General features: G+C 57.8%; 96 protein-coding genes, 1 tRNA gene and 1 pseudogene (2 of these 98 cut by a window edge). 62 read left to right on the top strand and 36 right to left on the bottom strand.

Annotated features, from left to right (window positions below):
- The 8 genes from IDL90_RS04040 to IDL90_RS04005 all read left to right on the top strand — a co-directional run.
- Positions 1-520: the end of a DegT/DnrJ/EryC1/StrS aminotransferase family protein gene (locus tag IDL90_RS04040; protein ID WP_187994439.1), read on the top strand. It extends 596 nt beyond the left edge of the window; only the last 520 of its 1,116 coding nucleotides appear in the window; its start codon lies off the left edge, out of view; its stop codon occupies positions 518-520.
- 3 nt (positions 521-523) lie between these two features.
- Positions 524-1,531, top strand: coding sequence for a Gfo/Idh/MocA family protein (locus IDL90_RS04035; protein WP_187994438.1), 1,008 nt, complete (start codon positions 524-526; stop codon positions 1,529-1,531).
- Complete coding sequence (locus IDL90_RS04030) at positions 1,532-3,649, top strand: acyltransferase family protein (RefSeq protein WP_187994437.1); 2,118 nt, start codon at positions 1,532-1,534, stop codon at positions 3,647-3,649.
- Between the two features lie 266 nt (positions 3,650-3,915).
- Positions 3,916-6,954, top strand: coding sequence for a cell wall-binding repeat-containing protein (locus IDL90_RS04025; protein ID WP_187994436.1), 3,039 nt, complete (start codon positions 3,916-3,918; stop codon positions 6,952-6,954).
- Between the two features lie 535 nt (positions 6,955-7,489).
- A complete protein-coding gene (locus IDL90_RS04020; protein WP_187994435.1) occupies positions 7,490-8,314 on the top strand; it encodes a hypothetical protein in 825 nt (274 codons plus the stop codon).
- A 48-nt stretch (positions 8,315-8,362) separates the two neighbouring features.
- Positions 8,363-10,192, top strand: a complete 1,830-nt coding sequence (locus IDL90_RS04015) for an ABC transporter ATP-binding protein (protein ID WP_187994434.1) — start codon at positions 8,363-8,365, stop codon at positions 10,190-10,192.
- A 1-nt stretch (position 10,193) separates the two neighbouring features.
- Positions 10,194-12,467, top strand: coding sequence for a hypothetical protein (locus IDL90_RS04010; protein WP_187994433.1), 2,274 nt, complete (start codon positions 10,194-10,196; stop codon positions 12,465-12,467).
- Positions 12,468-12,473: 6 nt separating this feature from the next.
- Positions 12,474-13,658 carry a hypothetical protein gene (locus tag IDL90_RS04005; protein WP_187994432.1) on the top strand — a complete coding sequence of 395 codons (1,185 nt, stop codon included), beginning with the start codon at positions 12,474-12,476 and terminating at the stop codon, positions 13,656-13,658.
- A 38-nt stretch (positions 13,659-13,696) separates the two neighbouring features.
- On the opposite strand, the gene IDL90_RS04000 is transcribed toward IDL90_RS04005, so the two are convergent.
- On the bottom strand, positions 13,697-14,806 hold the full coding sequence (locus IDL90_RS04000; protein WP_187994431.1) for a hypothetical protein: 1,110 nt from the start codon (positions 14,804-14,806) through the stop codon (positions 13,697-13,699).
- A gap of 236 nt (positions 14,807-15,042) precedes the next feature.
- Here IDL90_RS04000 and IDL90_RS03995 point away from each other — a divergent pair, with 236 nt between their 5' ends.
- Together IDL90_RS03995 and IDL90_RS11680 are read left to right on the top strand one after the other, a co-directional pair.
- Positions 15,043-16,110: a glycosyl transferase gene (locus tag IDL90_RS03995; RefSeq protein ID WP_187994430.1), complete on the top strand. Its 1,068-nt coding sequence runs from the start codon at positions 15,043-15,045 to the stop codon at positions 16,108-16,110.
- 9 nt (positions 16,111-16,119) lie between these two features.
- Entirely contained in the window at positions 16,120-17,331 is a 1,212-nt protein-coding gene (locus tag IDL90_RS11680) for a glycosyltransferase (protein ID WP_187994429.1), read from the top strand.
- Here the strand turns inward: IDL90_RS11680 and IDL90_RS03985 are convergent.
- The gene (locus IDL90_RS03985; RefSeq protein ID WP_187994428.1) at positions 17,324-18,301 is read right to left on the bottom strand and encodes a glycosyltransferase; all 978 of its coding nucleotides are present in this window, start codon (positions 18,299-18,301) and stop codon (positions 17,324-17,326) included. The genes IDL90_RS11680 and IDL90_RS03985 overlap by 8 nt on opposite strands.
- A gap of 139 nt (positions 18,302-18,440) precedes the next feature.
- Here IDL90_RS03985 and IDL90_RS03980 point away from each other — a divergent pair, with 139 nt between their 5' ends.
- The 3 genes from IDL90_RS03980 to IDL90_RS03970 all read left to right on the top strand — a co-directional run bounded on the left by IDL90_RS03980 (position 18,441) and on the right by IDL90_RS03970 (position 20,483).
- Positions 18,441-18,878, top strand: coding sequence for a CrcB family protein (locus IDL90_RS03980; protein WP_182141805.1), 438 nt, complete (start codon positions 18,441-18,443; stop codon positions 18,876-18,878).
- Positions 18,875-19,237, top strand: coding sequence for a CrcB family protein (locus IDL90_RS03975; RefSeq protein ID WP_187994427.1), 363 nt, complete (start codon positions 18,875-18,877; stop codon positions 19,235-19,237). The genes IDL90_RS03980 and IDL90_RS03975 overlap by 4 nt, the downstream gene beginning before the upstream one ends.
- 169 nt (positions 19,238-19,406) lie before the next feature.
- On the top strand, positions 19,407-20,483 hold the full coding sequence (locus IDL90_RS03970; protein WP_187994426.1) for a D-glucuronyl C5-epimerase family protein: 1,077 nt from the start codon (positions 19,407-19,409) through the stop codon (positions 20,481-20,483).
- Positions 20,484-20,521: 38 nt separating this feature from the next.
- Here IDL90_RS03970 and wecB read toward each other — a convergent pair whose 3' ends face one another.
- Positions 20,522-21,595, bottom strand: a complete 1,074-nt coding sequence (gene wecB / locus IDL90_RS03965; protein ID WP_187994425.1) for a non-hydrolyzing UDP-N-acetylglucosamine 2-epimerase — start codon at positions 21,593-21,595, stop codon at positions 20,522-20,524.
- Positions 21,596-21,716: 121 nt separating this feature from the next.
- Between wecB and IDL90_RS03960 the strand changes: the two genes are divergently transcribed.
- Both IDL90_RS03960 and IDL90_RS03955 read left to right on the top strand, forming a co-directional pair.
- A complete protein-coding gene (locus IDL90_RS03960) occupies positions 21,717-23,006 on the top strand; it encodes a nucleotide sugar dehydrogenase (RefSeq protein WP_187994424.1) in 1,290 nt (429 codons plus the stop codon).
- Positions 23,007-24,992, top strand: a complete 1,986-nt coding sequence (locus tag IDL90_RS03955) for a DUF6541 family protein (RefSeq protein WP_187994423.1) — start codon at positions 23,007-23,009, stop codon at positions 24,990-24,992.
- On the opposite strand, the gene IDL90_RS03950 is transcribed toward IDL90_RS03955, so the two are convergent.
- Positions 24,989-26,836 carry a rhamnan synthesis F family protein gene (locus IDL90_RS03950; protein WP_187994422.1) on the bottom strand — a complete coding sequence of 616 codons (1,848 nt, stop codon included), beginning with the start codon at positions 26,834-26,836 and terminating at the stop codon, positions 24,989-24,991. The genes IDL90_RS03955 and IDL90_RS03950 overlap by 4 nt on opposite strands.
- Entirely contained in the window at positions 26,833-28,527 is a 1,695-nt protein-coding gene (locus IDL90_RS03945) for a rhamnan synthesis F family protein (protein WP_187994421.1), read from the bottom strand. The genes IDL90_RS03950 and IDL90_RS03945 overlap by 4 nt, the downstream gene beginning before the upstream one ends.
- 184 nt (positions 28,528-28,711) lie before the next feature.
- Between IDL90_RS03945 and IDL90_RS03940 the strand changes: the two genes are divergently transcribed.
- The 11 genes from IDL90_RS03940 (at position 28,712) to IDL90_RS03895 (ending at position 40,651) form a co-directional block, all read left to right on the top strand.
- Positions 28,712-29,635, top strand: a complete 924-nt coding sequence (locus tag IDL90_RS03940) for an ABC transporter permease (protein ID WP_223175173.1) — start codon at positions 28,712-28,714, stop codon at positions 29,633-29,635.
- On the top strand, positions 29,635-30,879 hold the full coding sequence (locus tag IDL90_RS03935) for an ABC transporter ATP-binding protein (protein ID WP_187994419.1): 1,245 nt from the start codon (positions 29,635-29,637) through the stop codon (positions 30,877-30,879). The genes IDL90_RS03940 and IDL90_RS03935 overlap by 1 nt, the downstream gene beginning before the upstream one ends.
- 49 nt (positions 30,880-30,928) lie before the next feature.
- The gene (locus tag IDL90_RS11445; protein WP_316930277.1) at positions 30,929-32,560 is read left to right on the top strand and encodes a DUF2142 domain-containing protein; all 1,632 of its coding nucleotides are present in this window, start codon (positions 30,929-30,931) and stop codon (positions 32,558-32,560) included.
- A complete protein-coding gene (rfbA, locus tag IDL90_RS03930) occupies positions 32,472-33,290 on the top strand; it encodes a glucose-1-phosphate thymidylyltransferase RfbA (RefSeq protein WP_259349594.1) in 819 nt (272 codons plus the stop codon). The genes IDL90_RS11445 and rfbA overlap by 89 nt, the downstream gene beginning before the upstream one ends.
- A gap of 37 nt (positions 33,291-33,327) precedes the next feature.
- On the top strand, positions 33,328-34,077 hold the full coding sequence (locus IDL90_RS03925) for a glycosyltransferase family 2 protein (protein WP_182141814.1): 750 nt from the start codon (positions 33,328-33,330) through the stop codon (positions 34,075-34,077).
- Positions 34,074-34,472 (top strand): DUF2304 domain-containing protein, encoded by a 399-nt coding sequence (locus IDL90_RS03920; protein WP_187994418.1) that lies wholly within the window; start codon positions 34,074-34,076, stop codon positions 34,470-34,472. The genes IDL90_RS03925 and IDL90_RS03920 overlap by 4 nt, the downstream gene beginning before the upstream one ends.
- 44 nt (positions 34,473-34,516) lie before the next feature.
- A complete protein-coding gene (locus IDL90_RS03915) occupies positions 34,517-35,386 on the top strand; it encodes a phosphorylcholine transferase LicD (RefSeq protein WP_182141816.1) in 870 nt (289 codons plus the stop codon).
- Between the two features lie 62 nt (positions 35,387-35,448).
- Complete coding sequence (locus IDL90_RS03910; protein WP_259349546.1) at positions 35,449-36,648, top strand: lipopolysaccharide biosynthesis protein; 1,200 nt, start codon at positions 35,449-35,451, stop codon at positions 36,646-36,648.
- Between the two features lie 39 nt (positions 36,649-36,687).
- Positions 36,688-37,797, top strand: coding sequence for a glycosyltransferase family 4 protein (locus tag IDL90_RS03905; protein ID WP_187994417.1), 1,110 nt, complete (start codon positions 36,688-36,690; stop codon positions 37,795-37,797).
- Positions 37,798-37,919: 122 nt separating this feature from the next.
- On the top strand, positions 37,920-39,716 hold the full coding sequence (locus IDL90_RS03900) for an NTP transferase domain-containing protein (protein ID WP_316930292.1): 1,797 nt from the start codon (positions 37,920-37,922) through the stop codon (positions 39,714-39,716).
- Positions 39,713-40,651: a DMT family transporter gene (locus IDL90_RS03895; RefSeq protein WP_187994416.1), complete on the top strand. Its 939-nt coding sequence runs from the start codon at positions 39,713-39,715 to the stop codon at positions 40,649-40,651. Before IDL90_RS03900 ends, IDL90_RS03895 begins: the two co-directional genes overlap by 4 nt.
- Here the strand turns inward: IDL90_RS03895 and IDL90_RS03890 are convergent.
- Positions 40,648-41,631, bottom strand: coding sequence for a glycosyltransferase family 2 protein (locus IDL90_RS03890; protein WP_187994415.1), 984 nt, complete (start codon positions 41,629-41,631; stop codon positions 40,648-40,650). The two genes, IDL90_RS03895 and IDL90_RS03890, sit on opposite strands and share 4 nt — an antisense overlap.
- A gap of 129 nt (positions 41,632-41,760) precedes the next feature.
- Here IDL90_RS03890 and rfbB point away from each other — a divergent pair, with 129 nt between their 5' ends.
- Both rfbB and IDL90_RS03880 read left to right on the top strand, forming a co-directional pair.
- Positions 41,761-42,768: a dTDP-glucose 4,6-dehydratase gene (gene rfbB, locus IDL90_RS03885; protein WP_182141821.1), complete on the top strand. Its 1,008-nt coding sequence runs from the start codon at positions 41,761-41,763 to the stop codon at positions 42,766-42,768.
- Between the two features lie 9 nt (positions 42,769-42,777).
- Positions 42,778-43,722, top strand: a complete 945-nt coding sequence (locus IDL90_RS03880; protein WP_187994414.1) for a glycosyltransferase — start codon at positions 42,778-42,780, stop codon at positions 43,720-43,722.
- Here IDL90_RS03880 and IDL90_RS03875 read toward each other — a convergent pair whose 3' ends face one another.
- Positions 43,723-44,544, bottom strand: coding sequence for a TIGR03089 family protein (locus IDL90_RS03875; RefSeq protein WP_187994413.1), 822 nt, complete (start codon positions 44,542-44,544; stop codon positions 43,723-43,725).
- A gap of 183 nt (positions 44,545-44,727) precedes the next feature.
- Between IDL90_RS03875 and IDL90_RS03870 the strand changes: the two genes are divergently transcribed.
- Genes IDL90_RS03870 through IDL90_RS03860 form a run of 3 tightly spaced genes read left to right on the top strand, consistent with a single transcriptional unit; the run spans position 44,728 to position 49,862 of the window.
- Positions 44,728-45,027, top strand: a complete 300-nt coding sequence (locus tag IDL90_RS03870) for a WhiB family transcriptional regulator (RefSeq protein ID WP_182141824.1) — start codon at positions 44,728-44,730, stop codon at positions 45,025-45,027.
- Between the two features lie 16 nt (positions 45,028-45,043).
- On the top strand, positions 45,044-48,448 hold the full coding sequence (locus IDL90_RS03865) for a glycosyltransferase (protein ID WP_187994412.1): 3,405 nt from the start codon (positions 45,044-45,046) through the stop codon (positions 48,446-48,448).
- Positions 48,441-49,862, top strand: a complete 1,422-nt coding sequence (locus IDL90_RS03860; protein WP_182141826.1) for a DUF5719 family protein — start codon at positions 48,441-48,443, stop codon at positions 49,860-49,862. The genes IDL90_RS03865 and IDL90_RS03860 overlap by 8 nt, the downstream gene beginning before the upstream one ends.
- Positions 49,863-49,883: 21 nt before the next feature.
- Here IDL90_RS03860 and IDL90_RS11440 read toward each other — a convergent pair whose 3' ends face one another.
- Positions 49,884-50,369, bottom strand: a complete 486-nt coding sequence (locus tag IDL90_RS11440) for a metallopeptidase family protein (protein WP_262509023.1) — start codon at positions 50,367-50,369, stop codon at positions 49,884-49,886.
- Between the two features lie 99 nt (positions 50,370-50,468).
- Between IDL90_RS11440 and IDL90_RS03850 the strand changes: the two genes are divergently transcribed.
- Positions 50,469-50,870 carry a DUF3499 domain-containing protein gene (locus IDL90_RS03850; RefSeq protein WP_182141827.1) on the top strand — a complete coding sequence of 134 codons (402 nt, stop codon included), beginning with the start codon at positions 50,469-50,471 and terminating at the stop codon, positions 50,868-50,870.
- Between the two features lie 28 nt (positions 50,871-50,898).
- On the opposite strand, the gene IDL90_RS03845 is transcribed toward IDL90_RS03850, so the two are convergent.
- Genes IDL90_RS03845 through IDL90_RS03835 form a run of 3 tightly spaced genes read right to left on the bottom strand, consistent with a single transcriptional unit; the run spans position 50,899 to position 53,169 of the window.
- A complete protein-coding gene (locus IDL90_RS03845; protein ID WP_187994411.1) occupies positions 50,899-51,399 on the bottom strand; it encodes a glycerophosphoryl diester phosphodiesterase membrane domain-containing protein in 501 nt (166 codons plus the stop codon).
- A 22-nt stretch (positions 51,400-51,421) separates the two neighbouring features.
- On the bottom strand, positions 51,422-52,603 hold the full coding sequence (locus IDL90_RS03840) for an IS30 family transposase (RefSeq protein ID WP_259349513.1): 1,182 nt from the start codon (positions 52,601-52,603) through the stop codon (positions 51,422-51,424).
- A complete protein-coding gene (locus IDL90_RS03835) occupies positions 52,600-53,169 on the bottom strand; it encodes a hypothetical protein (protein WP_187994410.1) in 570 nt (189 codons plus the stop codon). The genes IDL90_RS03840 and IDL90_RS03835 overlap by 4 nt, the downstream gene beginning before the upstream one ends.
- A gap of 60 nt (positions 53,170-53,229) precedes the next feature.
- Between IDL90_RS03835 and mtrA the strand changes: the two genes are divergently transcribed.
- The 6 genes from mtrA (at position 53,230) to secA (ending at position 61,887) form a co-directional block, all read left to right on the top strand.
- Positions 53,230-53,910, top strand: a complete 681-nt coding sequence (gene mtrA / locus IDL90_RS03830; RefSeq protein WP_187994409.1) for an MtrAB system response regulator MtrA — start codon at positions 53,230-53,232, stop codon at positions 53,908-53,910.
- Entirely contained in the window at positions 53,907-55,517 is a 1,611-nt protein-coding gene (mtrB, locus tag IDL90_RS03825; RefSeq protein WP_262509022.1) for an MtrAB system histidine kinase MtrB, read from the top strand. Before mtrA ends, mtrB begins: the two co-directional genes overlap by 4 nt.
- Positions 55,514-57,187, top strand: a complete 1,674-nt coding sequence (locus IDL90_RS03820) for a GerMN domain-containing protein (RefSeq protein WP_187994408.1) — start codon at positions 55,514-55,516, stop codon at positions 57,185-57,187. The genes mtrB and IDL90_RS03820 overlap by 4 nt, the downstream gene beginning before the upstream one ends.
- A 99-nt stretch (positions 57,188-57,286) precedes the next feature.
- Positions 57,287-57,973: a phosphoribosyltransferase family protein gene (locus tag IDL90_RS03815; RefSeq protein WP_182141833.1), complete on the top strand. Its 687-nt coding sequence runs from the start codon at positions 57,287-57,289 to the stop codon at positions 57,971-57,973.
- A gap of 209 nt (positions 57,974-58,182) precedes the next feature.
- Entirely contained in the window at positions 58,183-58,842 is a 660-nt protein-coding gene (hpf, locus tag IDL90_RS03810) for a ribosome hibernation-promoting factor, HPF/YfiA family (protein ID WP_182141834.1), read from the top strand.
- Positions 58,843-59,010: 168 nt separating this feature from the next.
- Positions 59,011-61,887, top strand: a complete 2,877-nt coding sequence (gene secA / locus IDL90_RS03805) for a preprotein translocase subunit SecA (protein ID WP_182141835.1) — start codon at positions 59,011-59,013, stop codon at positions 61,885-61,887.
- Positions 61,888-61,957: 70 nt separating this feature from the next.
- On the opposite strand, the gene IDL90_RS11835 is transcribed toward secA, so the two are convergent.
- Entirely contained in the window at positions 61,958-62,464 is a 507-nt protein-coding gene (locus IDL90_RS11835; RefSeq protein ID WP_223175172.1) for an Rv3235 family protein, read from the bottom strand.
- A 6-nt stretch (positions 62,465-62,470) separates the two neighbouring features.
- Positions 62,471-63,472, bottom strand: a complete 1,002-nt coding sequence (locus IDL90_RS11675) for a LysM peptidoglycan-binding domain-containing protein (RefSeq protein ID WP_182141836.1) — start codon at positions 63,470-63,472, stop codon at positions 62,471-62,473.
- Between the two features lie 245 nt (positions 63,473-63,717).
- Here IDL90_RS11675 and IDL90_RS03795 point away from each other — a divergent pair, with 245 nt between their 5' ends.
- The gene (locus tag IDL90_RS03795) at positions 63,718-64,167 is read left to right on the top strand and encodes a hypothetical protein (RefSeq protein ID WP_187994407.1); all 450 of its coding nucleotides are present in this window, start codon (positions 63,718-63,720) and stop codon (positions 64,165-64,167) included.
- Here the strand turns inward: IDL90_RS03795 and IDL90_RS03790 are convergent.
- Positions 64,114-64,863: a glutamine amidotransferase-related protein gene (locus IDL90_RS03790; protein WP_182141838.1), complete on the bottom strand. Its 750-nt coding sequence runs from the start codon at positions 64,861-64,863 to the stop codon at positions 64,114-64,116. The genes IDL90_RS03795 and IDL90_RS03790 overlap by 54 nt on opposite strands.
- Before the next feature lie 67 nt (positions 64,864-64,930).
- Between IDL90_RS03790 and hisN the strand changes: the two genes are divergently transcribed.
- Positions 64,931-65,725, top strand: a complete 795-nt coding sequence (hisN, locus tag IDL90_RS03785; protein ID WP_182141839.1) for a histidinol-phosphatase — start codon at positions 64,931-64,933, stop codon at positions 65,723-65,725.
- A 14-nt stretch (positions 65,726-65,739) separates the two neighbouring features.
- Here the strand turns inward: hisN and rsgA are convergent, their stop codons facing one another.
- Positions 65,740-66,792: a ribosome small subunit-dependent GTPase A gene (gene rsgA / locus IDL90_RS03780; RefSeq protein ID WP_182141840.1), complete on the bottom strand. Its 1,053-nt coding sequence runs from the start codon at positions 66,790-66,792 to the stop codon at positions 65,740-65,742.
- A gap of 66 nt (positions 66,793-66,858) precedes the next feature.
- A complete protein-coding gene (gene aroA / locus IDL90_RS03775; RefSeq protein WP_182141841.1) occupies positions 66,859-68,262 on the bottom strand; it encodes a 3-phosphoshikimate 1-carboxyvinyltransferase in 1,404 nt (467 codons plus the stop codon).
- A gap of 140 nt (positions 68,263-68,402) precedes the next feature.
- Here aroA and IDL90_RS03770 point away from each other — a divergent pair, with 140 nt between their 5' ends.
- Both IDL90_RS03770 and IDL90_RS11830 read left to right on the top strand, forming a co-directional pair.
- The gene (locus IDL90_RS03770) at positions 68,403-69,047 is read left to right on the top strand and encodes a sigma-70 family RNA polymerase sigma factor (RefSeq protein ID WP_187994406.1); all 645 of its coding nucleotides are present in this window, start codon (positions 68,403-68,405) and stop codon (positions 69,045-69,047) included.
- A gap of 288 nt (positions 69,048-69,335) precedes the next feature.
- The gene (locus IDL90_RS11830) at positions 69,336-69,410 is read left to right on the top strand and encodes a 50S ribosomal protein bL37 (RefSeq protein ID WP_398397221.1); all 75 of its coding nucleotides are present in this window, start codon (positions 69,336-69,338) and stop codon (positions 69,408-69,410) included.
- A 93-nt stretch (positions 69,411-69,503) separates the two neighbouring features.
- Here IDL90_RS11830 and IDL90_RS03765 read toward each other — a convergent pair whose 3' ends face one another.
- The gene (locus IDL90_RS03765) at positions 69,504-73,349 is read right to left on the bottom strand and encodes a multifunctional oxoglutarate decarboxylase/oxoglutarate dehydrogenase thiamine pyrophosphate-binding subunit/dihydrolipoyllysine-residue succinyltransferase subunit (RefSeq protein ID WP_316930276.1); all 3,846 of its coding nucleotides are present in this window, start codon (positions 73,347-73,349) and stop codon (positions 69,504-69,506) included.
- 142 nt (positions 73,350-73,491) lie between these two features.
- Here IDL90_RS03765 and IDL90_RS03760 point away from each other — a divergent pair, with 142 nt between their 5' ends.
- The 6 genes from IDL90_RS03760 (at position 73,492) to IDL90_RS03735 (ending at position 78,159) form a co-directional block, all read left to right on the top strand.
- Positions 73,492-74,841, top strand: a complete 1,350-nt coding sequence (locus IDL90_RS03760) for a hemolysin family protein (protein WP_187994404.1) — start codon at positions 73,492-73,494, stop codon at positions 74,839-74,841.
- Entirely contained in the window at positions 74,838-75,902 is a 1,065-nt protein-coding gene (locus tag IDL90_RS03755; RefSeq protein ID WP_182141845.1) for a hemolysin family protein, read from the top strand. The genes IDL90_RS03760 and IDL90_RS03755 overlap by 4 nt, the downstream gene beginning before the upstream one ends.
- Before the next feature lie 362 nt (positions 75,903-76,264).
- Positions 76,265-76,975 (top strand): M23 family metallopeptidase, encoded by a 711-nt coding sequence (locus tag IDL90_RS03750; protein WP_187994403.1) that lies wholly within the window; start codon positions 76,265-76,267, stop codon positions 76,973-76,975.
- The gene (locus tag IDL90_RS03745; protein ID WP_182141847.1) at positions 76,975-77,760 is read left to right on the top strand and encodes a glycerophosphodiester phosphodiesterase; all 786 of its coding nucleotides are present in this window, start codon (positions 76,975-76,977) and stop codon (positions 77,758-77,760) included. The genes IDL90_RS03750 and IDL90_RS03745 overlap by 1 nt, the downstream gene beginning before the upstream one ends.
- A gap of 101 nt (positions 77,761-77,861) precedes the next feature.
- Positions 77,862-77,934 (top strand) — tRNA-Arg (locus IDL90_RS03740).
- A 72-nt stretch (positions 77,935-78,006) separates the two neighbouring features.
- Positions 78,007-78,159: a hypothetical protein gene (locus tag IDL90_RS03735; protein WP_187994402.1), complete on the top strand. Its 153-nt coding sequence runs from the start codon at positions 78,007-78,009 to the stop codon at positions 78,157-78,159.
- A gap of 348 nt (positions 78,160-78,507) precedes the next feature.
- Here the strand turns inward: IDL90_RS03735 and IDL90_RS11825 are convergent.
- The 9 genes and pseudogenes from IDL90_RS11825 to IDL90_RS03685 all read right to left on the bottom strand — a co-directional run.
- A pseudogene (locus IDL90_RS11825) lies at positions 78,508-79,596 on the bottom strand (recombinase family protein); the annotation flags it as partial.
- Positions 79,597-80,028: 432 nt separating this feature from the next.
- Entirely contained in the window at positions 80,029-80,454 is a 426-nt protein-coding gene (locus IDL90_RS03720; protein ID WP_187994401.1) for a hypothetical protein, read from the bottom strand.
- 259 nt (positions 80,455-80,713) lie between these two features.
- The gene (locus IDL90_RS03715) at positions 80,714-81,208 is read right to left on the bottom strand and encodes a single-stranded DNA-binding protein (RefSeq protein ID WP_187994400.1); all 495 of its coding nucleotides are present in this window, start codon (positions 81,206-81,208) and stop codon (positions 80,714-80,716) included.
- Positions 81,209-81,293: 85 nt separating this feature from the next.
- Entirely contained in the window at positions 81,294-83,060 is a 1,767-nt protein-coding gene (locus tag IDL90_RS03710; RefSeq protein ID WP_187994399.1) for a TraM recognition domain-containing protein, read from the bottom strand.
- A gap of 72 nt (positions 83,061-83,132) precedes the next feature.
- Complete coding sequence (locus tag IDL90_RS03705; RefSeq protein ID WP_187994398.1) at positions 83,133-83,609, bottom strand: hypothetical protein; 477 nt, start codon at positions 83,607-83,609, stop codon at positions 83,133-83,135.
- A gap of 529 nt (positions 83,610-84,138) precedes the next feature.
- Entirely contained in the window at positions 84,139-85,035 is an 897-nt protein-coding gene (locus IDL90_RS03700; RefSeq protein WP_187994397.1) for a DUF1295 domain-containing protein, read from the bottom strand.
- 32 nt (positions 85,036-85,067) lie between these two features.
- Positions 85,068-86,918: a long-chain fatty acid--CoA ligase gene (locus IDL90_RS03695; protein WP_187994396.1), complete on the bottom strand. Its 1,851-nt coding sequence runs from the start codon at positions 86,916-86,918 to the stop codon at positions 85,068-85,070.
- A 132-nt stretch (positions 86,919-87,050) separates the two neighbouring features.
- Positions 87,051-88,445 (bottom strand): deoxyribodipyrimidine photo-lyase, encoded by a 1,395-nt coding sequence (locus tag IDL90_RS03690; protein ID WP_223175171.1) that lies wholly within the window; start codon positions 88,443-88,445, stop codon positions 87,051-87,053.
- Entirely contained in the window at positions 88,442-89,056 is a 615-nt protein-coding gene (locus IDL90_RS03685) for a MarR family winged helix-turn-helix transcriptional regulator (RefSeq protein ID WP_187994394.1), read from the bottom strand. The genes IDL90_RS03690 and IDL90_RS03685 overlap by 4 nt, the downstream gene beginning before the upstream one ends.
- Before the next feature lie 283 nt (positions 89,057-89,339).
- On the opposite strand from IDL90_RS03685, the gene IDL90_RS03680 reads away from it, so the two are divergent.
- Both IDL90_RS03680 and IDL90_RS03675 read left to right on the top strand, forming a co-directional pair.
- On the top strand, positions 89,340-91,292 hold the full coding sequence (locus tag IDL90_RS03680) for an efflux RND transporter permease subunit (RefSeq protein WP_316930275.1): 1,953 nt from the start codon (positions 89,340-89,342) through the stop codon (positions 91,290-91,292).
- A 35-nt stretch (positions 91,293-91,327) separates the two neighbouring features.
- Positions 91,328-92,620: an ISL3 family transposase gene (locus IDL90_RS03675; RefSeq protein ID WP_187994393.1), complete on the top strand. Its 1,293-nt coding sequence runs from the start codon at positions 91,328-91,330 to the stop codon at positions 92,618-92,620.
- A 270-nt stretch (positions 92,621-92,890) separates the two neighbouring features.
- Here the strand turns inward: IDL90_RS03675 and IDL90_RS03670 are convergent, their stop codons facing one another.
- The 4 genes from IDL90_RS03670 to IDL90_RS03655 form a co-directional block, all read right to left on the bottom strand.
- Entirely contained in the window at positions 92,891-93,574 is a 684-nt protein-coding gene (locus tag IDL90_RS03670; protein WP_187994392.1) for a hypothetical protein, read from the bottom strand.
- Between the two features lie 27 nt (positions 93,575-93,601).
- A complete protein-coding gene (dprA, locus tag IDL90_RS03665) occupies positions 93,602-94,609 on the bottom strand; it encodes a DNA-processing protein DprA (protein ID WP_187994391.1) in 1,008 nt (335 codons plus the stop codon).
- 53 nt (positions 94,610-94,662) lie between these two features.
- Positions 94,663-94,971, bottom strand: a complete 309-nt coding sequence (locus tag IDL90_RS03660; RefSeq protein ID WP_187994390.1) for a hypothetical protein — start codon at positions 94,969-94,971, stop codon at positions 94,663-94,665.
- A gap of 202 nt (positions 94,972-95,173) precedes the next feature.
- Entirely contained in the window at positions 95,174-95,929 is a 756-nt protein-coding gene (locus IDL90_RS03655) for a FadR/GntR family transcriptional regulator (protein ID WP_262509019.1), read from the bottom strand.
- 104 nt (positions 95,930-96,033) lie between these two features.
- Between IDL90_RS03655 and IDL90_RS03650 the strand changes: the two genes are divergently transcribed.
- The 7 genes from IDL90_RS03650 to IDL90_RS03620 all read left to right on the top strand — a co-directional run bounded on the left by IDL90_RS03650 (position 96,034) and on the right by IDL90_RS03620 (position 104,214).
- Positions 96,034-97,617 carry an ABC transporter substrate-binding protein gene (locus IDL90_RS03650; protein ID WP_187994389.1) on the top strand — a complete coding sequence of 528 codons (1,584 nt, stop codon included), beginning with the start codon at positions 96,034-96,036 and terminating at the stop codon, positions 97,615-97,617.
- A gap of 61 nt (positions 97,618-97,678) precedes the next feature.
- Positions 97,679-98,635: an ABC transporter permease gene (locus IDL90_RS03645; RefSeq protein WP_187994388.1), complete on the top strand. Its 957-nt coding sequence runs from the start codon at positions 97,679-97,681 to the stop codon at positions 98,633-98,635.
- Positions 98,636-98,663: 28 nt separating this feature from the next.
- Complete coding sequence (locus IDL90_RS03640; RefSeq protein WP_187994387.1) at positions 98,664-100,712, top strand: dipeptide/oligopeptide/nickel ABC transporter permease/ATP-binding protein; 2,049 nt, start codon at positions 98,664-98,666, stop codon at positions 100,710-100,712.
- A gap of 95 nt (positions 100,713-100,807) precedes the next feature.
- The gene (locus IDL90_RS03635) at positions 100,808-101,605 is read left to right on the top strand and encodes an ABC transporter ATP-binding protein (protein WP_316930291.1); all 798 of its coding nucleotides are present in this window, start codon (positions 100,808-100,810) and stop codon (positions 101,603-101,605) included.
- A 14-nt stretch (positions 101,606-101,619) separates the two neighbouring features.
- The gene (locus tag IDL90_RS03630; RefSeq protein ID WP_187994386.1) at positions 101,620-102,534 is read left to right on the top strand and encodes a dihydrodipicolinate synthase family protein; all 915 of its coding nucleotides are present in this window, start codon (positions 101,620-101,622) and stop codon (positions 102,532-102,534) included.
- Positions 102,535-102,577: 43 nt separating this feature from the next.
- Positions 102,578-103,528, top strand: a complete 951-nt coding sequence (locus IDL90_RS03625) for an ROK family protein (RefSeq protein WP_187994385.1) — start codon at positions 102,578-102,580, stop codon at positions 103,526-103,528.
- Positions 103,529-103,530: 2 nt separating this feature from the next.
- Complete coding sequence (locus IDL90_RS03620; RefSeq protein ID WP_187994384.1) at positions 103,531-104,214, top strand: N-acetylmannosamine-6-phosphate 2-epimerase; 684 nt, start codon at positions 103,531-103,533, stop codon at positions 104,212-104,214.
- Between the two features lie 10 nt (positions 104,215-104,224).
- Here the strand turns inward: IDL90_RS03620 and IDL90_RS03615 are convergent, their stop codons facing one another.
- Together IDL90_RS03615 and IDL90_RS03610 are read right to left on the bottom strand one after the other, a co-directional pair.
- The gene (locus IDL90_RS03615) at positions 104,225-105,148 is read right to left on the bottom strand and encodes a hypothetical protein (RefSeq protein ID WP_182141851.1); all 924 of its coding nucleotides are present in this window, start codon (positions 105,146-105,148) and stop codon (positions 104,225-104,227) included.
- Between the two features lie 119 nt (positions 105,149-105,267).
- Complete coding sequence (locus IDL90_RS03610; RefSeq protein WP_182141852.1) at positions 105,268-105,516, bottom strand: hypothetical protein; 249 nt, start codon at positions 105,514-105,516, stop codon at positions 105,268-105,270.
- 155 nt (positions 105,517-105,671) lie between these two features.
- On the opposite strand from IDL90_RS03610, the gene IDL90_RS03605 reads away from it, so the two are divergent.
- The 3 genes from IDL90_RS03605 (at position 105,672) to IDL90_RS03595 (ending at position 109,464) form a co-directional block, all read left to right on the top strand.
- The gene (locus tag IDL90_RS03605; protein ID WP_182141853.1) at positions 105,672-106,982 is read left to right on the top strand and encodes an aspartate kinase; all 1,311 of its coding nucleotides are present in this window, start codon (positions 105,672-105,674) and stop codon (positions 106,980-106,982) included.
- A 78-nt stretch (positions 106,983-107,060) separates the two neighbouring features.
- The gene (locus tag IDL90_RS03600) at positions 107,061-108,767 is read left to right on the top strand and encodes a glycoside hydrolase family 13 protein (protein WP_187994383.1); all 1,707 of its coding nucleotides are present in this window, start codon (positions 107,061-107,063) and stop codon (positions 108,765-108,767) included.
- 28 nt (positions 108,768-108,795) lie between these two features.
- Positions 108,796-109,464, top strand: a complete 669-nt coding sequence (locus tag IDL90_RS03595; RefSeq protein ID WP_187994382.1) for a histidine phosphatase family protein — start codon at positions 108,796-108,798, stop codon at positions 109,462-109,464.
- 25 nt (positions 109,465-109,489) lie between these two features.
- Here IDL90_RS03595 and IDL90_RS03590 read toward each other — a convergent pair whose 3' ends face one another.
- The 3 genes from IDL90_RS03590 to IDL90_RS03580 are packed head-to-tail and all read right to left on the bottom strand — an operon-like array spanning position 109,490 to position 112,019.
- Positions 109,490-109,894, bottom strand: a complete 405-nt coding sequence (locus IDL90_RS03590; protein WP_187994381.1) for a PLD nuclease N-terminal domain-containing protein — start codon at positions 109,892-109,894, stop codon at positions 109,490-109,492.
- A gap of 23 nt (positions 109,895-109,917) precedes the next feature.
- Positions 109,918-110,814, bottom strand: a complete 897-nt coding sequence (locus tag IDL90_RS03585) for a 1,4-dihydroxy-2-naphthoate polyprenyltransferase (RefSeq protein WP_187994380.1) — start codon at positions 110,812-110,814, stop codon at positions 109,918-109,920.
- A gap of 8 nt (positions 110,815-110,822) precedes the next feature.
- Positions 110,823-112,019, bottom strand: a complete 1,197-nt coding sequence (locus IDL90_RS03580) for an AMP-binding protein (RefSeq protein ID WP_182141858.1) — start codon at positions 112,017-112,019, stop codon at positions 110,823-110,825.
- 138 nt (positions 112,020-112,157) lie between these two features.
- On the opposite strand from IDL90_RS03580, the gene IDL90_RS03575 reads away from it, so the two are divergent.
- Positions 112,158-113,597 (top strand): L,D-transpeptidase family protein, encoded by a 1,440-nt coding sequence (locus IDL90_RS03575; protein WP_182141859.1) that lies wholly within the window; start codon positions 112,158-112,160, stop codon positions 113,595-113,597.
- Positions 113,598-113,600: 3 nt separating this feature from the next.
- Here the strand turns inward: IDL90_RS03575 and IDL90_RS03570 are convergent, their stop codons facing one another.
- Positions 113,601-114,608: a 1,4-dihydroxy-2-naphthoyl-CoA synthase gene (locus IDL90_RS03570; protein ID WP_182141860.1), complete on the bottom strand. Its 1,008-nt coding sequence runs from the start codon at positions 114,606-114,608 to the stop codon at positions 113,601-113,603.
- A gap of 30 nt (positions 114,609-114,638) precedes the next feature.
- On the opposite strand from IDL90_RS03570, the gene argF reads away from it, so the two are divergent.
- On the top strand, positions 114,639-115,343 hold the 5' portion of the coding sequence (gene argF / locus IDL90_RS03565) for an ornithine carbamoyltransferase (protein ID WP_187994379.1). 309 nt of this gene lie beyond the right edge of the window; 705 of the gene's 1,014 nt are visible here — the first part of the coding sequence; the start codon lies at positions 114,639-114,641; the stop codon falls past the right edge of the window.

Below are 115,343 nucleotides of genomic sequence, written 5' to 3'. Positions count from 1 at the left end.
GATCACTACCGGTAGTGAAGAGGTAGCGCGTCGGGCCCGTATCCTGCGTAATCAGGGGATGGCGAAGCAGTACGCCAATGAGCTGGTTGGTTTGAATAATCGCATGACGGATATTCATGCGGCGATTGGTCGCGTCCAGCTCGGTAAGGTTGGGGGTTGGACCAAGCAGCGTCAGGATAACGCGGCGTTCTTGTCGGAAAACCTTGAGGGCGTTATTGTGCCTCCGGTGGCTGATGGTGCGGTGCATGTGTATCACCAGTACACGATTCGTGTTCCTGAGGGTCGTGACGAGTTTGTTGAGACCCTGCGTAATGAGTACAACGTGGGTTCGGGCGTGTATTACCCGATCCCGAATCATCGCCTGCCGTCTTTGGAGAAGTATGCTCCCCGTTTGGATCTGCCGGTAACTGAGCAGGTTGCCAAGGAGTGCATTTCCCTGCCGGTGCATCCCTCCTTGTCGCAGGCTGATTTGGAGCGGATCGTTACCGCTGTGAATGAGACTGCGAAGGCTGGAGCATAACTGATGAGTGAAACAGCAAAGCAGGCCGCGTTGCGGGTTGGTGTGTTGGGGATTGGTTCCATGGGGCGTCACCATGTGCGTAACGCCCGCGCCCTGGACGGGTTTGAACTGGTTGCCGTGGCTGACCCTTCCGGTGACAGGTTTGGTGTCGCTGGTGGTCTAACCGTGCTACCGGACGTGGAGTCCCTCATTGAAGAGGGTCTGGATGCAGCCATTGTGGCGGTGCCAACCGTGTATCACGAGGATGCGGCACTAAAGTTGGCGGCTGCTGGCGTTCACACCATGATTGAAAAACCCCTCTCCGGCAGTGTGGAATCAGGCGAACGCATCGCGAAGGCTTTTGATGAGGCTGGCCTAGTTGGTGCGGTGGGGTATGTGGAGCGTTGTAACCCGGCCCTACTTGATATGCGCAGGCGGATTGCTGAGGGCCAGTTAGGTGAGGTCTACCAGGTCGTCACGAGACGTCAGTCCCCCTACCCGGCGCGCATTAGTGACGTGGGGGTAGTCAAAGACCTAGCCACGCATGATGTTGATTTAGCGGCGTGGATCGCTGGGTCGCCCTATGAGTTGGTGTTTGCTCAAACCGCGCACCGCTCGGGCCGCGCCCATGAGGACATGGTTACCGTCTCAGGCCGCTTCCAAAACGGGGTACTGGTCTCTAACCTGGTGAACTGGCTGACCCCCTTCAAGGAACGCCTCACCGTGGTAACAGGTGAACACGGCGCCCTCGTCGCGGATACTGCCCTAGGGGACCTGACGTTCTACGAGAATGGGTCCTTCCCCGTCGAGTGGGACCAGATCGCTGCCTTCCGCGGCGTAAGCGAGGGACAGGTAACCCGTTACGCCCTACAAAAGCGTGAACCCCTAGCCGTGGAACAAGCCAACTTCCGTGACGCTATCAACGGGGAAGCAAGCAACCACGTCACCATGGAACAAGGCCTCCAAGCACTCAAAGTCACCGAAGCCATCCTCCAAAGCGCAGCATCGGGTAACAGCGTCCGTATTCCGTAGATGACACAAGCTCTTTCACAAGCACCCGCCCCCAGATCGCAAACGGGGGCGGGTGCCTCACATTTTCGGCTCGATATTCAGGGCCTACGCACGATTGCTGTCGGTGCCGTTGTCCTTTTTCACCTCTGGCCGCTACGGCTCGCGGGAGGTTTTGTAGGCGTAGATGTCTTTTTTGTTATTTCTGGCTTTCTAATTACTGGGCACCTCCTCCGCGAGGTGAACCAGACTGGATCTATACGGCTGGGACGCTTCTGGTCGCGTCGTATTGCGCGTCTGCTACCAGACTCATTCCTAGTCCTCCTAGTGGTGGCAGTTGCGACGTTCGTTATCGTTCCCAAAGACCAGTGGACGGACTACTTCTCTCAGATCCGTGCAAGTGCTCTCTACTTTGAGAACTGGCAGTTGGCATGGGATTCCGTGGACTACATGGCGATGGACTCACAACCAACCGCGGTCCAGCACTATTGGTCCCTTTCGGTAGAGGAACAGTTCTACGCCGTATGGCCGCTCCTAATCGTCCTCGCGCTGTTCGTTGTCAAGCGGTTTGCCCCGATGTACAAAGCGCACACGGTGCTCCTAATTCTGCTCTCCGCTGTAGTCGCAGCATCTCTGTGGTACTCAATAGTGGCTACCAATCGTCAGCAGTCATGGGCCTACTTCGCTTCTTTTACCCGTGTTTGGGAGTTCGCAGCGGGCGGCATCGTAGCCTTGACAGCATCGTTGGTGGGGCGACAGGCACTGGGTAGCCTAGGGACGGCTCTAGCCGGATGGATGGGAGTCGCTCTCATCATCTGGTCTGCATTTGTCTACTCTGGTGCGACGATGTTCCCCGGATACGCGGCATTGGTTCCAGTCGCGGGGACGATGCTTGTTCTGTACTTTGGGAACTCCACTTCGGCGTGGTCCCCGAAAGCGTTTCTGTCACTCCGTCCCATGGTGTGGATTGGGGGGATCTCCTACGCTGTGTACCTCTGGCACTGGCCCCTGGTCGTGATGGTTCCGTTTGTGACAGGTCATCAACTCACGACTTTCGCGAAGATAGCCATCGGCATTGCTACGTTGGTGCTGGCGCAGATTAGTACCAAGTTTGTTGAAGATCCGATGCGTCGAGGGCGTCTTCTGGGGATTCCTTCGCGCGCGTTTGCGTTTGCGATTGTTGGTGCAATCATCTTCGTTGGCATCACTGGAATCGGCTCCTGGCAGCTTGCTCGAGAGAAGGAGGTCGCTGAGCTGGCGGTATCTGAGCGCATAGCACAGCCATGTATCGGACCCTCCGCCTTAGACCCCACAAATGGGTGCGGCGACCCTATGGGCACGGGGGAGTACCTAGTCACTCCCGAGGCCGTGGCCACCCAGAACGAGGACGTGCCATTCAAAGAATGCCAGGTAGGCATCAGGACAAGCGACGTCATTGAGTGTGTACTTGGGGTGGATCCCTCGGAGGCAACTCGTCACCTGATGCTGGTAGGGGACTCGCACGCCACTCAATGGGCGCCTGGGTTGAGCGAGGCGGCACACGAACATGTATGGACGGTTGACACCTTCATGAAGTCTTCCTGTCCTCTCACACTTTCGCGGAGGGTTTTGAACAGTGAGCAGACATCGGAAGCCGGTGACTCGTGTGAGGCTTGGAGCACCGAGGTCCTTGAGAGGGTCAAACAGAGTGACGCTGACACCGTCGTGCTCACCAGTTATCAGAGCGCGTATGAGTGGGCCGAGCGAACAGATGTGTCAGGGTACGGAGATCCTGTTGATGGTTTTGCCGCAGTGTTCGCCCAGATTGCCGATACGGGTAAGGATGTCGTGGTGATCAAAGCAGTCCCACGGACCGCTGGCGGTCCCGTTCCCGGTTGTCTACTCTCGAATAGCAGGACGTTGGAGTCCTGTGGACTGCTTCGCAAGGATGCGCTTCCTGAAGACTACATGGCAGCTGCCGTCGAGAAGCTCGACCGACCCGACGTTCGCATTGTGGACCTTGATGACCAGTTCTGCGATCACACTTGGTGTTACCCGGTGGTAGGGGATGTTGTCGTCTACAGGGACTACAGCCACCTGGCTCCGGACTACGCCAAGCTCCTCATGCCCTGGGTCCTACCTGCCTTGGAAGGCGCCCAATAAATACATCAGTGTAGTTTTCATTAGTGAGTGTGGCCCCTAGTCAAGAGGTGTTACGGTTGTTGTTGGTGTGACGATTGTTGTCTATCACCAGCTCAACAGCAGGCGTAATTGGAGTGTGATTCCGCATGGCAGCAGTGCCGCAACGGAGAACCTGGTCGGGGCGGACAGGTGCCGCAATAGTCTCACTTGGCGCATGTTGCGCCCTTGTGATGGGGACAGCATTGGTGGGGCTAAGCGCCCCGGCTGCCGCAGCAGACGATAGTCCTATGTCTGTTGAACCTACGGTCAGTGAAGTCGAGTTCGTCGAAGCTGCGGTTGAGTCCGGATACACGGATGGTGAAGCGGTTCCAGAGGAGGTCGGAGACCTTCAACAGGTGGAAGCCGTTGCCCCCGGTTCCGTGGAACAGTTGGATGCGGACGTTGACGCACAGGCGCGTCGCGCCCTCGAAGGTGAAGTAGACGTCAATATCGTTCGCACTGATCTCAAGACCGATAACGCTCTGATTGCTGTCACTTGGGATCCGCAGGCGACAGATCCGGAGTTGGTCTCTCTGCGCTATCTACTTGATGGAACGTGGTCTGAGTGGGTCTCTCTGGAGGTTGCAGAAGAACCAGGGGATGAGACGGAAGGCGCAGCTACCGTAGCTGGGACAGAGCCGTTCTCACTGTTCTTTGCGGATGCAGTTGAGGTGGTAGCGCGCGGCACGGATGACGTGTCGATTCCCGGATTAACGCTGGTTGTCATTGATGCCGAGTCAACTGAACCACTTGAGAACAACCTCGCTGAACTTGCGGAAGAGGCCTCGGACGAAGATGCAGTGGAAGAAACTGCTGTGGAAGAAACAGTGCCGGACCAAGAAGAGCCAGTCGAGGGTAACCCACAATCGGAGACAAGCGTCGGTGACGAACTGCTTGAGCTGGAAGGTGCTGTTGAAGGCACTGGTGCCTCATTCCGCAGCGCATCGACATCCGTTCTCAGTTCAAGTGTTGGCGGTGTAATTCCTGCAGCTTTGAACTCAGCTGGCACGGTTTTTGACACCGGTTACGCAGGCTTGAAGATCAACACCCGAAAGGCGTGGGGTGCCAACGAATCGTTGATGACTTGGACGCCAAAGGCCAACAAGATTCAGGGTGCAGTAATTCACCACACTGAGAGCTCTAACAACTACACGCAGGCTCAGGTAGCCCAGCAAATCCGCAATATCTACGAATACCATGCGGTGGAACTTAAGTGGGGCGACATCGGTTACAACGTCATTGTCGATCAGTTCGGTGGAGTTTGGGAAGGTCGTGCCGGGGGCTTGACGAACCAGATCCATGCGGCGCACGCCGGAAACGCAAACAGCGCGACCTTTGGGATCACGGTCATGGGCGGATTCATGAAAGAAGCCCCGATCGCCGCGGCACAAGATTCAGTTGCAAAGACGATTGCTTGGAAGCTACAGCTGCACGGCATCAACTCTGTCGACGGAAAAATCTCGGTACTGCACCAGAGTGGGAAGTACGTTTCGGTCCCAGTTGTTTCCGCGCACCGTGACGTCGGATGGACCGACTGCCCAGGAGATGCGTTCTACACGCGGATTCCAAGCATTCGAAGCTCGGTTGCGGCATACATGAAGGCAAACTCCGGATCCGGCTCAGTGGTTACCCCGGGAACGCCAGGCTCCGCAACAACTGGACTACCAGAAACATTTGATGCCGCCAACATCATCAGCGACGCACTCTTCTACAATCCGGGCACGATGACAGAGGCGCAGATCAAAGCTGCAATCGAAAAGCAGGGGAGTGCCTGCAAGCCAGGGAGCGGAACCACCTGCCTGAAGGACACCAAGTTCCCCACAGTGAACCTGACGACTTTGCGCGGCGGTTGCCAGCCTCTGAACATGTCTGGCAGCCAGGCTCCCTGGACCATCATCTCCAAGACAGCTCAGGCCTGCGGCCTGAACCCGCAAGTCATCCTGACAACGCTGCAGAAAGAGCAGTCTGGTCTTACTCAACCCAAGTCGGCTGCCACCTGGGCCAAGGCTATGGGTAGTGGCTGTCCTGATGGGAGCGGTTGTGACCCGGCGCAGGGTGGCTTCCAGAAGCAGGTCTACTACGGGGCAGACAAGCTGGTTTCCTACAAGATCAAGTCGATGGCCGGACACGTCGATGCTTTCAGAGCGGGCCGTGCAGTGACGGTCGCGCACAATTCGTCGCCCTCCTGCGGCTCACAGTCTCTCCTATATAAGAATGTCGCTACGGCCTCCCTCTATGAGTACACGCCTTACATCGGCAACTCATCCGTAAGCGGGTGTGGTCCAACCGGGCAGAAGAATTTCTACGACATCTTTAAGAGGTTCTTCCCAGAGACGGTTGGCACCAAACCTCAACTGGCGGTCTCTCGCCTGGCTGGATCGGACCGCGTTGCAACCAATGTTGCCGTTAATAGTCAGACGATGAAGGCCGGAGCACCGCTATTCATTGCAACGGCAAGTGACTTTGCGGATGCTCTATCGGTTGGCCCCGCGGTAAGCGTATTAGGGGGTTCCCTGATGCTGACGAGCCCCTCGGCGATGAGTGGTGCGAGTCTCAATCTGGTCAAAACCAAGAAGCCCTCCCACATATACATCATTGGCGGGACTGGCGCAGTGTCGAACGCGGTTGTGTCCCAATTGAAGGCGGCAGCACCCGGAGTAGGTGTCACCCGCGTCTCAGGGGCGGACAGATATGCAACCTCAACCGCGATTTTGGATCAGTTCTTTAGGTCAAGAAGTGTGTCAACGGTTCTGATTGCAACCGGTCGTGACTATCCGGATGCCCTGACAGCTGCCGCAGCGGGTGGGGCCCTGAATGCGCCGGTGCTACTTGTCGATGGAAAAGCAGCCAAGAGTGTTACGGGTGCAGCCGCGAGTTTCCTCTCTTCGAAGAAGCCCGGCAAGGTGGTGTTGGTTGGAGGCGATGGCGTCATCTCATCGACACTTGAGGCCAGCCTGCGCAAGAGCTACAGCGGGATGACCAGGGTGAGTGGCGTTGACCGCTACAAGACCAACATCGCTGTGAATGACTATGTCTCGAAGAACGGTGGCGCCGCGCCTACGGGCTTGTGGGTCGCAACGGGACGTGACTTCCCAGATGCTCTGTCGGCCGCAGTACCTGCAGGCGTCGCAAACCAACGGCTGGTGCTTGCCAACGGAAGCTGCCTCCCGAAACCTGTAGTCTCACAATGGATTGGGGCCAGTACCTCCAAGGTATCCACAGTGCGACTGGTTGGTGGTGACGGGGTGCTACCGACTTCAGTGCAGAACCTTACCGAGTGCAGTTAGCTATCAAGCACTCGTCCCCGGGTCTGTCAACGCGTCCCCGTGATCTACCAACCGGTTCCTAATCCCAAGAATGCCGAGCCTTAGGGGTTCTGCAGGAGTGCCCATTTGCGAGGATAGATATCCTGAACCCATGGACAGTGAAACTGATTCAAGGTCGGTCATGAAGTCTGCGGTACTCTCGATGGCACCGTGCCTACCACCGCAAGTGCGACGCGTGATAGTTCCAGACGAGAATGCGTGGACACGCCGTGATGACAGCTCCGTTGCCCGCGGGAGTCGAGGTGGGAAATCTCTGCTAGTAGGACCACTCAATACCGCCGGCCAGGCCAAACGATGGGCTGATTCCGCATCCCTGATTCCGGGACTGGAAGCCGTGAGCCTTTGCGCGACGAGAGATTTGAGTGCTCTCTCATTTCCTGCGGATATCACCACGTCGCTCAACGCAACAAGGCACTCGCCAACGTGGTCTCGAAGGCAGAGCCGCGAGCTTCTCAGCAATTTCTCGCACGTGCTTATTGAATCCGCGACTCCGATCATGGGAGTTCGATTTGGTCGAGACCTCACACGGGAGGTCGATGCGTTGCGCGATGCGGGCGTCAAGGTGGGTCTGATCTGGCATGGCTCTGACATTCGGCTCCCGTCCCATCATTCACGGGCTCACTCAGGTTCGCCATTCAGGTCTGACCTTGGTGGCTTGACATCGAATCTCCAGAGGATTGCTGAGGCAAATGCGGCTGTTGCCGATCAGCTTCAACTGTCCGAGTTTGTTTCAACGCCGGACCTCCTCGAGTACCGCACGAATGCAACCTGGTTGCCGACTTTGCATGATTCCGCACTGTGGGGTTTGGGGGTAGATCTGTCCTCCGAAGCGAGGAGACACCCCAACCGAGCCGCAGGAGCATCCAAACTGAAGGTGGTTCATATTCCATCTCGCGCGGCACTGAAGGGAACCTCGCACATCCGTGAAGCAGTCGCCACAATTTCGGATTTGGTTGAGTACGTTGAACTTCAGGGGCTGACTCCGACAGAAGTTGTCGAACACGTGGCAGGGGCGGAGGTTGTTATTGACCAAGTTGGAATGGGCTTGTTCGGGGTCGCTTCCCTAGAGGCCATGTCCTTGGGCAAAGTTGTGGTGGCGGAGGTGGGGACATTCACTAGGGAGCGCATCCTGGAACTCACGGGAGCTGAAGTTCCAATTGTTGAGGCAACTTCGTCAACCATTGCGGAAACTGTACGTATGCTCGCAGGTGATGACGGTCTTCGACAAGAGATTGGAGAAAGGGGTCGCAAGTACGTGTCGGAAGTCCATACGCCACAAAGGGTTGGGCGGACGCTTGATGAAGATTTCTTGAGTCAATGAGCATTTGATCGGCAGGGTGACCGTTTGGGGCACGGCTATGCTGGTCCAATGAAGAAACGTGGAAACCCTAAGAAGAAGGGGAGTCTTCGAGATCTCCTCCACACTCTCTCGGAACTCTTCACGGTTCTACCTCCGGGAGCCAAGACCTTCTACATTTGGTACGCGATCTTATCCGGAGCAGTTGGCCTCATGGAGACGGCTGCACTTGGGCTAATGCTGCTTGTCATCACTCCAATAGTTTCTGGAACTGCTGTCGCTCTACCCCTGATTGGCGCAGTTCCCGAAAGTTGGACCCTTGGTCTAGTCCTCGCGATGTGCGTCATCTTCATCTTGAAAGGCGTTCTGGCGGTCACGATGCACTGGTTTGCGACTCGTCGATTTGCCCGGTATGAACTGGAAGTTGGCAATGATCTCTTCCGCGCATACACGCGGTCGACGTGGGAGCAGAGGTCTCAACTCAGCACAGCAGAAGTAACTCGAATCGTCGATTCCTCGATGGCGAACACCAATCTTGGTTTCATCCTCCCTCTTTCACAGATTCCCTCCAACGTGGTGTCATTCGTATCAACGTTGATTGTTCTGGTGATAGCAGAACCGTGGATTGCACTAGTTGCATTGATATACCTAGGGGTAGTCGCGCTTTTGATCATGGTCGTTCTGAACCGACGCATGCGGCTTGCTGGACTGCACAACCGCCTCTATGGATACAAGGTTGCGACGATCATGACCGAGATGGTCGATGCGCTCAAAGAGGTCACTCTTCGCGGCAAGCTCGACGAAGTGGGTGACGTCGTTAAGCAGAACCGCCGTAGAGCTACTCGTGCACGGGCAAACATCTCGTTCCTCGGTGTTGTACCAAAGTACGCCATGGAGTCTGCACTAATTGGTGGCTTCCTTCTTGTTGGCGGATTTGCCTACTGGGCCGGTGGTATCAATCAGGCACTGTTCGCAATTGCCTTGTTTGGTGTGACTGGTTTTCGCATGATCCCGGCACTCAACTCTGTTCAGGCGACATTGGCTCAGGCCTCTGCTAACGAGGTGTATGCGAAAGACGTTATTCGTGAGCTCCGCAAGGTTGAGGTTGAAGAGGTGATTAGGCTCTCTGAAGACACAGAGGTCTTGCCGGGGCAACCTAAAGAGCTGCTACTGAGCGGCGTTGGGTTCCGATATCCGAAGGCAGAGAAGGACGTTCTGGATGATATAAATCTGACCGTACCTTTTGGATCAACCCTAGCGATTGTTGGACCGTCTGGAGCGGGTAAGTCCACCTTGGTGGACATCCTGCTAGGTCTGAGCGAAGCGGATCGTGGTTCAATGACTATCGACGGCATACCCCTCAAATCAGTAATGGGGCAATGGCGTGCTCGCGTTGGATACGTCCCCCAACGCGTGGCACTTTTTGACTCTTCTATTGCCCAGAATGTTGCGCTTACTTGGACGCCTGACTATGACCAAGACTTAGTTGTAGCAGCGCTTGAGCGGGCCGACCTCGAGGAGTTGGTGCACCGTGGACGCGGGATTGATGAGCACATTGGTGAGAGAGGCAGCGCCGTCTCAGGTGGTCAACAGCAGAGAATCGGCATTGCACGAGCGCTTTACTCGGATCCGTTGGTCATGGTTATGGATGAGGCAACCAGTGCGCTTGACACCGCAACGGAACGACGCGTTACCGAGTCGATGGAGCGCTTGCAAGGTGAGGTCACATTCATTACTGTCGCCCACCGCCTAGCAACTGTTCGTAACTACGACCAGATCTGTTACCTCGACCAAGGACGAATCCTGGGCCACGGCACGTTCGAGGAAGTGGTTCACCAGGTTCCAGACTTTGCTAGGCAGGCCGCGCTGGCTGGACTGCTATCGGAGAGCGGAGAGGCTTGAGATGATCACGGCAGGAAACGGCAAAGACTCACGGAGCGCTGAGCCCGCAAAAGGTCATCCCACGCTGTTAATAGTTTCTTACTCCGACATTGCGAAAGATGCGCGCCTCAGGAAGCAGATCGACCTGTTCACTGAGAGCTATGACGTGACGGTTTATGGGTTTGGTGAGCCCTTCGATACGAATGCCCAACTGCTTTTGCACGACAGTGCAGACACTCGTCGCACCGAGCGGATTCGGGCTGCCCTGCTACACGCAAAGCAGTATCGATTAGCGCAGCATTTTGAAGCAAACAACATTGCGGCACGAGAGGTGCTAAAAGGACGAGAGTTTGATGTGGTCCTCACCAACGACATCGAGCCAGTGGGCCTCGCAATCGAGCTTTTTGGCGCTGACAAAGTACACGCTGATCTACACGAGTACTACCCGGGTCTGCACGATCAGAACCCCGCGTGGGTAAAACTCCGCCACCCTTACTACCGATGGATGCTGTTGAACCAGGCTTCTAAGGCGGCTTCAGTTACAACAGTGTCCCAGGGTATCGCGGATAGATATGAGAAGGAGTTCGGCTTTACTGCCGCTGTAGTTGAGAATGCGCTTCCATATATGGCAACAAAGCCAGGACCTGTAGGTGACACCATCAAGTTGGCGCATTCGGGAGCAGCGCTGCCGAACCGAAGCATAGAAACCATGATGAGAGCCGCTGCGGCTTCCAGTAACTCCATTACTCTTGACCTCTATCTCACCGGCACTGGTACTCCGTACTACGATTCCCTCTGGGCGTTGGCTGCCGAGCTGGGGCCTCGCATCACACTTCACCAGCCCGTGGTTAGCGAGGATTTGATTCCGACTCTCAGCCAATACGACCTGGGAATACATATTCTTCCGGCCACGGCAACAAACAATATGTTGGCCCTACCAAACAAGTTCTTCGACTTCGTACAGGCGGGCCTTGGGTTGATTGTTGGCCCAACCGAGGAGATGTCGAGACGCATCAACACTTTCAACATTGGCGCGGTCACTAAAGACTTTCAGCTGGAGAGCCTGGTAGAGACTCTAGATGGTCTTTCAACATCTCAGGTTGAAGACTGGAAGCGGAACTCTGAAGTTGCCGCTCGAAAGTTGGATGTCACCAGCATGCTGTGTGTGTGGAAGGATGCCGTCGATACGATTGCTAGTGATGCGAGGACAGAGATCGAGGTTGATGCAGTCATCCCGGTTCACCGCGCTGATCGTCCGGTTGCTCGTGCAGTGGCCTCGCTCTTCGAAGGAAACAAGACAAAGACCCGCGCGATTGTTATTGCTCACAATATCGATGTCGCTGTCATAGAGAAGGCCCTGGGGAGCTGGGCTGATGATCCTCGGGTTCTACTCTCAAGCCTGGTAGACCACATTCCAAGTCCATCTGGCCCAATGAATCATGGATTTGACCTGGCAACGGCTCCTTTTACTACCCTGCTGGGTTCTGACGACACCCTCGAGCCCGGAGCAATCGATCGCTGGGTAACGATCGCAAATGATGCGAAAAACCCTGCCGATTTCGTGATTGCGAATCGTTCTGATACCTCCGGGATCACTGCCGCCGTACCTCCGGTTCGAGCCGGGCGTCGAGTCTGGCTCGACGGTGCGAAGGATCGGTTGTCCTACCGCGCTGCACCCCTCGGACTGTTGCGCCGGGCAACCTTCGGGAAGCTTCGCTTTCCGCAAGGTGTCTTCTCAGGTGAAGATATTGAGTTCTCCAATCATCTTTGGTTCTCCGGAGCCAACATTGCGTTTGCGTTCGGGAGCCCGGGATACCTAGTCCACGAAGACCAAGGTGTCCGTGTCACTACGACCCTTCGCAGCATCAACGACGAGTTCATCTGGGCGGGCAGCGTCCTAGATAAGAGCAAACCCTGGATGCGCAGCAAGCATGACCGACAGGCGTTTATCGTGAAGATGCTTCGCAAGAACGTGATTGATGCGGTGCGTAATCGGGTGCCAGATGAGTGGGACCTGACCGCTGCACGGCAAATGCAGGAGTTGCTGATCCAGGTTTTCGACATGGAGCCGGATGCATTCGGATTTCTCTCAAAGTCTGAAGCAGAGCTAATTGCGGCTCTGCTACGTGGAGAACAGGATTCCTCTCGTTTGGAGAGTCTATTGGGAGCAGCTCTCAACGTTCATTCTGTTGGGTCCCTCCTGCCTGTCATGATGCGAAACCTCTTCTCTGCGCAAGCGCCGTTGGCCTACCACTTGGCAGGACGTACTTTGGTTCGTCAACTACGTAGAAAGTAGGCGACAGTGGCAGGACTGATAGCTCGGTCAATCGGGCAGAAGATCCTTCAGGCTGGAGCGCTCTTACCCACTCCAGTTCGGGTCAAGCTGCCAGGCGGCCGCCTAGTTTGGGGGGACTCAGACGAGGCGACAGTCGCAGTCGCGCGCCCGGGAAACACGAGGCTACTCGTTGGGCCGGCAAACTTCGCTGGACAGGGCTACGAATGGGCGCGGGCGGCGCAGACTCTTCCCGGAGTGTCAGCCGTCAACCTCGAACGTATCGGAGGAAACGGCCCCGGCGGTTTTGCGACAGACTTCGGTGTTGTCCCAAATGTTGCCGACTTCTCGCCGCGGTGGGCCGCCAGACAGCGTCGAGCTCTCTCTTATTTCACGCACGTGCTCCTAGAGTCTGGGATTCCCCTCTACTCCGCAGCTCGTAGAGAAGTGCTCGCTGCGCACGTGCGTGAGCTCCAGGACCTAGGACTGGTCGTAGGCCTACTTTGGCATGGCAGTGATGTACGCCAGCCTGAAGTGCATGGGCGAATTGAGAAGCACTCTCCCTTCAATGAGACAGACCTATTGGAGCCCATTAGAGCAACAACGATGTGGGCGCACAGTGCCGCCGATGAGCTTGGTATCCCGGAGTTCGTCTCTACGCCAGATCTGCTGCAGTACCGTCCAAGTGCAACGTGGTTACCAACCGTTGTTGATAGTCAGGCTTATCTGCCAGATCAGAACCAGAGGGCCTCGAACATACCGGTGGTGCTACATGCCCCAAGCAAGGCATTGATGAAAGGAACTGATCATGTCCGGAGGGCAGCCGTCACGTTGCAGGCTGAAGGATTGATTGATTATCGGGAAGCTTCCGGCTTGTCACGGGAAGAACTCCGCGAAGTGATGAAGCAGAGTGACATCGTGGTGGACTCTCTATCACTGGGGATGTACGGCGTTGTTTCCGTAGAGGCGATGCTGCTTGAGAAAGTGGCCGTGGCGAACGTGTGGGAGTCTGCTCGGGATCAAATCCTTTCATCAACTAGCCTCACGACTCCCGTAGTTCAAGCTGACCCCTCTAACGTGGAGACCGTCCTCCGAGGGCTGGCCGAAGATATGTTGCGGCGGGACAAGCTAGCTGGGGAGGGGCGAATTTACGCATCCAAAGTCCATTCCCTCGCACGAGCCGCGAAGGTGTTGGAGCCATTTCTTCGAAGCTGATAGAGCCTTCCGGACAACAATGAACTTGATGGGTAGGGCTAGCTAACTATCTCCAAGAACCGGCGACCCTCTGCTTCGGCGTTTACGCTCTGGGCGACAACGTGAGAGGAGCTCTTCATACGCAGGACCTCGTCGGGGGTGAGCTCTTTGAGGCTCGCAGCTAGCTCCCGCCCACTGTGCCCGGGGACTACGATACCGTTGCCCCACTTTCGCACCCAGGGCGCCATTGTGAGGTCGTCGCGCACCGCTAGCGCCAGACGCCCTTGCACGGCTTCGTAGAATTTGTTGGGAGAGGCGTACTTCAGGTTGTCCTTGAGTGGTGGAAGGTAGACAACTTCGACGTCATATTCATTGATTCTCTTTGCGATCTCAAGCATGGGCGCGGGAGGTACCACTGCCATCCTCTCCCGAGCCGGACTGCTTTTAATCAGTGATTGGAGCCAGGCATGTGTAGCGGGGTCAGGCATAATCATGAAGTATGCTTCGAAGTTCTTGGGGAGGAGAGACATCGCATCAACGATCTGTTGCAGGCCGCGCTCAGTGCTCCCCATTCCATGGAAGAGGAGTTTGATCTTTCCATCGCCTCGTTCGACCGGCTGAATATCCTCATACGCGGGCACGTTACGACTTGGCGTGGGGGTTTCTATCCCCAGCTCTTTTACATAGAGATTACCGATCTCTTCATTGACCACCGTCCTCGTATCGATGTGAGGGTTGGCTATCTGGCGGTATTGCCAGCGATAGTAAGGTGACGCCAACTTGGCGCCAAGTGTGTTTCGACGGCGGTCGGGACGATGCTTCTCATGAAGGTCAACATGTATATGGGCTTTTCCAAGTGCCGCCCCTAGCGATTTGGTATTTGCCAGCCAGGGGAGGAACTCGACCTCGTTCAGGACAATCAGATCATACTCACCGCGTTTGACGCGTTCTCGTGCGACTTCGGGAACCCTGTCCAATAGCTGCCGCCGGAATGAGAACCTGCGGGGCAAAACAGCTCCTGCAACAACGTATCCAATCTTGCTGGTGAGCCACTTTGCCGGAGCTGAGAGGGTGAATGTATCGCGCACACTTACGGGAGGTTCAGTTCCCAGCCCAATAACGTCGACATCCCAACCATCGCTTGTTAGCCACTCTGTCTGTCGGTACACCCTAGGGTCTCTGGGGATGTCGGAGTACGAAACAACAAGGGCAGTTTTGCTTCTTGGGGCAGAAGTGCGCATTTCCTCTGAAACCTATCTCAAGGGGTGTCATGGTGGGCCGTGACATCGGTGTGGTTACAGGATATTCGAAGGCTTACCGTTATTAGAATGTGCGACTGTAATCTCGTAAGCTTGTGACAATAGCGATCGGTGGCTCGGCAAGGCCCAAACTGGAGGTGGGACGTTTGTCTCGGAATGTTGCTGAGGTCGTCATTGCTTGCCATTCTGCGGAACGGCCGCTCGGGCGTGCCGTCGCCTCGGTTCTAGAAGGGAATGGTGACTTAGCCACCGTTACCGTGGTCGCCCACAATATATCCGCAAGCGTGCTTCGGGACTCTCTGACGCCCAGGCACGCAACGCAAGTACGTTGGCTTGAGTTGGCTGACGGGACACGATCGCCAGCCAATCCCTATAACTTCGGCACAAGTAAAGTCACCGCCGAATGGGTGAGCTTGCTGGGTTCGGATGATTTTCTGCAACCCGGTGCGGTAGCCGACTGGTTGACACAGTCGGCGCGAGCAGATGCCGTCATTACGCGGCTTCTGTATGACCGCGGAGGTGTCGTGAGGACCCCCCCTGTGAGGCCATTTACGCGATCAGAGCGGGATGCCGTTCGGGACCGTCTCTACTACCGCAGCGCTCCACTTGGTCTCATGAGACGTGAATACTTGGAGGCAAATGACTTCGCGTGGGACCCTGACTTAAAGGCCGGAGGCGACCTGCGCCTTTCGACGCTACTGTGGTCTGAGGGTCGGGTTGCTGTCCAGACTGCAGGACCCGGGTACGTCATAGGTGCAGACGCTTCAGACAGGGTCACAATGCGTTTGGCGCCATTAAGCGATGAGTTGAGCCATGTCGAACGCGCCTGGGGACACACTGGTTGGGCGCGCGCCCTCACCGGAGCGCAGCAGAGGGCGCTGGCCGTTAAATACTTGCGAATCCATTTCTTCGGCGCCGCGTACTACCGGGCGATCAATGAAAGGTGGGGTGTTGGAGACCGTGAAACTATGGCTGCGGCCATTGAGATGGTCTTGCGACGCGCCCCGTCAGCCCTGTGCCCGCTCTCGGTCGCGGACCGCCGACTCTTGTCCGCACTTAGAGATACTGCAGTTCCCGATGCAGAAGTAAACAGGCTTGCCAAAGCTCGCCGTAGTTTCCTTCGTCCCTCTGCTCTTGTCCCGAAAGATTTAGCTTCCCTGTTTGACCGGGAGGCCCCACTTCGGTTCATGGCCTCTTCCGCGTTAGTCAGATAGGAGAGCGATGTGAAGAAGGACCGTCTCATCGGGCCAAAGGTGACAATCGTTAGCCGTATCTTCCTCCCGGAGCCCGCCGCGGCGTCTTTCCGACTAGGGGCTGTTCATCGCGCCCTCATTGAAGATGGTGCTGAGGTGACCGTGCTGACTACGCAACCTGCCCCATCCTCTGAGACGGTTTTGGCGACGGCATCACCTCAGATCAAACGCTGGCCGGCACTTCGGGACAAGACGGGCTACGTGCGTGGGTATTTGCCCTATATGTCCTTCGACATTCCACTGTTTTTCCGGTTGCTTGTAGAGCGCCGTCCCAACGTGATTCTCGTTGAGCCGCCTCCGACAACCGGCGCGGTCACCCGTGTTGCAGCCGCACTAAAGCGTGTTCCTTACGTTTGGTACGCCGCAGATGTGTGGTCTGATGCAACAGAGGTAACTGGTGCACCACCAATCATCGTCAGCGTCCTTCGCTTCATTGAGAGATTTGCGATTCGCGGTGCATCTGGCGTGATCGCTGTCAGCGACGGGGTTGCTCAACGCGTGGCAGAGCTTGGTGGGACGAACATCCGCGTAATCCCCAACGGGATTGATACCGACGTTTACACAACGGACGTGCAGCCACTGGACACAGACGAGTTAGCAGAGTTAGGAATAGTCTCTCCTTATCTCATCTACGCAGGTACCGCATCGGAATGGCAAGGCGCCAGGGTCTTTGCGCAGGCCATGCGGAGTCTCGCCTCCACCGACCACAACCTGCAAGTGGTGTTTGTCGGTCAGGGAACAGAGTGGGATGCGATTAGGGAGATCGCAGCAGAACTCCAGACAACGCATGGTAGAGACGTGATCATCCAGGTTCCACCTTGCTCGCCTTCGCGCGTGGCTCACCTGCTCGCGGGTGCGGAAGGTGCACTGGTTTCAATAGTTCCCGGCCAGGGGTACGATTTCGCCTACCCGACCAAGGTTCTCGCATCACTTTCTGCAGGAAAGCCGGTGCTGTTTGCCGGAAGGGGACCCGTTGTTGATGACATCGATACTGCTGGTTTGGGGATTGCAACGAGCCATGACCCCGTCAGCGCAGCTGAGGGGATGACTTCACTTCTCAAAGCCGATACCCAGCGGTTTCCCAAGGAGATGCTTCGCGACTGGGTAGTGAAGAACCGCTCCATGGGACGAATGGGGCAGAAGGCGGCAGATTTCCTGCTCAGTATTGGTCGAACTAGGTAAGAATTGTCTTGTAGATTTCCTCAAGCTCATGGAGGCCGCGTTGAGGTGAACGTTCCGCAAGCACCCAGTCACGCCATTCCAGTGAGCTACTTTCAGCATGCTCCGGGTGATTCAACAGATCCTCGACATGCTCACGTGCATTAGCAATTGGGGTTCCAGGACCCGGCACCCCGACTTCCAGAGCCGGATCAATCCACCCAACTAATGGGCGACCGAGGGCGAGACACTGCAAGTCTGACATTCCCAGGGAGCCAAAGGAGAACTGGCCGATGACAACATCAGCAGATTTCAGCGTGCCTTCAAAATCCTCTGAAGTCATCTTTGGGAGCATCTTCACGCCCGCCTCCTTCGCGCTTTTGGCATGCGTTCCCCAGTCCACCCCTACGACCTCGATTCCATCTGCCACAAGGTCTCCCGCGAGGTCGACCAGGCTTTCCCCGCCTTTGGAATCGTCCCAGCGTGCGGAGAAGAAGACTCGACCGGTCGGTGCTTTGGGACTCTCCTGAGCCCGCATGGAGCGGCGGTACGTTTCTGGTGGGAGTGGGTTGGGGACATAAGTTGCAGAGGAGTCCAGCTCTTGTGCGGCTTCAAGTAGATCTGGTGTTGCTACGACAAGTTGTGCCGAGTGCTTCACGGCTGCACGTTCGACGTGTCCTATCAGGGGGCGGTGGAGGTCTTGGCGCAGATCGGTGCCGTGGAGGTGCAACACGTAGGGTGCATTTTTTAGCCAGCCGTAGTATCCGTTAGGACCGTAGTGAATGTGCTGTACCTCCGGCTTGGTTCCATCGCTCAGGTAGCGGAGCGCATCGGTGCCGCGTCTAGCCCAAGCGGAAAGCGACGTGAGTGAGGGTGCGGCCGGGAGATTGCGCAGGGCCCAGCTGCGGCCGTTGGCACGAGCTGTGTGCACCAGGTTGGTTCCAGTTGATGCAACATCGCCCAGATGAAGTACCTTGGTGTCGTTGCTGTACATGTCACTCCAGGTGCGGTTGGGTGTAAGAGCATTTCCGGTTCTGACGGTACCAGCGTCTGCCGGTTAGCGGCAGTTGGGCGGGAGCGACTGGCGAGAGAAACTATAGAAGTCGGCTCTGCGTGGAAGGTTAGGTGGGACCATGGGAAGCAACCGTCGGTACTCCGGTGCGGCACTGGTGTTCTGTGGTGGTGCGCTCGGCACTCTTCTGCGCTACCTGATTGATGTTGCATCTGTTCGCGTCTCTGGGTTCGCCCTCGACATCTTCATCATCAACGTTGTCGGTGCGTTCATACTGGCGTTCTTGGTGGGGTGGATTACGGGGGCAGGGGAGCCGACACGGAATGAACTACGTCTGCGACTGTTTCTGGGTACCGGCGTGATGGGAGGCTTCACAACATACTCGACGCTTGCGGTTGAAACTGCGCACAACCTAGGTGATGGACGCTGGACGAGCGCGCTGGTGTACTCGTTAGGGACAGTTCTGGTTGGTGCACTGCTCAGCGTGGCCGGGGTGTTGGCGGGAAGGCGCGCTGTGCGTGCGCGCAGGCTCGGTCGGGTCCTGGGGGAAACACGATGAACGGCCTGCTTCTCGCGCTTCTGGTTGCCGTCGCCGGAGGATTGGGTGCGACGTTGAGGTTTGTCATCGACATGTCGATTCCCGCGAAGGCTAGAGCACGCTTTCCCTGGGGAACCTGGCTCATCAACATCACAGGCTCATTCGTCCTCGGACTCATCGCTGGTCCGCTCACTGGTGTGGTGTGGGGGCCGATCTTTACGGTTGGGCTGCTCGGCGGATATACGACCTTTTCCGCAGCCAGCCTCGAGACAGTGTCGCTCGCTGAGGACGAGCGTTGGGGGACAGCTCTCTTCTACGGGCTAGGTACCCTGGTAGTCAGCGTGCTTGCTGCGCTGGGCGGAGTCAACCTGACGGTCTAGACGACTTGAGATCTAGTCGAGAGCCCCACGGTCTTGGTGTCAGCGGTCATCAGCTCGCCCCGCGTAAAGAGTCCTGCGCTTCACACCGGACCGGCACTACAAAAACGTGTTATAGAACTGACAAAGCAATCTGACACTTCCCTCCAAATGGATGTGCCAAGATTATCGAATGTCACCACGCCATGCCACACGGGTATCCAAGAGTAAGCCAGATACGTACTGGCGCTTGCTCGCAGCAACTGTCGTCGTATTGGTGAGCGTAGTCCTCGTGGTTTTGGTAATCCACGGTACGGAGCGTGCACCAAGAATTACAGCCCAATCTAGCTCCACATCGCTTCAATATGGAGACGTCGCTGCCGCTTCTCTCCCAGATGGGGTGGCAACGTCTGGTGTCACTCTTTCCCCGCTGGTCATTCGTCCTTACGGGAGGAGCCTGGATAACCTAGCTGATCTTGACGATGCACGGCGTGAGTACGATGAGAACGGCGTAGTCGTGCAGTCATGGCCGGATCACGAGGGCTTCGTGACGCACCCAGTGGGTTTGTCCTGGTACATCGTGTATGCCATAGAGTCCTATTTCACTTCAGGCGAGCTCGAGTACCTGAACAGAGCGGAGCTCAACGCCCAGAAGCTGCTTGATGATTCAGAACTTGTCGATGGTGCCAGATGGTTCCCCTACGACTTCGACCACACATTTCACGGCGTCATTCCTCTGGAGGCGCCATGGTACTCGGGCATGGCGCAGGGCATGGCGCTCTCCGTGTTCACGCGCATGTACGAGGCGACAGGGGACGATAAATGGAAAGTCGCGGCCGACGAGACATTCGCTTCGTTTACCCAGGATGCGTCTGCTGACAGGATGTTCCTAAACATCGATGAAGGGAATCTGTGGTTTGAGGAGTACGTACAGCCTGACTACCCGGCCAGCCACGTGGTGAATGGGCATATGTACGCGATGTGGGGACTATTTGATTACGCCATTCAGTTCGACAATGAGCAGGCCGCAGCGCTCTTCGACGCTGGTGCGACGACGGTTCGCGACTCATTCTCTGAGTGGAGATATGAGAATCAATGGTCGTATTACTGTGCGGGTCAGGTTTGTAAGGATATCGACCTGAGGCCGGAGAACTATCATCGCGGGGTAACATACCAACTTACGGACCTTGCACTCATGACAGGCGACCGCACATTTCTAAACATGGCAGACACATTGGAAGAAGATGCTGCCGTAGCGAGCGGCAGCTGATCTGGCCAACTCCACCCGGTATTTCGGCCTCGATCTAGCTAGTCGGCTGAACTGTGCTCCTTTAGCGCCGCCACCACCGCGTCGGCAGCATGTCCGTTCCCGTACGGTGCGGCGTTGGTAGTGGTGGGACGGGGACGCGTTGCTGCCGCGGTGAGGGCGGGGCCAGGTTCAACGAGGACGTTCCAGCCGAGTTCCACTGTTTCGACCCACTCGGTCTCTGGGCGCACCGTGGTGCAAGGTACACCGAGCAGGAACGCTTCCTTCTGCAGTCCTCCCGAGTCAGTGATGACGCCGCGGGAGTTCATGACGGCAGAGACAAGTTGTGGGTAGGGGATGGAAGCGTGGGCAATCAGGTTCCCGCGGGCAAGAGTCAACCCATGTTCCTCAACTTTGGCTAGGAGTCGTGGGTGGGCGAGGATCACCACTGGATGGTCCACGTTGCCCAGCGACTCAAGGATCGCTTCTAAGCGGGTCGGGTCATCCGTGTTTTCCGCACGGTGAATGGTGGCAACCGAGTAGGTACCCGGCATCAGATCCAGACTGTCCTGGAACGGAGAGTTCTTGCCCTTCACTTTATCCCGGGTCTCGTAGAGGACATCCGTCATCACGTCACCCGTGATCACAACACCCTCGGTAATGCCCTCATGGGCAAGGTGATCGGCGCCAACCGTTGTTGGGGTGAGCAGAAGGTCAGAGGCGTGGTCGGTAAGAACACGGTTGTGTTCCTCCGGCATACGCCGGTTGAAAGAGCGGAGGCCAGCCTCAAGATGAGCCAGGGGAATGTGCATCTTCGCCGCACAGATCGCCGCTGCGAGCGTCGAGTTCGTGTCCCCGTAAACCAGCACCCAGTCGGGATTGTGCTTCGCATAGACGTCGTCGAGGGCGCTCATCATTGCCCCCGTTTGTTTCCCGTGTGATCCCGAACCAACCCCCAGGTGTTCGGCTGGTGCCGAGATCCCCAGGTCCTCAAAGAAAACATCAGAGAGCATCAGGTCGTAGTGCTGACCGGTATGCACGATGACGTGCTCGATGCCCGCTTTCTTGAAGGCCTTATCGATTGGTGCCAATTTGACGAACTGAGGGCGTGCGCCGACCACGGAAAGAACTCGCATGGTGTGATTATAGGCAAGAGCGGGTTTATCTGGTCACAAGCAGGATTGCTGCCGAAGCCCCAACTGTAGACTTGACCCCGGTTGATCCGCGGATACTTGCACGGAATGAAAGGCACACTTCATGCGCGTAGCAGTTGTTGCTCTTGGAAAGATCGGTTTGCCACTGGCAGTCCAGTTTGCTGACGCAGGCTGCGAAGTGGTGGGCGTTGACGTTAATCAGCACACGGTTGATCTGGTCAATGCGGGTATTGAGCCGTTCCCCGGGGAAGACTTCTTACAGGAGAAGCTGTCCGTCCTCGTTCCCGCCGGACGACTGCGGGCCACAACCGACTACGCAGAGGCCATTCCCGGTGCGGACGCTGTCGTCCTGGTCGTTCCTCTGTTTGTAAATGATGAGACCTGGGAGCCCGACTTTGGCTGGATGGATGCGGCCACCGCTTCGCTTGCGGAACACCTCACCCCCGGAACCCTGGTTTCCTACGAGACAACCCTCCCGGTGGGAACAACACGCAACCGTTGGAAGCCAATGATTGAGCAGATCTCCGGTTTGAAAGAGGGCGTGGATTTCGACCTCGTCTTCAGCCCCGAACGTGTCCTGACCGGTCGCGTGTTTGCCGACCTGCGCAAGTACCCCAAACTGGTTGGCGGACTGTCGGACCGTGGAACCAAGGCAGGCATTGAGTTCTACAAGCAGGTGCTGTCTTTTGATGAGCGTCCCGACCTTCCCCGTGAAAATGGAGTGTGGGACATGGGCAGCGCCGAGGCCGCGGAGATGGCCAAGTTGGCTGAGACAACGTACCGCGATGTCAACATTGGTTTGGCTAACCAGTTTGCCGTTTACGCAGACAAGGAAGGCATTGACGTCAACCGCGTAATCGACGCCTGCAACTCCCAGCCCTACAGTCACATTCACCGCCCCGGAATTGCGGTTGGTGGTCACTGCATTCCGGTTTATCCACGCCTCTACCTGTCGACGGATCCCGATGCTTCGATCGTGCGGACCGCGCGCCAGTTCAACGCGGCAATGCCCGACTACGTGGTGTCCCAGGTGAAGAGCCTGGTTGGTCCTTTGAAGGGCCAGAAGGTTGCCGTGTTGGGTGCTTCCTACCGTGGCGGCGTCAAAGAGACCGCGTTCAGCGGCGTTTTTGAAACTGTTGATGCGCTGCGTCGTGAGGGCGTCGACGTAGTTGTTGAAGACCCCATGTACGAGGACGAAGAACTGGCCGCCTTTGGCTGGGATCCCTACCACGTTGGTGAGGACGTTGACGTGGTGATCGTACAAGCCGATCACAAGAGCTACGCGGATCTTTCCCCACGCGACTTCCCCGGCATCAAACTCCTCTTTGACGGGCGCCGCATCACGAACCCGGACAACTGGGTTGGTACGCCTCGCCTGGTTATTGGGGAGTAGATGGCGGGGGGTATATCGGTGCTGGAGTGGTTCACCCTGTTGGGTTTGGTCCTTGGGATCGTGGTTCTCATAGGGGCACTCGGGTACCTCCCTTTGCGAATTCTCGGTCTCCGGAGCCCGCAGGCTGTTGTTCTGTCGCCACCAGTGGGATTGGGCATTCTCGGACTTCTTACTCTGGTCAATGGCGTAGTCGGCTGGAGGTGGTCCTGGTGGCAGGTTTGTATCACCCTCGTACTTCTCATAGCAGCATTCCTCCTAGCGGAATGGAAGGACGCTGCTCGAGGGCCAAGATTGAGTGTTCCGGAGATCAGTGGACGCACCGCGCGACTGGTGGTTGTCGGCATCTTATTGTTTGCGGTTATACAAACCGTAGCGCTCGTCATCACTTGGCCGGGAGCAGCAGCGATCCAATCATTCGGTGATGCACAGTTCCACTACAACGGAATCCAACTGTTGCTTGATGGTGCAAGTACCAGCCCGTTTGGCGGCCTATCTGCCATGTACGATCCTGGTGGGCAGGGTGCGGTTTACTACCCAACCTTGTGGCACTCACTGGTATCGCTATTCTCCTTCGGAGATCGAATAGTGCTCGCCTCAAATGCTGCAGTGATCGCGACGGGCTCAGTCTTCTGGCCCTGGTCGCTTGCGATGCTGGGACTTATAACGGCGCCAAAGTCTCGCTTTGTAACCCTGTTCGTACCATTATTTGCGCTACTGTGCACAGTTTTCCCCGGAAACTTGGTGTTCCGAACTTCCATTCATCCGCTGGGGTTGGGCCTGGCGTTCCTGCCAGCCGGAATTGCGATCGTGCTTCTGATTGTCGATAATGCGCGTTCTCCTGCGGCCTATTTCCTCGGAGTTCTGGCGGCAGTTGGTCTCTTCGCAGCGCACCCGAGCGTTGGGCTGCTGCTGATGGTGGTAGTGGGGATTTCGATCTTGGGTGCTATCTTGCAGCTCTCCGCCACCCTGTGGTCGCGGGGGGCAAAGATGGCGTCTTCCTCGGTGGTCATCATTGCTAGTTTGGCAGTATTTACGCTATTTGCCGTGGTCTTGCGCAGTGACTATGTGAACAACCTCGGAATGTTCAGCCGTGAGTCAAAGGCATATACAGAGGTTGTCGCCACGCTCTTAAGTGGGACGCTAGCGTCAGCCCCATTGTTTCCGAATGTTTCGTTAGTGCTTCTGTGGTTGTGTGTTTTTGGGTTCGCAATACTTGGGATATGGACGATGCGCAACTTTGGAGCGGCTCGCGTGCTGCTGGCGTCAGGACTCACCTACGGGTTGCTATTTGTACTCGCCGGTGGACCCGAAAACCGCTTACGCGCACTGACTGGTCCGTGGTGGAAGGACGATACACGCCTCCTCGTGCCTTTCCTCATAGTGACGCTCGTCTTCGCATCGGTAGGGGCCAGCCGAGTAGTATGCCGACTCATCGACCCTCCAATTGAAGATCGTCGACGTTGGTTCGGGTTGGTTGGGTTCGCCTCCTTGCTGCTGGTCGTGGTAATTGTCTTGCCGGCTGCCCTTTCCACGGGACGAACGCTAGGCGGATACGCAAAGCTCGGCTACAGTCTCGATCCTCGCGTGCCGTCAGTCTTGGACGAAGACAGGGTCGTTGTGCTCGAAGCAGCTAGTGCCGCATTTGAGGACGGCGAAGTGCTGGTAGGTTCCTACTCCAGTGGTGTGGGTTTCGTGTCAGTATTCGGTGGGGTCGATTCTTTCTACCCACGCCCCTTGTACAGCTCGGGAGACCAGAGTCTGCTCGCGACTGAATTTGATCAGATTCTCACCGACCCTCAAGTGTGTGAGGCGATTGAGCGTCACGGTATCGTGGGCCTGATGATTGACAGTGGAACTCCGGTGAATCGGCGAGATCCCGCATATGCGGGCTTCTACAACGTGGATGTTGGGTCAGGGTTCGAGCTTGTTGCCCAATCAGGTGGCATATCACTGTGGCGCATAACTGCATGCGATGATACGAACTAGGCGCCTCTTATAGATGCGATCTTTGACCTGATTGCGCGCCTAGTTTTCTTCCCAGCCATCCATCCAGCGGTTAGAGACTCCCCAAACCTAGGGAAGCGTGCGCTGACGCGTCGCTGTACTAGTGATCGAATGGATGTCACTGGAGGGACGCCGGAAGCTCCGGCGTCAAGCATTTTCACTTGCTCAAGAACGTGTGGATGAATATACGAAGAGCTTGTGTCTAGCTTGTACTCGAGAGTAACCGCCGATATTTCTGCCAATTCTGGAGTTTGAACGCAACGAGAGTAGTAACCCTGGCTGTAGACGACATAGCTGTATAGGCGTTCGAGGACGTGTGCCAGGGATCCGTCGCGGTAGTTGTCGCCTCTTGGAAACTCGTTGGGCCTGAAATTGGCATCAACAAGCGGAAGCAGTGCTTCGCGCCGCGCGATGAACATGCTGCCGTATGGCGATAGGGGAGTGTGTGTGTCGAAGGGGATATCTATCCCGAGTCGCTTCCCCAATCTTTCGGCGGGGAGGCGATTAGCTGTCCACCCGTTGCCCATCGTCGGGAGCCCCATGTGGATCACGGGAGGAAAGACCATTCCGAGCTGCGGTTCATTCGTGAAACGGTTGTAGATGTGAGCGACGTGATTGGAGGAAGAAAAAAGATTCTCGAAGAGGTGGCTGCGGAACCACGAGCTGACGCTTTGAGGGTCCTGGACAGATCGCTTCGAGTGCATCTTGACAACCAGATCGAGTTCTACATCCCGGATGACATCACCGCAATCCACCAGGAACGCTGAGATATCACGCCCGTCATTTGTAGCGACTGTGCGGACTTCAATGTGGTCGAAATGCGCTTGATATGGGAGTTCCTTCAGGGATGCTTCGAGCCTCGCTTGCTTCTCAGCGGAATCAGTTGTGATAAAGAGAGAGACGGGTGACGGGATGTTTGAGGCATAGCGAACCATCTCGCGGAGCATGTCAGGATAGAACACGTGGGCGCATACTGCAGTCTTCAGGGTGTTCTTGTGCTTGGGCGCTACACCTTGGGGTATATCCAGAAGTGCGATATTTGTATACCAGACTTGCGGTGGAACAGCATGGGTCAGGTGGCTCCAGAAAATGTCGAGTGGGTATCCGCTCTTCACTACTTCACTGTATGCGGTGCGCGCGCTCACGGCCCACCGTTCCAAGAGTAGCGGATCAGAAGTGAACGTTGCCCAAGGGATTAGTGGGATGCCAGCCGTGGAGGAACGCAAGAAATAGTCTTCGTCGGAGTTTCCATAGAGCCAACCGGGAGTGAGACCTGCCGGTGCTAGTGCCAGCAGAAGATCACGGAGACTAGACGCGCCGTTGAGGGCCACCAGGAGCTCTGAGGATCGAAGCGTGTTGTGGGAAAGCTGCAAGAACTGAGGCTCAAGCGCCAGGGACTCAGTGCCCTGTTCTCCGTCGTACGTTGGATCGGGCTTGGTGAGGAAACGGATCGATCTCCCCGGGGCATCAAGGCGTGAGAAAAGATCGTCAAGGTCGGAAAGTGGACCGATGAGGCCATCGGTTACGATGAGAATCTCCTCCCCGAGCTGGTGTGTCAAAGAGGGTGAGGCTGCTGCAAGCGATGCGAGGATCCCCGCGAGTCCGCGATCTCGGTCATAAGGCAGGTGAGTCATACCCGAGTCTGAAACTCTGAGCGATGAGTTGGCGCGGTTAGCTGGTACCGCAATGAGGGTCGACGAGCAGTAGGGACGAAGCGCTGAAAGGAGATACTGGCCAGCAGCGTCAATGTCCTCTGTTGTGGCTTTTGAGTCAGCTGCTGCGAAAACCAGTGTCCGTGATCGCGTCGCACGACGATAGGCCGTCATTTCTCAACCCGCCTCATGCCCGAAATCGCGGATCTCGCTTGCAGTTCTAGATTATGCACGCGATCAAATGTTCCTGGGGATAGGTTCTGGATCGCTTTACCGATCCTATTTTTCAGGGTCGGAGCAATCACATGTCCCGAATACGGGTAGTGCGTGTAGTCGCGGAAGATTCTGGGAGTATGCGAGTAGAGATCTACGACGAAAAGTAAACTCGTCTGGGCCTCTGTAAGACTCCCTGTCTCACCAACGAAGAAGCCCCCGTTGCGTGCTATGTCCCCCGTCAGCATGTCCAACATTTGGTGAAGTACCTCGTCATCACCTACGAGGTCAACAAGTGATTTCCACCCTCCACCCCTAACTATTGCCTCCCTCAGGAGTTCCACCACCTCTCGGCGGTAGGCCGCTGCTCCACGGTAGGGCGCCACGGGAGATGTCTGGCTGAACTTCCCCGTCAGCTCGAGCTGGTCCGCCAACTTCATTGAAAGGAGTGAGCTACCAAACCAACTTCGCCCTCGCACTGCAGTACCGACGACCTGCACGTACGGGTAAACGGCTCCAAGTTTTGAGTGAGCATCGAACAGTCCGACGATGAATTCTGGATCAGCTGTGATGGCCTCAGTGACGTTCTGGTATCGGAGCTGTATCCCGTCTGCGCGCAAACCGGGCCTAGGAGGTCTGGGAGCAATTATGAGGATGTCTGCCTCGCCCATGAGTGCGTCGATTCCGCGTTCAGCGAGGGTCTTCCATGGATGTGACGTTCGACTTCTGAGTGCTACACGGTCACCTTGGAGTTCGATCACATTGGGTTGGATGCTCTCCTCAAGAGGGTCCGTAACCCGGATGTAGCTTGCGCCGATTCCTTCAGTAAGCTCTCTCGTGGTTGTTCGTCGAACGACACCCTCAACTATTAGGTCCTCGGGGTATCCTCGACGCTTTGCTTCCTCTGTTACCGCGGCGGTTACTATGCCTTGGTCAACTAGAGCGGGCACATCATGGAAATAGAGACGCTTCTTGAATAGTGGGCAACCATCTTGGAGAAGACCAACAGGTGCCTCCATGGTGGCGTTTGAGACTCCGTAGTTGGCAGCCGGGAAGGCGGCTTGCCAGGTGAATCCGAGGTCCGCGAAGTACCTGGTGAACTCGCATTCGAACTGAGTGACGACCTCCGAGTAGGAAGTCGGGTCCTTCAATGACTTCCAGTAGCGTCGAAACTCGGGGCTGCGCAGGATGGGCCCCCGTATCGACAACCAATAGGACTGCAAGTGTTCCGGCATCGTTCCGCGACCTGTGTACGGATGAGGCGAGACTGCGGGGTGATCGGTGATACCCCACAAGTCAACGTCAACTGAGTCCATACGGTCCAGAAGCGGCTCAAAAGATCCCACCGGGCCAAAAAATGTGTAGTTCACTAGGAAGAGCTCGTCGACACCTGCAAGCGTGTCCCATCCGAGAAACTCGAGTGCGTCTCTGTAGGCGCCAACATCGAATCCCACGTTGTCACGCTCTAGGACGTCGTCTGCGATCGCCCTGACAGCCTCGAGTGAGCTCGCCTGTAGGGACCCATTCACAACAACCAGTATGTTCTCCACAAAGAAACGGAATCCACGAAGGGTGTGAAGGACGGAGGTATCGCAAACGCCATCTGCGTCGTACAACAGGAATACCAGTGTTCTATTTAGTTCAGTCTTCACACCAACACCGTTCCTTATTACACGCTTCCATGCCACTTGATTGTTCACAGCCTACAGAAATGATGGCCGTTAGACACTGAATGCAGCCAGACCGAATTCGGGAGACGCGCGTAGATGGTTATCATTGTCTTCATGGCACCGACAGAACTGTGTGGTACGCGGTCTTTTCAGGATGGAGTCCGCTGTGTCTGAGGACTCCAAGATCGTAGATGCGCGCTATAAGCGTCTTGAAAATCTTCCGCTCGTGAGTTACCGCCGCAAGGAGAATGCGGTAACTGGGTTCTTCGGCGCCATTCGTGAAGTTTTTTCCCGTCGCGAACTACTTGGGCTTCTTGTACGGCGGGAGTTGGTTGGAAGATACAAGGACAGCACGCTTGGTCTTGTATGGTCGATGATTCGTCCACTGACTCAGCTCCTCATCTACTACCTGGTGATGGGGGAGTTCTTAGGTGCAGCGAGAAACATAAACAACTTCGCGATCTTCATCTTCTCGGGCCTCACCATTTATGGCTTGTTCTCCGAGGTCGTGAACACGATGACCAGTTCGATTATCGCGAACTCCGGACTCATCAAGAAGATCTATCTTCCCAGGGAGATTTTTCCAATTGCCGCCGTGGGTGCTGCACTCGTGAATTTCGGGCTGCAGATGGTTATTCTCTTGGTTGCTGCGGCGTTCGTCGGAACAATCGTGTTCGGCGCTAACCTTCTTTTCTCACTGCTCTCTGTGCTTATTGTCCTCCTTTACGGTGTTGGGCTGGGACTCTTCCTTGCGGCTTGGAATGTCTACCTCCGAGATATCCAGTTCATGGTCGAGGTTGTTGTCATGTTGCTGATGTGGTTTAGCCCGATTGTCTACTCCTGGACCTTTGTGGCCGATGCGTTCTCAATGCGCGGTCTTGGCTGGCTCACAAATGTGTACATCAACAACCCAGTAACGCTCGCAGTTCTTGGTTTTCAAGAGGCTTTTTGGGCGGGTGCAAGCGATGGGGTTATTCCTGATGACTTGGCATTCCGCATGGGTATCGCGAGCGTGATCGGCGTCTTTGTTCTCTGGTGGGGACAGCGTGTCTTCGCCCGACTTCAACCAAACTTTGCGCAGGAACTCTGATGACTCAAGAAATCCCGTTTACAGAGGGTCATGACGAAGGCTCACACCTACCACCTGGTCCAGAGATAGCAATAGTGAAGGACGCCTCTAAGTTCTTTGTTCTCCGTAAGGATAAATCGGTCAAGGATCGGGTCCTCCACCCGGGAGAGTCAAAGAAGCACGAGGATAGGTTCTGGGCGCTGAAAGGTATCTCACTCAAGTTCAAGGCGGGTACGACTGTTGGCTTGATTGGGCCAAATGGTTCGGGTAAGTCAACACTATTGAAGATGATCGGCGGTATCATCCAACCTGATGAAGGCATGGTTGAGACCCGTGGTCGACTTGCAGCGTTGCTTGAGCTTGGAGCTGGCTTCCACCCGGATCTGACCGGGCGTGAGAACGTCTACTTGAACGCATCGATCCTCGGCATGTCACGAGCAGAGACAGACGCAAAGTTCGAGAGCATCGTTGCCTTCTCAGGTATTGCGCAGTTCATTGATACTCAAGTGAAGTTTTACTCCTCCGGCATGTACGTGCGCTTGGCCTTCGCAGTCGCAGTCCATGTCGATCCGGATATTCTCCTTGTTGATGAAGTTCTTGCGGTTGGAGACGAGGCCTTCCAGGAAAAGTGCCTCAAGAAAATTCAGGAGTTTCAGGCAGAGGGCCGCACTATCATTATCGTCTCGCATGCGATGGGGCATATTACTTCGTTGTGTGACAGGGCGGTTGTCCTCCACAAAGGCACGGTTGCTTTTGATGGGGACCCAACTGAAGCGGTTCAGGTCATGAGGACAGGTCTGTTCATTGAGGGCTCAGAGGGAGTCTCAGTCGCCACTCGCCGCGATGATGTTGAGGAAGGTGACGAACCTGTCATCGTCTCTGTCGTTCCTCGAACAGAAGGTAAAGCACTGACCCCAGGTGATGATCTAACCGTTGATGTAGAGCTGTTCGTGCCACACCAAGTGTCACAATGGGATCTGACACTCTCAGTCAACAATTCCCTGGGATCAACGATCCTCATTACCAGCGCACACGCCGCCGGACTCAAAGGTGCGGTCCTAGAGGGGCACCAGACGGTTCGATTCGTGCTCCCGAGCTTGTCGCTGACCGACGGCGGTTACTCTTTGACAACAGTGCTTTACGATAGTTTCCAACGCGAGACATCTAGGAGCGAAGGTACCGCAGCCTTCAAAGCCCGGTCTGGCTCTGAGAGCATAGGAACGGTCTATTCGAAAGTAGTCGGTTCTTTACCGCCGGCCAAGTGATTGGAATTCATTGTTGAAGAGTGAGGACACTACACGCGTTCGGAGCTTGGTGGCTGGTCTTGTCGGCACACTATGTATTCTCGTTGGGTTTCTGACATGGGCGCTAGTCTCACCTGTGGGAGGCTCCCCGGACGATGACTACCATCTGGGCAGCACCTGGTGTCCTAATCCAGTTGAGGGCGGCTCTTGCGATGTGGTGGTGTCGAATGGTGAGGTAACCAAGATCGTTGTACCTGAGACGGTGTACATGTCTCAAGACTGTTGGGCGTTCCATCCCGAGACGTCGGCAGCCTGCACGGACGATCTTGCCGATGACGTATATGTCCCCTCATACCGATTTGATGATGGAGCATACCCTCCGGGATACTACCGCTTCCACCACACCTTAGTCGGCCCAGACGTTCACAGGTCGGTCGTGATGATGCGCTTTGCCAACGTTATCCTTGGTCTCGGTGGTGTTGTCGCTGTCGGGGCATTGTCTGCACCGCGGGCTCGACAGAATCTGATTCTGGCCACCGTTGCGGCATGGGTTCCAATGGGGGTGTACTTCGTCGCGTCGAACAACCCCAGCAGTTGGGCCATCAGCGGCGTTCTGATCTACGGGGGTGCGCTTGTCTCAGCCGCAGGCTCTTCCCATTGGCGCAGATGGACCTTACTCGCCTTCGCGGTTATGGGCGCCGGGATGGCGATGATGAGCCGTCCTGACGCCGCCTTCTACCTGCTGATTGTGACGTTGGCTCTCTGGCTGTTGGTGCCATTCAGGAAGAACCTGATGCCCGAGGTCATCCTCTCGGGCATCGCTACGGGACTGGGACTCCTTGTTCTCCTATCATCCACGCAAGCCGACAACCTCACGGGGGACGGAGGATGGCCAGTGGATTTGAATGCCTCCACACTAGAAGTGCTCGTGGACAACATAGCCTCTCTCCCTGCGTACGCAGCATCCCTTTGGGGTTTGGGGATGGGCCCGGGTTGGTTGGATGTTCCCCTAACCGGCTGGGCGACCCTGGTAATGGTCATAGTATTTGGTGCTCTCTTGTTTGCAGGAGCTCATGACATCTCGTGGCGAAACGGGTTCGCCGCCATGGTCGTGTTCGGAGCTCTCTACGGGATTCCCGTGGTAAGCATGACGCTTCGGCACGTGGCGCCGGTAACGTACTACCAAGGTCGCTATATGCTGCCACTTCTCGCTTTCGCATTGCTAGTGTGGGTCCAGCCAGGCACCAAGAAGCCGTTGGGACTCTCCTTGGGACAGACGATCGGGATCGCGGGGATTGCTTCGGTGGCAAACGCATCCGCTCTTGCCACCACGATTCTCAGATTTGCAAGCGGGGTCACCTCGGACGGTATGAGTTCCGCGGCAGGGGAACCCTGGTGGCCATGGGCGATAGGACCTCGAGTCGTTTGGATCGTCGGAGCCCTGTGCATGACTGTTGGTATCTTCGTCCTGATGACGTTAGTCGCGCATCAGTCAAATCTCGTGACAGACACCTTGGTAGAGTTGAGTGGATCAACCGAGAGTACGAGGAAGGGTCGCAATGAAGGGAATCATTCTGGCAGGCGGGTCGGGCACGCGGCTACACCCGCTCACGCTGGGCACATCGAAGCAGCTGATGCCGGTGTACGACAAACCGATGATCTATTACCCGCTGACGACACTGATGCTGGCGGGAATCAATGAGATCCTCATAATTACCACCCCTCATGACGCTGCCGGATTTGAGAGGCTGCTGGGAGACGGGTCCCAGTTCGGCATCAAGATAACTTACGCGCAACAAGCTGTTCCCAATGGTCTTGCACAGGCATTCGTCATCGGGGCGGACTTTATTGGAGATGACAAGGTTGCGCTCGTCCTCGGCGATAACCTCTTTTATGGTCCCGGTATGGGGTCTCGACTCTCACGCCTTACAGATATCAAGGGTGGTGCCGTCTTTGCGTACCGCGTGTCCAACCCTTCGGCATACGGGGTCGTGGAGTTTGACCGCGACAACAGAGCGGTCTCTTTGGAAGAGAAGCCGGCTGCGCCTCGCTCGCACTACGCGGTCCCGGGTCTGTACTTTTACGACAACACGGTTGTCCAGATAGCTAAGGATCTGGAGCCATCTGCCCGCGGCGAGTACGAGATTACGGACGTCAACAAGGTTTACCTTGATAGGGGGGATCTCGCTGTCGAGGTCCTTCCCAGGGGCACCGCATGGCTTGACACCGGAACTTTCGACGATCTGTCAGATGCCGCGGTATTCATTCGTACCGTTCAAGATCGTCAGGGAATGAAGATTGGCTGCCCCGAAGAAGTGGGCTGGCGTAAGGAATTTCTGACGGATGAGGAACTGCGAGAAGTAGCTCTTCCCCTGGTCAAGTCAGGTTACGGAGAATACCTCCTCGACCTGATTGAGCAGGGCCGGGACTAGGGGCCCAAGCGCGTCTCACGACGGTGTTGGGGATCAAATGAATGAGAAGGTGATTGCCTCCGGAGAGCGACTTTTGGTCGTGATTCCAGCTTGGAACGAAGCCAGCGTGATCGGTGACGTTCTCACTGAGCTCCGTACAGCAGTACCGTGGGCAGACGTCGTTGTCGTCTCCGATGGTTCTGTGGATGACACGGCGAAAATCGCTAGGGACGGTGGTGTGAAGGTGCTCGAGCTACCGTTGAACCTGGGGGTTGGTGCGGCCATGCGCACGGGGTACTTATATGCGCGTCGCAATGGCTATGACTGGGCCCTACAGCTGGATGCAGACGGTCAACATGATCCCGCTGATATTCCTCGCCTCCTGGATGCAGCAAGAGCGGCGGATGCAGACATTGTGATCGGGGCGAGGTTCGCGGGCACTGGAAGCTACCAGACTAAGGGCCCTCGTCGATGGGCAATGAGTTTGTTGTCAGCTGTCCTCTCGCCGGTCACCAAAGCCAAATTGACGGATACCACGTCAGGGTTCAAGCTAAATTCCAAGAAGGCAATTGAGTTGTTCTCGGTGGATTACCCGGCAGAGTACCTGGGAGACACGATCGGTGCTTTGACAATCGCCGCGCGACGCAGGCTCAAGATCATTCAGGTTCCAGTGGAGATGAGGCCCAGGGCGGGCGGTGAGCCGTCCCACGGTGCACTAAAGTCAACGCGTTTCCTACTTCGAGCGTGGTTTGCGCTCGCGATAGCGCTCACGCAGAGACCTCTATCTGTGGGGGGCGCAGGAAAATGAGCAGCACGAGCTACATTTTCGGCATTGTGTTCTCGCTGGTAGTCTTCGCAGCGATTTTCGTTAACCTTCGCTCAGGACGCATGAAGGAGAAATACGCGACCTGGTGGATTGTGATCGGCATCGCCGTGGTACTGATTTCCGTGTTCCCTCAAATACTCTCCTTCCTCTCACGACATCTCGGTGTCGAAGTCCCCTTCAACCTCGGGTTGTTTGCCGGAGGTATCGTATTGTTGCTCATCACGCTGCAGTTCAGTGTCGACCTGTCGAAGAATTCGGACTCGGACAGAAGGCTGGCTGAGGAGATCGCACTGGTATCCGAGAGGGTGAGGGTGCTAGAGGAGGTGCGGGACGTCGAGGAGGAAAACGGCCAGGAGGAGCCCGACGCGGGGTTCTAGGCCCAGTTCGAGATGATACGTGGGAGTGCCCGCTAGGAGGAACCGTGTTTAAGGATTATGATGACCCGGATTTGCTTCGGCGCATCCAAGAGTTACTGACGAGGATCTTGAAAGAGTTCGATCGTGTATGTGCAGAGGTTGGGACTCCCTATGTCGTCTACGGGGGAACCGCTCTGGGTGCGGTTCGCCACGGCGGATTTATCCCGTGGGATGATGACGTCGACGTATGTATGCTGCGACGCGACTACGAGCGGTTCCTTTCGCATGCTCCGGGCGTATTAAAGCCAGAGTATGTACTCTCGAACTCTCGCGTAGACGCTGAGTTTCCCAACATGTTCTCTGTTCTGGGACTCCGAGACACGGAGTTCATCTCCGAATTCATCAAAGACAGTCCGTACAAGATGCGGCTCTCGATCGATATATTCCCCCTCGACAAGGTTCCGCGGGAGACATGGCGGTACCGATTGCAAGCTCGGGAGGCTTGGTTCTGGGGGCGCATGATGTACTTGCAGGGGACTCCACGCCCGTACTTGAGCCTCGAGCCTGCCGTAACAAGGGCAGTGCATTCTGTGACGGGCCTTGTGTATCGGGCACTAAAGGGCCTTCACGTGGGTCCCACAGTCCTGCAGAACCGATGGGAGAAGGCAGCGAGACGTTTCGAGCAAGAGCCTGGGAACAGGCACACCGACTTCACGGATATGAATCCAATGGCATGGGAGGTCGCAGAAGGTGATCTCTTTCCATCAGTGTCAGCTCCATTTGGGGACATCGAGGTGCAGCTCCCCAACAACTATGAGGCGATATTGACCCGCGGCTACGGCGATTACATGGAGCTACCACCAGAGAATAAGAGAAAGAACCACCAGCCATACCACGTGGACTTGGGCCGCTACGCAGAAGTCGACCCGGATTAGTGGGATCTAGCGGCAAGTCCCAACTGGGACGGGACTATTTCTGGAACACGGCGAGCAGCCTCATGGGATCGCTATCGATGGTGCTGATGCTCATCGTGGTGACGAGGGCGGCCGGTATCGCTGCCGCTGGCGTCTACTCTCTGGCGACAGCGGTGGGTCAGCAATTCCAAACCGTGGGCGCCTATGAAGTTCGCCCCTACCAGGCAACCGATGTTCGCCACCGCTTTTCCTTCGGAACCTACTATGCTACGCGCCTGGTCACTCTCGTTGTAATGGTCGTGGGAATTGTGGCCTATGCTCTGGTGACCGGCAAAGGCCAACAGAGCGCCATCGTGGTGATCCTCGTTGCTTCACTTCGTGTGTTCGACGCATTCGAGGATGTGTTCTATGGGGAATTTCAGAGGATCGGTCGGCTCGATATCGCGGGGCGTGCCAACTTCTTCCGAGTGCTGGTAACCACAACGGTGTTCACTGTCCTGATTTTCGTTACGCGCGACCTTGCGACTACGACCATTGTGACCATCATTGTGACCGCTTTGGCCGTTGCTTTCTTGATTGTGCCTCCGGCCAAGGGCCTGTTTCCACTGCGGCCTGCATTTAGTGTGGGTCCGGTGCGCTCTCTCTTGATCGCCTGCCTACCTCTTTTCTTGGCAGCCTTCCTGGCAATGTACTTGACGAACGCACCACGCTTCGCCATTGAGGCATTCATGGACTCAGCACAGCAGGGCTACTACGCCATACTTTTCATGCCGGCATTGGCAATCAACATTCTTGCCATGTTTGTGTTCCGTCCCCTACTCACTCGTATGGCAACATACTGGGCCGCGGGAAATCGTGCAGGGTTCACAAGGCTAGTCAAGAGGGGCATTCTGGGTGTGGGACTAGCTTTTGCCCTAACTTTCATTGTGGTCTATTTCCTTGGCGTGCCAATACTGAACCTGCTTTACAGCGTAGACCTTTCCGAGTATCGCCGGGAGTTGCTAGTCATAGTCGTAGGTGGCGCCATGAACTCTCTAGCAGTCATTTTCTACTACGCGCTGACAACTATGCGGCAGCAACATCTATTGTTGGGAGGGTATCTCGCCAGCGCGGGTCTGGTATGGGTGTTGTCCCGAGTCCTTGTGCCAACTAGCGGGATTATGGGAGCTGCTCTTTCATACTCCTTGGCCATGATGGTTCTAGCCCTTGTGTTCGCTCTATCATTTATGCTCATGAATCGAGGGGCGCCCCGGGGAGTGGCGCAGACGCCCCCAAAACTGTAACGGGCAGGCATTTCGTCTGGGTGGTCATTGAGGAGCCCCATGAGAATCGCAATCATCACAAACACGTATCCGCCGAGGGTTGGTGGGTTGGAGCAACATCTGCAACAGCTAGCAACTGGCTTGGCAAAGCTAGGCAATGACGTCACGGTGATAACCATCGACGAGCAACCCGGAACTCGACTTGAGAATGGCGTGCGGATCCTGATCGGTAAAGCACACTTGCCGATTTCCGGCGTCATTAGCTTCCCGACACTCGGAACCACGAGGCGATTGGCATCGTTTCTCAGTGAGGGCGCATTTGATGCGGTCTCCGTCCATACTCGCTTCTTCCCGATGACCTTCGTGGGTCTGCGTGCTGCGCATATGGCTTGCATTCCCGTGGTACACACCGAACATGGAAGCGGCTACGTTGCGAGCTCTTCCACAATCATCGCCCTAGCAAGCAGGGTCGTGGACAACACGCTTGGTCGATACGTTTTGCGCCATGCGGAGCGAGTACTTGGTGTCTCGCAAGAGGCTGCTTCCTTTGCGCGACGATTGGGGGCGAAGGAGCCCAAGGTTTTCTATAACGCGATTGGGCCGCGTCTCTCCCCGGCCGAAGTCCCGGATCGTCCGGAACGCTTAGTCTTCGTTGGGCGTCTCGTTGATGGGAAAGGATGGGATACCTTCCTACGGGCTGTCGCTCGCCTCCGCGACCATGGTCGCGACATTGAAGGAATCATCCTGGGAGACGGATCTGACTTTGACGCAGCGCGAAGCCTCGCCGAGGAGCTCCGAGTGGACGATGTGGTGCAGCTCCGTGGACGAGTTTCACCCGAGCATGTTCGGAGCGAGATCAGCGGAGCTACTCTCGTGAACCCGACTGTGCTGTCCGAGGGGTTCCAAACAACAATGCTGGAAGCGCTCGCTGAGGACGGGCGTGTGGTCACGTTCGATGTCCCAGGCGCGAAGCTGCTTCGAACGCAGGGCATGCCTGTGTTGATAGCTCCGCAAAAGTCAACCGATTCGCTGGTTGAGACGCTCGAATTGCTGCTCGATGATCCGCCGCCAGCGGCGAGTGCTGGGGCCCTTTCTCCCTGGACCTGGGAAGAGCGGCTGAGAGAATTCTCCGGTGTCTTGGCTGACGTTGCACCTACATCTATCCGGTGATCATCCGGAATGAACTGTGACAATCTCGCGAGTCTGTGACAGTGTCGTAACCTAGATGTTCGATTCTGTTCACAAATGCGTTATATTCGAACGTGGTTCGATATTCGATTCTGGTGAACGAGGTGTCCTCTTTGTTGTCACAAAATCAGTTTTCAGTGCTGTTTGCCCTCCAGAAGACGCACGAAGGTCTTACGCAGCGGGAAATAGCAGAGAATGCGGGACTAGCTCTGGGAACAGTCAACGCGGTCGTCCGTGAGTGCGCCGCCCTCGGATACATCGTTGACCGCCAACTGTCCTCGAAAGGTCTCGAAGCGTTGCAACCGTACCGGGTTGAGAACGCGGTGATAATGGCCGCGGGGCTTTCCCAGAGGTTTGCACCCATATCCTATGAGAAACCGAAGGGCCTCCTTCGTGTCCGCGGCGACGTGCTGATAGAGAGACAGATTAAACAGCTCCATGAGGCTGGGATCATGGACATCTCAGTTGTTGTTGGGTACAAAAAGGAGTATTTCTTCTACCTGGCCGAGAAGTATGGTGTGGAGATCGTCATCAATGATGAGTACGCAACTCGCAACAACAACGGCACACTCTGGGCAGTTCGAAACAGGCTTGCCAACACATACATTTGTTCTTCAGACAACTACTTCACATCCAACCCCTTCGAAACCTACGTCTACCAGTCGTACTACTCTGCGCAGTTTGTTGAGGGAACAACGGATGAGTGGTGCATCGAGACTGCTCAGAACGGTTTGATCACCGGAGTCGAGATCGGTGGCGAGGATTCTTGGATCATGCTCGGACACGCCTACTTCGACAGGGAGTTCTCCAAGCATTTCCGAGAGATTCTCGAAACGGTCTACACCCGCCCGGAGACAGTGGGCAAGCTGTGGGAAGAGATCTTCATAGACCACCTTGATGTCCTTCCGATGGTTGTTCGCCCGTACCCGGAGGGGCTGATCAACGAGTTCGATTCACTGGATGAGTTACAAGGCTTCGACCCGCTCTTCATTGAAAACGTCGATTCTGAGGTATTCGACAACATCGTTGAAGTGCTCGACACCACGAGATCAGAGGTCGGCAACTTCTATCCGCTGAAACAGGGGATCACCAATCTGTCATGCCACTTCAGCGTGGGTGACGAGGAGTACGTCTACCGCTATCCAGGAGTCGGGACCGACAAGATGATCAACCGTGGTGCTGAGCAGGCCGCCCTTGAACTAGCCAGCGACCTTGGTTTGGACTCGACATTTATGCACATGGACGCGAAGCGAGGTTGGAAAATCTCACGATTTATCCCTGAGGCACGAAACCTCGATGTATCAAACCCGCAGGAGCTCTCAAACGCAATGAAGATGCTGCGGACGCTTCACCACTCCGATGCGACGTTGGACCGGCACTTCGACTTTATTGACGAGGGATTAAGGTATGAGAGTCTCCTGTTACAGCACGGGCCGATTGACCTGCCCGGATACCAGGAGTTGCGGACCAAAGTCCTGCGGCTCAAGGAGTATGCAGATGCGGACGGTTTCCCCCTGGTGCCGGGCCACAACGATTTCTTCCACCTCAACTTCCTCGTTGAATCAAGCAATGAAATGCACCTGATCGACTGGGAGTATGCGGGAATGTCGGACGAAGCAAATGACTTTGGGACACTCACTGTCTGCTCGGAACTAACTGAGGACCAAGCCAACCAGGCGTTGGAGTACTACTTCGGACGTGAAGCCTCTCCTCGCGAGCGGCGCCACTTCTGGTCTTACGTTGTTTTCGCGGGATGGTGCTGGTACATCTGGGCTCTCGTCAAGGAAGCGGAGGGCGACAACGTCGGAGAGTGGCTGTACATCTACTACAAGCATGCTGTTACCTATGTTGACCGTCTCCTTAGTGAGTACGAGGACGTGTCAGAGGTGGTTGCGCCGTGAAGTTTGGACTCGCAAGTGGGGCACTTTGGGGCCTTGACACTGTCATTCTTGGCATGGCCCTTTTGCTCATCCCCTTCCTGGGATCTCCCGATGCAGCTCTTGCAAGTGCTGCTTTACATGACACCGTCTGTGCGCTGCTCCTTCTGGTCTTCATGGGGTTCAAAGGGCGCCTCCGTGACACTCTCACGGCTGCTCGTACCAAGAGCGGACGCGCCGTCATGGTGGCGGCACTGTTGGGTGGACCAGTAGGTATGACCGGATATCTGATCGCTATCAACAATATTGGGCCGGGCTACACCGCTATCATCTCCTCCTTCTATCCCGCAGTTGGAACTGTCTTGGCGGTTGTCTTCCTTAAGGAGCGCATGCATCCACGCCAAGTAGCTGCACTGGCGGTTGCGTTGTCTGGAATCATCGCGATTGGTTACTCTTCCGCGACCGCGGACCTTCCAGGGAATGCCTGGCTGGGTATCCTCGCCGCACTGCTGTGCGTGTTCGGGTGGGGGTCAGAGGCGGTCATCCTCGCGTGGGGTATGCGTGATGACAACGTAGATAACGAGACAGCTTTGCAGATCCGCCAGACTACCTCCGCCCTCGTCTACATGCTGGTGGTGGCTCCCGTGTTCGGCGTTCTTGGCTTTGCCCTGAAGGCGAGCATCACCCCGGCAATGGGCGTACTCGCCGTTGCTGCACTGGCGGGGACGGCCTCGTACCTGTTCTACTACAAGGCAATTGCGACGGTGGGGGCGTCGCGAGGTATGGCCTTGAACATTTCCTACTCCGCATGGGCCGTCATCTTCGGCTTGATACTCATGGGCACGGTACCGGGCTTCCTGCAGATCTTCGCATGCATCGCAATTCTCATTGGCACAGTATTGGCGGCATCCCCAAACTGGAAGGACTTGAGCTTCAAGGGGATCTCCAAACCGGCCTAGTACTGCCCTCCCACACCGCGGAGCCCATCGCGCAAAGCCCGCGAGAAGGGGACGACACGCGTGGTGCGGCCGGGAGTGAGCAGGTAGTACCCCATGTACTTTGTCATCCACCACAGGTAGCGCTGCTTCCACCTCTTCGGGAGGAAACTGGCTGACTGCAGAAGCAGGGTATTTCGCATCATGTAGTAGTTGCGGATGGGAGAGTGCACGTGCACGGGCTTCTTGCGTCCTGGGACTTGAGCGACCTCGTCTCCCAACGAATGGTAGATGGGGGCATTGCCGCTAACCAGGATGCGGTACCCCTTCTCAACTGCGCGAAGGCACCATGCTAGATCAACGTGGTCAATGAACAGCGCTTCGTTCATGGGCCCGACATCGTCCAGTGCACTCATGGAGATCAGGCAGCCAGAGGCGAGAACAAACGGTACCGCCAGGGCTTCTCCGCGTTGAGGAACGCGGGTGCGGATCGCCCCCCACTTGGTGAAGGAATAGACGAGGGCGTTCCCGACATCGCCGCCACGACCATCCAGAGGTACCGGGCCGACAGCCGCCACGGGTCCATCAACGGCTGAGGATGGGAAGCATGCCATGGCTTCACCATCATTTGGTTGAAGCAGAGAGAGCCGCGTTGGCCGACCCGGCAGAGGAGGTTCCTCAAAACAGTCAAGAAGCTCTTCGACCATGTTGGGCGCCAGAGTTGAGTCTTGGTCAGAAAGCAGAACATAGGTGGCGCCCTCGTTGCGCGCCCAGATGATCCCCTGATTCTGTGCCGCAGCGATCCCGCGGTTCATACCTAGAGGTAGACAGTGGACTCCAAACTCCCTTGCTTCCTCCTCCACATCCTTGTGGTTCGCAGAGCCATTGTCGACGATCACCACGTCGTCCACCTGCGGGGAAAGTGAGCCCAGCAACGACCTAAGTTCATCCATCGTTGGGTTGTATGTGACCACGACTGCAATCACATTTTGGCCCTGGGTCATCAGACCTCCATTTCCCGGCGCGTAAGCCCGGCTAGACTGGGAACGACCTACCTCAAGCCTAGTGGGAGTAATACTTAGTTCCTGCCTGATCTTGGCGGAACGCTGACCGGCCTCATTGAAGGAGCACAAATGCGCATTGTCGTAACCGGCGGAGCAGGTTTTATCGGAGCCAACTTCGTTCATACACTCTTGAATGATCATCCAGAGGTGGATGTAGAGGTGTTGGACGCCTTTACGTACGCGGCAAATGAAAAGTCACTGACCGATGTAACGCCCGAGCAAGCCAAGCGGCTCACCGTCATCAAGGGCTCAGTTACTGACGCCGACCTGGTGGATGAGGTCGTCAAGAACGCGGATGCCGTGGTGCACTTCGCCGCCGAATCCCACAACGACAACTCAATCAGTGGACCAGCCCCGTTCATTCAGACAAACCTGGTGGGGACGTTCACGCTACTTGAGGCAGTGCGCAAGCATGACACCCGCTTCCACCACGTCTCCACAGACGAGGTGTACGGAGACTTGGAGCTTGACGACCCCGCGAAGTTCACGGTGGAGACGCCCTACAACCCGTCCTCGCCCTACTCGGCATCCAAGGCCGGCTCCGACATGCTGGTGCGCGCATGGATCCGCACCTTTGGGATCCCCGCGACCATCTCTAACTGCTCCAACAACTACGGGCCCTACCAGCACATCGAGAAGTTCATTCCCCGCATGATCACCAACCGCCTGGTTGGTATCCGTCCTCGTCTCTACGGCGAGGGCGCGAACGTGCGGGACTGGATCCACGTCCTCGACCACAACGACGCTGTCTGGGAGATCCTGCAGCGCGGAACCCTGGGGGACACCTACCTGATCGGGGCGGACGGAGAAACCTCAAACAAAGAAGTTGTCCACATGCTCAATGAGATCATGGGGCACCCTGCGGACGACTACGACCATGTGAGCGACCGTGCGGGACATGACCTGCGCTACGCGATCGACGCCACGAAACTGAACGAGGAGCTGGGATGGTACCCCTCATTCACTTCCTTCCGTGAGGGCTTGGAAGAAACCGTGCGTTGGTACACGGATCACGAGGACTGGTGGAAGGGCGAAAAGGAGCGGGTTGAAGCGGACTACGCCAAGAAGGGTCACTAGGGTTTGCTCATGACGCGTCCCATCGTTCACGTGGCGATGGCCACCTACAACGGGCAGCCGTGGATTGGTCGCCAGGTCGCAACCGTCCTCGACCAGGACGGTGTGGAGGTGCGTCTGGTCATCTCCGATGATGGTTCGACCGACGGGACACAGGACTGGGCCCGCGGTTTGGCGGAACGTGACTCGCGGGTGGTGGTGCTACCTGAGCGTGACGGTGAGGCCGGAGTGGCCGCGAACTTCCTATACGCGCTGGCCCACCTGGACGTCCGCCCCGGCGAGTATGCGGCCTTTAGTGACCAGGATGACCTGTGGCAGCCGCGCAAACTCATCGAACAAATCCACTTCATGGACGAGGCCGGAGCGCACGCAGTGTCATCCAACGTCATGGCATTCACGGTGGAGTCAGACGGCGAGGTGAAGCGGACCCTCATTCGCAAGGATCAGCCGCAAGTGGAGTGGGACTTCCTTTTCGAAGCTCCGGGTGCCGGTTCAACCTACGTCTTTGGTTATGAGGCCTGGAAGACCCTGGTCGACTATCTTGACGTGTGGGGGGCCGAGGGCGTGGCTGTCCACGACTGGTTCGTTTATGCGGTGCTGCGCGGGGCTGGGATGTCCTGGGTTATTGACCCGCGACCACATGTGGCCTACCGCCAGCACGAACGCAATGTAGCGGGCGCCCACAAAGGCCTGCAAGCAACCGTGAACCGCTGGCAACTGCTCCGCTCAGGCCACTACCGTAGACAGTTCTTGCTGATGACCGAGGTGGCGAATCGGGCGGCCCACGCCGCAGGTCGGGATGATCGGTTCCTCCGCGGCCTCGCAGAATGGAAAGAGTGGCTTAGCGATACCTCTTGGCGGGGTCGGGTTGCGGTCTTGTGTCACGCACGCGGCATGCGCAGGCGCCCTATCGAGCAGGTGAAGCTTGCTGTGTCGGGCCTGCTTAGGGTGTGGTAGTTACCGGTTCGGCACCGTGAGGGTCACCTTCTCAGTTGTCGCGATACTTTCCGCGTCCACCCCGCCCGGCACCCACACAACCGATGCTCCGCGAATCCACAGTTGGATGAGTTGCGCGGTGAAGAGCGTGGGGTTCGCGGTGGTAACCAGCACCCTGTGTTGGTCAAGGCGGCTTGCGGGGTTGCTAAGTTCCCCTTCAAGACCCAGGTAGTCACGAGTGAGGAGGTCGTCGAGGTGCAGGGGTGCCTTCTGTGGGTCTTCCAAGAGGTTGGGTGGGAGCCAATCGATGTCATCCCCAACGATCACTGTGGCGCCGGGTCCGGTGTGGGGCATATCGACCTCGTCCCCATAAGACATGACGTCGGCAGTCCCATCCGTGATGCCGAAAGGAAGGTCACCTGGCCAAGAGAATGCGAATGACTCGGGTGTTTGGGCGACGAGGACGTCTGGGCCAAGTTCATCCTGCAGGGTCATCAAGAAGTCCAGGTCGTTGCTAACTGCCAGATCGATCTGGCCCAGATTGCGCGGGGGGCGCTGGCGCAACCCGCGGAGCCAGCACGCTGCGATCCACAGGGGCGTTCGCCAGTGGGTGGTCAAGTACTCCGCAAACGACGACGCTCCGAATGGGAACTCATTGGCTAGGAAGTTGTCGGTCTTGGCAAGCCATCGACGCGCCACAGGTCCAGACAGTTCGACCCGCTCCCGAATGGACGGGGTTCCGGGGGGATTCGAGGCGCTGCCCGGATCAAGGAACCAAGTCAGGACTGGACCCGGTCGGGGAGAAAGGAGAGCAGTCAGTGAGGTGGCATCAAGCTGTTTCATCCTCGTAGACTAGCTGGTCGCAAGGGATGATACTTCCAAGCCGAGCCCCCCGGACTGCGACACGCGGGATGAACCGTTGTTTTCGGGCGGTTTTTGTCCGTTCCACTTGACAGGGGCGGGACTACACGCATGTAATTAGGGGACGTTGCGACGCGTGACGGCCATTCTTTTAGCGGGGGACACATGTGGAACATCTTTGGTGAAGGCGCCATCACGTTTACCGTGGTCCAGGGCGCTGAAGCCCTCGATAGTTCCGATGAAGGCCCACTTTCTTGGCAACAAGATGCGCTGTGTGCGCAAACGGATCCGGAGGCGTTTTTCCCGGAAAAGGGCGGTTCCACCCGGGAGGCAAAAGGTGTTTGTGCGTCTTGCGAAGTTCGGGCTGAGTGCTTGGAGTATGCCCTTGTGAACGATGAACGCTTTGGAATATGGGGCGGACTGTCCGAACGTGAGCGGCGGCGCCTACGACGAGCTGCGTCTTGAGCGTAAAATAGGACAAATGTCGTCCTTTCTTCCCGCCGAAGACGCGGTGCAGGCATCGCTAAGCGACGTTGTGGCACTGATAGTCCTAGCCCCCAAAGAACGCGGTGAACGCGTCGTTGGAAGGTGGGAGACGCTCGCGTCTGTACTACGACAAGCAACGCCGCCGCGGCTTGTCATAGTTGTTGAGACCTCTCTGGATGCAACGCTCGAAACAGAAGTGGTCCAGGACGTCTCTGATCAGGTGCTTCCTCGCCTTTTCCCAGATGCGAAGGATGGTGGGGGTCTTCCGCATGAAGAGAGCCCACGCGTCATTCGCTTCTACTCTAGGGGAGCTCAACGTTTCGGTTCTGCGGTCCGGGAAGCCCTCGATGCGATACCCGGGGCGCGGAAGTGCTCTTGGATGTGGCTTCTTCACGACGACATGGTGGCGAACACCAATTCACTTGAGACGCTGCTCGCCGCCGGGCAATCGGGAGAGAGTGTTGGTGCAGTTGGCCCAAAGCAGGTCCATTATGGCGCACCCGATCAGCTTTTGGAGATCGGTATCGATGCCACATCGAAGGGGCGCCGCGTTTACGTGGTGGAGCCAGATGAAATTGATCAGGGGCAACACGATCGTCGCGATGATGTCCTAGCCGTTGGAACGGCTGGGATGCTGGTCCGATCTGCCGCGTGGAATGCCGTTGGGGGGTTGGACCCCGCGCTGGGGCCGTTCGGGGATGGCCTCGAGTTTGGTCGCCGACTGTGGCAAAGCGGGTACCGCGTTGTCGTGGCACCCAGGGCTGTCGTAGAGCACGCGCAGGCATCTTACGGTCACGACACTGAGGGTCGCTCCTCTTTCGCTGCCCGGCGTACCGCGCAAATGTACAACTGGGGTCTGGCTCTTACGCGGCTCCAGTTTGTTGCCTTCATCGTGGGGGCTCCATTTCTTTCCCTGGGACGCTCCTTTGCGCGGCTGTTTAGCAGGACTCCAAGCTTGGCGTTTGGTGAACTCGCCGCCTATGTGCGGTTAGTGGGCATGACGCCTGCCCTCCTACGAGGGCGGGCGCGGCTCCAACGTGTGGCAACCGTGCCAAGAAGCGCCCTCTCAACACTCGAAGCCAGTCCGTTGGAGATCACCAAACACAGGCGCAACAGTCGTAAGATCCGCGCCAAAGGTGTTGATACTGAGGTCATTCTTGACCCGGCAGCTCTGGCCGCCCTGAAGCGACATCACGCGCGGGCCGCAGGTGGCTTTATTGGGCTGATGAGCGCCGCGATCATTGTCTCGGTCTTCGCTTGGTACCCGTTCAGAGAGGGTCTCATCGGAGGGCAGTGGGGGGCGCTACCCTCCAAGTGGAGTGTCCTAGCCGCTCAGGCTTGGAGTGGGTGGCAGATCACTGGCGATGGACTTGTTGGCCCGTCATCACCGCTCTTGGCGCCCCTCAGCATCGTCGCTGCCCCGTTTGCGCTGCTCGGCATTTCACCCCAGACCTTCGCATATCTCCTAGTCTTTGCCGCACTTCCTTTAGCAGCATGGGGTGGATGGTCCGTTGCGTCCTCGTTCACCCGATCCACAACTGTGCGCGTTGGGTTGGCAGCGTTGTGGGCAACATCTGGCTCCGCTCTGATGCCGCTAATGTTTGGGAACTTGGCTGTGCTCTGTGCGTACTTGTCACTCCCGGCGGTTGTCGTGGGATTGGTCAGAGGGCTTAGACCCCCGGTCGCACTCGTTGCCCACGGCATCGAGGACCTCGTGGCCGTCGCGCCTAGGAACACTGTGTCCTGGCTGGGCCTTGCTGGTTTAGGTTCAGTTTTCGTTGTGGTAGCTGCTCCCATTGCACTGATGATTCTGCCGGTCGTAGCGCTGCTTCTGTTCGTGGGGACCGACTCGCAGTGGCTGCGGATTGGAGCGTGGCGCGGCACTGAGCGCCCGCGAAGTGTGATGCGTTGGGCAGCGCTTGTAGCGGTCACCGTACCCGGCCTGGTTGTCATTGCTCCATCGCTTGTCACACAGCTGCTTCGTGGTGACCCGCAGGCGTTCCTGGGATGGGCTCTGGGTACAACATTGGGGAATGCCGATCTGGGGCTCCTCGCGGGGCTCCCGGCCGCACTTCCACTCGCGGGTGCAGACTCCGGCTTTTTGGAAGCGGTGGCTGCAGGTTCATTCCCTGCGTTGTTGATTGTGGGAGGATCACTGTCGGGCATTGCCCTTACGGTCTGGACTCTCGCAGCCGTCATCCACGCCTCGTGGAAACCCTCGCAGATGAGTCCCATGGTCGTGGGCAGCTGGGGTTTCGGGCTCACCCTCTCCGTCCTCGCCCTACTTCAGGCGTGGTTGGGGGCCGAGGCAGCGCGGGTATCCCCACTCCTTATCGCCGGGACGTCGCTGTCCTTTGTTGTCGCGGTGGGTGCGTCGTATGCGAACTACTCGCTCACTGTCTCCCAGCTGGTACCGGTGACGGACTACGCCGGCAGGTGGGCCAGGGGTCTTCCAGCCGGGATTGGTTCGGTTGCGGCACTTCTTTCTGCTGTCAGCCTCTTGGTCCTAGGTCCGGTTGGGTCCGCAGTTAGTGGATCACAATTTGTGCAGCCTGCGCCCTCCCCCCTGATACCGGTAATTGCTCAAGAATCGCAGAATGGGCCCAGAGCTGCCCGTTTCCTCACTGTCACACTCATTGACGGTGAAGTTCAAGCAGACCTGATGAGGGGAGTGGCGGTTCAGCAGGCTGATCTGCGTGTCTTCCCAGCCCCGACCAGCACAGTGACGTCGGCTGTCACACAAGCACACTCAAGTCTGGCGAGCATTGTTGCAACCATGACTGCTCGACCAACGGCCCGCACGTCATCTGGGCTGGCTGATCACGGGATCGATATAGTCATGCTGTCGGCCCACTCTGAGGACTTCTCCGCCATCCAGAGTGTCCTTGACGCAACAGGGGGGCTCGAAAGGATCGGGAACCTCGAGGGCTCCACGATGTGGCGAGTCCGACCTGACGGGCGACTTCCTGCTCGCGTTTCGCTCCTCACCGCAGGCGAGGGAGGGGAAGTTACAACCAGCCCTGTGGATTCTGGCTCCGTCGGGGTGAAAACCACAATCGCTGAGGATGCGACCGGCTTCATCGTCATGGCAGAAGCAGCTGACCCGGGGTGGATAGCTTCTTTGGATGGAGTTCCTCTTACGACCGTCGAGGATCCCTCCTCGGAGGAGGGGTGGCGGCAGGCATTCGAACTACCCAATGGTGGCGGCGAACTGGAGATTACATACCGCGCTCCCTACCTCTACTGGTGGTGGGCTGGGGCGGGCCTGACACTGATGATTGTCGCGCTGATGGCACTTCCACGTAGCTTCCGCCGCCGCAGCATTGAACCATGGGGTGACCAGGACGCTGGTTCAGACCCCTCGGAGGGTAGCTTCACCGAGGGGAAAGCACATGAGTAGACAAGACGGAGTGGGTCGGGCCCGGTGGGTCCCACTTGGCATTGGGCTGTGCGCGTGCGTTGGGCTCACCGTTGGCTCTCTGGCGCTGGGGACCCCCGAGGGCGCCACCACAACTCAGAGCCGAGCGAAGACCGAGGCCGTACAGGTGATCATGGATGAGATACCGCTGGTATGCCCGCCTGGAATCATCGCTCCCGAGGACGTTGTCCCCCTGCGGGCATCCTCAGCTTCCGACGCTGAACCGGTTACAGAAGCAGCCTTGGCAACCTGGGCCCCGGGCCACGCTACAGCCCTCGCGGGCGGCGGGGAACTACACCTACTTGGTAGTGAGGCCAGCAGTGGGGATGTGACCGGTGTTTCGCTTGCTGGCAGAGAGTCCGGGGACCTTCTCTCACTAGACATTGAGTCCTGTGCGATACCGGGTCAGAACCTTGCATTTGCTGCCGGCTCAACCACCGTGGGTGAGGACACCGTCCTCGTCCTCGCCAATCCGGGAGACATGGCACTGAGCGTTCAGGCCCAGGTATATTCGGAAGCGGGAGCATTACTTGAGTCTCCAGCGACACTGACCATTCCTGCGGGTTCAACCCTGTCCGTGCTGCCTGGCTCTTGGGCACAGGCAGAAGAGAATCCCGTCATCACACTGACAGCGGAAGGCCTTGGCGTTGCCGCCTGGCTTCAAACATCCGGATTGAACGGTGAGGTCCCGCAGGGTCTGGCCCGCATCCAGGGAACACGCCCGGCGGAGACCGTCGTTATTCCAGGCGTGACTGCCTCACGTCAATCGACTCTCCGCGTCGGCAACCTCGGAACCGAGAACACGCGGGTGACCGTGAGGTTACTCGGGAGTGACGGTGAACAGATCCTCAGTGGGGCGGATGGGCTTCCTTTTCCGGCGCAATCCACCGTGAGCATCGACTTGTCGGCACTCCCCAGCGATGTCAACGCCATTGTTGTTGAAGGAGGGCAACCGTTGGCCGCAACCGTCACCGAAGTGACGGAGGGTAGCGACCACCCGGATGTTCGGGATGCCAAATATTCATCACGAACCGTGGTGGGAGGTGCGCGTCAAGTGATGAGAACTGGCCTCGTAGACAAGAGCGAAGTCATTGCGGCGGCGCAGTCGCTTGGGTTCACGAACATCGAAGTGGCGGTTGCGCTCGCCAATCCCACAGACGAAACCATTGAAGTGGAACTCCAAGGGGCGGCCAAGACCCTCTCGCCGCATTCCTCGCAGCTGTACCCGCTGATCGGCAGCATGAACGATGCCGACCTGGTTGCTACCTCAGCGGTCTACGCCTCATACGTGGTTACGGCTGACACCCCTGCCGGTGCGGTTCGCTCAGTGACCAGCCTCGGGACCGAAGGTGTGCTTGCCCAATCGCGCCTAGTGTCCCTCTTCCCAGCAAACTAGCAGCCAAACATCTCGGTGGGCCTAGTCGAGAAGGTCCTCCGGGCGCAGCGCAAGAATGTCGCAAATGCGCTCCGCCAAGATCACTCGAAGGGCAAGAGGAATCTCTTCCTCTGTAGCCCGGGCACAAATTGGCCTGCGATACAGCACAATGCGATCCCGAAGTCCTCTGCGCCGATCCCTAGGAAACGAGCGAGCCAAGACAACATCATGTGACTCCCACTCAGCCGGATTTGAGGGCGGCACTTCCTCCACGCCGAACTCTATATCGGCAATGCCCGGTTCCCGGGCCGCCATCTGCGCCAACGCCAACTGCATCTCTTCGTAAAAGGATTCCCTCCGGGTTGTCCAGACAGGAAGCGCAGGATGGAAACGGGGTCCCCGAGGGCCGCGGCCATGACGATCTTTCCGGCGCCGACTGACACCCGAGTCTGCAACCGGAGGAATGCCGGCTGCGACGGCGGCGCGGCGCAGATAATCGGAGTGGGGGGAGACGAAGCCATCGGACATACGCCTAGGCTAGCGCGAACTCGTCGCCGACAAAGGTAGGCTGGGTAACCGTGGCAAGCTGGTGGTGTTGGCTGCCACGGCTGGACTTGAGGAGATCCCGTGAGATTGTGTTCCAAACCGAGTTGCACTCGTGGTGCCGTAGCAACCCTGACGTATGACTACCAGGATTCAACTGCGGTCCTTGGGCCCCTCGCCACCTCCGTAGAGCCGCACACGTACGACCTCTGTGAAGTGCATGCTGAATCGCTCACCGTCCCTCGAGGGTGGCAGGTTGTCCGCCTCCAGACACGTTTTGAGCCGGCGCCGCCATCCAGTGACGACCTCCTCGCCCTCGTCGAAGTGATTCGTGACGTGGCGGGAGTTGAACACGACCCGGAGGTGCCCGACATGCTTCGCGAACCAGTGGTCATCGACCAGGGAAGCAGGGAGGATAAATATGCCCCCCTGCGCCGTCGGGATCACTTCACAGTAATCACGGGGGAGGGTGGAGACACTCGCTAGGTCCCCACCCTTTCTTGGAGAGACTGTCTCAGGCCTGCGAACCGCGTGAGGTTTCAAACGCCTGCGCGAGGACAGGTCCCAGGTTCTCTTTCCTTACGCGTTCATCCACGTACATAAGCGAGGTATACGACGCAGAGAACGGCATGGCCAGACCTGAGATCAGGGCAGAGACCAGAGCCAAGAGGAAAGCGGTCACAGCCCACGGCAACACAGATGTTGCAAACATGATCACCGCTGAAATAGTCCCGCCAAGAAGTCCCACGACGATTGAGACGATGATGCTCATAAGAAGCATCCTGCCCAAGATGCGCCAGAACGCGCCCTTGGTCAGGGCCCATGAGCGGCGAAGTGCCGTTGGGGGCGTCGCGCCCTCGACCACAGCGATCAAAGTTGCGAAGTACAGTCGGACGCTAACCCACACCGTGACGGCGATCCCGAGTGGAATTATGAGAAGAAGGAAGCTAAGGAACCACAGTGAGTCTCCCGAGGACGACGCAAAAGCAACCGCGGCAATCAGAACTATCGGCACAATGAAGGGCGGGTTCTAGGGGTCAGTGCAACAGGATTTCTTCAATCACTTCGGCGGGCTTTAGGAAATCGAGCCGCTTCCGTGGTCGGTCATTCATTTCCCACTCTACATAGTCTAGGTCAGCCTGACTGTGGATACTCAGGTCAGTGCCCTTGGGGAAGTATTCTCTGAGAAGCCCGTTGGTGTTTTCATTGGTGGGCCTTTGCCATGGTGAGTGTGGGTCACAAAAGAACACGTCGAGATCAGCAGCCATCGCGATCTGTTGATGCGCACTCATCTCTTTACCCTGGTCCCAGGTCAGGGTTTTACGCAGCACGTCGGGGAGGTCTTTCATTTTCGCGATCAGCCCGTCAGTGAGTGCCTCGACACGATTCTTGGTGGGATCCATCCATACCAGGATCAGGTAGCCTGAATGCCGTTCAACCACGGTCCCGATCGCACTCTTCCCATCCTTACCAATGATCAAGTCCCCTTCCCAATGGCCAGGAACGGCTCGATCATCAGCCTCGGCGGGACGATCCACAATATTGACCATATTCGCGATACGACCCACACGTTCAGTACTACGACGTTTCGCACGGCGAATCTTCCGACCCGTGCGTAGCCGCACTTCAAGGTCACGTTTGAGACCGCCTCGAGCCAAGAGATAAATCGACTGGTAAATCGTTTCGTGTGACACTCGCATCTCCGGCCGGTCTGGGAAATCCCGCCGCAACCTCCCACAAATTTGTTCCGGAGATCGCCTCAAAGTGAGCTGGTCTTGAACATAGGCGCGTAACTCAGGCTGTGTAGCAAGTTTACTGGGCTTTGGTCTTCGGGCTCTCTCATAAGCAACCACCTGAGCGCGCGTAGCACTATAGGACAGCGTTGCTGATCGTTCACACTGGAAGTGTCCATTCCGTTTGATTTCCCGGCTAATCGTTGACGCGGAACGATCCAACTGTCTGGCAATCGCTCGGATCCCCATCTTTGCCTTCCACAACGCCTGGATCTCAATACGTTCCTCAAAAGACAAAGACCTCGCACGAGTCTTCTTCCGAGGGTCAATCCCCCCATGATCACTAATGAACCCCCGCACTGCTCTCTCAGACCAGCCCACAACCTGGCCAATCTCCTTAGCGGAACGTCCTTGTTTACGTAACGCCCAAATCCTGTTCGTTACCTCCGGCAGCAACCTCTCCGAAAAACCAATCATCGTACTCACCCTCCTATTCTCAGGGTGTTGCACTCACCGCTAGAACCCGCCAAGATAACTGCGGCAACCACGCCCACAATCAACCAAACGAGAATCGCGGTGCCAACCAGACGCCAGAAATGGGGCTTCAGAGCTTCCCACGTTGACTTGAGATCAAGGTTGATCCCAACCACAGCATTGGTAACAGACAGGACCAGCATCCCCGTCACAAGCAATGAGGCGCCAGCGCTGATGAGTCCGACGATCCCCTGTAGTCCCAGATCGGAAACAGCCGGGTAAAACTCGGACACCCCGACTGCGAACTCAGTGTCACTGCCAAATGTCACCTGGTCGATGCTCGTCTCGGGTACGAGGGCGGAAACAATGCCTGACAGCATGCCGACGATTCCCATGACGCCGAGGGAGATCGCAAACATCACTCTGGGGTTCGAGCGTATCGCTGCGAAGGTACCATCAAAGAGATTTCCCAGGTTCAGCGGGTGGAACGGTATCACGGGAGGCTTCGGCTGAGCCGGTCCACCCCACTGTTCCTGGTTCGGGTCGGAGGGCCACGGAGTATTCGGGTAAGAACTCATATCTCTATTGTGCCGGTCTGTGGACGTGACAGGCGACCACGATCATGGGACGATCACTTTATGACGCCACGGATCTTAGTTGTCGACGATGATGCCTCGCTTGCGGAGATGATTGGAATTGTCTTGCGCGCCGAGGGGTTTGAGGTTTTTGAGTGCTTCGATGGGGCGGAAGCCTTCGAAGTGTTTGAGAGTTGCGACCCGCACTTGGTGTTGTTGGACGTGATGTTGCCGGGGCGCAGCGGAATCCAGATCTGTGAGGCCATCCGACAGGTTTCAAACGTCCCCATCATCATGCTGACCGCCAGGTCGGATACCGCGGATGTTGTTGCCGGTCTTGAGGCGGGGGCTGACGATTACGTCCCGAAGCCGTTCAAACCTAAAGAGCTGGTTGCTCGGATTCGTGCCCGCTTACGAAGTCAGAATGATGCCGGAGAAGAGCAGTTGGTGCTGGGCGACCTCGCAATCGACCAGTCCCGACATGAGGTGCGCCGCGGTGATGAAGTGGTCCCGCTGACACCGCTGGAGTTCGACCTCCTTGTCGCCCTCGCGCGGGCACCGTGGCGTGTTTTCACGCGGGAGGAACTGCTGGAACAGGTATGGGGCTACCGACATGCGGCCGACACGCGCCTTGTCAACGTGCATGTCCAGAGGCTCCGCTCCAAGATTGAGCGCGATGCAGAGAGTCCCTCCCTAGTGATTACGGTGCGGGGTGTCGGATACCGTGCCGGCACGGGGTCTTGAGCGATACTCAGGCTGGTGACGCTGGCTCACAGACTAGCGCTCACCCTCTTGAAGGGGATCAAACCAGCAGGCGACGAATGTGGGAGTTCCTGGGGGGATCCCTGTCTCTGCGGATCGCAGTGACACTGTCTCTGGTCCTGACGGTGATCCTGCTGGTGTTTATCTTCGTGGCAACGAACGTATTGCGCTCCGACCTCTTCTCAACCAGGCGCGACATGATTCTTGCCGACGCCGCCGTGCGATTTTCTCAGGTCCAGAACACGCTTGACCAATCCACCGCAGTCACGACCGACCAGGTTCAAGACGCGGTCACGCAGACCCTCACCGCGATTCGTGAGTCCGCCGCGGGTGCCGGGGCGGTTGAGGTCCTTCTCTTGCGTTCTCCCGATTCCTCGGAAGCTTTTCGGATCAACGAGTATGTGAATCCTGAGTACATTTCCGTTATCGGTGGGGGAATCCGCGACGAACTAGCTCACGATGTCGGACTTTGGCAGTCAGTCGCCCTCGCAAACGGCGCGGACACGATCCCTGGCATCGTCGTTGGGGCGCTGATCGACGTGCCCTCCGCGGGTCCGTATGAAATGTTTGTCGTGTACTCGCTAGAGCAAGAACAATCTACGTTGACCTCGATTATTCAAGTCTTCACCGTGGGCTCAGTTCCCGTCCTGCTTCTGATGGGTCTGGTCTCCTTCGTCCTCGTGTACAGGCTGCTGAGCCCTGTCAGAGCGGCGGCGGGCGCGGCTCGATCCCTGGCGGCTGGGAATCTCTCAAGTCGGTTGCGTGTCTCCGGTCGTGATGAGATGGCACAGTTGGGGGCCACCTTCAATGACATGGCGGAGTCCCTGCAATCCAAAATCACCGACTACGACTCGTTGTCAAAACTCCAACAGAGCTTTGTCTCGGATGTGTCACATGAGCTACGTACCCCCATGACAACAATTCGTATGGCGGATGAGGTCATTTTTGATGACCGGGATGCACTTCCCCCCGCATCCAAGCGATCTGCGGAGCTCCTTCACGTCGAAGTGGCACGTTTTGAGCAAATGCTTGCGGATCTTCTGGAAATCTCTCGCTACGATGCCCAATCCGCCCAGTTCGACCCCGAGTCCGCTGATATCTATAGCCTCGTTGAGAAGGTGGTCAGCGCCAACGCGGAGCTTGCTGACCACCTCGGCGTTGAGGTCCAACTTGGGCCCCGGCCGGAACGTTGCTCAGTGCCTGTGGATGCAATTCGTATCGAGCGTGTGGTGCGCAATCTGCTGGTCAATGCATGTGAGTACTCAGAAGGAATGCCAGTTCGTGTCACCGTTGCTGCAGGGAAGACCTCCGTGGCCATCCGAGTGCGGGACTACGGCGTCGGTATGGAGGCGGACACGGTGCGACGTGTATTTGACAGGTTCTACCGAGCCAACCCCGCGCGAACTCGCAGCACCGGCGGCACTGGTTTGGGACTGGCAATTTCAAAAGAGGACGTCACTCTACACAACGGAGTAATCAATGCCTGGGGTGAACCGGGCCGCGGGAGCTCCTTCGTCGTAACACTGCCGCGCGTAGCAGGGAGTGCCGTCACCGAGTTTCCGCTGATCGTTTGGGAGGATCACGCATGAGACTGCGCAAGATTCTCTGGGGTTGTCTGGGGGTCGTAGCACTCTTGGCACCCTCTGCCTGTTCATCTTTGCCGCAGACTGGTGAACCCCATGAGTTCGCAATTGAAGCGCCCCAGCGTGATCCTGTCCGTCAGTTCGGGTCAGCTCCCCAGGTGGGGTCCAGCCCAACGCTGTTGGTTGAAGACTTCCTCCGAGCAACTGCCGCCGGCATGTATGACGACTTTGCGACAGCGCGCCTCTACTTGCAGCCGGAAGCCTCAGCGACATGGCGACCGAATCTGCAGGTGGCTGTGTTTTCCTCTGACTTTTCGCCCTCGCCCGAACTGAAGGATAGGCAGGGCAAATCGGCTCAGGTCTCACTGTCTCTCTCAACGGTGGGTACGGTGAACGAATCCGGCGTCCTCAGTGTGTCTGTCACCCCGGGCTCCGTGTCAACGGAGTTCACTTTGACGTTGAACGAGGACGGGGAATGGCGCATCGCGGAGTTGGCGGACGGAGTCATCCTCTCACAGTCAGCATTCACGAACGCCTACCAGAACGTCAATCTCCTCTTCCCCTCTTCTGACCTGTCGGGCCTGGTGCCAGATCCGCGGTGGTATCCCCGCTCGCGTGTGGCTGCCTACCTGATGCAGGGGTTGATCGAAGGTCCTGTTGAGAGCCTCGCCCCGGCCGTCGTTGGGGACCTGGCAGCCGATTTGACGATGCCAACCGCAGGCGTTGAAGTGCAAGATAGAGTCGCGATGATCGACCTTGAGGGGAACTCCTCTTCGTCAGAAGCAGAAAGGAGTGCGCTGATCTGGCAGATCTCCCAGACCGTCACCCAGGTGGCTTCTGTTCAGTCGGTAGAGATTCGACTCAATGGTGTTGAGCTTGATGAGTCGGACGTCCCCTCCGGTCCGTCATATCGCCTGGATCGAGCTATTGGTTTGCTTGATGGATCAGTAGTGCTTGGGTCTACGTCACTGTCCACAGAGGTTGCCAACCCGGAAGCGGCGGGTGTTGGGGTGGAAAACCCTGCGGTTGGTCCTGTCGAGGGTGCGCCAGTGGCGTGGGTGAACAGCGAACCGGGTCGCCTTGCGGTAATGACGCTTGGTTCAGCACAGCCGCGTGATACTCCCATCGCAGGTGCTACGGCGCCTTCAGTCGATAGGTTCGGTGTGGTGTGGGTATCGTCCACAGACTCACCGGGTGTGGTTTGGGCTGTCGCGCCGGGTCGGGAGCCTCTGCAAGTTCCGGTCCCGTTCGACGGGGAGGTCGCGGCGGTGCGGGTCTCTCCTGATGGGTCGAGGGCGCTGTTGCTTACCCGCGGTGGTGCGGGATCCCAAGTTTGGCTCGCAACGATTCGGCGTAACGATGTGGAGGCTCAGTACAGTTTCGAAGCTGTCACGGAGCTGGACCTTTTCCCCCCGATTGTTGAAGGATTGACGTGGGTTGGTGAGACGACTGTTGCCGCCCTGGTTCCAGAAGGTGAAGAATCAACAATTGAAGTGTTCAGTCTAGGAGGGTGGCCACAGGTTCTGTCGGCACCCCCGGATGTCTCCAGAATTACGGCGGGCTCAACGCTGGGGTCTCTGCTTGTTCAACGCCCGGATGGAACAGCGTTCCAACGCGCCGGTGCGGCCTGGATTGAACTGGACAACTCTATCCAAGAGATTTCTTTCGCAGGCTAGCTAGGTCCGGGTCTATCCCCAACGCGACTAAGGCGGTCCTTTCCACATTCGCTGAGAGAGCCGGTTGATCCGGGGTGTCCGTCGCGCAATGCTTCCACAATGAGACGGCAAGCAGATCTTTTGCAGGGGGCGAAGAATCTCCTGTTTCCGGTCCAGTGTGGGGGGTGTGGAAAGTGGGATAGCGAACTATGTGAGGATTGTCGAGGTACTGCGACAAAACCGATTGCTTCTAAGATTATTGAGGACGCTGCGGGGTACCCCACAACTGAGCTGCTGTGCTTGGGTGACTACGCCGGGGTGCTTCGCTCCATCATCCTTACCGCCAAGCATGATCGGTATCGAGACTACTCAGATTTTCTCTTCGAGGCAGGAACCCACCTGGGGCGCGCTGTGGGTGAACGCCTAGCGGCAGTGGCTGAGCAGCCGATGCTCACGCCCTTGTGGATTGTCCCCGCCCCGTCCTCACACGCACGCAGGCGGCGCAGAGCTGAAGTTGTTCCGAAGATAGCGGATGGGGTGGCAGAAGGAGTTCGCCGCGAACTGGTTGCCCGGGTTGTAGTTGTGCCAGCTGTCGCGCTGCACCGTGGGGTTGGTGGACAGAGCGGAAGGTCAGCGGGATCCAGGAGTAGCGCTCGACTGGGTGCAATGGACATTGTGATTCCACCTCCGGAGCAAAGCCTTGCGGTTGTGGTTGACGACGTGGTCACCACTGGAACTACTATGCGCGGTGTCCTCGACGCACTGGGTGGTCATGGTGTCATGGCAGTTGCTTTGGCTGCCGCTTGACATCACTCGACTGTCAGCTTGTGGCGTTCGCTCAGCGCCGACAGCATGTGAAGGGCGTCTCAGTGACGTAGACTTGAGGGACTCTCTTTCGTTCACTCAGTGGGCAAGAGGGTAGCCCGGCTCATTTGGCTTAAGGAGGGTTTTTTACAAGAAGCAAGCAAATTGTGCTTGCTGTGCATATTCATTCCAAAGGCTCCTGGAGGATCCCCATGGACATCGTCGTCACCGGCCGCAATGCCGACATTCATCCTAATTTCCGTGAATTTGTCGAGGGTAAACTCGAGAAAATCACCCAGTTCTATCCTCGTGCGCAACGGGTTGATGTGGTTCTGACGCGTGAGCGTAACCCACGCTTGGCCGCTAGTGCAGAGCGCGTAGAGCTAACCGTTTATGGGAAGGGCCCGGTGATCCGGGCTGAGGCAGATTCAGTTGACCGATATTCGGCAGTCGACCTTGCTAGCGCAAAACTCTTCGAAAGACTGCGTCGCCAGCGCGACAGAGTAAAGGATCATCGCCGGTTCCAGTACGACGGTGTGCCGGACCCGAACTTCGACCAGCCGATCACTCCGGGCGTCGATGCGGATCTGCGCGATGCAGAAGATTGGGCGCTGCGTTCCGCACAGGATCTGAAACCAGGTGAGGTGCGCGAAGAACAATTGGGGGATTCTCCCGTGATTGTGCGTCAGAAAGTTCATGAGGCTCCGCCGATGAGCGTGGATGAAGCATTGCACCAAATGGAGCTTGTCGGACACCCGTTCTTCCTCTTCGTCGACAAGGACACGATGCAACCTTGCGTTGCGTACCGCCGCAAGGGGTGGACGTACGGCATCCTCAGACTGAACACTCGTATGCCGGAGGGTGCGGAGTAGAGAACGCATCGGTCTCTATCGGGACGTGATTGCCGCAACCTATGATGTGTGGTGGGCCCCATGCCGATATGGCTTGGGGCCCACCACACTGTGGGTGTAAGTTGCGTAAACTGAAGGGCACGCCGCAATCCAAAACTTGGGTGTCGTAGGCAAAATCAAGGAGTACCCGTGTCGATTATTGACAAGATCCTCAGGGCTGGCGAGGGACGCCAGATTAAGCGTCTGGACCGTATAGCGGACCAGGTCGACGCCCTCGAAGAGGATTTCAAGAAGCTAACGGACGAGGAGCTTCGCGGGAAGACCGAAGAGTTCAAGCAGCGGGTTGCTGATGGCGAGACTCTTGATGAGCTCATGGTTGAGGCCTTCGCGACGGTACGTGAAGCAGCATGGCGCGTACTGCGTTTGCGCCCATTTCACGTGCAGGTGATGGGTGGAGCTGCGCTCCACGGAGGAAACATCGCCGAAATGAAGACCGGTGAAGGTAAGACGCTTGTGGCGACGATGCCCGCATACCTTCGCGCACTCGAAGGAAAAGGCGTCCATGTCGTTACGGTGAACGACTATCTGGCTGAGTACCAGTCAGAGATGATGGGGCGCGTCTACCGCTTCCTGGGGCTCACCGTTGGGTGTGTGCTTGCCGGGCAAACTCCTGCTGAACGCCATGAGGTTTACAGTTGCGACATCACATATGGCACCAACAACGAGTTCGGGTTTGACTACCTCCGCGACAACATGGCGCAGCGACCCGAAGATATGGTGCAACGTGGACACAACTACGTGATTGTGGATGAGGTTGACTCGATCCTCATCGATGAGGCGAGGACTCCGCTCATTATCTCAGGTCCGGCCGCGGGTGACCTCAACCACTGGTATAAGGAGTTCGCGCGGATCGCGCAGATACTCCAGCGTGATGTCGACTATGAAGTTGATGAGAAGAAGCGCAATGCGGGCATCTTGGAAGCCGGTATCGAAAAAGTTGAGGATCAGCTGGGCGTTGATAACCTCTATGAAGCGGCAAATACCCCGCTAATCGGCTTCCTGAACAACGCGATCAAGGCCAAAGAGCTCTACCACCGCGACGACAACTACATTGTTCAGGGTGGCGAGGTGATGATCGTTGATGAGCACACGGGCCGCGTGCTTTCAGGACGCCGCTACAACGACGGAATGCACCAGGCTATTGAAGCCAAAGAGGGCGTTGAAATCAAGGCGGAGAACCAGACTCTGGCAACAGTGACGTTGCAGAACTATTTCAGGTTGTACCCCGAGGGGTCTCGCGCTGGCATGACAGGTACAGCCGAAACTGAGGCGGCCGAGTTTGCGTCGACCTACAAGATCGGTGTCATTCCGATCCCCACCCACAGGGAGATGATCCGCAAAGATCAAGCGGATCTTGTCTATCCGACAATGCAGGGCAAGCTGAATGCGATCATCGACGATATTGTCGATCGTCACAAGAAGGGGCAGCCGGTCCTTGTTGGCACAACATCTGTTGAGAAATCAGAGCAAGTGGCCTCGCTTCTGAAGCAGAAGGGCGTGCCTATTGAGGTACTGAACGCGAAGGAACATGAGCGGGAGGCCCAAGTGGTCGCCATGGCCGGACGCAAAGGTGCAGTCACCGTTGCAACTAACATGGCTGGGCGCGGCACCGACATCATGCTTGGTGGCAACGCGGAGTTTATTGCCCAGGCAAACCTGAAGAGTCGAGGGCTTGACCCCGAGGAATACCCGGAAGAGTACCGGGAGGCGTGGGCTGAGGCACTTGAGGATGCCCGCCGCGCCGTCGCCGAAGAACACGATGAGGTTGCTGAGGCCGGAGGGCTCTACGTTCTTGGAACGGAGCGGCACGAGTCGAGGCGAATCGACAATCAGCTGCGTGGTCGTTCCGGGCGTCAGGGTGACCCCGGTGAGTCGCGTTTCTACCTGTCCATGGAAGATGACTTAATGCGGCTGTTCAACTCCGGAATGGCACAGCGAATCATGACTTCGGGTGCGTATCCCGAGGACGTTCCGCTTGAGTCAAAGATGGTCTCCAGGTCGATTGCATCAGCGCAATCCCAGGTCGAGGCGCGCAACTTTGAGATCCGCAAGAACGTCCTCAAGTATGACGATGTGATGACCGGTCAACGCGAACTTATCTACGATGAGCGTGCGCGAGTTATGCGTGGTGAAGACCTCTCGGAGCAGATCGATCACTTCCAGTCCCAGCTGGTTGCGGGCATCGTCCGGCAGTTCACTGTCGCCGACGACCCTGCTGACTGGGAGCTGGAGTCTGCCTGGACAGAACTACGTGGATACTATCCCGTGTCTGTGTCCATTGAAGACGTGGAAGCTGAGTACGGTGGACGGGCGAATCTGACGCGGGAGAATGTGGAGTTCGAGCTTCAGGGCGATATTCATGCTGCATACGCCGCGGCTGTTGAGGCCTTAGACGCCAATCCCGTTGCGATCTCTCAACTGGGTGACTCTGCTAACGACGAACTCCAACGGCGCGTCGTGCTGTCGACGGTTGACCGCCTGTGGCGCGAGCACCTCTACGAGGTGGACTACCTGAAAGAAGGAATCGGTCTTCGTGCGATGGGTCAGCGTGACCCCTTGGTTGAATACAAGGATGAAGCCTCGAAGATGTTCCAAGCGATGATGGAACGGATCCGCGAAGAATCAGTCCAGCAACTCTTTGCCTACCACTACCAGTTTGAGAAAGCTAATGAGCAGCGCGAGGAGCTGATTGCCAATGGAGGTGGCGATAACTCTGCAGCAGTGGAAGCCGCGGCATCGGGCCAGGCCAGTGGAGCTCCACAGACTAAGAAGGCAGTGAAGCCTGCGAAGAGCCAGATCAAAGCTCAGAAAAAAGCATCGACTCCCAAGACCGTCATGGGAGATGTGGGACGTCAGTCTGTACCTAACAGGCTCACCATGCAGGGACCGGCCAAGCAGTCAGAGCCAGTGGCAGGAACGAACAGGGGGCCCGCGGTACCTGCGGCGGCAGGGGCCCAAACACTTAACAGGGCACAGCGACGGGCTCAGGGCAAGAAGAAGGGGTAGCTGCCCGCCGTTAGTGCGGGGCCCAGTGATTGATGATCGCGCGTGATAACCGCTTTACGTTTCCTGGACTCTAGTGTGTTTCGAGCTCGCAAAGCTGCCATCGATCTCGCAGCCTTACCAGGCGTCCGGCAACTGCCCTTGCTCGGTTCTGATCCCACACCGTTACCGCAAACTCGAATGTCTCATTTGAGACCGGACAAATGCGTGACGTCATCGCCAGGGCCGGAAGTGAGCCGCCTCGACCCCGAGAAGCACTGGTACTGGCACTAGTGCTGGCGCGAAGGTATCCGTAAACGTCCGCTGTCATCCACCGTTGAAGACTTCGAGGGTCCTTCCTCCCGGCAATGACGTCAACGACAGCCACAGCAATCTGTTGAGCCCACTGTTCGGGGCTGGGCAGCCCGGCCAGTGTTGTATCGCTCGGGTGACCGGTTCTGCGTTGGGTTGGCGCTATGTGAATGGCACGTGCATAGGGCCGACCCCTGACTTGCGTTCTGGGAGCAGGACCGGCAGTGCGGTTGGGGTGTTCTGAAGAACTGGCTACCTGGAGGGTCTTGGCTGGCTCTGGGGTGTGCATGGTTTTCTACTTCGACGAAGATGCGGGAAGAGGGATAGTTTCCAAGATCATTCCTGGTTCGATGTGGTTGGGGTCGGATCCGATGACAAGTTCATTTGCGTCATAAATGTCCCTCCAAAGTGCGTCAATCTCAGAGTCTGAAGCATTTTCACCGAGCATTGTTGCCGCAATGTCCCATAAACAGTCCCCCTCTGCAACCGTGTATGCCGTGGATAGGTCGACGGAATCACCATTTGAACTTGGAAGCAGTACCGGTGTGGACATGTCTCGCGTCGAAGGCTTTGTCGAGAGTCGGGAGGACAGCGTATCGGAGATTGGCGGGGGAGTCGCGGTCAAAGACGGTGTGGAAGGTGGCATCTGCTGAAGATCGGAAGCTGGCTCAAGTCTCTGAGCCGGAGGTTGAGACGCAACCTCCGTTTCACGTGCCGCTTCGAACTCTCCCGAGCCTGGGAAGACACTGTCTGTACTCGCTGAAGGTGAACTGTCGGAGGCTGCCGTCCTAGAGGGAACCCCACCCGAAAGAGCAGTGTCAAGGGGGTGTACGTATTCTGCGGTGGTCGTAGAAGAGCTCCACAGGTATTCGGTAGTGTCTGTGGTGGTTCCCGTATCCGCTAGCGCAGCGCCGGAGAATAGGGTGCCCGCCAGGGCCGTGGTCGTGGCGATGCCCGCAACCGACCGACGTGCGGACCGTGTCCCCCAAGTTGCCACAGCCGTGCCCAAGATTAGGTGAAGCCGCCCAGGTAGCGTTCTACTCACTGCCACTAGTGCAAGCGCGGCCCAGACGGAGCGCCAGAGGAAGAGGATCTCAGCAAGAACCGCGAGGACGAGCGTCACGTAAGCAAACTGAGCTGAGCCGACGCCTTGAAGGTGAAGCGCCATGGCCACTGCGCCGAAGGACACCAGGAGCCCAGCAAGCTCACGAAGCAAGGCTTTACGTGCTTGCCGTTGAACGGTTCCTCTGCGGTCGTCCCGCATTCCTGGGGACTGTGAATCGGTTGATGTAATCACTGACCTACCTCTTTCCATTCTGTTGTGTCTACGCTCCTTAGTACTCTGACAAACAACAGTGGTGCAGAGATTACAGCGTTGTCTGTGGAAACCAGCCTCTTTTAGAATTTGGGGATAACGTCTGATGGAAAAGGATATGGAACAGTTGCACTATGACTGCGCCGGTCTTCGCAAAGGTTCCCATGTCAGCGGCAGTTTGTCGCAGATGAGAGACGCGGGTACCTCGGCCGTGGCAAGCTGGGCACATGCAGCACTATCTAGCGCTCACAGCGTCCGAACTACTTGCCCAGACCCCACCGAATCGCGATGCGATTTGCGTTGAAGATAGGGATGTTTCCCCAGATTCAACCTGGGAGGAAACAACTGAGGATGCGCGGGATGATGCCGCGCTAGAGTCTCTCCACCTTGCGCGCGAAGAACAATCCTCCCCCACTCGGCTGGTTGTGGGGGGCGCCCTCCCCTCCCGGGACGCACGCTTCAGTTCCTGGCAACAGGTCGACGAGATTTATGCGGACGACACAAGGGGGCGGGAGATATGCGCGCAGCTATTCTTGGCGCAGACGCAAGAGGAGGCGGACCTGCTAATAGGGCAGCTCTTTGAGGAGGCCCTGATGTGGTACGACATCAGCGAGCGTACTGACTTAGGCGACGCCCTCGTTCGTGCCAAACCGGTCGACGAAGTTGGAGAGGATTAGGTGGGCTGGCGACACATCGACGCCGCGCACCCGTTCCTCAACCCTGGGCCGTTCCTCTTTCGGATAGTAGCCATGATCCTCAAACACGTCGATGCGCACCGAAATGCCTTCAAAATCTAGTTCAGGATGGAACTGCGTCAGGTAGATGTTGTTGCGAATGCGCGCCATCTGAAGTGGGGCGACCGTGCCCGTCACTAGCGGCACCATCTGCGGTGGGTGCTCGACAACCGATTCATGGTGCCCGACGTAGGCGCGGAAAGTATCCGGAATGCCATTGAGAATCGGATCGACCCGACCCTGCGGGGTCACGGTCAACTGCGGCGCCGTAATGTCCTCTGAAATGGCTGGACTCACGCTCCCGCCAAGCATGCGCGCCATAATCCCCAGGCCGTAGCAGATCCCCAAAATCGGGAAATCTTCTGCGATGGCCCTTTCCGAAAGCCGCGTCAGGTTTTGCTCCACGTCGAGTTGCCGCAGGCTCTTGCTGTCTTCCGGCGCTGACACATCGAAGTGGGAACCGCACATGATGATGCCGTCCCAGTGCTGCAAGTTAATATCGGGGAACGGATCCCGCTCAAGACGGACATTGACAAGCTCATCGTCGCGCAATCCCGTGAACTTGAGCATGGCTTGACGTTCCGAAATCGCAACTTTCTCGTAAATTCGCGTCGTGAACATAAGGAAGCGTCTGGCCATGGTTGCAGTCTAGTCAGCCCGGGGGCGTCTGGCCCTCATTCGGGCACCATCAAGATAGTCTCTACACATGTCTCAAACGCGACGATACATCGACGACCTCCGCCTAGCACACGTCCTCGCAGACCAGGCTGACCACCAGAGCATGAACCGCTTCCAAGCGGATGATCTTCTCGTGGAAGAAAAGCCAGATTACACGTTGGTTTCGGATGCCGATAAGGCCGTGGAAGACCAGATCCGCCTTCAGCTCGGCACATCCCGGTCACGGGACTCCGTCCTCGGTGAGGAACGTGGAACAAGCGGTTCCTCAAGTCGGCAATGGATTATTGACCCGATTGACGGGACCAGCAACTTTGTGCGAGGGGTTCCGGTATGGGCGACACTTATCGCCCTTGTCGAGGACGGCGAGGTCGTAGTCGGACTGGTATCCGCTCCCGCTCTGAAGCGTCGGTGGTGGGCGGCGAAAGGTATGGGCGCTTTCGCAGGGACGTCACTTATGAGGTCACGACAACTGCAGGTCTCACGTGTAGCGCATGTCCATGACGCATTCTTCTCGTACTCGTCTCTGCAGGGTTGGCTGGCAGCTGGACGAGGACGGAGCTTCCTCGACTTTCAGGCGTCCTGCTGGCGAACAAGGGGATTTGGGGACTTCTGGAGCTACATGATGGTTGCTGAGGGCAGCGTTGATGTTGCCGCAGAACCTGAGCTGGCACTGTATGACATGGCGGCGTTGGTTCCCATTGTGCAGGAGGCCGGAGGACGGTTCACGTCGCTAGATGGTGAACCTGGCCCATGGGGCGGAAATGCAATCGCTTCCAATGGGCTCATTCATGAGGCTGCAATCGAAGCCCTGAAGCCGCGATGATGCGTCGATAGGTGCTACCAGTTGTCCTGGGGGAGACCGGCGATGAGTGTCCGCGCACGTGCCACGATGCCCGCCCTGCGCTGAGGGGCTAGCAGCGAATCGTCTGCTTCGCCAACTTTTGCAAACGGTCCGGCCTGTGCCACCCACTCATCGAGGGCGCACGACACCTCCGATGATGTGTGCGTACAGTTCGGCAGGCAGAACTCAGTTACGGCCACAAGGTCGGGGAATACCGCCAGAACGTCCTCGACGTCAGCATGGGCAAGGCCGAAGGATCGAACACCTGGCGTGTCAACCAACCATCCCCCCTTAGGGAGTTCTAGTGCCACGGAACTGGTAGAGGTGTGGCGCCCCTTTCCCGTCGCGACATTGACTTCACCCACACTGCGCCCCAATCCTGGAATCAAGGCATTGATGAGAGTCGACTTACCGACCCCCGAATGACCGATGAGGACGGAGAAGTGGCCCTTCAGCAGGGTTGCTATCTTGTCGAGGCCGTCGCCTGTCACCAAGTTTGCGGTAACGATCTCCAGATCGAAGCTGTCAAACAATGCCGTGAAATCACCAGGGTCGGCGAGATCGGTTTTCGTCATGCACAGAAGGGCTGGGACACCTGCTTCGCGTGCTGCGACCAGGCACCTTTCCACCATTCCCACGCGAGGTGTCGGATTCGCAGAAGCGGTGACGATAACCATGAGATCCGTGTTGGCGACAATGATTTTTTCCCCACGCCCGTCTTCGGCCTCTTCGAGACTGCGTCGCAGGACGTTGGTGCGTTCCTCGACGTGCGCGATTCGTGCCAACGTGTCCACCCGGCCGCTGAGGTCGCCGGTGAGGCGCACAAAGTCTCCAATGACAACTGCGCCCCGCGGAATCTCGCGGGCCTTCACCGCCTGCAGCAGCGGGCCTGAAGATGTGGATACGGCAAACCGCCCTCGGTCGACGGCTACAACGCGGCCCAGGGGACGCGCTGAATAGTCCGGTCTGCGTTTGGTTCGAGGACGGGAACCTTTTGTCGGTCGGACGCGGACGCGTTCATCATCAGTTCCCGTATCGAGTCTGGCCACGCCGTTCCTTTTCTCGCCGAGTGAGGCAGATGGGTTCGCCCCGGTTGATCTGGTCTGATGTCGAGACTACTCTGCCCCCGAAATCAGCGCCGGGTTCGCGAAGACCTCCGCCATGGTCAATGTGCTGGGAGAGTCGGCGCCCTGGAGCATCGCATGCCAGCGCGCGGTGAACATTGGGAGTGTCTTTGCGGTGGTTCCGATGTTTGCAACCCTGCACCCAGGCGTGCGGAGGCCCACGATGGCGCCGAATGTCGCCATGCGATGGTCCTCATAAGTCTGTATGTCCGCACTATGCGTTGGTGCGGGGATGATGTGGATACCATCGCGCATGACACGGGCATTGGCGCCGAGGCGTCGTATCTCAGTGGCCATCGCCTCAAGACGGTCAGTTTCGTGACCTCGCAAGTGGCCGATTCCGCGCAGGGTTGACGGTGATGTGGCGAAGACGCAGAGGGCGGCCACCGTTGGTGCCAGCTCGCCATACGCCCCCATGTCGAGGTCGAGGCCGGGCCAAGTCAACCCAAGCGGGGCACTTGCCGTAAGTCCCTGAGCGCTGAGGGCCACTGTGGCACCAAACTGGGGGAGGAGCTCCACCCAGTACTTGCCAACCTGATCCGTATGGGCGGGCCAGTCTTCAATCGTGATGGTTCCCCCGCAAAGCAGGGCGGCCGCTAAGAAAGGTCCGGCATTGGCAAGGTCAGGCTCGATCTGGATGGGGTTACCCGCGGGACGGGTTGGGTCTGTCTTCCAGCTCCAAGAAGTGGTCCTCTGGATATCGACACCCTGCTCAGCCAGCATGTCAAGGCTCATTGCGACATAGGGCCATGACGGCAGACGACCTTCCGCACGGAGCACAGTGGGTTTGGAGATGAGGGGGGATGCGAGCAGTAGGGCTGAGAGGTATTGCGAAGAACTGGAGGTATCGATACCAACCTGGTCGCTTCCGTCGCACTTTGTGGATGTGGCCTTTTTCTTACGGGCAGGAATACCCGTGATGGTCACCGGCAGGAAGCCCTTGCGTTTGCCGTATTTGACTCGTGCTCCCAGCGCCTGCAGGGAGTCCATGAGTGGGGTGATCGGTCGTGACTCGGCTGACGGGTCGCAGACCAGGGTGGTTTTTCCGTCCGCGAATGCCGCCAGCGCCGAACCGAAACGCATGACGGTGCCCGCCTGCCCGCAGTCAATCGTTGACCCGCCACGCAGTCGGGATGCCGGCATGATGGTGAGGGAGCGGGGATCGTCCTCGAAAACAAACTCTGCGCCGAGTGCGACCATCGCCTTTGCCGCCAGGTAGGTGTCCCGGGAGGCGAGGGCGCCCGAGATCTTCGTTGGATTCTGGGCGATCGTGCCAATTACAAATGCGCGTGACGTTTGCGATTTCGATCCGGGTAGCAGGACGGTCGCATTCACTGGTCCGCTTGGCGTGGGAGCGGGCCAATACTCGTCGCCACCAGCGTTACTTATAGTCACTCGACCTCCAAGGTCATTGGGCTGTGGGCGTAGACTCGAGCACAGAATATGGGTGTTGGTTAGCATTGTGCTCAAAATAGAGACGTTTTGCCACTACGGATCACAGAGCAGGCGGCGTTGAGAGAGGATTCGGGGTGGAAGTGAAAGCGAGACCTGCGTCCTCGGACTCAGATCAGCGGTTTGAGGCCGAAGCCCTGCCATTCCTGGATCAAATCTACGGGGGCGCCCTCGCGCTGACCAGGAACCCTGCTGACGCAGAGGACCTGACGCAGGAGGTGTTCCTAAAGGCGTTTCTGGCCTTTGACACTTTCGAATCTGGGACCAATGTGCGTGCATGGCTGTACCGCATCTTGACCAACACGTTCATTTCGAACTATCGCAAATCATCGCGCGACCTCAACCACATTGGGCAACCCCTACCCCAGGACTGGCAGTTGCGTAGCGATGCCGAAGGCGGTGCGGGCACCGGAGATGCTTCAGAAGGTGGGGCGGTGAGTCGCGCGTACGCGCCCTCTGCAGAAAGCGAGGCACTCAAGCATTTTGAGCGGGATGAGGCCTACTCGCTTCTGGGTTCGCTCCCGGAGAACCAGCGAACTTCAGTGTATCTGGCAGACGTTATGGGCCTGACCACCAAAGAAATTGCGGAACTTATGGACGTTCCCCAGAACACGGTGCTGAGTCGTATCCATCGCGGAAGAATCCGCCTGCGAGAGATTACAGCGGCCAGGGGACTAAACCAGACTGATGGCAAGGTAACCAGCGGGACGGAGGCAAAGAATGTGTGATCAGGAATCTTGCGCTGAAGATTGTGACAGCTGGATCAGTGAGGTTGAGGTCGTCACCGTGCTACGGGAATGCCTCTGCGTGTCGCCACCTCCGGAGCTGCGGGCACGGATCATCCTTCGAATTCAGACGGAGTGTGGGCAGAGCGAGTAGTGCGGTGGCGCAAACTGGACCGCCAAATCCGCAAACCGTGAGTGAAACCTCGGCTTCAGGCTTATGTACTGCGCCCCAGATGTGCGATTATTAGCAGTGTTGTGCACCCAGAAGGGTACAGACGGAAGGATTTGGATATGAGTACGCGAGGACGGAAGCGTCGTGATCGTCGCAAGAAGGCAGCGAACCACGGTAAGCGCCCAAACAGCTGATCTTTCGATCTCTGTGAGATTGTAACGGCCCACGAAAACTCGTGGGCCGTTGGCATACCCGCTGCATTGAGTTCACCAGCGGCTACGGGTGCGCTACGCGAAGGCCTCCGTCAAGAGAGCGGCTCGTTCCTCTTGGTGGCGCCATGACAACCCCGTAGCTGGCGATGCTCCTTCATGCCGCGATATGACCCGAACTGAAGGTAGATCTCCTGCCAGGCCACTGAAGTTGGGTAGCAGCCCAAGGCGGGGGAACAAGTTCATCGCCAAGAAGAACCAGGCCCCCTGGTTCTCCGGCTCGTCCTGAACCCAGACGACCTCGGCGTTCTCATATGGAGCGAGTGCCTCAGCCAGTTCCGAGGTCGCCAGAGGATAGAACTGCTCCAACCGCACAACTGCGACATCCGTGCGATTTTGCGCGTCGCGTTCCTTGATCAGGTCATAGTAGATACGCCCGGAGCAAACCAGGACCCTGCGCACGCCGCTGGCGTTCTGGCCCACGTCCCTGCTTACCTCTCCGATTACGGGAAGGAAAGTCCCCGAAGTAAATTCATCAACCGAAGAGATCGCTGCCGACAGGCGCAGCAGCTGCTTGGGGGTGAACTCAATCAGAGGGGTTCGCGGTCGACGGTACGCCTGGTGGCGCGTCAAATGGAAGTGATTCGCCGGGGTGGAAGGCTGGCAAATCCACATGTTGTCTTCGGCAGCCAACTGCAGGTAGCGCTCAATCCTTCCGGAAGAGTGGTCAGGGCCTTGGCCTTCGTAGCCGTGTGGAAGCAACAGTGTCACAGATGAGGCCTGGCCCCATTTTTGCTCGGCTGAAGAGATGAACTCGTCAACTACTGTTTGCGCTCCGTTGGCGAAGTCGCCGAACTGTGCCTCCCAAGCCACGAACACCTCCGGACGTTCAACCGAGTAGCCGTACTCGAATGCCAGTGGCCCGTATTCGGAAAGAGGGGAGTCGTAGATGGAGAGCTTCGCCTGGTCTTCAGTGAGGAAGTCCAGGGGAGTGAACTCCCGTCCGTCACTTTGATCATGGAGCACTGCGTGGCGCTGAACAAAGGTTGCGCGTCTCGTGTCCTGACCTGTGACGCGAACAGGCGTCCCGTCCATCAGCATCGTGCCCCATGCCAACAGCTCGGCGAAGCCCCAGTCGATTGGCGCTTCACCCTTCGACATAGCGAGTCGACGTTCGCTCAGTTGACGGAGTTTCTTGTGGGGGGTGAAACCCTCGGGGAATGCGTTGTATGCCTCTCCGACTCGTTCCAGCTGCTCTGCTGTGACCGCGGTTTCCCAACCGATCATCATGCCCGCACCCGGCTTTTGAGACTCTGGAACCTCCAGACCATAGCGCTCTTGGACTCGGTCCTTGACGTCGGTGTTGGACCTTTCTGAGGGATCGGGCAGACCACCGCGCGAACGAGTCTCCTCAAGAATCTTGCCGAGCTCAGTTTCAAACTCCGCGGTTACCGTCCTCGCCTCCTCAATTGTGATGTCACCACGACCAACTAGGTTGCTGGTATAGACCTCTAGGGTTGAGGGAAGCGAGTTGATCATCTCGTACATCACAGGCTGTGTCATTGAAGGGTCGTCGCCCTCGTTGTGACCGCGACGTCGGTAACAGACGAGGTCGATGAGGACGTCCTTGTTGAACTCTTCCCTGTACTTGAACGCGAGTGTTGCCACGCGAACAACGGCTTCCGGATCGTCACCGTTGACATGGAAGATAGGGATCTGTAGGCCCTTGGCCAAGTCTGTCGGGTAGCGGGTCGACCGCCCCGAAGTCGGCCCCGTCGTGAAACCTATCTGGTTATTGACGATGACGTGCAGGGTACCACCCGTCTTGAATCCGCTGAGCTGACTCATGTTGAGGCATTCGTAGACGACGCCCTGCCCAATGAACGCAGCGTCACCATGGACGAGGACGGGCATGACTGGGAAGCCGGGCTCATTCAAACGGTCTTCCATAGCCCGGCTGATACCGAGCAGCACCCCGTCAGCAGCTTCAAGGTGCGAAGGGTTCGCAGCGAGGTAGACGCGCGTACCAACTCCGTCGCCCGCTCTGAAGAAACCCTCTGTGCCCAGATGGTACTTGACGTCGCCGGAGGACTCTGTGCCGCGTAGATGTGGACTACCTTCAAACTCCGAGAAGATCTGCGAGTAGGACTTCCCCGCGATGTTGGCCAGAACATTGAGCCTGCCCCGGTGAGCCATACCAATCGTGACTTCGTAGAGACCAGTGTTGGCTGCGTCGGTCAGTACCGCGTTGAGGAACGGTATTAGAGACTCTCCACCCTCGAGGGAGAACCGTTTCTGACCCGTGTATTTCGTCTGTAGAAACGCCTCGAAGGCCTCCGCGCGGACCAGTGTCGAAAGGATCTCACGCTGTTCCCTTGGAGAAGGCTTCTGATAGGGCGCCTCCACTTCAGACTGCACCCAAGTGCGCTGGGTGGGGTCCTGAATGTGCATGTATTCGATCCCGACTGACCGTGTGTACGTGTCACGGAGTCGGCGCAAGAGATCGCGCAGCCTCATGCTTGGTGCGTCTCCGAAGCCCCCTGTTGGGAACTCCCTATCGAGATCCCAGAAGGTCAGCCCATAGCGACGCAGCTCTAGGTCGGGATGGCGACGCACACGGTAGGCGAGGGGGTCGGTGTCGGCCGCCAGGTGGCCCCGTGAGCGATAGGCGTGGATCAGCTCCGCAATGCGGGTTTGCTTGCCTTTCTCAGCTGCCGAGTCATAGATCAGGTCCCGCTCCCAGCGGTACGGCGGATATGGGACCTGCAGTGCATCGAAAATACGGTCGTAAAATCCGTCCTCGCCCCGCAAGCGAGCAGAAAGTACCTTGAGGAGGGCCCCCGATGCGGCACCTTGGATCACTCGATGATCGTAGGTTGAGGTGGCATACATGATCTTTCCGACCCCGAGGTCGGCCAGCCGTTCCGTTGGGGCTCCAGACCATTCCGCCGGATAGTCGGTCGCACCGATACCAATAATGACGCCCTGGCCTGTCATCAAACGAGGAACGGAGAAGGTGGTCCCAATCGTTCCCGGGTTGGTTAGCGATACGGAAGCGCCCTGGAAGTCTCCAGCGGTGAGATCGCCGGTTCGCGCCCTGGCAACCAGGTCATTCATTGCTGCCACAAACTGTGGGAAAGTTAGTGTGTCCGCATTGCGCACAACCGGCACCAGTAGCGACCTTGTACCATCCTCGCGCGGAACATCAATCGCCAGTCCGAGCCCAACGTGGGCTAGGTGTTCGATGTGCGGTTTCCCGTCCTTTTCCACGTAACGAACGTTCATCGACGGCATCTCGACCAGTGCTTCGACGAGGGCGTACGCGATGAGGTGGGTGAAAGAGATCTTGCCGCCAACAGTACGGTCGAGATGGGCGTTGATGACCGCACGGTTCTCAATCATTAGCTTCGCAGGGATCTCACGAGCGGAGGTTGCTGTGGGTACCCCCAGGGATGACTCCATGTTCTTCACGATCGACCGGCCCACGCCGCGAATGAGTTCGGTTCGATCCTTCCCTGTCGCATCCACATCCCCCCAAGCGGCCGAAGCGGCATCGCTGGAGCGGGTGTAGGGAGAAGTGGCTTCGCGAACCCTGGTGGGCGGCGCTGGTGGAAGGTCGGACCGCGTAACGTTCTCTAGGTTTGGCTGCTCGCTGCGCGGCGGACCTTGCGGCGAAGGGAGACCCGGGTTGTTGTCTTCCGCGCTGAAGGACTGTTCCGCCGAGGGCGTGATAGCTTCTGCAATGATCTGAGCATCGCGGTTCGCCTCAGTTGTGGCAGCTGCGCGCAACCCCACTTCGGGATAGGCCTTAAAGTATGCTCGCCACTCATCGTTAACCGACTCTGGATTGGTTACGAACTGCTCGTACATGTTTGAGATGTACCAGTCGTTTGGGCCTAAGCCATCATCCCTGCTGCTTACCACAAAGGCTCCTTCGACTAGAGGTGGATCGCTCGACTTCCAAGTGTAGGCACGTACCGGACTTAAGTCTTGGAGCAACCACGCCAATAGTTGTTGCATGTGCCCTATTCGCACCGAGGCCGGTGCCTTATATAGTGTTATTATTATGCCCTCGGCACTCGTTGACCTCCTCTACGTCCTCCTCGGAATCCTCCTCACTCTGGGCACAGCAATTTTTGTGGCTGCAGAGTTCTCACTGGTCGCCCTGGACCCCGCGTCTGTAGAACGCAAAGTAACCGGCGGGGACAAGCGGCTCAACAGGGTGCTACGAGCCCTCAAATCTCTATCAACCCAGTTGTCTGGGGCGCAGGTCGGTATCACTCTCACAACCATCCTGCTTGGCTACACGACCCAGGTAGCGCTGGTGCGAATGTTCAGCTCTTCTCTGACTGGCCTGGGTGTCTCTATTGCGCTGGCAGCCACGTTAGGTGCGTTGGCCTCCGTGATTATCGTCAACGTGTTTTCAATGCTGTTCGGCGAACTCGTCCCGAAGAACATGGCGCTTGCGGAACCATTGCGCACCGCGCGTCTGACAGCCCCGGCCCAGTTGGTGTTTACCTGGCTGTTCGCCCCCCTCATTCGCCTGCTCAATGGAACCGCCAACGCGATACTTCGCCGGTTCGGTGTCGAACCGGTGGAGGAGCTCTCGAGTGCGCGTTCTGCCTCTGAGCTGGCCGCCCTTGTGCGACACTCCGCTGATGAGGGAACTCTTGATGAGGACACGGCAGAGCTATTTACAAGATCCGTCTCGATGGAGTCCCTCACGGCCATCGACGTCATGACTGATCGTGGCCGGGTCAAGTCGCTGCCCGAGGACGCAACGGCGGCCGACCTTGTCAACCTCGCCAGGGAAACAGGTCATTCCCGCTTCCCAGTCATGGACAAGGACGGGGAAGACTTCATTTCCATTGCGTTGTTGCGGCGCGCAATCGCTATCCCGCATGATCGACGCGGCGATGTGTCGGTGTCGTCCCGGTCGGTGTCTATTGCGGCAGACCAGGTGCCCGAATCGGTAGGAATCTTGCCACTTCTGGTTGAGTTGCGTGACGGTGTACAGATGGCTGTTGTTGTGGATGAGTACGGGTCTTCCTCGGGCATCGTCACACTGGAAGACGTTGTTGAAGAGGTGGTTGGCGAAGTCAGCGATGAGCATGATCGACGCCGTCGAGGAATTAAGGCGACGACGCGCGGCGGATACATGGTGCCAGGTACGTTGCGACCCGATGAGCTCGCGTCCCAGACGGGCATATATGTCGATGAGGACGGGCCCTATGAGACCCTGGCCGGCTTCGTGATGAATGAGCTAGGTGAGATTCCCGAGATCGGTGATGTGGTCACGGTTGGTGGTGTCAGCGTGGAGGTGGTTGCCATGCAGGGGAGGCGTGTGACACGCCTTCATGTCACGCCGGTGTTGGATCCGAACCGCACAGAAGCGGAAGAGGGGGACGTCGAATGAGTCCCGTCCTCGGACTGTCCCTGACAGTTGTCTTCCTCCTGGTCAACGCTTACTTTGTAGCAGCAGAGTTTGCGGTGACTTCCTCGCGTCGCTCCCAGCTGGAACCGTTGGCAAATGACGGGGTTCGCGGTGCCAAGCAAGCGATGTACGCCCTCGAACACGTCTCTCTCATGCTGGCGATAAGCCAGCTGGGCATCACCGTCATGTCGACATCTCTGGGTGCGATTGCAGAGCCCGCCATTGCACACCTTATCTATCGCCCGCTGTCCGCCTTTGGGTTGGGCATGGATGTTGCACACGGAATTGCTTTCGTAGTCGCGTTGCTTATCGTCCTCTTCCTCCACGTTGTTTTCGGTGAAATGGTTCCGAAGAACCTCTCGATCGCGAAGTCCACCGTAACTCTTCTAGCTCTTGCTCCATCACTGGTTGCAATTGGGCGCGTGTTGCGCCCCGTCGTGGTCCTGATGGACAACACAGCCAACTGGTTTATCCGTCATTTTGGGTTTGAGCCGAGGTCTGAGATAGCGGCGACATTCACGGTCCAAGAGGTGGCGAACATTGTTGAAGTGTCGCGGGAGGAAGGCAAGCTCAGTGATGAGTTGGGGTTGCTTGCCGGGACCTTGGAGTTTGCCGAGACAACTGTGGACGCCCTGATGATTCCGCTTGACGAGCTTGCAACCATCGCGCTGCCTGCCAATCCGGATAGCGTGGAGTCCATGGTGGCGAAGACAGGGTTTTCGCGCTTCCCCGTGACCGAGGGCCGGGGTGATGACCGGCAGATTGTCGGCTATGTGCACCTCAAAGACGTGCTCTATGCGCAGACCCCGGAAGAACGTGGTGAGCCGCTGCCTCCGTGGAGAGTCCGCTCCCTTGAGTACATCCCCTCAAACCTGGGCGCCGAGGACGCGCTGCGGCAGATGCAGACAACCTCGAGCCACGTTGTGGGCGTTGTGAGTGAGGCTGAGGGTGTGCTGGTCGGAGCCCTGTTCATGGAAGACCTGTGGGAAGAGCTGGTGGGACAAGTGCGGGATTCGCTGCAGCGTGGACCCCAGCTACAGTGAGGCAGCTGACCGCATTCTCGTTACCAAACGGTGACCTTGGTCCGGAAGGGTGTTTGGGGTGACATATCTTCCACCCAAATTTTGCACGTTAGTGATGAACACTACTGATCGAACTCTTGCCAAGCCGTAGACTCTAGATCGCGGTCTTTCGAGGCCGCCGACTTATTGTTTCAGTAGTTGGAGAGCGGATGTCTTACGGCGATCAGGTTGCGTGCCCATTGCCCAAGCGCAGTTCGGTGCATGACCGATTGGCTGAGGAATCCATGTTGAGCGCGCACTCGCGAGGTCAGCGTTCAAGTCGTACGCCTGCATCGCGGGGTCGTGTAGCGCTCCGCTGGAGTGGCGCTACCGCCACAACTGGAATGCTTGCAGCAATTCTTGCGGTTCCCGTAGCGACTGCCGCGATGCCCGCGACCACCGCCCCCGATTCTGACAAAGTGACGGGAAAGTTCGGTGTCGAACAGTCATGGGCAGACGTCAAGTCCAGCGTTCAAGATACTTCCACGGACTTGCGCCGTGATCCTGCAGCCGCTTCCCGGGCACGAATCCGCGTCCCGGTTGAGGTAAAGCCGTGTGCCGCTGAGGTGGATGTCGCAGCCAACGGTTCACGTCAAATGACCACGCAGCAGATGGTCTACATGCCGCTGCGTGAAGGCACCTTCTCTGGTACTTCGTATTACGGGTACCGAATTCATCCCATTTTTGGATACCTGAAGCTACACGAGGGCGACGATTACGCGGCTGAATCGGGGACACCGATCTATGCGGTTGCTGATGGTGTCGTCAAGACGGTTTCTTATGACTCTAGCCGTGGGAACTATGTAGAAATCGAACACCATATGGAAGACGGTTCGGTTTACGATTCCCTATATCTGCACCAGAATGACGGTGGTATCACCGTGGCGGTTGGCCAGACTGTCACAGCGGGTGAACAAATAGGTGCGGTTGGTTCCACTGGTTCTTCAACTGGAGCCCACCTTCATTTCGAGGTGCGCGATTCTTCAGGATCATCCCTACCTCCCTCACAGTGGCTAGAGTCCTATGGTGCGGTCTTCCTTGGTGAAGGCTGCTAGTGATTCCCGTTGTGGCGGCGCCGTACCCCCTGATCTTCGCTCATCGCGGAGGTGGGGAAGAGGCTGTTGAGAACAGCATTGCTGCGTTCGAGCATGCGCGTGAGATCGGCGTCAAGCATATCGAGACTGACGTCCAGTGCACCGCAGATGGTGTCGTGGTCATCTCTCACGATGAAACCCTGGACCGATGCTACGGAGCGTCAGGTAAGTTCTCGGACTACACTTTCGAGGAACTCCAAGAGTTTCACAACGAGGCCGGAGAGCCACCGCACCGGTTGCTTGATGTCTTGGCGATGTTCCCAGACCTGTATTTCAACATCGATGCGAAGTCGGATGAGGTCGTTGAGCCACTTCTAGATGTTCTTGAAGAGTCGGGGGCAGGCGGTCGTGTCATGGTGGCCTCGTTTTCAGAGAAGCGCCTTGAGAAAGTTCGCGAACTTGGTGGCGCGGAGCTGTCGACCTCACTTGGCGTGACAACAATTGTGCGGTTGCTCCTTGCTTCCGAAACTGTGTCGAATGCGGAGAGCTGGCACGTTCCTGGACCGCGCCATGGCGTAAGAGCCGCCCAGGTTCCGGAGAAGAACAAGGGTGTGCGCGTAGTCTCACCAAGGTTCATTGCCACAGCGCATACAGCTGGCTTGGCGGTTCATGTGTGGACCGTGAACGACCGGACCCAGATGGAGCGTCTGCTTGACTGGGGTGTAGACGGAATCGTCACGGACAAGCCCTCACTACTCAAAGAGGTCCTCATTGAACGTGGACAGTGGCCTCCCAGCAAAGACTGATCGGTAAGTGTCAGTCGTATCAGAATCCCTTATATCTGCCACGTGATTTTGCGTGGTTGGAAAACTGGTAAAGTAAAGCGGCGTTGGGCAACCCAATGCATGCCCCGATAGCTCAGTGGATAGAGCGTCCGCCTCCGGAGCGGAAGGTCGCAGGTTCGAATCCTGTTCGGGGCACTTAATAGACGAAGTTCGAAACTGCGACACGGTATACCGTGTCGCAGTTTTGTTTTCGTCGTCCGCGATGGTTTGAGGTTCATCCCACAGGCCCGCTTCACGCTGAACTTCCGGGTCGAGAATGACGTTGAAGGGCTTCGCTGGTGTCACGTCGAGATCGCGATGTTCTCCGATACGAATCTTGGTAAAGAACGCTTGATTCGCAAGGCGACGGTTCTGGTCTGAGCACGTTGCATAGACACGACCGATGTCGCTAGCCAGGTTCAGACAGTCATCGATGTGATTGCGTGCTTCGGCATAGTCGTTGTGATGTTCGGTGAGTTGTTCGTTGACGGAATCGAGTTCAGCTCGGAGTGTGTCCTGAAACTTCGAAAACTGCTCAAGTGACAGCGTGTCCTTCAGCCGTGCTTCGAGGAGCCGGTCTTGTTCGTCAATGATCTGAGTACGACGTTTGGTTAGGTCGGCCGCTTCAGTAGAAGCTGCCGAGGTGAGCCGGTCGAGTTCGTGGTGCAGCATGCCGCGTAGCGCATCTCGGGTTGCGGGGCTGAGTTGGACGCGTTGGTAGTAGTCGACGATCATGTCTTCGACGTCTCCGACCAGGATCGCAGCTTGGGTGCAGTCGTTCCTTTTCTGATGCCGGCCGAGGCACACGAAGTAAGGGTAGATGGTGCCGTTGCGTGCTTTTGCTTTGCTGATCATGAGGCGCGATCCGCATTCCCGGCAGTGCACGGTGCCCTTGAGGTAGTGGTCGTGTTTCTGGGTGCGGTCTCCGGAGGAGTTGTGCGCTTTGAGAATGGACTGCACTTGGTACCAGACTTCGGGAGCGACGAGGGGTTCGTGTGCTCCGTCGTAGCGCACACCCCGGTAGACGACATCACCCTTGTAGTACGGGTTCTGCAGCATGCGGTGCACGGAAGACAATGCGATCGACCGAGATGGACGTCTCGGAGTCGGCGCAGTCGTGAGACCTCGCTTCACCAGTTCGGTGCGGAGGTCAGCCAGAGAGAAATTTCCCGATGCGTAGGCTTCGAACGCCCACTTCACGAGTGGTGCCCGTTCAGTGTCGAGTGCAATGGAGCGGAGCTCCCGGCCGAGTTCGTCACGTTCCAGGGTGTTGAGGTAGCCGACCGGCGCTTTGGACGGGGTGCCACCTCCCATGGCTTTCTGAGTCATGCCTTTGACGACCTCGGTGGCGAGGTTGCGGGAGTAGAACTCCGCGATAGTTGACATGATTCCGTGCAGTAGCATCCCGGAGGGGGTCTCGTCGATGTTCTCCGTCGCGGAGACAAGCATGACGCCCGCTTCTTGGAGGGCGAAGTGGATCGCGACATCGTCGGCGCGGTTTCGGGCGAGCCGGTCGACTTTGTGGACGATGCAGTAGGCGACTTTGTGTTCTTTGACGTAGCGGATCATGCGCTGCAGAGCAGGACGGTCTGCCTTCTTTGCAGACTCGCCCGCATCCACGAACTCCTCAATGACGACCGCGCCCAGCTGTGCAGCCTTGTGTTGGTTCGCTTCACGTTGCGCGGGGATGTAGAACCCTTCTTCCTTCCCTCCTTTTTCTGCTCGCTCCTTTGTGGATACCCGAAGATAGGACACGGCGAGTGCTTCGCCGGTCACCACGGTGATTCGGCCTAGGGGTGGGGCTTCGAGGAGAGTCATGGCTGCACCGCTTTCACTCGACGGGGCAAACACGAAGCGGCAGGTGCCCTGCCGGGTCTAGGTGCGCGTCGAGTGTGTTTGGTGCCAACCGTCAAGGGTTAGCGTCTGCATTCCCGGTCCTGATTGTCAGGCTGAGTCCGCGTGTGGTGGGTGCGCGCCCGACCCGTGTATGGGAGGGCGTTCTGCGTGTCCCATGGTACCTTGCAGCACCGCTGGGTTAGGGGTGTGATCGGGATTTCAGAGTAGACGGGTTCGCTTTACGATCGCGCAGTTCGCGAGCATCGGCGACCCGCTCGAGAGCGAGCCGGATGAACAATTCGGTGAGCACCCCGAGGTCAGGGTCGGGGCGATGATCCGCTTCGACGAAGAAGCGCCGATCGCCGTAGGGCACGTATCCAGAGGTGCGTCGGTATCGCGTCGTCCGGCCCGCCATCAGTGGCGCTCCTGCTCGGCGTCTATGACTTGTCGGATGACCGCGTCTTGCTCTGCGGTACGGGCCGCGACTTGCTCGGCGACGAAGTCGACAAAGTCTTTGGTGCGTTCCGTGACCGGCCGTTCGCTGGCGTCGGGTTCGACCCAGTTCTCGGACTCACCGCCGGGCCACGGAGTGACCCGGGTGGGTCGGTCTCGGTCGAGGCGGGTTCCGGAGGTTGTCACCCAGTCGCGGAGGCGCTCACGCGAGACGGCGAAGTCATGATGCCAAGCGAGAGCCTGGTTGGGTTTGGCCTGCGGGTCGTAGCAGCCGAGCCAGTGCTGTCGGAGTGCGGAAAGTTCCCACAGGAGTTCCGGGTGGCGATGCCACATCGGTGGGATGACCTGTGTGGGCAGCCCGTACTCGTGGCGAGCCAGTTGACCCACGAGTTCAGCTCCAGCAGCTCGTGTTCGAGATCATCCGGGGGCAGGGTGCGCCAGTTGATCGGTCTGGGGATCTGCCCGAGTTGCGCGGCGAGGTCTTGGGTGTATGCCTGTTGCGCGAACCGCTTCGCCTTCGCCGCCACCTGCTCAGGCAACCCCGACAAATCAAGGCCATCACCATCGGTATCAACCGACGGTGGCTGGTCTGCATCGGGAACGTCAGGGGCGGGGTTTTGGGTGTTGTTCACGATGGTTTCCAGGATTACCGAGCGAGTGTCGCACGCGACGTGGCTGCCACTGTCGTGGCATCTGGTTCGGGGTCCAGCGCTTCTTGCCGGGCTGCAAGAGCATCGACGACCTGGTCGCGGCTCACGCTCTCACGCTCGACGGGTCCGCGTTCTGGTGCACGATGTACCTCGTAGCGGGTGGTGTTGTTGTCGTGGCCAATTCGAGAAGCGACAAACTGTTCGCGCTCCACCTCGACACCGTCGACCGTTTGCGGGTACGTCTGGACGTCGCCTTCGGCAATGAAGTTGTCGCCCTTCTGGAACTGCGCGTGCGCGAGCTCGGCAGACTTACGGAACATCACCAGGTCGGCGAACGTCGGATCCAGCTTCGTGAAGCTGCCATCCTCCTCGCGCCGCGCGTGCGGTTGCCCAATGCGGGCATAAAAGCGGGCCTCCCCATTTCCGGTGAACGTCAGCTGCGGGTCGGACGCGATAAATCCTGACAGGGAATCTTTCGTCTGAATGGCCATGGCCGGATACCTCCAGAGGTGTCGTGCTCGTGTTCACCCCGGCACTCTTGTCGGGGTCACCAGAGAGGTACGAACCCCACTCGGGTTAACTGGCACCGCCTTGGAGTGCCTGCTCAATCTCGGCCCGGTCCGTGTGCAAAATCTTCGCGTCGCCACGTTTTGGCCAGGGCCGTAGATTCGTGATGATGGGGCGTGCGGTGCGGAGCATCACCACCCCAGTCCCGAATGGCAGCGTGCGCAGCACATCAGGTGGCAGGATCGGCACCCGGCGGATCGATCGCTGACTGGAGTGCGCCCCGTATGCATCGGTCGTGACGGAGTCGGTAGTTTCATCACGGTCACCAATCAGGGTGGCGAGGTCCTGCAAGTCGCGGCTGTTGGACGCTCCGCGGAGGATGATCTTCACGATGGAGGCGTCCCAGATGGCGTTCGCTTGGTTCTCGCCCCACTTTTCCCGTGCTTGCGCGAGCGATTGCAACACCGGCAGCGGAGTGATCCCTGTGCCACCTCCTTCCGCCATCAACGTTGGCAGACTGGGCAACGGTGCCAGGTTGCCGATCTCGTCGAGCGCGAGCAGGAGTGGTGGGTCCATGCGGGCTCCGGGTGAGCGTGCGGCGATCTTCCTCGCCGTTTCGACGAGGTCTTCGATGAACGCCGCCACCAGTGCCGATGACGCTCCAGCGCCTGCCCCGGTCGTCAGCAGGTACAAGGTTCCGTTGCCCAGCAGAAACGCTTCCGGGTCGAACTCTTCGCCCGGTGCCGGGTTCACCGCATCGAGCACGCGGGGGTCGGCCAGGGCAGAGAACGCGAGCGAGACGCCTTGCCAGATCGAGTCCCTGGTACGAGGGTCGGCCTGCACCATCGCATCCAATGAGTCCGCCCATCCTTCCGCCGCCCCTGAATGGGAGGAAAGGATTCGGACGGCATCAGCGGCGAGGGTCGGGTTCAAAGCCCATTGGTAGAGCGTTTTCGCGTCTCGCCCATCCAGTGCCGCCGCGTGCAGGAGTCCCTGGATTGCGGCAGTGGTTTTCCTTTCCCAGAATCCGGCGTCTTGGACGCCACCGAATCCGGTGGCCGTAGCGAGGCCTTTCGCACGGATCATCGCCGTCAACGGATCCTGACACCCCCGCACCGGCGACCAGCGCATCCCCGCGGGCAGTCCCGGGGCGAGTTGTTGCGGGTCGAACACGGCGACCTTTCCCTTCCGCGCCCGCGCTTTCAACGTTGCGGTGAGGTTGTCAGGGCGGGTGGAGGTCGTGATGACGGCACCGGGTGCGTCGAGAATCGCGTTGATGACCACATGCAAGCCTTTTCCGGAACGCGGTGGCCCGATCAGCAGAATGCTGTCTTCGACCGTGGCCCATACTTGCCCGCCTTTGCCGGTACCGAGGAGATATCCGACATCAGCAGGGGCCGCCTTCCCGGTCAATGACGGCCGCAGAGTCGCGGCCTTCTTCACCAGGGCCTTTGCTGAGGCAACTCGGGCGACCTCGGCTGCCGTTGCGGTGCCGGCCAACCGGTGCGGGTCAGTTTTTGAGTGGGCCTGGTGGATTGCACGCCACACGAAGAAGCCCGCCGTTCCGAGGATCCCGAAGAACACGGTGACGATGACCCAGTAGAGGATCGGGTTGAGGCCGTCAGCGCCGAGTGCCTTCCCTGGATCAGTGGGGGTGGCAAGAACGCTGACGCCGGAGGTAAACCCTTCGGTGGGTTCCGGCAGGCCGCTGAGGAACGCTGCCACGCTGCCTGCGACTCGTAGGAGTCCGGTGAAGCCGGCAGCGGCAATGAGGGTGCCGAGGGCAAGGTTGATGAAGAGATCGTTGGCGGGTTTCGCCTGCACAGGGCCAGACATGATGGGCCACCTTCCTGACCCCGCAACGGTGTGTGCGGGGTCAGGAGAACAGGTGCGGGATGCAGCGCCGGGTCAGTCGATGCGTTGCACGGATGTGGTGCCAGAGATCCGGCCTAACAGAATTACCTCGCCTGTCACGACTGGTTTCTCGCCACGGTCTAGAAGCGCCCGTGCGGTACCTGTTGATCCTGCCGACGAGTGCCGGAGAACCAGGGCGAGGGCGACATCCTCACCGGGCACGAATCCATCTGCTGCGAACTCCAACAGGCTCGGTAGAGCGACCGCGGTGGGCGTATCGTGTGGCGGGGCAAATGGGGACCGAGGCTGCGGTGCAGGCGCGGTGAGGATATCGGCGTGGACGCTGCCATCGAGCTCCCGCACCTCCACCCGCGTCGGTGACCCGAGCCGAGCGACGAGCTCGGTGAGAGTCTGCGTGATCTCGCTGCGCCGGATCGGGGTGGCTGAGAGCTTATCTCCGTTGACCGTGGCGATGAGTGTGTCGGAGTTGATGGCCTCGAGAAGGATCTGCGGAAGCACCGGCGGCACCACGACCGTTTCTGCATGCTGGTCAGACGGTGAGGCAGGCGGTTTCGGTGGGGTTCGGCGGGTACGACGCAGACTCAAACGATCACGTCCGCACGAACGAGAACGATGGAAGACATTGGAGGGTGATTTCTTGGGGTCATGTCAGCAAGGTGCGCTGCCCACCATGCCGCTCCATTCCCGCCGTGGTGATGGGGTCAGCAGCGAGAGCCTGTTCCCGTTCCGCAAGATCGTGAGTTGTCTTCTCCCATTCCACTGTGAGATCTAAGAGTCGTTGGTAGTCATCGGAGCGACTTCTCCGTGTGCGAGAGACACCCAGGGATAGTCACCATCTGGCTGCCGGACGCGTGATTGCGAGTCCCACGTCCAAGAAGTTGCCAATCGCTCATCGATCAATCGGTACCCGTGTATAGCTCCTCGATCGCGAACCGAGTCATCGCACCCGATTCCGGATACAGCACGAAATCGCCTCCCCCGAAGAGAGATGGTCCTCCCACCCGAAAACAACGTTCTCTGGGTGCCGCTACGCGATCGACTACATTTTGCCGTGTGGGCTAGCCGTCAGACGCGGAATTAGCACGGGGGTGTGTTTTTTGTATGCCTCGTAATCTTCCTGGCCACCCCAACGCTTGTCAGCGCTTGCCTCGAGCATAGGAATTCCGCTGACTCGAGTAAGTAACAAGGTGACAAAAACCGGCGATAGTAGAGCAATCCACTGCCAACCGTGAAGCACCGGAGCTGCCACCAAGAACACTCCTACCCAGAGGACAATCTCACCAAAATAGTTCGGGTGGCGAGAGCGTGACCAGAGACCGGTGCGAATGAAGGTACCCGCATTTTTGGGGTCGGCCTTGAAAGCAGACTTCTGTAGGTCAGCGGTCAGTTCGAACGTCATTCCAATCACCCACAGCACGATTCCTGCGATTGAGATCCAACCGAGCGGCTCTCGCAACGCGGCATCGCTGCTCATCGCAATCCATGCAGCTGATGCGGTCAGACTCACCCAAAGGCCTTGCAGGATCCAGACCCGCAGGAAGACCAGCGGACTGCCTTTGATGTCATCAAATCGGTTGTCGGCACCGGCCTTACGGATTCGCAAGAACAGGAACGGGCCCAGGCGTGCCGCCCACAGAATTACCATCGCTGCAAGTACCCAGCTGCGAGTGTCTGGTGAAGGGGAGAAAATAAGCAGCACAATAGAAATGAGTGTGAATGTGCTGGCCCCTGTGAGGTCAAAGAATCTCTCGGTTTTCAAAATCATCGCTGGTAGGTACACGATGATCTGAATAGTGAAGGCGGCAACAACGGCGAGGGTAAAGAGCGGAATTCCGTCGATTTCTGCGCTACCTTGTGCACCCGTAAGGGCGACGAGCGCACCTATCGCGAGCACGACGATGATCGTGATGAGGGCGGATCGATTTGTGCGTGACATAGTGGGTCCTTTCTGTCTATCGGTCGCGGTGGTCATCGGTAGAGGTTGCCCACGACGTGAGCGCCCCGTTCGAGAACGATGCGGCGTTTGATCTTCATCGTCGGCGTGATGAGTGTGCTGTCGCCCGGGTTGGCAGCAACAGGTGCGAAGCGCCGCACTTGTTCGCTCCGTGCCACAAGTGCGTTGGCAGTGTCGACGGCGCACTGTAGTTCTTCCCGCAAACGGGAGTCTGTAATTTCGCTAAAGCTCGTGGTGTCCAAGATTTGGCTTTCGACACCTGCGGTCCTCGCCCACGCAATGAGCGCTTCCGGGTCGAGCAGCAGAATCGCTGAGAGATACGGCTTTCCTTCACCGATCATTACTGCGTGAGAGATGAGCGGATGTGCTGCGACAGCATTCTCCCAAGCCGTCGGAACCACAGTCTTTCCAGTCGCGGTAACGATCACATCTTTGAGACGGCCGTTCAAGGTGAGCCGCCCATCAGCATCAAGCGCTCCGAGATCCCCCGTACGAAAGTAGCCATCGACGAAGGCGTCAATGTTGTGTTCAGGGTCGCGGTACCCTTCGAAGACGCCGATTCCCCGCGCAAGCACTTCTCCGTCGTCACTGATCCGCACGGAGAGCCCGGGGAGCGGTACGCCAACAGTTCCTGAACGAATAGAGCCGGGCAAGTTGCCCGTTAGCGGTGCCGTCGTCTCAGTGAGCCCGTAGCCTTCGATGACTGGGACTCCGATGCCGCGGAAGAACAATGACAGATCTGCGTCGAGTGTGGCCCCGCCGGAGAGAATGTAATCGACCCGGCCACCAAGCACTGCACGCAATTTACGAAAGAACAGTCGATCAAAAACTGCATGGCGGATACGGAGCCCAAGTGATGGCAACTCAGCACTTCCAGAGTCAGTCTCTTCGCGCTGTTTTCCCCACTCGATCGCAGTCAAGCATGCAGCCCGCCAGAGAGCAGAAAAACCTATATCCGCCGCTTTCTGCGCTGCGGCTTCCTGCACTTTTTGGAGAACTCGTGGCACGACGACCAGGAAGGTCGGTGTGAGGACCTTGAGCGTTGCAACCACCTTCGCCGGGTCTGCAAGGTGGGCGATGCGCATACCGCTCGCGATGCAGATGAGCTGCAACCCACGGGCAAGTACGTGCGCGAGCGGCAGGAAGATAATCGTGTTTCCACCGGGGTGGACCACGTCGCCGTACGCTGCAGCGATGTTCAGTGCCTGGCCGATGAAGTTTCGATGGGTCAGAACCGCGCCTTTGGGGTCTCCGGTTGTGCCGGAGGTATAGACGATGGTTGCAGGTGAGTTGGGGCCGGCTGCCAAGCGACGCTGTTCGAGTTCGCCATCAGACACCTCAGTTGCACGTGCCGCAAGGTCCTTGATCGTTGGGTCGTTCAGGCCCGTAGTGCCACCGCTCATTGCCCAGACGCCGAGCGCATCCACACCGGTTTCGCGAATCGCCTGGCGGAGAACGTCTATCTGGTCATGGCTCCCTGCCACAGCGATTTGCACGTCTGCGTCGCGAATTATTGCGGCAACTTGGGCGGGTGAAGCCGTGTCGTAAATTGGCACCACGACGGCTCCGGCGAACCAGGCAGCCAAATCGACCACTGCCCACTCGTAGCGCGTTTCCGACATGATGGCTACGGCATCACCTACGTTCACGCCCGCAGCAATGAAGCCCTTTGCTAACTGCGAAACTTCGAAGTGAAATTCCTGTGTTGAAATGGGCTGCCATGGCGCAGAAAGATCTCCGGACTTTGTTGGGATTTCAAACGCAACATGCTGCGGGGCATCTTCGGCACGCCGCTTCAGCAGTTCAGTGACATTGCGGTACCCGTCGATATCAACCAGTAGCGGCGTCGAGTGTTGCTGGTGCATATGCGCTCCCGTCGGAATGAAAATTCTCAGCCGAGCACAATCTCCGGATTTTCCAAAATCCAGGTTTTGCTAGCCAACACATATTCTAACCAGGAAACTATTATCCAAACAATAAGTACTTTGACTCAGGTTCTATGAGCCCTGACGTTTTACGCTTTGGTAGGCCGCGAGTGCGGCACTTCGCGATTCGTCGAGGGCAACAATTGGCTGCGGGTACCTTCCGGAACCCCACTCGGGAATATGGTGCCGAATGTAGGATTCCTGAGGATCAAACTTCTTCGCCTGCAATTCAGGGTTGAACACCCGGAAGTACGGGGCTGCGTCGACGCCGGAGCCCGCCACCCATTGCCAGTTAAATGGGTTACTGGCTTGATCCGCATCAACGAGCGTGTCCCAGAACCATTGCTCACCTACGCGCCAATCTATGAGCAAGTTTTTTGTGAGGAACGAAGCGGCGACCATTCGTACCCGGTTGTGCATGGTGCCGGTGTTCCAGAGTTCCCGCATCCCCGCATCGACCAGTGGGTATCCGGTTGCGCCACGCTGCCATGCCACAAGCTCGTCCGGATGCACTCTGCGCCAGGGGAACTCATTGAATTCGGCTCTCCAGTTGGATTCAGAGAGGTTCGGGAAGTGAAAAAGTACGTGCCAAGCAAACTCGCGCCAGCCGATTTCGGTGAGAAACTTCGTTGCACCCTCAGACGCTACGGGTGACAAGTGGGCTCGGATTTGCTGCACCTCATGCCACACCTGGTGGGCACTCAGCTCACCCCAACGAAGGTGTGGCGAAAGGCCAGACGTTGCGTGCTCTGCTGGCACATCGCGGCCGACGGAGTATATTTCGAGATCCTCTTCAAGAAACTCATGCAGTCGCTCATGCGCGTGCGCTTCGCCAGGTGTCCAGGCCTGCCGCAATCCTTCGGCCCAGTCGGGTCCCGTAGGTTGCAGCGCCCACGTGGTGATATTTTCTGAGCCGAGTGCAGGTGCCGGAAGGTTACAGCGAGGCGGCGTGGGCAGTGGGAGCCGTAATTCTTCGGCATTGACGCGACATGCGCGCCAGAACGGCGTAAATACGGAGTAGGGCGAGCCCTGGCCAGTTCTGATTGTCCAAGGCTCAAAGAGCAACGACGCCTGAAAGCTCTCAATATGCACGCCTTCACCCCGAAGCCTCTGCTTCAGCTCAGCGTCGACCGCGATCTCGCCAGCTCCGTAGCGTCGATTCCAGAACAACGAAGATGCCCCTAAATCTCTGACGATATCGGGCACCACCGATCCCGCAGCTCCTTTTCGTAGCACTAGCGAAATGTTGAGCTCTGCAAGGGACTGTTCCAGCGAGAGCAAGCTCTCGTGCAGCCACCATCGTGAAGCCCCACCCAGTGGCCTGATCGCCGGAGACTCTTCGTCAAGAACGTACAGCGCCAACACCGAAGAGCCTCGATTGAGCGCCGCAGTGAGTGCAGGGTTATCAGCAATACGCAGGTCGTCTCGAAACCAGACGACGCTCACATCACTCAGAGCCGGACTCACGGGACGTTCCATCCGTCGTGACCTTGCCTCATGCGCTCGGCGATATCGTTGAGAAACTTCGTTATAGCTTCGCGCTCCCTTGGCTCTAGAGCCGCTGCCACAATAAACCTATTTGCGTGTGTTCGTCCCACCGTGTCACGGGCTACAGCGTGAGTCTGTTCTGTGACGCTGATCGATAATGCGCGCCGATCTGTTGGGTGCGGGCTACGCACAATGTGCTCATCTCGCTCCAGGCGGTCAAGCAACTTTGTGGTTGAAGCGCTGGTGATGCCGAGGTGCCGTGCGATCGCGCCCGGAGTCACGATCTGTTCTTGGTTCGCGGCCACAATCAAAAAATGAATTGCCCGCATCTCTGTCTCACTGAGCTGCATGAACTTCTGGGACGCTTTCGAGAGTTCTTCCTCCGAGCGCCTCAGGTTTGCCATCGAGTTCATGAGACGGGTGATCTGTGCAACATCTTCAACACTGAGGGCTGATCGGTCGATGAGGTGCCCCTGCGGGTCACTGGCGTTGACGTCATAAAGCGAACTCTCCACAGACGGAGGCTCTTCGTCCTTTGGACGCAAAGTCTGGGCAGTCCCTTGAGGGGGCCCGGTCGTGTCGTTTGCCATTCTTACATTCTATGAGGAATGTGGGTATTATGCTAAGGGTATTGCTAGATAGGCTATATAGTCAATATTGATCAATATTTTCTCGACTGTCGCCCAAAGCTGCTCCGTTGAAAGGAAAGCCATGAAGAACTCAGTTTCATAGGCCAAGAATGCGAAACAAGTTCGAGCTGCGGCACGTCAGCGACCTCCGAAGTGGTTGCGAGTCTTCATTCCTGCCCTGCTCATCCTTGTCTGGCTCGCTGGGGCGAGTGTGGGCGGACCCTACTTCGGGAAGGTCGGTGAGGTGTCATCGAACGATCAGACCAGCTATCTGCCAACCAGCGCTGACGCTACCACCGTACAAAAAGTTCTCGGGGATTTCCGTGACAGTGACAGCATCCCCGCTGTCCTCATCTTCACTAGCGACTCCAAGATTAATGACACCACCATGGCTGCCTTGCAGACCGAGCTCGACAGTATCAGTCAACTCGACGGCGTCGACAGCCGAACTTCTCCGCTCCTTCCATCGGAAGACGGACACGCAGCGCAAGTGTTCGTGCCCATCAACAGCAGCGGAGAAATTGGCGATGTGGTCGATTCGATGCGGAACGCCATCGGTAAGAACCTGCCAGAGGGCGTCACGGCATACGTCACGGGACCTGCAGGGTTTACCGCTGACCTCGTAGATGCGTTTAGTGGCATCGACGGTCTCCTGCTGTTAGTGGCTCTGATTGCAGTGTTCGTAATACTCATACTCGTGTACCGGTCACTTCTGCTTCCAGTGGCTGTGCTCTCGACGAGCTTATTCGCGCTGTGTGTGGCCTTACTGACGGTGTGGTGGCTCGCCAAAGCGGGGATCCTGCTACTCAGTGGCCAGACACAGGGGATCCTGTTCATTCTCGTGATTGGTGCCGCCACTGATTACGCACTGCTGTACACCGCTCGCTACCGCGAAGAACTCAGAACGAACCAGCACAAGTGGGATGCAACGATGGCCGCACTCAAGGGTTCGTTCGAGCCGATTCTGGCCTCAGGAAGCACTGTGATTGCCGGCCTGCTGTGCCTGCTGCTGAGCGATCTCAAGTCCAATAGCACCCTAGGCCCAGTCGCGGCAATCGGTATCGCGTTCGCAATGCTCTCCGCCCTCACACTGTTGCCTGCCATCCTGTTTAGCTTTGGTCGTAGCGCCTTCTGGCCGAAGCGCCCCCACTACGAGCCAGATATTGCCCGCCTTGAGGACGGTATGCACACGACCGGAATCTGGGCATGGCTGGCCGGACAGATTCGCCGGCGGCCGCGCGCTATTTGGGTGACTACTACTGTCATCTTGATTGTCGGCGCATTCGGCCTGACACAGTTGCAGGCTACCGGTGTTGCGCAAAGCGATCTGGTCCTTGGTCAGTCGCAAGCTCGCGACGGACAGGTCGCTCTCGGCAAACACTTCCCGGGTGGATCAGGAAGCCCAACCTACGTAGTGACCGAGCAGGATCAGCTGCAAGAAGTTGCCGATGTACTCCTCAGGTCCGATGGGGTCGAGTCGGTTGCGATCACCACAGCCGACTCTCCGAGCGGCACCGCTCAGGTCACGAATGAGGGAATAACGGCCTTTGGCCCGCCCGGAACAGCTGCGCCAGCCCCTACGGTGGCCAGTGGGCAAGTTTTGTTGCAAGCGACCCTCACCGATGTGGCCGACTCTCCTGCCGCAGAGCAGACTGTCCGTGAACTGCGAAGTGACCTTGCCGGGATAGGAATCGTTGGCGGTGTCACCGCGACCGCAATCGACACAAACGATGCCTCGATCCACGACCGAAACCTGATCATCCCGATCTTGCTCATCGTTATCCTGCTGATATTGATGCTGCTCTTGCGATCAATCCTCGCCCCGGTGCTTCTTATTCTGACCACGGTGATCTCATTTGGTACCGCTCTCGGGATCTCGGCACTGGTCTTTAACGGAGTCTTCCAGTTCCCAGGCGCAGACGCCGCGGTGCCGCTTTTCGGTTTCGTATTCCTTGTCGCACTCGGTATCGACTACAACATCTTCTTGATGACCCGGGTTCGGGAAGAATCGCTCACCCACGGCACTCGCGACGGTGTGCTTCGCGGACTCTCCACCACCGGGGGTGTCATCACCTCTGCTGGCCTCGTTCTCGCGGCAACGTTTGCAGCGCTGGCAGTAATCCGGCTCTTCGCAAAAGGGACTGTAGGTGGTGTTGGGATTGTGGGTGTGAGTGACCCTCTGGCTGGCAGGATGTAGGTGTTCAAAATCTGCATCTGCTGCCCGGAGGGTCTGTGTATCAGTTTAGTGTGCCGTGTCTAGAGTCTGCATTCCGTCTTGATAGCAGTCAGGTGGTGATCACTGGTCAAACAACAATTCAGCAAGGAGACCGGCAAGTCCTCATTTTCGAGGTTCGTCTGACACAACCGGATTGGTGGTGCCGCTCTTGTGGGTGCCAGGCCAACTCTCGTGGGAGTCGTTCTCGTCAGTTATTTCATGCCCCAAACGGGTCCCGACCGGTGCGTCTACTACTACGTTTACGGTGCTTTTCTTGCACACTGTGTCAAACCTATTGGTCGGAACAAGTGCCAGCGGATTTGGTGCCTGCCGGCTCGAAACTCACGCGGGCGGCTATCAACTGGGCTCTGGTATCAGTGGTATTAGACGGGCTCAGTATCAACGCTGTAGCACGGAATCTGGGGACGGCATGGAACACCGTCAACGAGGCGGTCTTAGAAGCCGGTTACACGCAGTTGATTAGTGATCCCACCCGTTTTGATGGGGTCACCACCATCGGGGTGGATGAACACTGCTGGCGGCACGTGGGATGGCGCTCAGACCGGTTCGTAACCGTCATCATTGACCTAACCCCACGCCGCGATGGCAGACCGGCGCGCCTGTTAGACATGGTTGCGGGCCGATCTAAACAAGTGCTGAAAACCTGGTTACAAGCACGCGACACCAAGTTCAGGTTAAACGTGAAAACCGTGGCAATGGATGGATTCACTGGCTATAAAAGCGCAGTGCGAGAAGTCCTCAGAACCGCTGCAACAGTAATGGATCCCTTCCACGTGGTACGCCTAGTGGGCGACAAAGTCACCCACTGCCGCCAAAGACTGCAACAAGAGACCCTGGGACGTAGAGGACGAAAAAATGATCCTCTCTACCAGGTGCGCCGCTTGCTCCTGACCCGTAACAAACTGTTAAGTGAAACGGCTGCACCCAAAGTTGATGCCATCATCCAAAACCCCAGGTACGAGGCCCTGACACGAATATGGAGTCTCTACCAAGCAGTGATCAACGCCTACGAAAACCCGAAAAGACTGCAAGGACGCGAGAAACTCGCCTGCATCATTGACGCCCTCAACGCCGATACCACGCGGGGAAATCCCGAGCTACGTTCCCTAGCACGAACGCTACACAAGCGCCGCAATGACATCCTGGCCTACTTCACCCACCCCCACTCCTCTAACGGGCCAACCGAAGCCATCAACGGCCGCCTCGAACACCTCCGCGGCATAGCCCTAGGATTCCGAAACCTCCAAAACTACACCCATCCTGCCAGCCAGTCCCAGACCAGCCAATAAACAACTTACAGAAGAGCCGTTTATCTCTTCGCCGCCGTCACCTGCACCACCCTCATCGGTCACGGGTGGAGCGAATGGCTCTACCTGCTGTTTTTCCTCTTCCTGTGGAATGCGCTGAAATTCATCCTCATGGGACCCATCAGCGTCGTCCTTCTGGCTCGCGTCCGCTACCAGGAAGCACGCGCCCGCCGCCACAACCGAAGGGCTGCAGAGACCTGGGAGGCGGTACCCGCCAGCAGCTAACTCGCCTGCGGATCTGACCGTCCGCCGCTACTCGTCGGTAGCGCGCAGACGGTTCTCCTCTTCCAGGAGGTACTCCCACTCGGCAGGCTCCACAGCATCAGGGATGACTTTGTCGAGGCGTCCAGTATCGATGACGTACTCGTGCTCACCGCGGGTGGCGTGGAACGTGGCGAGCACCGCCTCCCGCGGCACCGCTGCCTCATAGATCTCGTGGTGGCGACCGCCGAGTGCGCCGAGCCGGGTGGCGAACCAGTGCGCCCGCTCAAAACTCGTCGTCCACGAAAACCCCGTCTGGTGCCCCTCCGCCGCGGCACGAAACAGTTGCACCGACTCCGGCAGCCGTGCCCGGTCGCGCACCTCGGTCTCGTGCAAGTAGTGGTCTTCGTCGACGCCCGCGAGTTCAAACAGCTGCACCCACACCTCATGATCCGCAGCCCGTCCCGGCCACTCACACGTCGTCCAGGTGTCCTCGAGCCCCCTGCGAAGTTCCCGGTCAGTGAGAGCCCCAGTGATAACGGCGGCGAACAGTACCCCCGGCTTGTCGTTACGGCCGATCCTCGCCGATAGGTCCGCCCAACCCACTCTTGGGGCATGGGCGTTGCCGAGTCGTCTCACGAGGCCGCCCCCTTCCAGCAGTTGCGACACATGGTCGTCGAACAACTCTTGTCCATACGGGCCGAACTGTCGCCCGTCATTCAATGATCGATCCATCACGGTTCGCTCCGCCTTTCGGTCTTGTTACCGACTCAGCTCCGTAGTGCGTGCAGGAGAAGTCGACGGCGAAACCAGCACAGACGCAGACACGTCAGGAGTCAGGGTTCTCGGTGGATAGGCTCCGGCACGTCGCAGCATCATGGTGACGTCGTCCATCCCCGTCACGACTTCTGCAATCTCGTCACGCATCAAACGGTGGCAGCCCGCAGAAGCAGCGCTGGTGATCGGACCCGGTACCGCGCCCACCTTGCGGCCAATCTCCATCGCCTGTGCGGCAGTGACGAGTGCCCCGGAACGGTATCCGGCCTCAACCACCACCACCGCAGAAGACAAGGCAGCGATGAGTCTGCCTCGTTGCTCGAATCGGTGCTTCGTCGGTGAAGCCCCGGGTGGGAGTTCGCTTACCAGCGTTCCGGTCTGGGCGATCTGTTCAAGCAGTTGCTGATTGCCGGCCGGGTAGAGCCGGTCGAGCCCTCCAGCCAGCACCGCTACCGTCGTGCCGCCTGCGATGAGTGCAGCACGATGCGCAGCCGCATCGATTCCATACGCACCGCCCGAGACGACCATATCTCCAGCATCGACAGATCCTGACGCGAGCTCTCCCGCGATATACGTGCCGTAACCAGTCGCTGCCCGCGCACCGATGAGCCCCACCGAAGACGGCGCAGACAAGTGCTCGACTGCACCCATCACCCACAGCGCGATCGGCCCATGATCATGCCACCGCAGCATGGATTCCGGCCATCCCTCATCGCCAGGAACGAGAATCCGCATCCCGAGCTGATCGGACGTCTCCATCGTCTGTCGAGCGTGGTCCTCACTCAACCGAGACCGAAGTCGCTGCCGCCATGCGTCGACGTCCGTGCGTACCGACAAATCAGCGTCAGTCAGTTCCATCGCAAGCCGCACCGTCTCACTCGGTCCTACCGCGCGGATGAGCCTGCCCGTCACCGCATCTCCCGGTTCCGAAGCGATAGCGAGCATCACCCTCGCAAAGCGCGCATCCTCGGGTGCCTCATCAATATCAGTCATGGCCCGTACCTCTTCTGTGCTCCAGTCGTACTATCTGGGAGGTACGGGAACGATCATGCACCAGGCAAGGCTGCTGTGGCAGGAAACAGCGGAGGACGCAACAGCACACCACTATTGCGGAGATGGCGACCGACCGTGCCTTGGGTAACTCCGAGAACCGCACCGACCTGCGCAAGAGTCTTCCCCGACAAGTAGAGCTCCCGCGCCCGTTCGACAGCCTCCGCATCCAACCCCTGCCGCCGGAGCCGTGCACCCGCATTGCGAAGATGACGCATCACTGCCTCGCGATGTAGCCCCACTTCAAGACCGACCTGGCGGGCACTCGTTCCGGCCTCGTACAACTCGACCATCTGAACGATCATTTCTGGGGTGACAGAGGTTTGAACCCTCCCAACCGACTCAATGACTCGGCCTCGAGAGTCCAGAATAGGAGTCCGAACGCCCAGCTCCCGCACCTTCGAGATACCCACACTTGCCCGTGAAATCAACGATCTCAACGCCGGTGACGAGTTTCGAACATCATCCAGGTAGGAGCACTTTTTGTGCGCGCGTTTGGCCGGCGACCTAGCTGAGGATCTCCAGCAGGGGTTCGTAGTGCTCCACCACAGCGGCGCGGTAGGCATCAACGTCACCGTCTGTTGCAGCGTCGAGCATGTGGCGGTGGCTGTAGGCAGTCCGCAAGCCCGATCCTTCTGTTTCGGATTCAAGGTTAGGAATGATTGACGTGTGCACCAACCAGAAGGACTGATACATCTGGCGCAGCAGTTGGTTGCTGAGCGGCGCCAAGAGGGTGCGGTGGAATGCGATGTCCTGGTTCATGAAGCCGTGGCCCTGTTTGGAAAGGGACACCATCTCTTCCACTAGCTCTTGCAGGGCTTCGTCAGGTTTGCCCTTATGTGCATCGACGACGGTGGACGCCATTCCCAGGTCCATTGCCTGGCGCGCCTCCGCAACCTCGCGGAGGAAGTCACGGTTGCCGGCCTCGGACAGTGAGGCACGTAACACAAGGGTTTCAACCATGGGTTCGAGGGACATGTTGCCGACGAAACTTCCGGATCCCTGCTTGACCCCAACGATGTCGAGAGCTTCCAGTTTGCGGAGCGCCTCCCTGACTGATGAGCGGGAAACGCCGAGATCAGCGGCAAGTGCAGCCTCGGTAGGGAGGGGGTCTCCCGGCGCGAGGTTGTTAGAAAGGATATGCGCTTTGACAGCGTTCATCGTCGCGGCGGATCGGTTCAAGGTATTGATCGGTGCCGGCTGTGGCACTGCAACACTTGATAACAATTCGGCAACGGACTGTTGTAAATATTTGTCAGACATCTTATGATTCACTATACCAGGGCATTTAGAGACTGGGTTGGGTTCAGCATATGTTGAAATCACGCTCGGCGGCCTCAATGGAGAGATAAGGGGAGAAACCCAAGATGTCAGTATCAAAGAAACGACGCTTTGCGCTAACCGCATTCGCGGCAACCGCAGCCTTGTCACTTGCCGCGTGCAGTGGTGGGGGAAGCACCCCGGCCACACCGGAAAGTGGTGATGCGGGTTCAGAAGGCGGCGCAGCAGGAAGCGGCACAATCACCGCTGCCGCAGCATACGAAACCACCAACTACGATCCTTCGTCCACGTCCTCGGCGCTGGCAATGGGCACCAACTGGCAGGTCATGGAGGGTCTCTACGAGCTCGACCTGCACACCTACGAACCATTCAAGGCTCTCGCCAAGGATGACGACTTGGTAGAGGTCTCAGACACCGAGTACGAAGTAACGCTGCGTGATGACGCGAAGTTCTCTGATGGAACTCCAGTCACCTCCGCCGATGTTGTTGAGTCCTATAAGCGCGCCACCGCAGAGGGCAACCTCTACGTTTCGATGCTCGACTTCATTGACGACATCACCGCGAAGGACGACACCACAGTCACGATCAGCCTCTCCAAGCCGTTCGGCCTGGTGAAGGAACGTCTCACACTGATCAAGATCGTCCCTGCTTCCTCGACCCAGGAAGAAATGACCGCGATGCCAGTGGGCACCGGCCCGTGGAAGTACGACTCGATTGACGAGCAGAAGATCCACATGTCACCGAATGAGAACTACAACGGTGACTTCCCAGCCGAAGACGAGGCAATGATCGTCGACATCATCAAGGATGACACCGCACGCACCACCGCTCTTCAAGAGGGCTCTGTTCAGGTCATGGAAGCCGTCCCGGCTGACGTCCGCGCACAGCTTGAAGGCGCAGGCGCAACCGTTGAATCAGTTCAGGGCTTCGCACTCCCCTTCCTGATGTTCAACACCAAGAAGGCTCCTTTCGATGACGCTCGTGTTCGCCAGGCATTCTTCTATGCCATCGACGTTGACAAGCTGATCTCAAACGCAATGTCTGGTGAGGCAACCGCAGCAACTTCCTTCCTGCCTGCAACTCACGCCAACTACAACGAGGCATCGACGGTGTTCACGTACGATCCTGAGAAGGCAAAGGAACTCCTCAAGGAAGCCGGCGTTGACTCGATCGACATCACGCTTCTGACCACAGATCACCCATGGATCACCGCACTGGCACCCCAGGTCAAGAACGACCTCGACGCCGTGGGCATCAACACCACCATTCAGTCCGAAGCATCGTCTTCCCTCTACGCCAACAACACCGACGTTGAGGATCCCCAGTTCGACGCCGTTCTCGCACCGGGTGACCCCTCGGTCTTCGGTAACGACCCCGATCTGCTGATGAACTGGTGGTACGGCGACAACACCTGGACCCACTCCCGCACCCAGTGGTTCGGTTCTGATGGCTACAACAAGCTCCACGAGCTGCTTGACGCTGCTGTAGCGTCCGAGGGCGAAGCACAGCAGGACAGCTGGAACCAGGCATACGACCTCCTCTCTGAAGAGGTTCCGCTCTACCCACTGTTCCACCGCAACATGATCACCGGATACCACGCTGATCAACTCAACAACTTCGTGCCGATCGGCACGACTGGCCTGAACTTCATCGGAGTTTCGACCAAGTAAGTAGTCAAGTGGGGCGGAGCAAATGCTCCGCCCCACCCCTTACTGTCACTGGAGCACTGGCTTGAATAATCTCATCCGTCTAATCGGAAGACGGTTGGTCGCCCTGCCAATCATGATCTTGGGCGTAACCTTCCTGGTCTTCTTCCTCATGTCCTTTTCAAAGATCGACCCGGCCTACTCGGCACTTGGCGAAGGCGCTTCACCCGAAGCCCTTGAGGCCTACCGCCAAGCGCATGGCCTCAATGATCCCTGGTTTACTCGCTACATCAGCTTCGTGGGCGGGCTCTTTACCGGAGACCTCGGTACCTACGGCGCCAACCAAGCATCCGTTGCGGATAAGGTCAGCAGCGCATTTGTTGTCACGATGCAGCTAACCTTCCTCGGCCTCATCTTCGCGGTCATCATCGCAGTAATCTTCGGCGTGATTGCCGCACTGTTCCGCGACCGCTGGCCAGACCAGGTCATCCGCGTCATCTCCACAGCCTTTATCGCAACGCCTTCATTCTGGCTGGCTGTCCTGATGATCCTCTTCTTCTCAGTTTCCCTCGGATGGCTTCCGGCTTCTGGACCACTTCCTTCATTTGGTGAGGACCCCGGTGCCTGGCTGGCGCGAATGACCCTGCCAGTTGTCGCTCTTGGAGTCCCCGTCGCGGGTTCGCTAACTCGCGTTATCCGTACCTCAATGGTCGAGGAACTTGATAAGGACTACGTGCGCACCGCACTCGGTGCTGGCGTTCCCAAGCCGGTTGTGGTTGCTCGCAACGTGTTCCGCAACGCACTCATCACCCCCATCACAGTCCTGGGCCTACGCATCGGTTACCTCATTGGTGGCGCGGTTGTCATCGAGGTCATCTTTAACCTTCCAGGTATGGGCATGGCGATCCTCCAGGGCGTGCAGCAGAACTACCCGACCCTGGTGCAGGGTGTAACCCTCGTGGTTGCCCTGGCCTTCATCATCATCAACATTGTTGTTGACATGCTCTACATTCTCATCAACCCGCGGATTCGGACGGTGTGACGTGCTAAGAAAGAATCTCACCAAGCGAATGGAAGAAAGCGGAGGGAAAGTCCGCTTCAAGCGCTGGCGCGCAATGTCGTGGGGATCCCGTATCTCCCTCATTGTCTTGGCACTGATCGTGCTCTGTGCGATCTTCGCTCCCGTTATCGCGCCACATAACCCAATCGAGATCTTCACTGCTCGCCAGCCACCTTCGTCAGAGTTCCTCTTCGGAACTGATGAAAAGGGGCGAGACGTCCTCTCCCGCATGATCTACGGAGCTCGTTTCTCACTGATCATTGGCCTCGGAGCCACGTTGTTCGCGCTGGTCCTAGGCGCCGTAATTGGCTCCTTCGCAGCAGTGACCAACAAGGCCGCTTCCGAAGTGACGATGCGCGTCATGGATGTCATCATGTCCTTCCCGGGCATTGCACTTGCAGCCGTGTTCGTGTCGGTGTTCGGTAACTCCCTGGTGGTCATCATCTTTGCGATCGGCTTCCTCTACATCCCGCAACTCACACGTATCGTCAGGGCGAATGTCATCTCCGAGTACGGCGAAGACTATGTCAAGGCAGCGGTGGTTTCGGGCGCCCGGGCACACTGGATCCTTATCAAGCACGTCGTGCGCAACACGATTGCTCCGGTCCTTGTCTTCGCAACCGTCCTCGTCGCAGATGCGATCATCTTTGAGGCCTCCCTGTCATTTATTCAGGCTGGTATCCAGGAGCCCACAGCAACGTGGGGCAATATCCTCGCTGACGCTCGAAGTGGCGTGTTGTCGGGTCGTTGGTGGCAGGCACTGTTCCCCGGCCTGGCGATCATGTTCACCGTACTTTCGCTGAACATCCTTTCCGAGGGTCTTACGGACGGCCTCGTGGCCGCTCCTTCGAGGAATGCCCCCAAGGCTGATGAGACCGCGGGTGACCGCGAAGCAGACAAGCTTCTCGTTGATCCTGTCCGCGCTCACGCAGAACAGGCTGAATCGCTGGAGGCGACGCTCTCGCAACTGCGAGAAGTCGAGTTGCAGCGGACAGACCGGTTGGTTTTCACCGAGGACGTTCCACCTCTTCTCGAAGTCAAGGATCTCTGCATCCGCTTCCCACGCCACGGTGACGTCGACGTGATCGACCACATCTCATTCTCGGTACGCCCGGGGGAGACCATGGGTCTGGTGGGTGAATCCGGATCGGGTAAGTCGATTACCGCTCTGGCAATCACGGGCCTCTTGGACAAGAACGCCAATGTTTCCGGCGAGATCTTCTATGGGGGTAAGAACCTTCTGTCAATGTCCCCCAAGGAGCGTCAGTCACTGCGCGGCAATGAGATCGCCATGATCTACCAGGATGCGCTCTCCAGCCTCAACCCGTCGATGCTGATCCGCGCTCAGATGAAGCAACTCACGAAGCGTGGCGGTACACGCACGGCACACGAGCTGCTCGAGTTGGTGGGCCTGGATCCCAAGAGGACCCTGGACTCCTACCCGCACGAACTCTCAGGTGGGCAGCGTCAGCGCGTACTGATCGCTATGGCTCTGACTCGTGACCCGAAGCTTGTGATCGCGGATGAGCCAACAACGGCACTCGACGTGACGGTGCAGAAGCAGGTTATTGAGCTTCTGAACCAGCTGCGAGAGAAGCTGGGATTCGCGATGATCTTCGTCAGTCACGACCTCGCCCTCGTCGCCGAAGTTGCCCATAGCGTCACAGTCATGTACGCCGGGCAGGTTGTTGAGCAGGCGCCCGTACGTGAGATCCTCACGGACCCGCGTCACGAATACACCCGCGGCCTACTTGGCTCGGTTCTTTCGATCGAGGGCGGAGCGGGACGTCTGCATCAGGTTCCCGGTGTTGTCCCGTCGCCACGCGACTTCCCAGAGGGTGACCGCTTTGCTCCGCGTTCCTCTCACCCGGAGGCGTGGACCGGCGAGCGTCCACAGTTGGTTGATGTTGGCAATGACCACCGTTACGCGGTCGTTTTGAACGAGGGCGTCGGCACTCAGGAGATTGAAGTCGAGCCGACCAAGTCAAACCTGGTTGGTGCAACTTCGAACCAAGGTGGATCTGATAGCAGCGACACCAATACGAAGGAAGGTCAGTGACGGTGGCTAAGGAAAACAGTAAGAAGTCTGAGGCCGTAGCCGGATCGGAAGCAACCGCGCTTCCTTTCAAGGCGCATGCCGATGACCGCACACCGATCATTGAGTTGCGCAACGTTGATGTCACCTTCAGGACTCGCGCGGGAACGATCTTCAACCCAACGTATGTCAAAGCGGTTCAAGATGTCAGCCTGTCCCTGTTCCAAGGGGAGACCATCGGTTTGGTCGGTGAGTCCGGATCTGGCAAATCCACAACGGCCAACGTCATGTGTGGGTTGCAGGCACCGACCTCGGGTCAGGTCTTCTTCAAGGGCCGCGAAGTTACGAAGCGCACCGCTGCTGACCGCCGACAAATTGGTCGCGTCGTCTCGGTGGTGTTTCAGGACCCAGCTACTGCTCTGAATGCCCGTATGAAGGTTGAAGATCAGTTGCGGGACCCACTGGATGTCCACAAGATCGGCGACAAGGCGTCACGCAATAAGAGGGTTCGGGAACTGCTTTCCATGGTGGGGCTGCCAACGTCCGCCTTGGAGGCACTCCCTGGGCAGCTTTCGGGCGGTCAGCGTCAGCGTGTTGCGATTGCGCGTGCCCTTGCTCTGAACCCGGATGCGATTATCGCGGACGAACCGACCTCGGCTCTTGACGTTTCAGTCCGTGCGCAGATTCTCAACCTGTTGACCGACCTGAAGAACGAGTTGAACCTGGGAATGGTCTTCATCTCCCATGACATCCAAACCGTTCGCTACGTCAGTGACACGATCATCGTCATGAATGGCGGAAAGATCGTTGAAGAAGGCCCTGCTCGTCAGGTCCTAGAGAACCCAACCGATGACTACACGCGCACACTGCTTGGTGCTGCGCCATCACTACTACACCCAACCTCACTCGCAGGCTAGAAAGGCCCGAAACAATGTCACTTACAGGTGTCATTCCTCCAGTCGTAACACCGCTGACCGCCAGCGGAGACTTCGACTACGAGTCATTTGCTCGCAACGCCAACCGCATGATTGACGCTGGGGTCCACGGGCTGTTCGCCATGGGATCCTCAGGAGAGGTCGCGTTCAGCACCAGCGAGCGTCGCGACGAGGTAACGTCCGCTGCGGTAGAGGTCGCTGCTGGTCGTGTTCCAGTGGTCGTTGGCGTCATCGACATGCAGACCACCCGCGTAATCGAGCATGCTCAGCGAGCCCAGGAGCTTGGGGCTGCGGGGATCGTTGCGACCGCACCGTTCTACGCACTTGGTGGCGAGGCTGAGGTTGAGCGTCACTTCCGGGTGATCGCGGACAACATCGATCTTCCGCTCTACGCATACGACATCCCCGTCTGTGTTCACACCAAGCTCGGTGTGAACATGCTGATGCGTCTGGGTGAAGAGGGCGTCCTCGCCGGCATCAAGGATTCATCAGGCGATGACGTGTCATTCCGCATCCTTTCCATCAAGAACCGCGATGCCGGCAGTCCGCTGGCGCTTCTGACGGGGCACGAGGTCGTCGTTGATGGGGCATACATGTCTGGTGCGGACGGATCCGTTCCCGGGCTCGCCAACATCGACCCGCACGGCTACGTGCGTCAGTGGGATGCTTACCAGCGTGGCGATTGGGACGCAGTACGTGAGGAGCAGGATCGCCTGGTCCGCCTCATGATGATCACCCAGGTGGTCGAGGGCGTTGCAGGGTTTGGGGCAGGTGTCGGTGCATTCAAGACTGCCCTCAACCTGATGGGCATTTTCGAAACCAACAACATGCCCGAGCCCGTCACCTCGTTGACAGGAAGCAATGTTGAGGCAATCGCGGAGGTCTTGGCCGAGGTCGGTTTGCTCGACTGAGCCAAGAAGCGTAGGGATGTCGGCGAAGGGTGGGGAGTTTGTGATGAAGAGAAATTCTGACGCGGGACCGTCCTCGTTTGTTGGGGTCGATATCGGGGGGACCAAGATCGCTGCGGCACTGGTGACCCTGGGGTCCCAGCCAGTTCTCTCAAACCAGACGAAGCTCCCCACCCCGGCGACCGAGGGTGCCGAGGCAGTGGTAGGCGCCGTCATCACCCTGGTCCGCAAGGTCCTGGGAGAGGCTGGGGTTAGCCCTCTGGCTGTTGCGATCGCAAGTGCCGGAGTGGTTGATCCAGTTAGCGGAACGATTGTCTCCGCCACCGACCTGATCTCAGGCTGGGCAGGAACCGCACTGGCACAACAGGTGTCCGAGGCCGTTGGTCTCCCGGTGTACGTCCTCGGGGATGTCCAGGCTCACGGGCTTGGTGAACATGTTTATGGTGCCGGTGATGGCTACGCGTCATCCCTTCTAATCGGGATTGGAACCGGTGTGGGCGGCGCAGTCGTTGAGGGTGACTCTGTCCGCTTTGGCGCCAACGGGGCCGCAGGGCATCTCGGACATATCCCCGCACATCGGGCCGTCGGCATTCCGTGTTCGTGCGGAACTAGCGGGCATATTGAAGGGATCGCCTCCGGCCCCTCAATTACCCGCGCATATGGGAAAGCCACGGGTCAAGAGCGCGATGCAAAGACGGTTGATGACCTCGCCGAGGCCGGCGAAGAGGGGGCTGTCACCGTGGTTACTGAAGCAGGATTGGCAACGGGGGAGACCCTGGGGGCACTCGCAAACGTGTGGGATCCGGACGTCATTATCGTGTCGGGTTCAGTCGCAAATTCTGGGCGTGTCTGGTGGGACGCAGTCGAGACAGGCTTCAACACTGAAGCCCTCAAAGCAGTGAGCGCCACGCAGATCAAGAGGGGTACCCTCGGCGGAGGAGCGCCACTGATTGGCGCGGCCCACTGGGCGAGCAAACAACTTGAAATTGGAGAGTAGCGATGGCTAACAGTGCACTAATTGACGGTCTTCGGGGACGGCTCATCGTCTCTGTGCAGGCATACCCGGGTGAGCCAATGCGTAACCCAGAGACCATGGCCCAGATTGCTCACGCAGCACAGATTGGTGGAGCTGCCGCCATTCGCTGCCAAGGTCTGGCAGATATTGCCGCCATCAAGACCCGCGTTGAGGTCCCGGTCATCGGCCTGTGGAAAGAAGGACACGAGGGCGTTTTCATCACCCCCACCCTGCGCCATGCGGTCGCTTGCTCCTATGCGGGCTCCGACATTGTCGCTTTGGATGCCACGGATCGCCCACGTCCCGATGGGCTGACACTGGCTCAGACTGTGGCAGCACTTCGAGATCAGGGCATTTCAACGATGGCAGACTGCGGATCGATTGAGGACATTCGCACCGCAGCTGAGGTTGGTTTCGATATCCTTTCCACCACGCTGTCGGGCTACTCCGGCTCCCGTCCCAAGACCGACGGTCCGGACTTTGAGCTCTTAGAGCAGGCCGTTGCCGAGTTCCCCGAGCTGCCGATCATCTGTGAGGGAAGGGTTCACACCCCCGCCCAGGCAGCGAAGGTCATGGAGATTGGTGCGTGGGCCGCGGTTGTCGGAACTGCTATCACGCACCCGACCTCGATCACCCAGTGGTTCGGTGAGGCAGTAGCGAGCGCGTAGCCGCCGCCCGCTATCCGCCGGTGCCGGTGCCAGGAGTGGTACTAGGTGTCTCCTGTTGCTGGCCCAACTGTTGCTCCAGGGCTTCAAGTCGGGCTGCAAGGTCATCGGTCTTCTGCTGCTCTGTCTCAAGAAGCGCGCTCAAAGACGCAACTTCCTCTTGCAGGCGTGCGTTCTCTTGAAGAATCTGAGTCAGATCCGAAGGGGCAGCTCCGCTTTGGCTGCCCGAGTCACCGTCGGTGTGTCCGGCGCTCTGGTCCTGCTCGGCTAGTTGTTGTTGCACCCGCTGCACCGTCTCATCGACCAGGGCTTGGCGCTGCTCATCCGTGAGCGTTTGCTCCACAGTGTTAGTTGTGTAGCTGTTGAACTGGTCGCCGCCCTGAGCGCGCGCTACGCCGTATGAGATACCAACTGTTATCAGCGCGACAACAAGGAAGATCAGAGACATCTGGACAACCTGATTGTGAAAGACGGCGCTGAGAATCGGGTGCTTGGACTGCTGTTCGGGGGTCCCCTCGTGGGACGGCTCAGTGACGTGTCCGGATACAACATCAGCGACCGGAGCGACGACCGTGTCGTCCAGGGTGGTTGGCTGCGCTGTCGTCAGGTCTGTGTGGACCGCAGTCTCAGTGCCATCCGCAGTGGCTTCCGCACCCTGACTTCTTTCCTCCCCTGCGAGAACCGGCAGTATTGGTGCGACAACCTGCTTGGTCTTCTCAGCACTGGAGGTGATAAGGATACGGTAAAACTCGCTGGCGAGGGCGGAAACAACCGAAATGAGGCCGACGATAAGAATTGAAGAAGAGAACGAGGTCAATCGGGAAGAGACCACCGCCATGGTAATTGCCGCTAGGGCCGTGGCGCTGACCTGGGGTACGGAGAGACGCGACTGTGCCGTGATTGATTTCCACGCCTTACGAATGCGATGCTTGGCCATTCTTGAGCCCACCTCTTCCCTACTTAAAGTTTGTCCCACTCCTCCGGACCAACGTGGTCCCGGGGTTAATCAAAGAGGACCCACCACCACATGGGTAGCGGGTCCTCTCTGAGAGAAAATTAGGAACGATCGTCGAGGTCGTCCTGTGCCTGGCGCTCATCGACAGCCCACTCGCGGTTGGGGTTTGATCCCGGTGTGTGTTCACCCGCGCCCGTCTGGATGTTGTCCTTGGTGAACTCCCCGAGGTTTGGATCCGACTGCAGCTCGGTATTTAGGTCAACTGCGTCGACGTGCAGCGCGTGAGCCTCCCCGCGGCGTTCTTTTCGGTTCAAGTTTTCTTTGTGGTCGCTGTGGTGGCTATCGCTCACTCGCAGTCCTTTCATCGTGGGTCCAATGGCCCGTGCAACATGGTTGATCGTGGTGATTTTACCCCGCAAGCGACCAATAATCGAACTCAAGCGCCCGCGATGCAGGCATCCCCCTAGACTTGGCTCGGCCAATACACAATGGGAGAGGTCTCTAGATGTCACGCGTAGTTGTCGCAAAGTTTGGTGGGTCGTCCATGGCGGACGCTGAGCACTTCACGGCTGCCAAGCAAATTATCGCGCGCGACGAAGCGCGACGATACGTCGTTCCATCTGCTCCGGGTAAGCGCCGCAAGGATGACCACAAGGTGACAGATTTGCTGTACATGTGCCACCAACTCGCAGAACACAACATCGATTTCGGGGAAGTGTTCACCCTGGTGGCAAACAGGTATCGCGATATCTACACAGGTCTGGGACTTAAGCAGGATCTGGAAGCCGCCCTCGAACAGGTTCGTACTGAGATCATCGAGGGAGCCTCGGAAGGTCATGTTGCTAGTCGCGGGGAGTACCTCAATGGTTTGCTCCTCGCAGAGTTCCTCGGCTATGAGTTTGTCGACGCAGCGGATGTGGTTGTGTTCTCCAGTGACGGAGTCTATGACGCTGATGCAACGATGATGCGTTTGGGGGACGTCCTCGGCGAAATCCACCGAGCCGTGATTCCAGGTTTCTATGGTGCCGACCAGAATGGAAGTATCCATACATTCTCACGGGGAGGTTCCGATGTCTCTGGCGCGATAGTTGCAGGTGCGGTGGGTGCCGACCTCTATGAGAACTGGACGGATGTTTCTGGGTTTCTCCAGGCGGATCCGCGCGTTGTCAATAACCCAGCGCCCATTGAGACGGTTTCCTACAAGGAACTGCGCGAACTGTCATACATGGGGGCGTCAGTACTCCATGAGGAAGCAATTTTCCCGGTGCGTGAGAAGTCGATTCCGATCAACGTTCGCAACACCGAGCGTCCGGAGGATCCAGGCACACTTATTGTCCCTGATAGCGACAGGGTGGGACACAGCGGGATCACGGGTATTGCTGGTAAGCAGCACTTCACGGTCCTCACACTTGAGAAGACCCTGATGGACGAAGAGAAGGGTTTTGTGCGGAAGCTGGTTTCGGTGTTTGAAACCAATGGTGTTTCGATCGCGCATATTCCATCCGGGATTGATTCAGTTTCTGTTGTGGTTCGAAGCGAGGAGATCGGCTTCAAGTTGGCTAAGGTGGTAGAAGAGATCAAGATCTTCTGCCACCCAGATGCGGTTAGTGTTGAAGAGGGGATCTCTCTGATCGCTGTCGTTGGTCGTGGCATGGTTTCGACACCCGGTATTGCCGCAAGGGTATTCACGAAACTCGCCAGGGCGAAGATCAATATTCGTATCATCACGCAGGGCGCCTCCGAGCTATCGATCCTCATCGGTGTTGAAGACAGACAGTTTGATGACGCGTTGAGGACACTGTACTCAGCTATCTGAGGTTCCTTTCCGGTCGAAAGTCGGTGCTTCCCTGTACGCTTGGGAGACCGAGTGCCTACGTGAAAGGGTCGTGCCTCAATGCCTTCATTGCCGCTTCCTTCGAAGTTTGAAGAGTTGGTTCCTGTGGATGTTCCCGACGCTCAATGGTGGCGTCAGGCGGTGGTTTACCAGGTGTATCCGAGGTCGTTTTACGACCTCGATGGAAACGGTCTGGGAGACATTCGCGGGATCACTGAGAAGGTGCCATATTTGAAGGAGTTGGGGATTGACGCTGTCTGGCTCAGTCCTTTCTATCCTTCGGAACTAGCGGACGGCGGATATGACGTCGCGGACTATCGTGATGTCGCACCGGAGCTGGGGACGCTTGCAGATTTTGATGAGATGACGGCAGCCTTGCATGAGGCCGGAATTCGCGTCGTTGTCGACATCGTTCCCAACCACACCTCCGACCAGCATGTCTGGTTCAAGGAGGCTGTTAACTCACCCAAGGGGTCCCCTGCTCGTAATCGTTACATCTTTAGGGACAGCCGAATTGACGAGGACGGGAATGAGCAAATCCCCTCCGACTGGATCTCAATGTTCGGGGGACCGCAGTGGGATCAGCTTGCGGACGGCCAGTGGTACCTGCACACCTTCGCGCCGGAGCAGCCTGACCTGAACTGGGACAATCCTGAGGTGCGTGAAGAGTTTGAGGACGTCTTGGCGTTTTGGTCGGACAGGGGTGTCGACGGGTTCCGCATCGATGTGGCCCACTCTCTGGTCAAGGACCAGGCGGTCATCTTTGGGCCTGATCCGCTTCCCACCTGGGCAGAGATGGAAAAGCTGCCCTGGGATGGCACACATCCGGTGTGGGATCGGGATGAGGTGCATGACGTCTACCGGGGGTGGCGTAAGGTCTTTGACCGCTATGATCCCCCGCGCGTCGCGGTGGCAGAAGCCTGGGTGGAAGATCCTGAGAGGCGTGCCAAATACGCCAGCATTGAGGGGCTCGGGCAGACGTTTAATTTTGACCTACTGCGCGCCGATTTTCACGCTCCCCAGTTCAAAGAGATCATTGATTACAACTTGGAGTTGGCGGCTCGGGCTGACTCTTCAACGACATGGGTTCTTTCCAATCACGACGTTGTTCGTCACGCTACTCGCTATGGTCTGCCAGATTTGCTCGAGGGCGAAGAGTCCGTTGTGGGTCAGAAGTGGCTTCTCGACGGTGGTCTGCTAGCTGACGTTGATGTCGAGCAGGGCAATCGCCGGGCCGACGCGACAACAATGCTGCTTTTGGCGCTTCCTGGAGCCACCTACCTGTATCAGGGAGAAGAGCTGGGCTTGCACGAGGTTGGCGATATCGCTGATGCGGACCGTCAGGACCCCACTTTCTTCCGTAGTCCAGGGGTCGATATTGGGCGTGATGGCTGCCGCGTACCCCTACCCTGGGTGGCGGATGCTCAAGGCTATGGCTTCGGTTCTGAAACGCCACATTTCCCTCAGCCAACGTGGTTTGCAGACCACGCGGTGGACGTGGAAGATAAGGATCCGCACTCTACCCTGAACCTTTATCGGCAGGCCTTGTCTCTACGGAAGAGGCTGCTGACTGAAGAGCGGTTGACCTGGGAAGAAACTGGGTCCGAGGACGTTTTGCAGTTTGTGCGGCCCAACGGTTGGCGGGTGATCATGAACTTCTCAAAGGATGCTGTGGATCTGCCTGACGGAGACCTCCTTCTTTCCTCGCGCCCACTTGAGGATGGACGTCTGCCGGGTGAGACAACAGCGTGGCTTCTGGATGCCTAACCAACTAGAGCAAGGGAAGTAGCAGTCAATGAGCTTCACGACCATTCATCTGATGCGCCACGGCGAGGTTGATAACCCAGATGGAGTGCTCTACGGACGCCTGCCGGGGTTTGGGCTAACAACTCTGGGCAAGGAGATGGCCCAGACGGTTGCTGAGTTCCTAGTTGCAGAAGGTGCTGACATCACCCATGTCGTCGCCTCACCGCTGCTTCGGGCCCAGCAGACTGCAGCGCCAACCGCGAAAGCCTATGGGCTGCGGGTTGAAGCGGATCCAAGGCTTATCGAAGCCGGATCAGAGTTTGAAGGGCGCCAGATCAACAAGAACCGCTGGGCGCTTGCACACCCAAGGAACTGGCATCTTTATACCCGTCCTCATGAGCCCTCATGGGGGGAGCCCTACAAGGTCATTGCGAGGCGCATGAGCTCAGCGGTGGCCTCAGCGGTTGAGGAAGCCCGGGGTCACGAAGCACTACTGGTGTCGCACCAGATGCCGGTCGTCATGGTGCAGAGGTTCTTGGATGGCAAACCGCTCTCCCATAATCCCCTCAACCGGCAGTGTTCACTTGCCTCATTGACGTCGCTGACGTTTGACGGCGACGTGCTTGTGGGATGGAACTATGAAGAGCCAGCACTGGCGCTGTTGGAGGCGGCTCAGGACATGACACCGGGGACCTCGAAGGCTGCGGTGCGCCGATAAGTCTGGGTGGAACTCGCCAGAGCTTCTAGGCGTCCTCTTCGTCCTCGTCACCCGTCTGGTTGGTGTCGTCGTCCTCGTCTGAAGGCGGCATCTGAGGAGAATCGTTGGGTCTGCGAACTGGACGGCTCCGGTGCTGGCGTCGAGAGATGCGGTCCGCAAGGTCGGAAAGTGCTTCGGGATTGTCGTCGGGACGAGAAGAGCGAGGCGGGGTTGAGTCGGGAGAAGTGTTGACTCTGCGCTGCTCCGCACGGGTAACGAGCCCCACGATGATCCATGCAAGAGGCCCGATTATCGGAATGAGCACGATGACGGCTAACCAAACCCAACGATTGACGCGGCCGGGTGTCCACGTGCGTGACCGAGATACCCAATCAGAGATTGCGTAAATCGTTATCGCGAGGGCGAGTACCACCAGCATGATGCGTGCCATGTCTCCACTCTAAACGGTCCCCACTAAATAGCGGAGCTCAGTGCTAAGCCAGCGCCAACAAGAACTCCGTAGGCAAGCGCATAAAGCCCGGTATTCCGCAGGGAACCCAATAGGGCCAGGCCCTTTGCGCCCTTGGCGATAGTCACTGCCCCAGGTAGCCCAGCAAGCAGGAGCGCCGCCGCGAAGAGCCACCAGTAGGTGCTCCCGGCACCGGCAAGTGCGACTGCCCCAAGTAGCAGACCACCGACGATCATCACCATGTAGGCGACACGGGATGCCCCGTCTCCCAGCCGTACAGCCAAGGTGTTCTTGCCGACCTGGGAGTCCGTGGGGATGTCGCGAATGTTGTTGACCATAAGGAGAGCGACAGAGATCAGCCCTATCCCGCTCGCTGCGCACCAGACCCACCACGGCAGGTTAGTGGTCTGAACGTAAGTCGTGCCAACGGTTGCAACCAGGCCGAAGAAAACAAAGACGAACAGTTCCGACAGTCCAACCCCCATGTAGCCGTAGGGGCGGCTGCCTCCCGTGTAGAACCACGCGGCGCCGACGCTAGCAAGGCCTACGGCCACCATCCACCAGTGTCCGGACCAAGCGATCAGCGCGAGTCCTAGAACACCTGCAACACCGAAGGTGAAGAGGGCGAAGGCAAGCACTTGGCGGGCTGGAACCAACCCGCTTGCAGTGAGGCGCGTGGGACCGACCCGGTCCTGGTCTGTACCGCGAATTCCGTCTGAATAGTCATTGGCTAGGTTGACCCCAATTTGCAGGGCCAGTGCGACGCCGAGGGCGAGGAGGGATTTCCCTATTGAGAACGCACCAAGATTGAAGGCAGCACCTCCACCGACGAGGACGGGTGCGGCCGCGGCGGGGAGTGTGCGCAGTCGTGCGCCCTCGAGCCAGTCTTTTGCAGAAGCCATGGGTTTATCTAACGTCGCCACACGTCTCCTTGGCGAATCAAATCATTGATTTGTTGCTTTGCCAACGTCCTATCCACTTTTCCGAGGGATGTGAGTGGGATCTGCTTGATGAACCCAACCGTCCTGGGGGCTGCGGCATTGCCAAGGTTACCGCGGACCGCTTCGCGCAGCTGCCGGGCGCGCATTTCCCTCTGGGGAAGGGATAACGCATCATCGTGTTCGACCAGCAGCGCGACCTGTTGCCCCCACATTGGGTCGGGCAGCGCGAGGGCGCAAACTCGGCCCATTCCCAGAGATGAAGCAGCTTCCTCTACCGCCCGTAGGTTCACTTTGACACCTCCGGATTTGATGATGTCATCGACGCGACCGGTGATTCTTAAGGTTCCGTCCTCGGCAATTTCCCCAAGGTCAGAGGTTCTGAACCAGGCTTGACCGTCCTCGTACAGCAGGGGCGCGGGTTCGTCGAAGTATCCGCTCATAAGCATGGATCCCGCAATGAGAATGATGCCGTCAGAGTCGATTTTCACCGTTGCGCACTCCAGTGGAATCCCGTCGTAAACACATCCTCCGCTAGTTTCGGTCATCCCGTACGTACGAACGACACGGGCCCGAATTTGCTTGGCACGCTCAGTTAGGGACGGGTCTATGAAGCCCCCGCCGACGAGGACGTAATCCAGGCAAGACAATGCCTGCGGTGCTTCATTGAGGCATGCAAGAAGTTGGGGGGAAACGAGGGACGTGTAGAGAGGAACAGAAGAAGGAGTGCACGCACGCGCCTCGGTGACCAACTGGGCGAAGTCCTTGGCATTGAACTTGCCCGATGGAGCAAGGATCGGAGTGTGTCCGCTGATAGCTGCTCGGACGACGGTTTGAATGCCGGCAATGTGATTGAGTGGGAGCGTTGTGATCCACTGCCCCGGACTGCCGAGGACGTTGTTCGTCGCTTCTGCTGAGGCAAGCAGAGCATCGGTGCTGAGGCAGACAAGGTGTGGGTGTTGCATTGTCGAGCCAGAAGTCGCGATGATGAGTTCGTGGGGTTGCTCACCGCCAACTTGGCGATGGGGGGTGGAGCCCTTGAGTCGGTTACGCAGCACCTCGTTGTCTTGATCCAAGACGGCCAGGGTAGTTTGTCCTGCAAAGATGTGCTTGACAAGCGTGTTTACCGCGACGTCGCGATCAGACGTAGAGAGCAGCTGGACCATCATAGTTAGCAACACTAATCCGAAACTGGAGATCGACGCTCATGTAGGTCCGTCCAGACGCCGTCTCAGATGATCTGCAGCACGTTCGTAATGCACATCCCATCGACTCCAAAAATGGGGGATTGCTAGGATGTAAGCGTTATGAAGAAACTGTTTGATTCCAAGCAAAAAGTCGTTATTGCAGGTCTTGTTGGCTTGCTTGCCCTTCTGGTTGCAGTTTTTGCTGGAGTCACAGTCTTTTATGCTAGTCACGCACTTCCTGGAACATCCATTGCAGGTCAGTCAATTTCAGGAATGACTCGTGAGCAGGCAACTGAGGGAATCAACGCTCAGATTGCCCAGGAATCAGTGGTGCTAGAGGGAGAAGTCACTCCCGCAACGTTTGCTCTTGCGGACATAGGCATTCAAGTTGACGTTGAAAAGACGGTTGACGAAGCCTTTGCGCCGAACAGGGGTCTGATAACCCGTGTCAGCGGGCTGTTCGACTCACGTGATATCGAACCTGTCGTTACGGTTGATGAGAAGCAGCTCGAGGTGGCTGTAGGAGGGCTTGAAGGCGATTCGGTTCGGGAGGCAGCCAATGGCCAGGTCACGTTTGACGCAGACCAGCAGGTCTTTGTCGCCGGTGCGTCAGAATCTGGCTCTGAGGTTGACCTCGATGCCTTAGCCGATCAGGTGACCCGGGCCGCCAAAGCCATGAGCTTCACACCCATCGCGGTTTCTGTCGTGGAAGTGGCTCCCGAGTATGATTCTGCGGTGGTTTCTGCGGCCGCTGATCAGGCAAACCAGTGGTTGCAGACTGAGCTTGCCCTGCTGGATCGCGAAGAGATCCGCCATGATGCAGATGTACCGACAAAGGCGTCGTGGGTAGTGTTTGAGGCTAAGGATCAGTCTCTGGCTGCCACCTTGGATCCAACCTTGGTGAAGGCCTGGGTTGATGAGCATTCCGCGGAAACGAATGTTGCTTCGGAGCCCATGGTGCAGAATGTGAATGCTCAGGGCACAGTGCTGTCGACCGCCCGCGAGGGTGCGGACGGCTATGTAGCGAACAACGGGCAAGCACTGGCAGACGCAATAGTGCAAACGATGGGATCCACAGAGCCTTTCGTAGGAGTCATTGAGTATGTGGTCGAGCCGCGTGCTACCGAACAGCGACTCATCGCCCCGGGTGCTGAAAATCTGGCGTACCAGGCCGCTCCGGGAGAGAAGTGGATTGATATCAACCTCTCCGCGCACACAGTTACGGCTTATGAGGGTGCTACTCCCGTCCTCTCTTCTCCCATGGTTTCCGGAGCTCCAGCAACGCCGACGGTCACTGGCGAGTACAGTGTGTGGGCAAAAGTTCCCACGCAGACGATGCGCGGTAACAATGCCGACGGCACGAAGTATGAAACCGAGAATGTCCCGTGGATCCTCTATTTCCACGGAGGATATGCGACCCATGGCGCATACTGGCGTTCGAGCTTTGGGTATGATGCGGGCTCGGCCGGTTCACACGGATGCGTGAACATGCCGGTTTCAAGCGCGCGGGATCTCTACAACTGGGCCAACGTGGGCACCAAGGTAATTAGCCGCTACTAGTCTCTAGAAGTAGTAGGGGAATGCTGACCAGTTAGGTTCCCGACGCTCCAAGAAGGAATCACGTCCCTCACGAGCCTCATCCGTCATGTAGGCCAACCGGGTCGCTTCGCCAGCAAAAAGCTGTTGCCCAGCCAGGCCGTCATCGGCCAGGTTGAATGCGTACTTCAGCATCCGCAGAGCCTGCGGTGACTTACCCGCCACCAGGCGGGCGTACTCGATTGCGGTTTCCTCAAGGACATCATGGTCGACGGCTTCGTTGATCGCACCCCATCGTTCCGCCTGCTCAGCTGAGTAGGTTCGCGCCAGGAAGAAGATCTCACGTGCCCTGCGGTCGCCCACCTGACGCGCCAAGAGTGTAGACCCATAGCCCGCATCAAAGGACCCCACGTCTGCGTCGGTCTGCTTGAACCGGGCGTGTTGACGTGAAGCCACTGCCAGGTCACAAACCACCCCTAACGAGTGTCCTCCTCCCGCAGCCCATCCATTGATTGCTGCAATTACAACTTTTGGCATCGTGCGAATCTGTCGCTGAACCTCAAGGATGTGCAGCCGCCCCGCACGGGCTCTCTCCACTGCCCCCAAATCACCATCCGAAGGTTGGGAGGGTGATTTGGCGGTTTCCGAAATGTCACTCTTCCCAGGGACCTGGACCGAGTACTTGTACCCGTCACGTCCTCGGACCCTTTGATCTCCGCCGGATGAGAATGCGTATCCCCCGTCTTTGGGGCTCGGTCCATTACCTGTCAGGATCACCGCGGCAATACTTGCGTCAGTTCGGGCGTCCTCAAACGCAACCAGCAGTTCATCGACTGTTTGGGGACGGAAGGCGTTCCGCACCTCTGGTCGATCGAATGCGATGCGTACCCACGGCAGACTAGCGCCGGCCGACGCCCCATCACTCTCACCTCTCGAGATGCCGCGGTGATAGGTGATGTCGCCAAAAGAGAAGCCCTGAACAGGGCGCCAACGCGAGGGATCGAAAGTGTCTGAAACTGATTCTAAGGAGCTCACGTAAACAACGATAACCCGTAGGATGACGTCATGACTGACATCGCTGAATACCTCAAGCCGGGTTCCCACCTCCTCAAAGAGGATGATGAGACACCGCGTGACTGGCACCGACTCATCGAGCTTGCCGCAATCTTGAAGAAGCAGAAGAAGTCCGGAACTGAGGTCCACTATCTTCGGGGATGCAATATTGTCCTGGTGTTCGCCAAAACTTCGACAAGGACGAGGTGTGCGTTTGAGGTGGCCGCGGCTGATCAGGGTGCGTCCACGACCTACCTTGATCCCCAGGGATCCCAGATGGGTCACAAAGAATCCATCTCGGACACTGCCCACGTCCTCGGGCGCTTCTTTGATGCCATAGAGTTTCGTGGCGACGATCAAAGCCAAGTCAACATCCTGGCCGCCGACTCCGGGGTTCCGGTATGGAATGGTCTTACAGCCCAGTGGCACCCAACACAGATGCTGGCTGACTCACTGACGATGGTGGAGCATGCCGGTGGGAAATCGTTCTCAGAAATCACCTATTCGTACGTAGGGGACGCGCGCTATAACATGGGCCGCTCCCTACTTATAAATGGCGCTCTCCTGGGATGCGACGTGCGTATTGTCGCTCCCCGCGAGCTGTGGCCGGACCCGGAAGTTATTGAGCGTGGCAACGAAATCGCAGTTGCCACAGGTGCGACCATCACTGTGACGGATGACATCAATATGGTTGCGGGGTCAGACTTTGTCCACACC

Origin of the sequence: Schaalia sp. JY-X159 (assembly GCF_014525425.1) — a bacterium.
In the GTDB taxonomy this organism is placed as follows: Bacteria; Actinomycetota; Actinomycetes; order Actinomycetales; family Actinomycetaceae; genus Scrofimicrobium.
Note: the sequence above shows the minus strand (reverse complement) of the source record. Positions and strands in the feature narration are given on the sequence as shown.

Bases quoted from the DNA above. Each gene is read 5' to 3' on its own strand.
- IDL90_RS03970 (WP_187994426.1), top strand. From the start codon at position 19,407: ATGTCACCACGCCATGCCACACGGGTATCCAAGAGTAAGCCAGATACG.
- IDL90_RS03950 (WP_187994422.1), bottom strand. From the start codon at position 26,836: ATGACGGCCTATCGTCGTGCGACGCGATCACGGACACTGGTTTTCGCA.
- IDL90_RS04030 (WP_187994437.1), top strand. From the start codon at position 1,532: ATGACACAAGCTCTTTCACAAGCACCCGCCCCCAGATCGCAAACGGGG.
- IDL90_RS03695 (WP_187994396.1), bottom strand. From the start codon at position 86,918: ATGCACCAGCAACACTCGACGCCGCTACTGGTTGATATCGACGGGTAC.
- IDL90_RS04025 (WP_187994436.1), top strand. From the start codon at position 3,916: ATGTCTGTTGAACCTACGGTCAGTGAAGTCGAGTTCGTCGAAGCTGCG.
- IDL90_RS03875 (WP_187994413.1), bottom strand. From the start codon at position 44,544: ATGAAACAGCTTGATGCCACCTCACTGACTGCTCTCCTTTCTCCCCGA.
- dprA (WP_187994391.1), bottom strand. From the start codon at position 94,609: ATGACTGATATTGATGAGGCACCCGAGGATGCGCGCTTTGCGAGGGTG.
- IDL90_RS03935 (WP_187994419.1), top strand. From the start codon at position 29,635: ATGACTCAAGAAATCCCGTTTACAGAGGGTCATGACGAAGGCTCACAC.
- IDL90_RS03790 (WP_182141838.1), bottom strand. From the start codon at position 64,863: ATGGCCAGACGCTTCCTTATGTTCACGACGCGAATTTACGAGAAAGTT.
- IDL90_RS03865 (WP_187994412.1), top strand. From the start codon at position 45,044: ATGTCGTCCTTTCTTCCCGCCGAAGACGCGGTGCAGGCATCGCTAAGC.
- IDL90_RS03870 (WP_182141824.1), top strand. From the start codon at position 44,728: ATGTGGAACATCTTTGGTGAAGGCGCCATCACGTTTACCGTGGTCCAG.
- IDL90_RS03700 (WP_187994397.1), bottom strand. From the start codon at position 85,035: ATGTCACGCACAAATCGATCCGCCCTCATCACGATCATCGTCGTGCTC.
- rfbB (WP_182141821.1), top strand. From the start codon at position 41,761: ATGCGCATTGTCGTAACCGGCGGAGCAGGTTTTATCGGAGCCAACTTC.
- IDL90_RS03650 (WP_187994389.1), top strand. From the start codon at position 96,034: ATGTCAGTATCAAAGAAACGACGCTTTGCGCTAACCGCATTCGCGGCA.
- IDL90_RS03795 (WP_187994407.1), top strand. From the start codon at position 63,718: ATGCAGCACTATCTAGCGCTCACAGCGTCCGAACTACTTGCCCAGACC.
- IDL90_RS03600 (WP_187994383.1), top strand. From the start codon at position 107,061: ATGCCTTCATTGCCGCTTCCTTCGAAGTTTGAAGAGTTGGTTCCTGTG.
- IDL90_RS03815 (WP_182141833.1), top strand. From the start codon at position 57,287: ATGAGACGGCAAGCAGATCTTTTGCAGGGGGCGAAGAATCTCCTGTTT.
- hpf (WP_182141834.1), top strand. From the start codon at position 58,183: ATGGACATCGTCGTCACCGGCCGCAATGCCGACATTCATCCTAATTTC.
- IDL90_RS03910 (WP_259349546.1), top strand. From the start codon at position 35,449: ATGGGATCGCTATCGATGGTGCTGATGCTCATCGTGGTGACGAGGGCG.
- IDL90_RS03905 (WP_187994417.1), top strand. From the start codon at position 36,688: ATGAGAATCGCAATCATCACAAACACGTATCCGCCGAGGGTTGGTGGG.
- IDL90_RS03955 (WP_187994423.1), top strand. From the start codon at position 23,007: ATGGCGGGGGGTATATCGGTGCTGGAGTGGTTCACCCTGTTGGGTTTG.
- IDL90_RS04035 (WP_187994438.1), top strand. From the start codon at position 524: ATGAGTGAAACAGCAAAGCAGGCCGCGTTGCGGGTTGGTGTGTTGGGG.
- IDL90_RS03925 (WP_182141814.1), top strand. From the start codon at position 33,328: ATGAATGAGAAGGTGATTGCCTCCGGAGAGCGACTTTTGGTCGTGATT.
- IDL90_RS03755 (WP_182141845.1), top strand. From the start codon at position 74,838: ATGAGTCCCGTCCTCGGACTGTCCCTGACAGTTGTCTTCCTCCTGGTC.
- IDL90_RS03985 (WP_187994428.1), bottom strand. From the start codon at position 18,301: ATGTACAGCAACGACACCAAGGTACTTCATCTGGGCGATGTTGCATCA.
- IDL90_RS03685 (WP_187994394.1), bottom strand. From the start codon at position 89,056: ATGGCAAACGACACGACCGGGCCCCCTCAAGGGACTGCCCAGACTTTG.
- IDL90_RS03655 (WP_262509019.1), bottom strand. From the start codon at position 95,929: ATGTCTGACAAATATTTACAACAGTCCGTTGCCGAATTGTTATCAAGT.
- IDL90_RS03835 (WP_187994410.1), bottom strand. From the start codon at position 53,169: ATGAGTTCTTACCCGAATACTCCGTGGCCCTCCGACCCGAACCAGGAA.
- IDL90_RS03630 (WP_187994386.1), top strand. From the start codon at position 101,620: ATGTCACTTACAGGTGTCATTCCTCCAGTCGTAACACCGCTGACCGCC.
- IDL90_RS03575 (WP_182141859.1), top strand. From the start codon at position 112,158: ATGAAGAAACTGTTTGATTCCAAGCAAAAAGTCGTTATTGCAGGTCTT.
- IDL90_RS04020 (WP_187994435.1), top strand. From the start codon at position 7,490: ATGGGAGTTCGATTTGGTCGAGACCTCACACGGGAGGTCGATGCGTTG.
- IDL90_RS03760 (WP_187994404.1), top strand. From the start codon at position 73,492: ATGCCCTCGGCACTCGTTGACCTCCTCTACGTCCTCCTCGGAATCCTC.
- IDL90_RS04015 (WP_187994434.1), top strand. From the start codon at position 8,363: ATGAAGAAACGTGGAAACCCTAAGAAGAAGGGGAGTCTTCGAGATCTC.
- IDL90_RS03710 (WP_187994399.1), bottom strand. From the start codon at position 83,060: ATGTCTGGCCCTGTGCAGGCGAAACCCGCCAACGATCTCTTCATCAAC.
- IDL90_RS03715 (WP_187994400.1), bottom strand. From the start codon at position 81,208: ATGGCCATTCAGACGAAAGATTCCCTGTCAGGATTTATCGCGTCCGAC.
- IDL90_RS03585 (WP_187994380.1), bottom strand. From the start codon at position 110,814: ATGGCTTCTGCAAAAGACTGGCTCGAGGGCGCACGACTGCGCACACTC.
- IDL90_RS03980 (WP_182141805.1), top strand. From the start codon at position 18,441: ATGGGAAGCAACCGTCGGTACTCCGGTGCGGCACTGGTGTTCTGTGGT.
- IDL90_RS03605 (WP_182141853.1), top strand. From the start codon at position 105,672: ATGTCACGCGTAGTTGTCGCAAAGTTTGGTGGGTCGTCCATGGCGGAC.
- IDL90_RS03750 (WP_187994403.1), top strand. From the start codon at position 76,265: ATGCTTGCAGCAATTCTTGCGGTTCCCGTAGCGACTGCCGCGATGCCC.
- IDL90_RS11440 (WP_262509023.1), bottom strand. From the start codon at position 50,369: ATGTCCGATGGCTTCGTCTCCCCCCACTCCGATTATCTGCGCCGCGCC.
- hisN (WP_182141839.1), top strand. From the start codon at position 64,931: ATGTCTCAAACGCGACGATACATCGACGACCTCCGCCTAGCACACGTC.
- IDL90_RS03975 (WP_187994427.1), top strand. From the start codon at position 18,875: ATGAACGGCCTGCTTCTCGCGCTTCTGGTTGCCGTCGCCGGAGGATTG.
- IDL90_RS03660 (WP_187994390.1), bottom strand. From the start codon at position 94,971: ATGATCGTTCAGATGGTCGAGTTGTACGAGGCCGGAACGAGTGCCCGC.
- IDL90_RS03580 (WP_182141858.1), bottom strand. From the start codon at position 112,019: ATGATGGTCCAGCTGCTCTCTACGTCTGATCGCGACGTCGCGGTAAAC.
- IDL90_RS03670 (WP_187994392.1), bottom strand. From the start codon at position 93,574: ATGGATCGATCATTGAATGACGGGCGACAGTTCGGCCCGTATGGACAA.
- IDL90_RS03880 (WP_187994414.1), top strand. From the start codon at position 42,778: ATGACGCGTCCCATCGTTCACGTGGCGATGGCCACCTACAACGGGCAG.
- IDL90_RS03620 (WP_187994384.1), top strand. From the start codon at position 103,531: ATGGCTAACAGTGCACTAATTGACGGTCTTCGGGGACGGCTCATCGTC.
- IDL90_RS04010 (WP_187994433.1), top strand. From the start codon at position 10,194: ATGATCACGGCAGGAAACGGCAAAGACTCACGGAGCGCTGAGCCCGCA.
- IDL90_RS03860 (WP_182141826.1), top strand. From the start codon at position 48,441: ATGAGTAGACAAGACGGAGTGGGTCGGGCCCGGTGGGTCCCACTTGGC.
- IDL90_RS03960 (WP_187994424.1), top strand. From the start codon at position 21,717: ATGCGCGTAGCAGTTGTTGCTCTTGGAAAGATCGGTTTGCCACTGGCA.
- mtrA (WP_187994409.1), top strand. From the start codon at position 53,230: ATGACGCCACGGATCTTAGTTGTCGACGATGATGCCTCGCTTGCGGAG.
- IDL90_RS03590 (WP_187994381.1), bottom strand. From the start codon at position 109,894: ATGGCACGCATCATGCTGGTGGTACTCGCCCTCGCGATAACGATTTAC.
- IDL90_RS03640 (WP_187994387.1), top strand. From the start codon at position 98,664: ATGGAAGAAAGCGGAGGGAAAGTCCGCTTCAAGCGCTGGCGCGCAATG.
- IDL90_RS03625 (WP_187994385.1), top strand. From the start codon at position 102,578: ATGAAGAGAAATTCTGACGCGGGACCGTCCTCGTTTGTTGGGGTCGAT.
- IDL90_RS03615 (WP_182141851.1), bottom strand. From the start codon at position 105,148: ATGGCCAAGCATCGCATTCGTAAGGCGTGGAAATCAATCACGGCACAG.
- IDL90_RS03595 (WP_187994382.1), top strand. From the start codon at position 108,796: ATGAGCTTCACGACCATTCATCTGATGCGCCACGGCGAGGTTGATAAC.
- IDL90_RS03890 (WP_187994415.1), bottom strand. From the start codon at position 41,631: ATGACCCAGGGCCAAAATGTGATTGCAGTCGTGGTCACATACAACCCA.
- IDL90_RS03920 (WP_187994418.1), top strand. From the start codon at position 34,074: ATGAGCAGCACGAGCTACATTTTCGGCATTGTGTTCTCGCTGGTAGTC.
- IDL90_RS03820 (WP_187994408.1), top strand. From the start codon at position 55,514: ATGAGACTGCGCAAGATTCTCTGGGGTTGTCTGGGGGTCGTAGCACTC.
- IDL90_RS11835 (WP_223175172.1), bottom strand. From the start codon at position 62,464: ATGCACACCCCAGAGCCAGCCAAGACCCTCCAGGTAGCCAGTTCTTCA.
- wecB (WP_187994425.1), bottom strand. From the start codon at position 21,595: ATGCGAGTTCTTTCCGTGGTCGGCGCACGCCCTCAGTTCGTCAAATTG.